The organism is Mesorhizobium sp. KR1-2 (assembly GCF_040045035.1).
GTDB lineage: Bacteria > Pseudomonadota > Alphaproteobacteria > Rhizobiales > Rhizobiaceae > Pseudaminobacter.
This window is the reverse complement of sequence record NZ_JBDZDS010000006.1, coordinates 56,426-166,604: the sequence shown is the minus strand read 5'-3', so window position 1 is coordinate 166,604 and position 110,179 is coordinate 56,426. Positions and strand designations below refer to the sequence as shown.

Below are 110,179 nucleotides of genomic sequence, written 5' to 3'. Positions count from 1 at the left end.
CTGGTTGCAGCGCAACGCGACATTGCCGGGCGACATGTCCATGACCTGGCAAGGATGCTCGGTGCGATCCTCCAGCATGTAGCGGCCATAGATGTTGACGCGGACGCGCTGGAAGTTGCGCTTCTCCACCGTTGACGGCGCGTGGTTGATCGCCGCTGACCTCATTGGCTGCCTCTGCTGCATACAAAAGACCTCGCGCTTCTGCGCGATCGTTTTGTGCAACACTATCGCCACATGGGTTAACAAAGGCGTAAATCGCGGATTAACGACCGGTAAACGCTTGAATGGACGAGGATTTCCGGTTGGCTAGTCCTCGAGGCCGCCCTTCAGCACCACCAGATGGCGGATGCGGCGGGCTCCCAGCATCTTGATCGAATCGGACAGCGCCTGATCGCTCGGAGCGAGGGACGGTACGGTGACCGAGGGGCGGTTTTTCAGGAACATCGGTTCGCGGTCCGGATCGATGACGCGAACCGCGTCGATCATCGCGTCGACGATCGGGTCGGCGCCCAGCCAGAATGGCTTCTGGCAGGGGCTGACGATGCCGAGCGCGCGCGGACTTTCGGTGCCGCCGTCGAGCGGCAGAAGCAGGAGTTCGAACGGGTTGGCGCGCTCGTTGGAGGAGAGGCCGTCGAAATTGACGACGACGACGGATTTGGCGTGGAAGACGCCGTGGGCGAGGCGGGCGACCAGCCGCTGGTCCTTGTCGCGCCAGAGCGACGGAAAAGAGAACCCCTTGAGTTCGCGTCCGTAGGTTGCGCAAAGGCGGGTTCCCGCCAGGCGGAAGACGGCTTCTCCGCGCGTATCCCTTTCGAGGATGAAGGTGTCGGCAAGCAGGCCCTTGATGTCGGCCGGCTCGACCTCGGTCCGCTTCGGGGCCGCACGCCCATTGCGCAGTCGGTTCCAATAATGGAACAGGTCGATCGATCCGTCTTGTTTCATGCTGCTCCGCTCCGCGCGATCAGTCGTCGAGTGTCCCACCGGCGAACAGAAAGGCGTTGTTCGGCCGTCTACATGCGTGGCGAAGCATGGTCCGTGCCAGTCTGGTTATCGGTTTGTTAACCGTCCGGATCCGTTAAGGTTAACGATTGGTTACGTTGCGTGGCCGGCGGCGCTATGGCACGCTGAAATCACTTCTTAGCGCTCGCCCGGGTGGCGATCGCCGGCACTTCAGTCAAAGGCTTTTGGGAGAGCAGGGGAACTCGACCAGGCGTCCCGGGGAAACCCTGGATGGCTTTTCTTTATGATTCGCGTTTGTTGCGGTAAGGCGGTGCATGATCCAAAGGTGGAACCCCGCATGACCAACACGCATCCCCAACCACGTGATCACGAGCAGGGAGTTCCACCCTCGCGCCGTGAACCGGTTTTCAACATGCCAGGCATCGTGCTGCTGGCGATCGGCCTGTGCGTGGGCGTCCATCTGCTGCGGGTCTACGTGCTGACGCCGGAGCAGGATTTCGCGTTGCTGGTGCGCGCGGCCTTCATCCCGGTTCGCTATTCCGGGCAATACGCCCTCGATATCTGGGCATTCACCAGCCCGTTCACCTATACCTTCCTGCACGGCAGCTTCACGCATCTGTTTGTCAATATGGTCTGGCTGGCGGCCTTCGGCTCGCCGCTCGCAAACCGGTTGGGTGCCGCGCGCTTTGCCCTATTCTGGGCGGTGTCGGGTGCGGCTGCGGCCGGCCTGCACTACAGCCTCCACATGAATGACCCGTCGCCGCTGATCGGCGCTTCCGGGGCGATCGCGGGCATGATGGGGGCTGCGGCCCGCTTCGGATTCCTCATCGACCGGTCGTCGGGGCAGGCGGCCTTTTCGGGCGCGCCATTGCCTGTGTCCATGGTTTTCCGCTCGCGCACGGTCATGACGTTCCTGATCGTCTGGATGGTGATCAACTTCGTCACCGGCATAGTCGGCTTCGCGCCGGGCGTCTCGGACCGCATCGCCTGGGAGGCCCATGTCGGCGGCTTTTTCCTAGGCTTCTTTGGCATCCAGTTCTTTGACCGCAGGGGGTATTCGACAGCGGCTTAGGGAGTGAGGTTGTCGGGCCTCCGGCCATGCTTCGGGCTTGAAATGATCGGCCTTGCGGCGCACGATGACGCTTGCGAAACGAGGCTCTTACGGGCCGTTTCGGACTACAAGCATGAGGAGGCCGCCATGACGGTGAAGGCAATTCTCGAAGCGAAGGGCCACAATGTCTTTACGGCCGGTCCCAACGAGAAGCTGGCGGATGCCATCAAGCTCCTGGCCGAGCACCGGGTCGGTGCGCTCGTCATCACCAATGGCGACCAGCAGATCGTCGGCATCCTGTCCGAGCGCGATATCGTGCGCGTTCTTGCCAGGGAGGGCGCTGCGGCGCTCGACCAGGCCGTGCGGATGGTGATGACCCCGAAGGTCAACATCTGCAACGAGAATCATACGGTCCACGAGATCATGGAGATCATGACGAAGGGTCGCTTCCGCCACCTGCCGGTCGAAAAGGACGGTCGCCTCGACGGCATCGTCTCCATCGGCGACGTGGTCAAGCGCCGGATCGAGGACGCAGAGCGCGAGGCCGAGGAAATCAAGGCATACATAGCCACGGCCTGATGCCGAAAGGCGTCCGCCGACCCGAAAGCCGGGCCGGCGAAACCAGTATCATATCTTATCTGTTGTTCTGCTCGGCGCGGACCAACTGCAGCCCGTGGCGAGTGATGCGATAGGGGCCGCCATTGGAAGAAGCGATGGCCCTTTTCCGCTTCAGCTTGCGAAACATCTTGAGATCGAAGTCGGTGTAAGCCCAACCCTCACGGGTAAGGCACCATATCTGTTCGATCCGCTTGTTTTCGTCCTTTTCGAGTTCGATACGCCCGCCTTGCGCAAGCAGATGGAGGATGCGCTGTTCGTTGCGCGAAATGTTCATCTCGGAAAATCCCGGAAAACCTGGCCTTGCGGCCAATACAGATGGTCGCGCCTGCAACAGGTGCGGCGCGAGGCTGCTTAGGTTTTCTCGCCCTGCCTTCGTGAGAAGGTCAGGGCCTCACCGGGACTCAGAGTATTTAGACATCAAAGCTCCATAGGACGCGGATCCTATAGCGTGATCATCCGCGCAGTGCCAGCACGGGCTTTGTGCTTGTCTCGCAGCCCGGTTTGCACTAGCGAAGCGGATAACGATTTGTACGCGACAGGATATGAAACGTATCCTGGCTCATCGATAACGACGACAGGCCGGACATGACCATCATCGACACCCGCACGCCAGACCCGAAACGCCTGATCCCCGGCGCAACCGGCGATTGGGAAGTGATTATCGGCATGGAAGTTCATGCGCAGGTGACGTCGAACGCCAAGCTGTTCTCCGGCGCTTCGACCTCGTTCGGCGCGGCCCCCAACGCCAATGTCAGCCTCGTCGACGCGGCGATGCCCGGCATGCTGCCGGTCATCAACGAGGAGTGCGTCAAGCAGGCGATCCGCACCGGCCTCGGCCTCAAGGCCCAGATCAACCTCAAGTCCGTCTTCGACCGGAAGAACTATTTTTACCCGGACCTCCCGCAGGGCTACCAGATTTCGCAGTTCAAGCAGCCGATCGTCGGCGAGGGTATCGTGATCGTCTCGGTCGGCCCGGACAAGAAGGGCGAGTTCGAGGACATCGAGGTCGGCATCGAGCGGCTGCATCTGGAGCAGGACGCCGGCAAGTCGATGCACGACCAGCACCCGACCATGTCCTATGTCGACCTCAATCGCTCCGGCGTGGCGCTGATGGAGATAGTGTCGAAGCCCGACCTGCGCTCGTCCGACGAGGCCAAAGCCTATCTGACCAAGCTGCGCACCATCGTGCGCTATCTCGGCACCTGCGACGGCAACATGGACGAGGGCTCCATGCGCGCCGACGTCAACGTTTCGGTGCGGCGCCCGGGCGAGCCTTTCGGCACGCGCTGCGAGATCAAGAACGTCAACTCGATCCGCTTCGTCGGCCAGGCCATCGAATACGAGGCACGCCGACAGATCGCGATTCTTGAGGATGGCGGTTCGATCGATCAGGAAACGCGCCTGTTCGACCCCAACAAGGGCGAAACGCGCTCCATGCGCTCGAAGGAAGAGGCGCACGACTACCGTTATTTCCCCGATCCGGACCTGCTGCCGCTGGAGTTCGACCAGGCTTATGTCGACGCGCTGGCGAAGGATCTGCCGGAGCTTCCGGACGACAAGAAGCAGCGCCTGATCGACGCGATCGGCCTTTCGACCTACGACGCCTCCATCCTCGTCTCCGAAAAGGCCGTTGCCGACTATTTCGAGAAGGTTGCGGCCGGCCGCGACGGCAAGGCGGCGGCCAACTGGGTCATCAACGACCTGCTGGGCGCTTTGAACAAGGCCGGTAAGTCCATTGAAAATGCGCCGGTTTCGCCCGACCAGCTGGGTGTTGTCATCGACCTGATCAAGGAAGGCACCATTTCCGGCAAGATCGCCAAGGACCTGTTCGAGATCGTCTGGAACGAGGGCGGGAACCCGCGCGAGCTCGTCGAGAGCCGCGGCATGAAGCAGGTCACCGACACCGGCGCCATCGAGAAGGCCGTCGACGACGTGATCGCCGCCAATCCTGACAAGGCCGAGCAGGCGCGCGCCAAGCCCAGCATGGCCGGCTGGTTCGTCGGCCAGGTCATGAAGGCCACCGGCGGCAAGGCCAATCCGCAGGCGGTCAACGAACTGGTCAAGGCCAAGCTCGAGATCGTCGAGTAACGATGTTTGTCCGTTCCGCGAGCGAACGCGACCTGGCGGCTATCCGTGCGCTGCTGGTCGAGACATGGCACGCGACCTATGACGACATCTATGGCGAGCGACGGGTAACCGAGATCACCGACGAGTGGCACTCGATCCCGTTGCTGAAAGCCAATCTGGCTCAGCCGCGTTCGGAGTTTCTCGTCGCCGATGACGGCAAGACGCTCGGCGGCGTCGCCTATGCCACGGCGAGCGAGGACGGAAAGACCGTCACGCTCAAGCGCCTCTATGTGCGGCCGGCATTCCAGCGCTCCGGCATCGGCACAGCGCTCTTGTCGGAGATCGAGGAGTCTTTTCCGGGGGCCGAGAGGCTGCGTCTCGAGGTCGTCGTCGACAATCATCGGGCTGTGGCCTTCTACAAGGCCAGCGGCTTTGCCGTCCTCGATGGAGAGGCAGGCAAGGCCGTGCATGCATCCGGCCTGGCCATATACAACTGCGAGAAACGCATCGGGTAGGGCGCGCATGGCCGACGTAAGCGAAGTGCTCATCCGGCCGGCGCGCCGTACCGACATCCCTGCAATCGCGGCCTTGTTCGCGGCCGATGCGCTCGGCGGCCATAGCGACACGACGGATGCCGAGGCGCTGCCGCTCTACGAAAAGGCTTTCGATACGATCGCCGCAAGCCCCAATGACGAACTGTACGTGGCCGAACTGGACGGAGAAGTCGTCGGAACGTTCCAGACGACGCTGATCGTCAGCATGACCGGCAGAGGGGCTGCGACGCTGCGAATCGAGGCCGTGCAGACGCGCGAGGACATGCGTGGCCGCGGCATCGGCGCGCGCATGATCAAGCAAGCGATCGCGCAAGGGGCCGCCGCCGGCGCGCGCACCATCCACCTGACCTCGAACCTCAAGCGCACCGACGCCCATCGCTTCTACATGCGGCTCGGCTTCGAGCAGAGCCATGCGGGCTTCAAGCTGAAGCTTTAGCGACTTCTTCGAGGGCGGGGTCAACGGCTTCGCCAATGGTACCAGCGTGGTACAAAAAGCCCACAAATGTCCCTAAACCCTTGCCATCAGGCCCCGTGAGCGCCATAAGGCATCCAGTTGATCGACGCGCTTCGGCCGCGAGGAATCCGATGAAGAAGTTCTTGCTGCAGTTTTTTACCTGGTGGAATGGGCAGACGCTCGGAACCCGTTTCCATACCTGGCGTCACGGCACCGAGGTGGGCCGCGACGAGTGGGGTAACATCTATTACGAGGGCGGCACCGATTCCGAAGGCCGCACCCGCCGCTGGGTCATCTACAAGGACATCGCCGAGGCGTCCAAGATCCCGGCCGGCTGGCACGGCTGGATGCATCACCGCGTCGACACGCCTCCGTCCAAGGAAGACTATCAGCCGCGTGCCTGGCAGAAGCCGCACCAGTCGAACCTCACCGGCACGTCGGCCGCATACCGCCCGAAGGGTTCGGTGCTGGGCACCGGCCACCGGCCCGTGGTTACCGGCGACTACGACGCCTGGACGCCCGGCGCGTGATCCGCGCGCCGGCGGAGGTGTTTTCTCGCCACATTTTGCGGTTACCGCTTGTTGATTGATGGGGCGACATGCCTTGGCGGACCAAATCTGTCCGAGGCGCAACTTCCGGTATTTTTCACATGACGATTTTCGGTCGGATTTCGCTGGGCAAACGGGCTGCAACCGTCTGGGCGGCGTCGGCCGTGGCGTTTGCCGCGCTCATGTCCCCTGCAAGTGCGGAGCGCATCAGCAGCCCGGTCGCGGAGTTTGCCGGCATCGACAAGATCACGGGCCGCATCATCACCTTCGACGTCTATGTCGACGAGACGGTCCAGTTCGGCGCGCTGCAGGTCACGCCGCGCGTATGCTATTCGCGGCCGGACGGCGAGGAGCCGCAGACCGATTCCTTCGTCGAGGTCGACGAAATCACGCTGGATCGGAAAATCCGCCGCATCTTCACTGGCTGGATGTTCGCTGAAAGCCCCGGTCTCAATGCGGTCGAGCATGCCATCTATGACGTCTGGCTGAAGGGCTGCAAGGCCAAGTCCGACGTGCCGGCGCCGGAAGCGTCAAAGACCAACTGAGCAATCCGTCAGCGACGCTGGGCTGCATACAGCTTCGGAATTCGTGCGTCGTGATCCTCAGGGATAGAAGCTCGCCTCGCCCTGAAGGGCTTCCTCCAGAATCTTCTCGTACTTGGCGCGCGGCACGTCGATCGCGCCGAAGCGCTTCAGGTGGTCGGTGGTGAACTGGGTGTCGAGAAGCGCGAAACCGCGTTCATTGAGCCGTTCGACCAGCCGCACGAGGCAGGCCTTTGACGAATCGGTTTCCCTGGAAAACATGCTCTCGCCGAAGAAGACCCGGCCAAGGCTGACGCCATAGAGGCCGCCGACGAGCCGGCCGTCGCGCCAGGCTTCCACCGAATGGCAATGCCCAAGCTCGAACAGGCGGATGTAGGCTTCGCGGATCGGCCCGTTGATCCAGGTGGTCTCGCGTTCGACACGCGCTTCTGCGCAGCCGTCGATCACGCCGGCGAAATCGGTGTCGATGAGAATGTCGAAGAGGTGCTGGCGCATCGTCTTGCGCAGGCTTTTCGGCACGTGGAACGTGTCGAGCGGGATGATGCCGCGCGTCTCCGGGCGCACCCAGAAGACTTCCGGGTCGTTGGCGTTCTCGGCCATGGGGAAGACGCCCGACGCATAGGCCTTGAGCAGCAGCTCGGGCGGAATGCGGTAGCCTGGGGCGAAAGGGCGGCTCATCGATCGGCACCCGCGTCATCGGCGCCCGCGGGGCGGGCGCCGTGATGATGTTTCGGCCTGTCGGTCCTGCGCATGTTCTGTGCCCGAACGGTCGGTCCGGGCCGATTATACGCTATTCCGTGGCGGCAAGGTGTTTTTCCAGCCAATGAATATCGTAGTCGCCATTGGCGATATCGATATTGCCGACCAGTTCGCGGAACAGCGGCAACGTCGTCTTGATGCCGTCCACCACGAATTCGTCGAGCGCGCGGCGCAGACGCATCATGCATTCCACGCGGTTGCGGCCGTGCACGATCAGCTTGCCGATCAGGCTGTCGTAGTAGGGCGGGATGCGATAGCCGGAATAGACGCCGGAATCGACACGGATGCCAAGGCCGCCGGGCGTGTGGAAATGCGTGATCGTGCCGGGCGAGGGCGCGAAGGTGCGCGGGTCTTCCGCATTGATGCGGCACTCGATCGCATGGCCCTGGAAGCGGATGTCTTCCTGCCTCACCGACAGGCCACCGCCGGATGCGACGCGGATCTGCTCATGCACGAGATCGATGCCGGTTATCGCTTCGGTCACCGGATGCTCGACCTGAAGGCGGGTGTTCATCTCGATGAAGTAGAACTCCCCGTTCTCGTAAAGGAACTCCACCGTGCCGGCGCCGGAATAGCCGAGATCGGCCACAGCCTTGGCGCAGATCTCGCCGATGCGGGTGCGCTCCTCCTCGTTGAGGGCGGGGGAGTTGGCCTCTTCCCAGACCTTCTGGTGGCGGCGCTGCAGCGAGCAGTCGCGCTCGCCGAGGTGGACACCCTTGCCGGCGCCGTCACCAAACACCTGGATCTCGATGTGGCGCGGCTTCTCGAGATACTTCTCGATGTAGACGGCATCGTCGCCGAAGGCTGCCCCCGCTTCCGAGCGTGCCGTGTGCAGGGCCTCGACCAGGTCGGCTTCGCTGCGGGCCACCTTCATGCCGCGGCCGCCGCCGCCGGCGGAAGCCTTGATGATGACCGGATAGCCGATCTCGGCAGCGACTCGCTTGGCCTCGGTCTCGTCGGAGATCGCTCCGTCAGAGCCAGGCACCACCGGAATGCCGAGGCGCTTGGCCGTGCGCTTGGCTTCGATCTTGTCGCCCATGGTGCGGATATGGTCGCCCGAAGGGCCGATGAAGGTGATGTTGTGGGCCGCCAGTATGTCGGAGAACTTGGCGTTCTCGGCCAGGAAGCCGTAGCCCGGATGCACGGCGTCGGCGCCGGTGATCTCGCAGGCCGCAACGATCTGGTGGATGTTGAGATAGCTGTCGCGCGACGGCGGCGGGCCGATGCATACGCTTTCGTCGGCCAGGCGCACATGCATGGCGTCGGAATCTGCGGTCGAGTGCACGACGACGGTCTTGATGCCAAGTTCCTTGGCGGCACGCAGGACCCGGAGGGCGATTTCGCCGCGATTGGCGATGAGTATCTTCTGGAACATCCCGGACCTATTCGATGACGACCAGCGGCATGCCGTATTCCACCGGCTGCGCGTCCTCGATCAGGATAGCCTTGATCGTGCCGGAGCGCGGCGAGGGGATCTGGTTCATCGTCTTCATGGCTTCGATGATCAGCAGCGTCTGGCCTTCCTTGACCGTCTGGCCGACTTCGATGAACGGCGCGGCGCCGGGAGCGGGCGACAGATAGGCGGTGCCGACCATGGGCGAGGGCACTGCGTTCTTGGACAGGTCGGCGGCCGGGGCTGCCGGAGCTGCGGTCTGCGGCGCAGCGGCCGGTGCCGGCAGGGCGGCATGGGAAGCCGGGGCGGCGATGGCATGCACCGCCGGCGCATGGCGCGAGACGCGCAGCTTCAGGTCGCCGAGCTCGACCTCGATCTCGGTCAGGTTGGTGTCGTTCAGGATGCCCGCCAGATCGCGGATCAGCTGCTGGTCAACACCGGTCTTTTTTATCGACATATTGGAGCCTTCTCTTTTGGACCGGCCGCTCAGAGGCGGTCGGCGAGCGCCTTGAGCGCCAGTGTGTAGCCGAGTGGGCCGAAACCGCAGATCATCCCGACCGCGACCGGCGCGATCATGGAGACGTGGCGGAACGGCTCACGTGCATGGATGTTGGAAAGATGCACTTCCGCCACCGGCAGCGAAACCGCGCGGATGGCGTCGTGGATGGCGATGGATGTATGCGTGTAGGCGCCGGCGTTGATGACGATGCCGGCGGCCTTGTCGCCGGCTTCCTGGATCCAGTCGACCAGATCGCCTTCATGGTTGGACTGGCGGAACTCGATGGCGAGACCGAGTTCGGCGCCGGCCTTGCGGCAGTCATCCTCGATGGCAGACAGGGTCATGCCGCCATAGATGCCGGGTTCGCGCTTGCCCAGCGCGTTGAGATTTGGGCCGTTCAAAACGTAGACCGTTTTCAATATATGGACCTTTCCCCGCGCCGATTGCCAACCGACACGCCGCAATCTCTATAATTGTCTTGAACGGCTGCGAAAAGACCGCAAGGGCGTTCTTGTCCACAAGCGCGCGCTTTTCCTGGCCGTTGCCCCTCGCTCAAGGCCAAAATCAGCAGCCTGCGTCGAGGCAGGCCTTGGCGTCGGTGATTTTCTCGGCCAGCGCGTCCTTGCCGAGCGCGCCGAACACCACCTCGTTGCCGACCACATAGGAGGGCGTTCCGCTAATCGAAAGCTTGTTGGCAAGGTCGTATGTTTCGGCGAACGCCTGCTTGATGGCGGGGTTCTTCATCTCCTCGCGCAGCTTCGCCTCGTCCACGCCCAGCGACAATGCGATCTTGATCGCTGCGGCCTCATCGGCGTGACCCTTGCCGCCGAGGAGCTGGTTGTGGAACTCGGCGTACTTTTCCGGCTCAAGCGCGCGGAACGCCATGGAGACGACATGGGCCTTCTGCGAATCGGGTCCGAGGATCGGGAACTCCTTCAACACGAAGCGCAGGTCCGGATCGGCCTTGGTGAGTGCCAGCATGTCTTGCTGTGCCCGTTTGCAGTAGCCGCAATTGTAATCGTAGAACTCGACGATGGTGACCTTGCCGTTGGGGTTTCCGACGACGCCGTCATAGGCCGAGTGGAAGATTTCGGATTTGGCCTCCTTGATCACCGACAGATGCGCAACGCGCTGCTCTTCCTGCTTCTTTTCCTCCAGTGCCTGCTGGACGTCGTACAGGATTTCGGGGTTGGCAAGCAGGTATTCGCGCACGATGGTCTCTACTTCCTTGCGGTCGAGGTGGCCGGCAGCAGCCGTCGTGGCGATCTGCGAAACCGTCATGGAATCGGTTGCCGGCGTGCGGCCCGCCTGGAAGCCAGCGGCCAGCATCGCGCCTGCGATTGCGATTCCGGTGGTGCCCAATAGAACTGCCTTGTTCATGATATCTATCCTTGCCTGAATTCTGGTGCCTACTGGGTGGGCGCGTGGCGTGGGAGTGTTCGCCGAGTCGCCATTCCATAGCAGGAGTTTGGCTTCCGAGAGGCAAAAACGCCTTGTGCCGGGTAAAAAGTTGCCTGCCGCGCGGTGCCGGCGATCACTTCTTCTTGGGTTGCTTGAAGTTGATGATGTCCTGTGCACGCACCCAGCCTGGAGCGCCCGGCTTGAATTTCTGTTGCGCCCGGGCGGCGAAGATCTTCGCATCCTGGTATTCGCCGGCGTAGTAGTGGCCTTCGGCGGTCGCCAGTTCGGCTTCCGCGATGTCCCCGAGCTGTCCGTAGGCCTGCGCCAGATAGCGATAGGCCTCCGCATTCTCAGGGTCCTTGTCCAGGCCCTGGCGGATCTGTGTGATGGCCTTTTTCGCCGCATCCGGCGTACCCACGGCCAGCAGCGCCTGGCCGTATGACACGGGAAGGATTCCGGACTTGACCGGGTCGAGGCGCACGGCCGTCGCAAAGGCCTCTGCCGCCTGGGCCGGCTGGTTGGCCTTCATCAGCACATCGCCGCGCAGTTCGTAGAAATAGGGGTTCTTGGGCTGCTGCTTGATCAGCGCGTCGACCTTGGACACGGCCGAGCGCGGGTTGCCGTAGAGGTTTGTTGCCATGGCGTCGGCATATTGCGCCGCCAGCCCGCGCGGATCCTTGCGGAACAGGCGCGATGCCCCGGCCTGGCCGTCGGTGTAGACGGCGATCTTGGCGCGCATCATGTCGTGGCGCAGCTGCAGTTCGGGCGAGTCCTTGCGGTCGAAATACGCGCTGCTGGTCGCCAGTTGCTGGAGGTTGGCGATGCGGTCCTGCGGTGTCGGGTGGCTGATCTGATAGGGGTCGACCCGCGCGCCGGAGAGCGAGAGAGCGCTCTGGAACCGCTTGAACGTGGTCAGCATTCCCTTGGCGGACTGGCCGGTCGCCTGGAGATAGCTGATCGCGGAGCGGTCGGCCGTCGCCTCTTCGGTGCGCTGGTAGCCCAGCAGGCCGCGCCGCGCCATCTCGCCGCCGCCGATGGCGATGCCGCCGCCGGCCCGAGCCAATTCGCCCGAATTGGTCGCAGCCCCGGCCACGACCGCGCCCGCGCCGAGCAGCGTCGACACGATTGCCATGGTCTGCGCCCGCTCAAGCTGCTCGCGCAGCCGCTGCTGGTGGCCGCCGGCGATGTGGCCGGCCTCGTGGGCGATGACGCCGATGATCTCGTTTGGCGTTTCGGACTGGAGCAGGGCGCCGGTGTTGATGAACATGCGCCGCCCGATCACGAAGGCATTGAAGCTGCGGTCGTTCACCAGGATGATATCGATGCCCGACTTGAGGCCGGCGGCCTTGAAGATCGGCCTGGCATAGTCTCGCACCAGCGCCTCGATCTCCGCATCGCGCACGACCGAGACCCCGCTTTGCGCAAAAGCCGTCGCAGACGCTGTGACCGTAAGGGCTGCGGCCAGGGAAACGGCTACGATGGAACGGGTGGTTTTCGAAACCAGTGCGGAGAAAAACTCTGATTGCATAGTGAAACCACCGGTAGACGAGCAAAGGGAAGATGAAAAGCGTGGTAACAAATCTTCGTGAACTTGTGATCCCCATATCATTCGGGCATTTGTGCGGCATTGCCAAAGGCGGCAAGCTGAGACGGGTGTGAAAGAAATGGTGGTTGCGCTTTCCAAACGCGGTGATGTCGAGCCGTTCCACGCGATGGACGTTCTGGCCGAGGCAAATCGGCTGAAGGCGCTTGGCGTGCCGGTCATCTCGATGGCGGTCGGCCAGCCTTCCGATCCTGCCCCGGCGGCAGTCCGCGAGGCGGCGGCGCGCGCGCTGCGCGACGGCCGCATCGGCTATACCGACGCGCTCGGGGTCCCCGCGTTGCGGGAGGCGATCGCCGCTCACTATGCGGAGCATTATGGCGTCGAGGTTTCGCCGGGGCGGATCGCGGTAGCCACCGGGTCGTCGGCCGCCTTCAACCTGGCGTTCCTGGCGATGTTCGATCCGGGCGACAGCGTGGCGGTCGTGGCGCCGGGCTATCCGGCCTACCGGAACATCATGGGCGCGCTGGGCATCGACGTGGTCGAGATCGAGATGGAGGACACTCCCTATCTCACCGCCGACCATCTGGAAGCCGCGCACAAGCGCAAGCCGCTGAAGGGCGTGCTGTTTGCCAGCCCGGCCAACCCCACCGGCGCCATTATCCCCGAAAAGGAGTTGGCCGAGCTGATCGCGAGGGCGGAAAATCTCGGCATTTCAGTGATTTCCGACGAGATCTACCACCGGCTTTCCTATGCCGGGCCCGACGTCACGGCGCTCTCGCTCGGCAAGGATGTGACCGTCATCAACTCCTTCTCGAAATACTACTGCATGACCGGCTGGCGCATCGGCTGGATGGTGCTGCCCGAAAAGCTGATACGGCCGATCGAGCGCATCCAGCAGAGCCTCTACATCTCCGCGCCGGAGCTTTCGCAGGTGGCGGCGGTCGAGGCGTTCAAGGCGACGCAGGAACTGGAAGCTGTGAAGGCACGCTATGCTTGGAACCGCGCGCTCCTGATGCAGCGGCTGCCGGAACTCGGCTTCGCGCTTGCTGCGCCCATGGATGGCGCCTTCTACGCCTTTTGCGATGTCTCGCGGCTCACCAACGACAGCATGGAATTCGCCCGGCGCATGCTCGCCGAGGCCCATGTGGCGGGGACGCCTGGGCGCGACTTCGACATGCAGTCGGGCCACCGTTTCATGCGCCTGTCCTATGCCGGCAGCCACGACGGCATGGTCGAGGCGGTCGCGCGCATCGAACGCTGGCTAAAGTAGGGGGAGAAGGCCGTGGCGAACCTGGAGGACGTGCTGCCGGCGCTCGCCGCCGAGATGGCGGAGTGGACCGACCGGGGCGAGGTTGCAAGCTATATCCCGCAGCTCGGCAAGATAGACCCCCAGCGATTCGGCATCTCGGTGGCGTTGACGGACGGGCGCGTCATCACCGCCGGCGACGCCGACGAGGCGTTCTCCATCCAGAGCATCTCCAAGATGTTCACGCTGACGCTGGCGCTGGGCAAGGTCGGCGATGCGCTGTGGCGGCGGGTTGGCCGCGAGCCGTCGGGCAACCCGTTCAATTCGATCGTCCAGCTCGAGAAGGAAGGGGGAATCCCGCGCAATCCCTTCATCAATGCTGGTGCGATCGTGGTGACCGACGTGCTGCTGGGAGGGCATCAGCCGCGCGAGGCGATCGGCGAAATCTTGCGCTTCATCCAGTTCCTGGCCGACGACGATGCGATCATCGTCGACAGGGAGGTGGCGGCCTCGGAGCAGGCGACGGGCTTCCGCAACGTGGCGCTGGCCAACTACATGAAGGCCTTCGGCAATCTCTCGCATGCGCCGGAACTGGCGCTGGGCGTCTATTTTCACCACTGCGCCATTGCCATGAGCTGCCGGCAGCTGGCCCTGGCGGGTCGTTTCCTCGCCCATAGCGGCCGCAATCCCGCGACGGGTCATTCCGTCGTGTCCACCGAGCGCGCCCGCCGCATCCTGGCGCTGATGCTGACCTGCGGTCACTATGACGGCTCGGGCGATTTCGCTTTCCGGGTCGGCATCCCGGCCAAGAGCGGCGTCGGCGGCGGCATATTGGGCATCGTGCCGGGCGTCGCTTCCATTGCGGTGTGGTCGCCCGGCCTCAACGAGAACGGCAACTCCAAACTGGGTTCGATCGCCCTGGAAAAGCTCGCCAAGACGATGAACTGGTCCGTCTTCGCGCCCTGACCGACAGTTTTGGGCCCTCAAGAAAAATCCCGCGCCACTTGGTGACGCGGGATTTTCTTTATTCAGGTTTTAGGGCCGCAGTTGCTTAGAAGAAGCTTTTGCGCTGCCACCAGCCGACCTTCTTCGGCTTGTCGTCCTGCTGCGGCTCCTCGGCCGCGACCGGCTCGGGCTCCGGAGCCACCGGCTGCGGTTCCGCGGCGGGGGCGGCAGGTTCCACCTCCACTGCGGCGGCTTCCGCTTCGGCCGGCGCCTCGGGCGCGGTCTCCGCTGCCGGGGCAGGGGCCGGCTCCGCCGTCTTGCGGCGCGAGGCGCGCGGCTTCTTGGCAGGCTTTTCTTCTGCCGGAGCAGCCTCGGCTTCCGCTGCCACGGATTCGGTCACGGCAGCCTCTTCGGCCACGGCCTTCTTCGAGCGCGACGCGCGGCGGGGAGCCTTTTTTGGCTTCTCGGCCGAGGCTTCCTCGACGGCGGCCTCTTCAGCCGGCGCGATTTCGACCACAACGGCTTCCGTCGCCGGTTCGATCATTTCGGCTGCCGGTGCCGCCACGTTGCCTTCTTCGGCTTCCTCGCCTTCGCCGGCTTCGGTCGAGGGCGCCTCGTCCGTCAGACCGGCCTCACCGTCTTCCTTGCGGTTGCGTCTGCCGCCACGCTTACCGCGACGGCGCTTCTTGCGCTCGGCTTCATCGCCATCGCCGGCAGAAGCGGCCTCAGCCTCGGTCTGCTCGCCGATGGCCTCTTCCTCTTCGCCACCGGCCGCTTCCTCGGAAACAGTCCCGGCTTCGGTCGGAGCGGCCTGCTCGCGGTCGCGATCCTTTCCGCCACGCCGACGGCGGCGCTTGCGGCGCTTGCGGTCGCGGTGGTCGCCTTCCTCGGCCTTCTCGGCGTGGGCGGGCTGTTCCTCGGCCTGAGCGGTCTCGGCCTCTTCGGCCTCGATCACTTCTTCCTCTATCTCCTCGTCCTCGATGTAGATGGGCGCAGGCAGAACGGGCTGCGGGACCACCGGCTTTTCGACCACGGCGCCGCGCGAGATCGCATAATGCTGCGAGCCGATCGAATCGTCAGGCTCCATCGAGATGGTCAGGCCGAAGCGCTGCTCCATCTCCACAAGCGTGCTGCGCTTGTGGTTGAGCACATAGAAGGCGGTGGCCGCAGGCGTGCGAACGGTGATGTGGTGACGCGAATCCTTGAGCAGGAATTCCTCGATGGCACGCACCACCAGCAGCGCGACCGACGAATCGGAGCGGACGTGCCCGGTGCCGCCGCAATGCGGGCAGGGCTTCATCGTCGATTCGAGCACGCTGGCACGGATGCGCTGGCGCGACATTTCCATCAGGCCGAAATGCGAGATGCGGCCGACCTGGATGCGCGCGCGATCATTCTTGAGATGATCCTTGAGCCGCTTCTCCACCGCACGGTTGTTGCGGTTCTCCTCCATGTCGATGAAGTCGATGACGATCAGGCCGGCCAGGTCGCGCAGCCGCAGCTGGCGCGCCACTTCCTCTGCCGCTTCCAGGTTCGTCTGGAGGGCGGTGTCCTCGATCGAATGCTCCTTCGTGGAACGACCCGAGTTGACGTCGATGGCAACCAGCGCCTCAGTCTGGTTGATGATGATGTAGCCGCCGGATTTCAGCGTCACCTGCGGTTGCAGCATGCGATCGAGCTGAGCCTCGATGCCGTTGCGTGCAAAGATCGGCGTGGTGTCGCGGTAGGGCTGAACCACCTTGGCGTGGCTCGGCATCAGCATCCGCATGAAGTCCTTGGCCTCGCGGTAGCCTTCCTCGCCGGCGACGAGAATTTCGTCGATGTCCTTGTTGTAGAGGTCGCGCACCGAGCGCTTGATCAGGCTGCCTTCCTCATAGACGAGGGCAGGGGCCACCGACTGCAAGGTCAGGCTGCGGACGTTTTCCCACATCCGCATCAGATATTCGTAGTCGCGCTTGATCTCGGCCTTGGTGCGGCTTTCGCCGGCGGTGCGCAGGATCACGCCCATGCCCTGCGGCACCTCGAGTTCCTGCACCACTTCCTTCAGGCGCTTGCGGTCCTGTGCATTGGTGATCTTGCGCGAAATGCCGCCGCCGCGGGCGGTGTTCGGCATCAGCACGGAATAGCGGCCGGCCAGCGACAGATAGGTCGTGAGTGCGGCGCCTTTGTTGCCGCGCTCTTCCTTGACCACCTGCACCAGCAGGATCTGGCGGCGCTTGATCACTTCCTGGATCTTGTAATGGCGGCGCATCGGCTTGCGACGGCTGCGCATTTCCTCCATCGCGTCCTCGGCGCCGACGACTTCGATGCCGTGGTCGTCGTCGTGCGAGCCGGCGACTTCCTCGATCACGCCGCGATGCTCGTCTTCCGACGAGGTCGCCTCTTTGTCGGAAGCGCGTTCGGCGGCGATTGCCTCGCCCGCAGGCTCCGAAACGACGTCCGCGTCCACCGCGGCTGCGATGGACGTCGGGCCCGATTCGCTCGCTTCGTCGGAATCGTTCTCTTCCTGGGTGGTTGCGTCCTGCGCCGTCTCGCCACCGGCGACGACGTCTTCGCGCGGCGCTTCGGCCTCGGAGGCTTCCTCGCCGGCGTGCTCGTCATGCTCTTCCGTTTCGTCGTCGCTGGCAGAGGCGGTTGCGCCTTCCTCAGAAGAGTCGGCGCTCAGGCGCTGCTCATCGCCGCCGCGGCCGCGATTCTTGCCGCCGCGCCGCCGCTTGCGACCGCGATTGCGCTCCTGGCGCTCTTCGCCGTCGCCATTTCCGTTCCCGTCTTCGTCCTCATCCTCATGCTCTTCGGCCTCGGCGCGCAGAAGCGCCTGCCGGTCGGCAACCGGGATCTGGTAGTAGTCGGGATGAATTTCACTGAAGGCGAGGAAACCGTGACGGTTTCCGCCATATTCGACAAAGGCGGCCTGAAGGGAGGGTTCGACCCGCGTTACGCGGGCGAGATAGATGTTTCCTTTGAGCTGCTTCTTGTCCTGGGATTCAAAATCAAATTCTTCGATACGGTTACCGCGAACGACGACAACCCGTGTTTCCTCCGGGTGGGAGGCATCTACTAACATCTTGTTGGGCATTATCTTGTTTCCTGCCGGCCGGCATCAACCGTGTCATCGGCAGCGAAACGCGCTGCCGCCTGGTGGGAGAGTGATGCGTGCCGGACACTTGAGGGTTCGCCGGACGATGCCAACGCGCGATGGGCGACCCGCCCGCAGCCGGATTGGCGCGGTACTGTGCGGGTCTACCCAAGATTGCGCCTAAAGCCATCGGTGACCTTGCGAACCACTTTGAACCACAGCCCGGAAGACCCGGACCAGCTTTTTGCTCGTACTGAGCCAGCGCGGAACCTCGGTTCCGGCCGTTTTCCTCACGCCAAGGAATTCCCACACTTGCGGAAACACCTTCGCGAAATCCGTCGCGACCATCTCAAGCCCTTGAATCGCCGCCGCGATTGGAACTGCTTTTTCGTCGCTTGACCCAATATGGAAACTGCGCCGCGGCAGTTCCAGGCATTGCGATGGTCCACTGTCGCTTTTATGATTTGCCGGGGTCCAAAGCAACCCTGATTTCTGTTGTCGGCAAAAGCGGTTGCACCATGTCGGCGATTTAAGCCAGGCCTGAAAAAACGCTTGGTTAACCTTATCCCGTTACCAATCCTTAATCGGTATTTGGGCCATTTCGGCCGCGCGAATACCAGGAAATCGGTCGGAAACGGGTGCTTCAACAGTGGAAATGAGACTTGCCGATGTCAGTCGCGGGGTCGTTTCCATCGGCCTGGCCCTGCTGTTTTTGCTGGCTGGTCTCGCACGCCTGTCCTTTGCCGCCGGGGGTGAGCCCGTCGAGGTGACGGGCTACAAGATGGCAGGCGACGCCGTCCATATGCGCGTCGTGATCAATTTCGACCGCGAGCCGGAGCCCAAATGGCTGCTGCTGCGCGGACCTCACCGGCTGGTGATCGATATTCCCGAAGCAAGTTTCAAGCTCGACGCCAATGAGTTGAAGGCGAAAGGGCTGATCAAGGCCGTCCGTTACGGCCAGGTCGGCGAGGGCATGTCTCGCCTCATCCTCACCGCCATGGGACCGTTCACGGTCGACAAGGTCGACATGCTGGCCAACGAGGATTCGCCCGGCTACCGGATGGCCGTCGACATCAGTGCCGCGTCCGAGCGCCAGTTCGAGGAGGCGCTGGCGGTCCAGGCCCAGACCACCGCCTCGACCACCACGGTCAAGACGGACCGTCTGGCCCAGGAACCGCACGCCAAGCGCTTTTCCGTCGTCATCGACCCCGGGCATGGCGGTATCGACGGCGGCGCGGAAGGGATGAACGGTACGGTCGAGAAGACGATCACCCTGGCCTTTGCGTTGGAGTTGCGCGCCAAGCTCGCCGAAAGCGGCAATTACGACGTCTACATGACGCGCGAGCAGGACGAGTTCCTGCGCCTCGACGAGCGCGTGCGGATCGCCCGGTCGCACGAGGCCGACCTGTTCATCTCGATCCACGCCGACACGATTCGCCTCAAGGGGATTCGCGGCGCGACCATCTATACGGTCTCCGAGAAGGCGTCTGACGCCGAGGCCCAGGCGCTCGCCGACCGCGAAAACCTTTCCGACCAGCTCGCCGGCATAGAGATCGAGACCGAGAAGCAGGAAGTTGCGGACATCCTGATCGATCTGATCCGGCGCGAGACGCACGGCTTCTCGCTGAAATTTGCCCATTCTCTGGTCGGCGAGCTGTCGAACAGCGTCGGCCTCATCAACAATCCGCATCGCTCGGCTGGCTTCCGTGTGCTCAAGGCACCCGACGTTCCGTCCGTGCTGATCGAGCTCGGCTACCTGTCCAACCCGCAGGACGAGGAACAGCTGCGTGATCCCGACTGGCGTGACAAAGCCGCTGACAGCATCTCCAGGGCCGTGGCCGCCTTCGCGGCCGCAAAGACGGCGGCGGGCGGATAATGCCGACAATTTGCGTGCCCGCAGCCAATCCGGACGTTGCACGCGCACAACACTTTGCGCTTTATTGACAGTTGTTCGGAACCATCAGGCGGGATTGCCGCATTTTACCCACATCGACGCGACATTGCTGGGCCTTAACGGATTGGGAAGGCTCCAGCGTCTTGCGATGGGCGTCGTTTTTGCAGAGGAATTCCCGAACCACGGACTGGAGCGGGCATGATTCGTCTCATCGGCTATTTCTTCGGCATAGGTACCATGCTCGCGCTTCTCATGGCGGCGGGCGCGGCCCTTTACATCAACCACATGACGAAGGATCTGCCCGACTACGAGGTGCTGGCTAGGTACGAACCGCCGGTCACGACGAGGGTTCATGCCTCCGACGGCGCGTTGATGGGCGAGTTCGCGCGCGAGCGCCGGCTGTTCCTGCCGATCCAGGCGATACCCGACCGCGTCAAGGCGGCGTTCCTCTCGGCGGAAGACAAGAACTTCTACAACCATCCCGGCATCGACATCACTGGTCTTGGCCGCGCGGTCATCACCAACTTTCAGAATTTCGGCTCCGGCCGCCGCCAGGTCGGCGCGTCCACCATCACCCAGCAGGTGGCCAAGAACTTCCTGCTGACCTCCGACCAGACCTATGAGCGCAAGGTCAGGGAGATGATCCTGGCCTTCCGTATCGAGCAGGCCTATTCGAAGGACCGCATTCTCGAACTCTATATGAACGAGATCTTCTTCGGCATGGGCGCCTATGGCATCGGCGGCGCGGCGCTGACCTATTTCAACAAGTCGGTCGGCGAACTCACCGTGGCCGAGTCTGCCTATCTGGCATCGCTGCCCAAGGGCCCGTCCAACTATCACCCGTTCCGCCATGCCGACCGCGCGATCGAGCGGCGTAACTGGGTGATCGACCAGATGATCGAGAACGGCTACGTCTCGCGCGAGGAAGGCGATAAGGCCAAGTCCGAGCCGCTGGGCGTAACGCCGCGCCGCAGCGGCAACTATGTGTTCGCCGGCGAGTATTTCACCGAGGAAGTGCGCCGCGAGATCATTTCGCGCTACGGCGAGAATGCGCTCTACGAGGGCGGCCTTTCAGTACGCACCACGCTCGATCCGAAGCTGCAGCGCATGGCGCGCTCGGCCATGCAGCACGGCCTGCTGAAGTTCGACCGCCTGCGCGGTTACCGCGGCCCGGTGACCCATATCGACATGTCCGACGACTGGGGCGTGAAGCTGGGCGAGGTCAAGGGCCTGGACGACGTTCCGGAGTGGCAGCTCGCAGTCGTGCTCGACAGCTCCGCTTCGGGCGTGGCAATCGGCCTGCAGCCCGGGCGGCAGGCCTCCGGCGTGCTTGTTGCCGAGCGCAAGAAGGGCACCATCTCCAAGGAGGACATGAGCTTTGCCATGCGCCACGTCGTGGACGGCAAGCGCGTGAAGGCCAATACCCCGGCGGACGTGCTGAAGCCGGGCGACGTCGTTTTCGTGGAGAAGAACGACGGCTCCGAAAGCGCCTATTCCCTGCGCCAGCCGCCGGAGGTCTCGGGCGGTCTGGTGGCCATGGACCCGCACACCGGCCGTGTCCTGGCGATGGTCGGCGGCTTCTCCTTCTCGCAATCCGAGTTCAACCGCTCCACCCAGGCCATGCGCCAGCCGGGTTCCTCGTTCAAGCCGATCGTCTACGCGGCTGCGCTCGACAATGGCTATACGCCTGCATCGGTGATCATGGACGGCCCGATCACCATCCACATCGGCAACACCAGTTGGTCGCCTAAGAACTATGACGGCAAGGGTGCCGGACCGTCGACGCTGCGCGCCGGTATCGAGCGCTCGCGTAACCTGATGACCGTTCGCCTCGCCAACGACATGGGCATGAAGCTTGTGGCCGAATATGCCGAGCGTTTCGGCGTCTATGACAGGATGCCCCCGCACATCGCCATGTCGCTGGGTTCCGGCGAAACCACCGTCATGCGCATGGTTTCGGCCTATTCGGTGATGGCCAATGGCGGCCGCCAGATCAAGCCGTCGCTCATCGACCGCATCCAGGATCGCTACGGCAAGACGGTCTTCAAGCATGACGAGCGCGGCTGCGATGGCTGCGTGGCCACGGAGTGGTCGGATCAGGCGGAACCGGAACTGGTCGACAATTCCGAGCAGGTGCTCGACCCGATGACGGCCTATCAGATCACCTCGATGATGGAAGGCGTCGTCATCCGCGGCACCGCCACCACGCTGAGGGAACTCGGCCGCCCGATCGCCGGCAAGACCGGCACCACCAACGACGAGAAGGACGCCTGGTTCATCGGCTATACGCCCAACCTCGTGGTCGGCCTCTATATGGGCTACGACAAGCCGCAGTCGCTCGGCAAGGGCGCCACGGGCGGCGGCCTGGCCGCGCCGATCTTCAAGGAATTCATGGCCGAAGCCATGAAGGGCGTGCCGCCGGTCGACTTCAATGTGCCGGAAGGCATGAAGGTGGTGGCCATCAACCGCAAGACGGGCATGCAGGCCAATCCGGGCGAGCCGGACACCATCATGGAGGCCTTCAAGCCCGGCACCGGACCCGCCGACAGCTACTGGGTCATCGGCATGGGTGACGACGGCTCCAACGGTTCGGGTGAGGCGCTGTCGCCGCGGGCTAGCGAGGCCATCATCCAGGGCGGCGGCGGCCTCTACTGACGCATTGACCTGATCCTGGGCCGGCGGAACAAGCCGGCCCATTTCGCTTTACAGGGGCGGAACGCCTGCCTATGGTCCGCGCCAAATCGAACCCCTATCTAAACCCCCTATCATCCTGAGAGGACTGGACACCTGCCATGCGCGCAGAAACCGAAAAGCTGGTCGACGAAATCAAGCAGGCCATAAGCCTGCTGAGGAGGCATCTTTGACTGGGATCAGGCTCTAAAACGGCTTGAATACCTGAACATGCGTTCCGAGGACTCGAGCCTCTGGGACGATCCGCAGGAAGCGCAGAAGCTGATGCGCGAGCGCCAGAGCCTGGACGATTCGATCAATGCGATCACCGGCCTGTCGCGGGCGCTGGACGACAATATCGGCCTGATCGAGCTTGGCGAGGAAGAGGGCGACGAGAGCGTCGTCGGCGAAGCTGAAGCAGGGATCCGCTCGCTCGCGGGCGAGATCAAGGCGCGCCAGATCGAAACGATGCTCTCGGGCGAGGCGGATTCCAACGACACCTATATCGAAGTGCACGCGGGTGCGGGTGGTACCGAAAGCCAGGACTGGGCTTCGATGCTTTTGCGCATGTACACGCGCTGGGCCGAACGGCGCCGCTTCAAGGTCGAAGTGCTGGAAATGCATGACGGCGAAGAAGCCGGCATCAAGTCCGCGACGCTGCTGATCAAGGGCCATAACGCCTATGGCTGGCTCAAGACGGAATCGGGCGTGCACCGCCTGGTTCGCATCTCGCCCTATGACAGCAACGCACGGCGCCACACCTCTTTCGCCAGCGTCTGGGTCTATCCGGTCGTGGACGATTCGATCGAGATCGATGTGTCCGAATCCGACGTGCGTATCGATACCTATCGCGCCTCGGGCGCAGGCGGTCAGCACGTCAACACCACCGACTCGGCCGTGCGCATCACGCATATCGCCACTGGTATCGTCGTGGCCTGTCAGCAGGAGCGTTCCCAGCACAAGAACCGCGCCACCGCGTGGAACATGCTGAGGGCGCGGCTCTATGAAGAGGAGCTGAAGAAGCGCGAGGAGGCGGCCAACGCCACTGCTGCGTCCAAGACGGACATCGGCTGGGGCCATCAAATCCGCTCCTACGTGCTGCAGCCCTACCAGCTGGTGAAGGACCTGCGCACCGGCGTGGAGAGCACGAGCCCGCAGGACGTGCTTGACGGCGACCTCGACGAGTTCATGGAAGCCTCGCTCTCGCATCGCATCGAGGGTGGATCCGGGCAGGCGGTCGCGGACATCGACTGATCGCACCGGTCCGAACGAAACGACTTGAGGCCGCCTCGATAACCGAGGCGGCCTCTTTGCATTTGGGGTCTTCGGCCACGCCGGATGTTCAGCGGCGTTGGAACAATCGCTGACGGTCCCTCGTTTATCAGCCGGGCGAGGCTTTCTTCACATGGGGGATTTCACAAGGGGGACCTTGGAGAGCACGTCATGTTCTGCTCGGCAAATTGGCCCCGTTTCGCTGCCCGCTTGAGTGTAATTGCCTCACTGGGCTTTCTGGTATCACCCATACCGTCGAGCTTTGCCCACCAGGCCAAGTCCGGCTGGAAATATCCGATATCCTGCTGCTCGGGGATAGATTGCCGCGAAGTACCCAACAAGGCGATCAGCGAGCGACCCGAAGGCTATGTCATCGTCGGCACCGGCGAGGTGCTGGCTTACAAGGACAGTCGCGTACGCAACTCGCCGGACGGCGAATATCACTGGTGCTCGGTCGGCGGCGCCAACAACACCAAGACGGTCTGTCTGTTCGTACCGCCGAAATCCTACTGATGCGGTGGGAGCCCGCGCTCTTGGCGGAGACGCGCGGGTTCGCCATTTGGCGTCCTCGGCGCGGCTAGGCTGTAAGAGAGCGCGTCGATCAGGGGATTGGCGGCTCTCTGACAGTTTCCAGCTCGATGCGCCGGAAGAATATCTGATCGATTGCATGATTCTCCGGTAACGACCGCGAGTTTGGGCCGTGTCCGGCTGCGCCCAGATCGAAATCAAGGGCTGCCACTTTGTCGTTCGGCTTTTCGCCGCATTTTATGTTACAAGGGCACTGAAGGGCTTAGGCGCCGGGGTTCCGGCGCGGGATGAAGTTGAAGAGGGACAACCCGTAATGAACAAGAAACTGATCGCCGTGCTCATGGCCACGGCTTTTCTCGGCGCGTGCACGACTGACCCGTACACAGGCGAGCAGAAGGTCTCCAACACCGCCGGTGGTGCGGCCATCGGTGCCGGCCTTGGCGCGCTGGCAGGCCTGGCCGTAGGCGGCAGCAAAAATGCGCAGCGCAACGCCGTGCTGATCGGCGCCGGCATCGGTGCGCTGACCGGCGGCGCCATCGGCTCCACCATGGACCGCAACGAGGCCGAGCTGCGCGCCCAGCTTCAGGGCACTGGCGTCAGCGTCACCCGGGCGGGCAACCAGATCATCCTCAACATGCCGTCGGACATCACCTTCGCGGTCGACCAGGACAACATCAAGCCGGAGTTCAACCAGGTGCTGAACTCGGTGGCGCTGGTGCTGAAGAAGTACAACCAGACGCTCGTCGATGTGTTCGGCCACACCGACTCCACCGGCGGCGACCAGCACAATTTCGACCTGTCGCAGCGCCGCGCGCTTTCGGTTGCCAACTACCTCAACTCGCAGGGCGTCGACCAGCGCCGCTTCGCCGTCACCGGCTTCGGCAAGACCCGTCCGATCGCCTCCAACGCGACCGCCGACGGCCGTGCGCAGAACCGCCGCGTCGAGATCCAGCTGTCGCCGCTCACCTGATCGGAGCAGGCTGCGCATCAAAGAAAAAGCCCGTCGCATTCGCGGCGGGCTTTTTTGTATCTGCTATCGAAAAAGGGCAGGGTGGTTCGCCGCTGCCCGTAAAGGCCAGGTCAGATCTTGGCTTGGATCAGCATGAAGGCGGGAATGTCGTTGCCGAAGCCGACGACCTTGTCGTCGTCATCCTTGTGATGGCGCGAACGGCGGTCGTCGTGCCGGTGGCGGTCGCTGCCGGTCTCGTGCCGGGTCTTGCGCTCCGCATTCTCCGCCTTGATCGCGTCACGGCGGCTGGGGCGCTCGGCGTTCTCGGCCTCGGTCGGTTCGACCTCGGCGACTGCTTCCTGCGCCGGCTTTTCTTCGCTCGACTTGGCGTGGTGGGAGCCGCGCTTGCGCTCGCCTTCATCCTTGCGTCCGCGTCCGCGCGGGCTGCCGCGACCGCGGCGTGGCGCCTCGTCGCCCTCGCTCTCGACCACGGTCGACAGGTCGCCGTCATGCCACTCGATCGGTTGGCCGATCAGCTTCTCGATGGCGTCGACATGTTTGGTGTCACCCTTGGTGGCGATGGTGAAGGATTTTCCCGAACGCCCGGCGCGGCCGGTACGGCCGATGCGGTGGACATAGTCCTCGGCATGGATCGGCACGTCGAAATTGAACACATGGCTGACGTCGGGAATGTCAAGGCCGCGCGCTGCGACGTCGGAGGCCACGAGCAGCTTGAGTTTGCCCTCGCGGAAATTGGCCAGCATGGTCATGCGTGCGCGCTGGTCCATGTCGCCATGCAGCGCGCCGGCATTGAAATCGTGCTTGATCAGCGAGCGGAAGAGCTCGGAGACTTCCACCTTCCGGTTGCAGAAGATGATCGCGTTCTTAAGTTCCGCGTCTTCCGCGCGGATCAGGTCGCGCAGCACAGCCCGCTTGTCCCAAGGCTTGCGGCCCGATTTGACCAGGCGCTGGGTGATGTTGACCGCCGTGGTTGCTGCCTTTGCCACTTCGACACGAACCGGCGCGTGCAGGAACTGCTCGGTCAGCTTGGTGATCTCGGGCGGCATGGTGGCCGAGAAGAACAGCGTCTGGCGCGTGAAGGGGATGAGTTTGCAGATGCGCTCGATGTCGGGAATGAATCCCATGTCGAGCATGCGGTCCGCCTCGTCGATGACGAGAATTTCCACCGCTGAAAGCAGCAGCTTGCCGCGCTCGAAATGGTCGAGCAGGCGCCCGGGCGTCGCGATCAGCACGTCCGCGCCGCGCTCCAGCTTCTTTTCCTGCTCATCGAAGGAAACGCCGCCGATCAGCAGGGCGATGTTGAGCCGATGGTTCTTGCCGTACTTGACGAAGTTTTCCTCGACCTGGGCGGCGAGTTCGCGCGTCGGCTCGAGGATCAGCGTGCGCGGCATGCGTGCCCGCGCGCGGCCCTTTTCCAGCCGGGTCAGCATCGGCAGGACGAACGAGGCCGTCTTGCCGGTACCGGTCTGAGCGATCCCCAGAACATCCTTGCCTTGCAGCGCGTGCGGAATTGCACCTGCCTGGATCGGCGTCGGCATGGTGTAGCCGGCGTCGGTAACGGCCGAAAGGACCTTGGGCGAAAGGCCGAGGTCTGCGAAAGTCAACGCGTCTTGGGCGGTCTGAGTGTCTGAGGACAAGTGTCTTGGCTGTCTTTGGCTGCTTGAAGGGCGCGCCCTGCGGACGCGGCAAACGCCTCACGTTTGCACAATATTTCATCGCGTTACGGTTAGTAAGGCGATTTGTCAACACAAACAGACAGTCACGCCATAATTGTGTCGGTTAATACGTAGTGTTTCGGTCCTTTTGACGCAATAGCGTTAATAGCGGAACTGTTCTGCCAGGATGCGTTCGTCCCAGGAGTGGCTGGCGTCGAACAGCAGCGTCGCGGTGTGCTGGCGTGACTGGCGCACCGTGACCGAAAGCACCGACTTGGCCTCGGTGTGGTCGGCGGCCACGTTTACCGGGCGCTTGTCCGCTTCCAGCACGTCGAAGCGCACCACCGCGCTTTCCGGGATCAGCGCCCCGCGCCAGCGCCGCGGCCGGAACGGGCTCACCGGCGTCAGCGCAAGCAGTGGCGCATCGAGCGGCAGGATGGGGCCGTGGGCAGAGAGGTTGTAGGCCGTCGAGCCGGCCGGGGTCGCCACCATCACGCCGTCGCAGCTCAATTCGTCGAGCCGCACCTTGTCGTCGATCGAGATGCGGATCTTGGCGGTCTGATACGACTGCCGCCACAGCGCCACTTCGTTGATGGCCAGCGCGCTCACGCGCGCGCCGTCGGCAAGCACGGTTTCCATCTGCAGCGGGCGGATCGTCTCCGCCACGGCCGCGTGCAGCCGTTCGCGCAGGCCGTCCTCGCGAAACTCGTTCATGAGGAAGCCGACCGTGCCCCGGTTCATGCCGTAGACCTGCTTGCCGGTGCTCATCGTCTCGCGCAGCGTTTGCAGGAGGAAGCCGTCGCCGCCGAGCGCGACGACCACGTCGGCCTGTTCCAGTGGCGTGTTGCCATAGGCGGCGGTAAGGCGAGCGGCCGCCTCCACAGCGTCCGGCGCGTCGGCGGAAATGAAGGCGAATGTGTCGCGCGCTTTGCGTGTCATGGCCGCTGTGCCTTGTCCCCGCCTCGAACCAGTGGAGTGCGAGGTAGCACGCCCTATTGTCCCTGCAAAGAGATGGACTTACGGATAACGCGTGACCGGCTCGAGACGATGCCCGCGCACGTCCGGGAGGGGACATGAAAGTCAAGCGAATCATCGCCAACACGCACACGCGCGACATCACGGCGGCGAAGCGCTTCTACCGGGACGTGCTTGGTCTCGACCTGTTGATGGATCACGGCTGGATCGCGACCTACGGTTCGAGCGAGGCGATGACGGTCCAGATCAGTTTTGCCGAACAAGGCGGCTCGGGCACGCCGACACCCGACCTGTCGATCGAGGTCGACGATGTCGACGCCGCGCTGGAGGGCATGAGAAGCGCCGGCTTCGAAATCGAATACGGGCCGGCGGACGAGCCTTGGGGCGTGCGGCGCTTTTTCGTGCGCGATCCCTTCGGCAAGCTGGTCAATATCCTGGCGCACCGTTGACTGTGGCCAAGCAGCCTGGCGCTCAGACCTTGAGCGCGCGTCGCAGCCGGTCATAGTCGGCCCAGGGGTCCGCTGCCCTGAGCGCCTCGGCCAGTGCCTTGTCGCCGACGGTGAAGGCAGTCGGGCCGACGCCGTCTTCCACCTGCTTCCAGGTTATTGGCACCGAAACCGTCGCGTTTGCCTTGGCTCGCGTCGAGTAAGGAGCGACGGTGGTCGCGCCGCGGGTGTTGCGCAAATAGTCTATGAAAATCCGTCCCTTGCGCGCGGACTTTGACAGTGTCGCGGTGTAGCGCTTCGGGTCGGACTGCTCCATCGCCTTGGCGAAATCGTGGGCGAAGGTCTTGGTCGCGGTCCAGTCCGCCTTCGGCTTCAACGGCACGACGATGTGATAACCTTTGCCGCCTGACGTCTTCACGAGATGCGATAGGCCGATCTCCTCGAGGCGCTTGGCCACGTCGAGTGCTGCGGCGCGGACGTCGTCGGTGTCGAGCCCCTCATCAGGGTCGAGGTCGAAGACGATCTGGTCGGGCGTGTCGATCTCATCGGCGGTCGCGCCCCACAGATGGATTTCCACCACGCCGAGTTGAACGAGTGCAGCCAGCCCGTTGAAATCCTTTATGAACAGGATTTCTTCGTTGTCCTCGGGGTCGCGCATGCTGGAAATGGAGCCGGGCATGCCCGGCGAGGCGTGCTTCTGGAAGAAGCGCGGGCCGTCGCCGACTCCGTCGGGCGCCCGCACCAGCGCGAGAGGGCGGTTGATGACATAGCGCTCCATGCGCGGCCAGACCCGTTCGTAGTGATCGAGCAGGTCCTGCTTGGTCACCCCGGCCTCGGGCCATAGCACCTTGTCGGCACTGGAAAGATACACTTGTTTGTCCCCCTTATTGTTTGTCGTCTTACTGCCTAAGGAACCGCTACGGCTCGCCGGGCGCGATTTTTCCCCGCCGCCATCCAGGATCTCTGCAATGATCTCCTCGGCCGGCTTGTCTTCGCGCAGGCCCAGGAAGGAGGCCTGCCGAATATTGCGGTCGGCCGTCCATGTACGGAATTCAACCTCCGCCACCAGTTGCGGCTTGACCCAGACGACGCCCTTTTCCTTGGCCGCCGGGCCGGCGATGGGTGGCGATGCGGTCCTCAGCAGGTTGAGCTTCTGCTTCAGGTCTTTCGTATTGGAGGCGTTGAAGCCTGTGCCGACATGGCCGGCCGAGACGAATTTGCCATCGTCGTCGCGATAGCCCACCACGAGCGAGCGCAGATCGCGTCCGCTTTTTGCCGATGGCAGATAGCCGAGGATGATGAACTCCTGGCGAAGCGTGCATTTGGACTTGAGCCAGTCGCCAGTGCGGCCGCTGCGGTAGGGCGCTGCCGCGCGCTTGGAAACGATGCCCTCCAACCCCATGCGGCAGGCGTGGGCCAACATGGTCGGGCCCGGCTCAAGGAAGTGCTCGCTGTAGCGCACGACGGCGTTGCCTGTTTCGCCGAGCAAGCTATCCAGGCGCGCCTTGCGCTCGCTCAACGGTTCGGAACGAAGGTCTTCGCCGTTGAGGAACAGAAGATCGAAAATATAGTAGACCAGCCGGTCGCTGCGGCCGTCGGACAGGTCGGCCTGCAACGCGGAGAAGGAAGAGATGCCATTGTCCGCGAGCACCACAACCTCGCCGTCGAAAATGGCATTGTCGCAATCCAGTGCTGCGAGCGCCGCGGGAATTTCGGGGCCGAACCGTTGCGTCCAGTCGAGCCCGGTCCGGGTAAGCAACTTTGTGCGGCAGGCCGAGACATGCGCCTGCATGCGGTAGCCGTCGAACTTGACCTCGTGGACCCACGCCTCTCCGGTCGGCGGACGCGCTTCCAGCCTTGCCAGGCAGGGCTCGATGAAGCCCGGGAGTTTCGCAACCTTGCCAGGGCGTGGGGCCGGCTTTGTCTTGGCTTTCGGAGGATCGTTCGTGCGCGGCTTGGAATGCCATATGGCCGGGTTTTCCTTGCCGATTTCCTCGACCGTGAGCCCCGATTTAACGGATTCCGGCGCTTCCTCGAGAATGTCTTCGTCGCGGCGAGCATATATGTCGTCAGACTTGATCAGCAGCCAGTTGTCCCGCTTCTCGCCTGGGCGGGGCGTTAGCCGCACCAAGTTCCAGCCGCCATTGAGCTTGTTGCCCTTCAGTTCGAACTGGAGATGTCCCTTCTTCATGCCTAAGTCCGGGTCACCTTCCGGCGTCCAGGTGCCTTCGTCCCAGACGATGACCGAGCCGCCGCCATATTCGCCCTTGGGGATCGTGCCCTCGAAGGAGGCATAGTCGAGCGGGTGATCCTCCACATGCACGGCCAGCCGTTTCTCCGACGGGTCGAGGCTCGGGCCGCGCGTCACCGCCCAGCTCCACAGCACGCCATCATGCTCCAGCCGGAAGTCGTAGTGCAGGCGCGTGGCTGCGTGCTTCTGGATGACGAAGATCCCACCCGGCCTTTTCGAAGACCTTCGCACGCGGCCGGCCGGTTCGGTCGTTTTGCGGAAATCTCGCTTGGCCTGATACTGCTGGAGAGGCGCCATGAGCCGTCCTCAGGCGGATTTGCGTTTGCCTGGACTGCCGTCGGCGCCCTTCTTTGCGCCCGCCTTGGCGCCGCGCCTGCCGGAGGCGGGTTTGGGCGCAGCCTCTTCTTCCGCGCCGCCCTCGGAGGCCAGGCTCTTGCGCAGTGCATCGAACAGGTTCACCACGTTCGACTGCGCCGGCGCGGCCTTCACCACCGGAGGCTTGCGCCCGGCCTTCTTGGCGCGGATCAGCTCGAGCAGGGCGTTTTCGTAGCTGTCCTCGAACTTGGACGGATCGAACTTCGTCCTCTTCTTGTCGATGATGTGGGTTGCAAGGTCGATCATCTCTTCATCGACTTTCACGTCGTCGATCTCCTCGAAGACGAAGGAAGCCTTGCGCACGGTGTTCTCGTAGCGCAGCGTGGTGAGGAGCATGCCTTTGCCGAGCGGTTCGATCACGACCGGGCGTTCGCGCCGGTAAAGCACGATGCGGGCAAGCCCGGCCATCTTCCTCGCCGCCAACGCGTCGCGTATCACCGCGAATGCCTCCAGCGAAACCTTGTCGGCGGGTGCCAGATAATAGGGCGTGTCCAGGTATATCTGCTCGATCTCGGATTTTTCGATGAAGCCGTCCAGGTTCATCGTATGCTCGGATTCGACCTGCAGGGCTTCGATCTCGTTTTCCTCGATCAGCAGATACTCGTTCTTGTCGACCTCGTAGCCCTTCACCTCGTTCTTGTCCTCGAGCGGCTTCCCGGTGACCGAATCGACATATTGCCGCTTCACCGTGTTGCCGGTGTCGCGGTTGATGACCCGGAACGAAACCCGCTCCGCATGGGTTGTTGCGTTGGACAACTCGACGGCGCAGGTCACCAGCGACAGCTTGAGATAGCCTTTCCAGACGGGCCGCGGTGCCATCAGAACAGGCCCAGTCGGGGCGCACGCGGAGCCGCGTGGCTTGGATTTTCAGCGGAAGCGAGCCGAGGGGTCATGGCAGGCCTGCATTGGGGACGACGTCGGTTGCCTGCTGAACGCCGTGGGGGCGCGATTGTTCCTGCCGTTCGCCCGGGAAGCAGCGAATGCCGCAATCCACGCGTGATGTGTGGCGCTTGCCGAGTTTTGACTTTACTGGCGCGGCAGATGTGCTAACCGGAAACACGTGCCCTTGTAGCTCAGTTGGTAGAGCACCTGATTTGTAATCAGGGGGTCGGCGGTTCGAGTCCGTCCGGGGGCACCAGCCAATAAAATTGAGGCTATTGGGTTGCCGCCCGGAAGGCAATCGAGCGACCTCATTTCAACGGCAGACGCCATCCCACCGCAGCGATTTCACCAGACGTTCGACGATCGGGTCGAAGGCAGCATTCTGTGATTGATCATATTCGATGCGGAAGTAGGCAGCCGCGTCACGGCAAAGAGTGATTGCGCGCTGGTACATCATACGCGTGCCGCGCAGGCCGGTCCAACTGGCCCGGTGTTCCTTGCTTGTCTCGTAGGAGATTTTCCAGCCATCGGCCTTGTCCTGCTGAATGCGCCAGGAGACTTCGGAGGTGAAGTCAGGCTCTGTGATGAAGCTGCCCCAAACGCTCAGTTTGGCATCGCCACGGGAAGACTCCGAACTGCCGCCGTCACCATTGTCTGCCTCCGCTAAGGGGGAAAAGCCGGGAGGGATGTCGATCCAGTAGCCATAACGGGCATTCCCGTAGTGGCCCCATTCGGCCGCCGAGCCAGCCGCCGTCAAGTAGAGAACGAGGCATCCTTCCAGACACGAAATGAGCTTGGCGTGCAAAGCGAAGTCCCTCCCTTCAGTAATCGGCGAAGCATTCTGAGATTCGGTGGGCGCATAATCTCACAGTGTTTGGCGCACACGCCCTTAAAGGTGGCGTCAACGATGGAATATGAGATGAAACAAAGAATAAGGCACTATCCCAGAAGGATAGTCGGAGAATCTGATTTCTGATCAGGGGACGGCGGCTCACGTCCGCTCGCGCGGCAGCATTCTCTCCAGCCGCGCCGTTGTTCGGTCCGCCATCGAGCTGGATTCCGACCTGGCCCAACTTCCGGCCTGGTTCTGCAAATGCGGCTACACCGCGCGGGTCCGCAGCCAGCCGGCGAACGGCTGGATGCCTGAATCGGCTGCCGCCATGCTGCCGATGGCCGACCAGTCCAGGGCCGCTCCCCCATTCGATATCAGGCGGATGAACCGGTCCCGCAGCAGGCTGCCGATCGGCAGCGGCACGCCGAGCGCCTCGGCCGCTGCCAGGGCCAGCTGTATGTCCTTCTGGCCGAGCGGCGCGGCAAATCCGGCGGGCTGGAACCGTCCCTCCGCGATCAGCGAACCGTAGGTGTTATACACCGGCACGTTGAACATCGTGGACGTCAGGATTTCGAGATATTGCTGGCGGTTGAGGCCGGCCTTGGCGACCAGCGCCATCGCCTCGCCCAAGGACTCGATCACGCAGGCGATCAGGAAGTTGCCGCTGAGCTTGATCAGGTTGGCGTCCTTCGGGGTCTGCGAGACGATGAAGAGCTTTTGGCTGACCGCTTCGAGAAGCGGCCGCGCCCGGTCGATCGCCTCGTCCGGGCCGGCGGCCACCATCGACAACTGCCCGGCTGCGGCCACGTCAGGCCGGCCAAAGACCGGCGCGGAGACGAACAGCTGACCCCGCCTTGCATGCGCCTCCGTCAGGCGTTCGATCAGTGCCAGACTGATCGTGCTGGAGGAAATGTGCACGGCGCCGCCGGTCATGCTGTCGATGATGCCGTCCTTGCCGAAAGCGAGGGCCGTGACGGCCTCGTCGTTGGCCAGCATCGTGAAGACTGCATCGCCGCGGCAGGCGTCGCCTGGCTTGGCCGCCAGTGAGGCGCCCATGGTGACGAGTGGCTTGGCCTTCTCGGGACTGCGGTTGTAGACAGTGACGGTCTGGCCGGCCCTCAGCAGGTTGGAGGCCATGCCAGAACCCATCTGCCCGATTCCGATGAAACCGACTTTCATGGGCGCCTCCTGAAGACGGATATGGCGCGGCCATGGTCCTCGGCAATGCGGGAAGCGATCGGAAAATACAGAAACCGATCCGAGCGGCCGGACGCCAGGCCGTCGAGCATGGCGTCCAGCCCGGGTCCGGCGAGCTGCCTGGCGACAGGGGTCAGGCGTCGATGTCGACGTCCTTGGTTTCCTTGCCGAGCAGAAGTGCAATCAGGGTCAACACGGCCATGGCCGAGAGGTAGATGCCGACCCAGAACGGGCTGCCGCCGCCCGCGCTCCAAAGCGCCACCGCGATGAAGGGGGCGATCGCCGCGCCCAGAATCGAGGAGACGTTGTAGGAGATGCCGGAGCCTGTGTAGCGCACATTCGCCGGAAACAGCTCAGGCAGCAGCGCGCCCATCGGCCCGAAGGTCATGCCCATCAGCGTGAAGCCGATGATGAGCCAGGCCATGACGCCGACATTGCCGCCCGCGAGCATCGGCACCCAGACGAGGCCGAAGGCGATGATGGCAAGCGTGACCCAGATCAGGGTCTTGCGGCGGCCCCAGCGGTCCGCCCAGGGGCCGGAGACCATGGTGAAGATGCCGAAGAACACCACGCCGATGATCATCATCAGCACGAAGGTACTGTAGTCGTAGCCGAGGCCCGGAAGCGGGGCGGTGGTCGCAGCGCGGCCGTAGCTCAGCGAGAAGGTGGTCATCAGATAGAACAGCACATAGGTGGCCAGCATGTAGAAGGTGCCCAGCACGAGCTCCTTCCAGTGGGTTCTGAAGGCCGCCACGAGTGGGACCTTCTGGACCTGTCCGCTCTTGACCGTGTTCTCGAAGGCGGCGCTCTCGACCAGGTTCAGCCGCACCCAGAGGCCGACCGCCACCATGACGATCGAGAACAGGAACGGGATGCGCCAGCCCCAGTCGAGGAAGGCCGTCGACGGACGCGACGGGTCGTCGGAGGGCAGGGCGGCAGCGATGGTCAGGAACAGGCCATTGGCGATGATGAAGCCGATCGGCGCGCCGAGCTGGGGGAAGGTGCCGAAGATCGCGCGCTTGCCGGGAGGCGCGTTCTCGGTCGCCACCAGGGCCGCGCCGCTCCATTCGCCGCCCAGCGCGAAGCCTTGCGCCAGGCGCATCAGCACCAATAGCGCCGGGGCAAGCCAGCCGGCGCTGGCATAGGTCGGCAAAAGGCCGATCAGGAAGGTGGCGATGCCCATGGTCAGCAGCGCGCCGACGAGGGTGATCTTGCGCCCGCGCTTGTCGCCCAGATGGCCGAAGAAGATTGCGCCCAGCGGCCGGGCCACCATGGCCGCGCCGAACACGGCGAAGGACGCGAGCAGCGCCGTGGTCTCATTGCCTTTGGGAAAGAACAGGTGGGGAAACACCAGCACGGCGGCGGTGGCGTAAACGTAGAAATCGTAGAATTCGATGGTGGTGCCGATGAGGCTGGCCAGGATCACGCGGGAGCGTGGATTGGCAGGCACAGCACTCAACGACGCTGCAGTGGTTGTCGAAGACATGGGGGATATCGCTCCATGTGATCGAAGCGGCATTGGCTCAGGGGGGAGGAGTCATGCCAGGCAAACTTCGATCAAGGTTTGCTGAAAGGCGGAGTGTCCGCTCGTCGCGGGCTATACCCTCCCATGAGCCTCGCGACAGGATATTTCAAGAAATTTCCTTGACCGGTCCGTATTGTTCTTGAAACGCAGCGTCACCGAAACGAAGACGCCCGCTGCAGCAAGGTGGCCGGCTGCGCGGGCGTTCGCGTCGTTTCGCCTCGGGCCTAGCGCACATCGTTATCCGCCGTCAGCCCGTGGCTGCCCTTCCGGCGAGAACTTTGCTTGGCGAATGACCGCGAGGCCTTCAGCCTTACGCCGATGCCGCCGCCGTCCTCAGAGATGAAGACGGCGCCAAGCTCCTCGAGCGCCGTCTGGAGTGCGGCGATCGCTGCCGGACCCGGCAGTTCCATGTCGTGTTCGAATTGTTCGATGATCAGCTCATCCACCCGAGACTTGCTGGCAAGTTGTGCCCGCGAAATCTCAACTAGAGCACGGCCTGCGTGGCATTGCGATCCAGTGATCATGGCAGCCCTCCCGCGTCTGGGTGAGCATCCGCCAATGGCGTTCGGAGGTCAATCCTTCTGTAGCGCTATCCCCTGCCGCGGCGAAGGTTCAGCGGCCGCATGCCTGCATCTGGCCTGCATATCGGATTGCCATGTTGGCGGCGCGGCGCGCCCCCTGCTGCGCGGTGGCGTTGGCGGTACCGCGCGAATAGCCCGAATGGCCGAGATAGTAGGCGAGATAGAGGTTGTAGGTGTCGTTGAGCGCGATGCCGTTCACGCGGTTGCTGGTCGCGTGGTACCAGCCGATGAAGTGGATGGCGTTCGCAAAATTCGATCTGCTCGCAGACCAGTTGCCGGTCTCGGCCTGATAGCGTGACCAGGTGCCGTCGAGCGCCTGCGAATAGCCATAGGCGGTCGAAGGGCGGGTCCAGGGAATGAAGCCGAACAGCTTTGTCCGGGGCGGGCGGGCATAGGGGCTGAAACCGGACTCGGCATAGATCGTCGCCATCAGGATGGGAACGGGAACGCCGAACTCGCGCTCGGTCTTCTTGGCGGCGCGGTGCCAGCTGTTGAACCAGCCATCCCGCTGGTCGAACACCGCGCACACGTCATTGATACGCGATGGCGCGGTTGCGCAGCTACCGAGTGTCAGGAGCGCTACGAGAAACAGGGCGCGCATCATGGAACCTCGCTTTCCGCGAGTCTCGTAGCCCCCAAAATTTAATCAAAATTTAACGAGATTCTTTCGCCGCACCGCGCCGGCCGAATATGCGGCAAAGACCCTGGTTTTCCACAGGCCATCCGGCTGGAAGGCCTTGTTCGAAGCTCTCGCGCGCCACCGTTCCCGCGATGGGGCCTGCCCGCTCTTAAAACCGCCCGCCGCGTGCCCATATTATTCCTGAAAACCTTGGTTCCGTGGGGAGGTGAGGGATGATCCGGATTGTCTTTGTCACCCTGGTCGTGATGGTGGCGTGGTCTGCCGTGGTAAAGCTCGTTCAGGCTCTCAAGACGGCGAACGTCGACTGGACCGGCGTCACGGCGGCAATCGCGTTCATTGTGCTCGCCTTCTGGCTGCGTCACGTCACCGGAATAGGGGGCTTCTAGCAGCCGCGCTGTCGGATTCGCTGGCACATCGGCCTGAGCCGAGCAAACTTCCCTCATCCTGAGGTGCGAGCGCCGCGAGCCTCGAAGGACGCTCCCGTGACGGCCTGGAATTCAAATCTTGGGGGTAGTTAGATGATATCCGAGAACCACGGATCGCAAGCGTCCGTGATTCTCGCTTTCTTGGACCTACTTCGCCTTCACACTCGCCAGGTGCTTTCGCGCGGCATAGAGGCTGATCGCCGCGGCGTTCGACACATTGAGCGAATGAATCACGCCCGGCATGTCGAGTCGGGCCAAGGCATTCACCGTCTCGCGCGTCTTGTGGCGCAGGCCTTTGCCCTCCGCGCCGAGCACGAGCGCGATTCGCTCGCCCAAAAATGTCTGTTCCAGTTCCGCCGGCCCTTCCGAATCGAGACCGATGGTCTGGAAACCCGATTCGTGCAATTCGCCGAGCGCTTCGGCGAGGTTACGCACCTCGATGAGGTCGATGTGCTCCAGTGCACCAGAGGCGGATTTGGCCAGCACGCCTGATTCCTGCGCACTGTGGCGCGAGGTGGTGATCAGTGCGCCGGCGCCGAAAGCCACGGCCGAACGGATGATGGCGCCGACATTATGCGGGTCCGTCACCTGGTCCAGCACCAGCACCAGCGGCGTGTCGCCCAGCGCCGACAGCGCCTTGGGCTTCAAGGGCGCGGCCTCGATCAGCACGCCTTGGTGGACGGCGTCGCTGCCGGTGATCTTGTCGATGTCGCGCGGCTCGACGATTTCCACAGGAAAGGGCAGGGCCTTGTCGCCGATCTCCAGCCGTTCCAGCGCGTTGCGAGTCGCCAGCATGCGGTGGATGTCCCGGCGCGGATTCTCCAGCGCCGCACGCACGGTATGCAGGCCATAAAGGCGCAAAAGGCCTTCGGCCGCGGCTTCGCCGGGCGGAATGCTGGGGCGCGGGCGATGAGCCGGCTTGCCGCCGCTCTTCTGGTCGCGATAGGCGCGCCGAAGCTTGGCGTAGTGGGTATCCTTGGGCGTTCCAGGCTTTTTTTCATTGCTCATGACCGCTCTATAAACGGGGTGTTTGGCTTTGGATATGCCGGCGACGAAAGCTGTGCGATAATTTCCATCGAAAACGCCAATGGCGTGGTTGACAGTGCAAGACCATATCGCCATAAGCGCATCGCAGATTGACGAGCGGGACTTTTCCCGGTTCCGAAATCGGTCGAATGCCTCGTTGCATGGCTCCGGCAAAGCAGTACGGAGGAGTGCCCGAGTGGTTAAAGGGGACGGACTGTAAATCCGTTGACTCAGTCTACGTTGGTTCGAATCCAACCTCCTCCACCACTGCCGGCCTGGAGCCACGAAGGGAAGTTGCGGGTATAGCTCAATGGTAGAGCAGCAGCCTTCCAAGCTGAATACGCGGGTTCGATTCCCGCTACCCGCTCCAGAGGCTTCCAGTAGACGGTTGCAGCCGACTCGGCTGCACTTACAATCGCGCCGGATCCACCTTATATTCCGCCGCAACACCGATATCGGAGCGTCCGTCCCGAAGGGGCCGACAGCATCCGGTCAAAAGACGCTTGTGTTTTTTGGCCTTTGTCGCTAATCGCCCCGCATCCGAACCTAACTGAAGTCCCGCCGCCAAGGAAGATAAGCAATGGCTAAGAGTAAATTTGAGCGCACCAAGCCGCATGTGAACATTGGCACGATTGGTCACGTTGACCACGGCAAGACGTCGCTGACGGCTGCGATCACGAAGTATTTCGGCGATTTCCGCGCCTACGACCAGATTGACGCGGCGCCGGAAGAGAAGGCACGCGGCATCACGATCTCGACGTCGCACGTCGAGTACGAGACGGAGAACCGTCACTACGCCCACGTCGACTGCCCCGGCCACGCCGACTACGTGAAGAACATGATCACCGGTGCGGCGCAGATGGACGGCGCGATCCTGGTGGTCTCGGCCGCCGACGGCCCGATGCCGCAGACGCGCGAGCACATCCTGCTGGCCCGCCAGGTCGGCGTTCCGTCGATCGTGGTGTTCCTGAACAAGTGCGACCAGGTCGACGACGCCGAGCTGCTCGAGCTGGTCGAGCTGGAAGTGCGCGAGCTGCTGTCGAAGAACGAGTTCCCCGGCGACGACATTCCGATCGTCAAGGGCTCGGCGCTGGCCGCGCTCGAAGATTCCGACAAGAAGCTGGGCGAGGACGCGGTGCGCGAGCTGATGGCTGCGGTCGACGCCTACATCCCGACGCCGGAGCGTCCGGTTGACCAGCCGTTCCTGATGCCGATCGAAGACGTGTTCTCGATCTCGGGCCGCGGCACCGTGGTGACCGGTCGCGTCGAGCGCGGCATCGTCAAGGTCGGCGAGGAACTCGAGATCGTCGGCATCCGCCCGACGACCAAGACGACCTGCACGGGCGTCGAGATGTTCCGCAAGCTGCTCGACCAGGGCCAGGCCGGCGACAACATCGGCGCGCTGCTGCGCGGCGTCGACCGTGAGGGCGTCGAGCGCGGCCAGGTGCTGTGCAAGCCGGGTTCGGTCAAGCCGCACACCAAGTTCAAGGCCGAGGCCTACATCCTGACCAAGGACGAGGGTGGCCGTCACACGCCGTTCTTCACCAACTACCGTCCGCAGTTCTACTTCCGCACGACGGACGTGACCGGCATCGTCAAGCTGGCCGAGGGCACCGAGATGGTGATGCCCGGCGACAACGTCACCGTTGACGTCGAGCTGATCGTGCCGATCGCCATGGAAGAGAAGCTGCGCTTCGCTATCCGCGAAGGCGGCCGCACCGTCGGCGCCGGCGTCGTGGTTTCGATCACGGAATAATCAGGCAGGCATCTGCTTGAGGGAAGGGCGGCTTCGGCCGCCCTTTTTCTTTATGGGCTTGTGAGAGGCGTGGGGCGGTACCTCTTCGGGGTGAAGGCTGAGCGACTCATTGCACGCGCTGGAGGCCGTCGGCGATCGTGATTCTGTGTGATTCCGAGATCATCCCGTTTCCGCCTCCCGTAATCTTCCCGCGTCAGTTCCTTTGCGCACGGCGCTTTTCCAGGGGCCTGTGAAAATCATGCGCGGGAATTGCACACGGCACTTGAAACACCGCGCTCTTTGTGGAATGAAGCAGCCGCGTTAGGGGTATAGCTCAGTTGGTAGAGCGGCGGTCTCCAAAACCGCAGGTCACAGGTTCGAGCCCTGTTGCCCCTGCCAGCGCTGCGATCCGGCAGCGCAATGTCGATATAGCCCCGTGCGGCACGACTGAATTGTTCCGACAAAGGGCGCTTGGCAATAAGACAGGTTTAGGCACTTGCATGTGTTGGGAATCGGTCTTATGTAGACGCAACAGACACGCGGTGCGTGGAGCTGGATAGCCGGCTTTACGCGCCCGAAATGCATGGGCGGAATAACTTCGCTGATTCGAGCGAGGCATCCGGAACCAGGCGAGGCATTTCCCGGCCTACGGGAACAGGCAGGCGATCCGGATTTTCGGATCCTTGAAAACAGAGCGGCAGATGGCGTCAAAAACCACTAATCCTTTTACCTTCCTCCAGCAGGTTCGGACGGAGACGGCTAAGGTAACGTGGCCCTCGCGTCGTGAGACGGTGATCTCGACCATCATGGTCATTGTCTTCGCGATCATTGCCATGATCTTTTTCTTTGCTGCCGACCAGTTGATGGCTCTCGGCGTCAGCTTGCTCCTCGGCCTCGGCCGCTGAACACCGGCGAACACGGAGAAGTCTCGTAATGACTGCGCGTTGGTACATCGTCCATGCTTACTCGAATTTCGAGAAGAAGGTCGCCGAGGACATCGAGCACAAGGCTAAGCAGAAGGGTTTGAGCGACAGGATCGAGCAGATCGTCGTTCCGACCGAGAAGGTCGTTGAGGTTCGTCGCGGCAAGAAGGTCGATGCCGAGCGCAAGTTCTTCCCGGGCTATGTGCTGCTCAAGGCCGATCTGAACGACGCGATCATCAGCCTGGTTAAGAATACGCCGCGCGTGACCGGCTTCCTGGGCGAGGACAAGCATACCGCCAAGCCGATGCACATCACCGACAAAGAGGCTGACCGCATCCTGCACCAGGTGCAGGAAGGCGTCGAGCGGCCCAAGCCGTCGGTCACCTTCGAGATCGGCGAGCAGGTTCGCGTGTCGGACGGCCCCTTCGCGTCGTTCAACGGTTTCGTCCAGGAAGTGGACGAGGAGCGCGCGCGGCTCAAGGTGGAGGTTTCGATCTTCGGGCGTGCGGTGCCCGTGGATCTCGAATTCGGACAGGTCGAGAAGGGCTGATCCGAGTGGCGCTCGCGGCCGGCTGCGGCATGCGAGCGGACGGTGGGCCGAGGCCTGTCGTCGAAACGGTGGGAGGATGACTCGGCTTTAGCCGGTCGCGCTCATTCGAACCACCAAACTGCAACCGCCGGATCGTTCCGGCTCTAAAACAAGGCAGACAGAGTATGGCTAAGAAAGTTGCGGGCCAGCTCAAGCTTCAGGTCTCTGCGGGTTCGGCGACGCCGTCGCCCCCGATCGGCCCTGCGCTTGGTCAGCGTGGCATCAACATCATGGAATTCTGCAAGGCGTTCAATGCCGCCACGCAGGAAATGGAGAAGGGCACGCCGATCCCGGTCGTGATCACCTACTACCAGGACAAGTCGTTCACCTTCGCGATGAAGACGCCGCCGGTGACCTACTTCCTGAAGAAGGCCGCCAATCTGAAGTCGGGCTCCAAGGAGCCGGGCAAGGTCAAGGCCGGTCAGATCAGCCGCGACAAGGTTCGCGAGATCGCCGAAGCCAAGATGAAGGACCTGAACGCAGCCGACGTCGAAGCGGCGATGCGTATGGTTGAAGGTTCCGCCCGTTCGATGGGCCTGGAAGTGGTGGGCTGAGACCATGGCAAAGATTGGTAAGCGCGTAGTCAAGTCCCGCGAGGGCATCGACGTCAACAAGGCCTATGGCCTGGGTGAGGCGATCCAGATGCTCAAGGACCGTTCCTCGGTCAAGTTCGACGAGACCATCGAAATCGCGATGAACCTCGGCGTTGATCCGCGTCATGCCGACCAGATGGTCCGTGGCGTCGTCAACCTGCCGAACGGCACCGGCCGTACGGTCCGCGTCGCCGTCTTCGCCAAGGACGCCAAGGCCGACGAGGCTCGCGCCGCTGGCGCCGACATCGTTGGTGCCGAGGATCTGGTCGAGATCGTCCAGAAGGGCGAGATCAACTTCGATCGCTGCATCGCCACCCCGGACATGATGCCGCTGGTCGGCCGTCTGGGTAAGGTGCTCGGCCCCCGCGGCATGATGCCGAACCCGAAGGTTGGCACCGTGACCACCGACATCGCCGGCGCCGTCAAGGCGTCCAAGGGCGGTGCGGTTGAGTTCCGCGTCGAGAAGGCCGGTATCGTGCATGGTGGCGTCGGCAAGCTGTCGTTCGACGTCAAGGCGCTGGAAGAGAACGTCCGCGCCTTCGCCGATGCGGTCAACAAGGCCAAGCCGTCTGGCGCCAAGGGCGTCTACGTCAAGAAGGTCTCGCTGACCTCGACCATGGGCCCCGGCCTCAAGCTTGACCTGGTCACGCTGGCCACGGCTTGATGTGTTGAATTGGGATCAGGCTGTAACGGCCTGATCCCGAACGAATTCCGGACCTTCGGGTCCGGATACCGGAAGCGGTCGAACGCTTCCGGATATCCTGTCCGAGATTGCAGGCGGCTCGCCTTAATTCATATGGGCCTGCATGAGACGGGTGAAGACCCGACAAAGGAGCGAGTGCTCCAATGGAAGGTTCGAACCGTGTTTGCCTTTTGCGGCTCCCGGCTTGCCGGGGCGGTAAAAGGGGGCAGGATCCCTGAGCGCCGTTCGGGAGATCCGGAATTCTGGATATCCTGCCCGGCAAAAGGCAACCCGGCAGTTGTTCGAAAGAACGGCTGTCAACTGGAGATAGGCAGTGGATAGAGCGGAAAAACGCGAGCTCGTCACGAACCTGAACGATGCGTTCTCGGGCGCTGGTTCAGTCGTCGTGGCCCACTATGCCGGCATCACCGTTGCGCAGATGAACGACCTTCGTTCGAAGATGCGCGCAGCCGGTGGCACCGTCAAAGTCGCGAAGAACCGCCTCGCCAAAATCGCTCTTCAGGGCACGGAATCCGAAAGCATTCAGAACCTGTTCGTCGGACAGACTCTGGTCGCTTACTCGGAAGATCCGGTTGTCGCACCGAAGATCGCGTCCGAATTCGCCAAGGGCAATGACAAGCTTGTCATTCTCGGTGGCGCAATGGGCACGACCTCGCTCGACGCAGAAGGCGTCAAGGCTCTCGCAAGCCTGCCGTCGCTCGACGAGCTGCGTGCACGTCTGGTCGGTATGATCAGCACGCCTGCAACCCGGATCGCCCAGGTCGTCAACGCACCGGCAGGTCAACTTGCCCGCGTGTTCGGCGCCTACGCCCGGAAGGACGAGGCGGCATGAGGCCGTTCCTCGCTGTCATCAACAATTGTTCGAACTTTCAATAAGGAACTGAAAAATGGCTGATCTCGCCAAGATCGTAGAAGACCTGTCGGCCCTGACCGTCCTCGAGGCGGCTGAGCTGTCGAAGATGCTGGAAGAGAAGTGGGGCGTTTCCGCTGCCGCTCCGGTCGCCGTCGCCGCTGTTGCTGGCGCTGCTGCCGCTGCTCCGGTTGAAGAGAAGACCGAATTCGACGTCATCCTGGCTTCGGCCGGCGACAAGAAGATCGAGGTCATCAAGGAAGTCCGCGCCATCACCGGCCTGGGCCTCAAGGAAGCCAAGGACCTCGTCGAAGGCGCGCCGAAGCCGATCAAGGAAGGCGCTCCGAAGGCCGAGGCCGACAAGATCAAGGCCCAGCTCGAAGCTGCTGGCGCCAAGGTCGAGCTGAAGTAAGCGTTACGCTTGTTGGCGGGCGGCTTCCAGCCGTCCGCCAATTCCGCCCCGCTGGGCGTGACGCGCAAGTGTCTGGAAAACCTCTTTCCTGAGGGCCGGGAACCGGCTTTCAGGAAACGGGTTTTCACCCGTTTCAGATGGACCGCCGGGCAGGGCGGTCAGAAGTTGCAAGGCGCAAGAGGCCGCGCCCCAAGAGAGGCAGCAAGGAGCGACGATGGCCCAGACCCAGACTTTCAATGGCCGCAGACGCGTACGCAAATTTTTCGGAAACATCCCGGAAGTTGCAGAGATGCCGAACCTCATCGAGGTTCAGAAGGCGTCTTATGACCAGTTTCTCATGGTCGAGGAACCGGCGGGCGGGCGTCCCGACGAGGGGCTCCAGGCTGTTTTCAAGTCGGTCTTCCCGATTTCCGATTTTTCCGGCGCGTCGATGCTCGAATTCGTCAAGTACGAGTTCGAGGCGCCCAAGTTCGACGTTGACGAGTGCCGTCAGCGCGATCTGACCTACGCCGCGCCGCTCAAGGTGACGCTGCGCCTCATCGTGTTCGATATCGACGAGGATACCGGCGCCAAGTCCATCAAGGACATCAAGGAGCAGGACGTCTACATGGGCGACATGCCGCTCATGACGCTCAACGGCACCTTCATCGTCAACGGCACCGAGCGCGTCATCGTCTCGCAGATGCACCGTTCGCCGGGCGTCTTCTTCGACCACGACAAGGGCAAGTCGCACTCGTCGGGCAAGCTGCTCTTTGCCGCGCGCGTCATCCCCTATCGCGGCTCGTGGCTCGACATCGAGTTCGATTCCAAGGACATCGTGCACGCCCGCATCGACCGTCGCCGCAAGATCCCGGTGACGTCGCTGCTCATGGCGCTCGGCATGGATGGCGAGGAAATCCTCTCCACCTTCTACAACAAGATCGAGTACAAGCGCTCGGGCGACCACTGGCGCATGCCCTTCACCGTGGAGCGTTTCCGCGGCCTCAAGGCCGTCGATGACCTGGTCGACGCCGACACCGGCGAAATCGTCGTCGAGGCTGGCAAGAAGATCACCGCCCGCCAGGCCAGGCAGCTGGCCGATAAGGGCCTCAAGGCCATCAAGGCGACCGAAGACGATCTCTACGGCAGCTACCTGGCCGAGGACATCGTCGACTACCGGACCGGCGAGATCTTCCTCGAGGCCGGCGACGAGATCGACGAGAAGACCCTGAAGACGCTGCTGTCGACCGGCGCCGAGGAGTTCACCGTCCTCGACATCGACCACATCAACGTTGGCGGCTACATCCGCAACACGCTTTCGGCCGACAAGAACGAGAGCCGCCAGGACGCGCTGTTCGACATCTATCGCGTCATGCGCCCGGGCGAGCCGCCCACGCTCGAAACCGCCGAAGCGATGTTCAACTCGCTGTTCTTCGACGCCGACCGCTACGACCTTTCGGCCGTGGGTCGCGTGAAGATGAACATGCGTCTCGACCTCGACTGCCCGGACACCGTGCGCGTGCTGCGCAAGGATGACATCATCGCGGTCGTCAAGACGCTGGTCGAACTGCGTGACGGCAAGGGCGAGATCGACGACATCGACAACCTCGGCAACCGTCGCGTGCGCTCGGTCGGCGAGCTGATGGAGAACCAGTACCGCGTCGGCCTGCTGCGCATGGAGCGCGCGATCAAGGAACGCATGTCCTCGATCGAGATCGATACGGTCATGCCGCAGGACCTGATCAACGCCAAGCCGGCGGCCGCGGCCGTGCGCGAGTTCTTCGGTTCCTCGCAGCTCTCGCAGTTCATGGACCAGACCAACCCGCTGTCGGAGATCACCCACAAGCGTCGTCTCTCGGCGCTTGGACCTGGTGGTCTGACCCGCGAGCGCGCCGGCTTCGAGGTTCGCGACGTTCACCCGACGCACTATGGCCGTATCTGCCCGATCGAGACGCCGGAAGGTCCGAACATCGGTCTGATCAACTCGCTTGCCACCTTCGCGCGCGTCAACAAGTACGGCTTCATCGAAACCCCGTACCGCAAGATCGTCGACGGCAAGGTTACCTATGACGTCGTCTATCTGTCGGCGATGGAAGAGGCCAAGCACTATGTCGCGCAGGCCAACGCCGAGCTCGACGAGAAGGGCGGCTTCGTTGACGAGTTCGTCATCTGCCGCCATGCCGGCGAAGTGATGATGGCTCCGCGCGAGAACGTCGACCTCATGGACGTCTCGCCCAAGCAGCTCGTCTCGGTTGCCGCGGCGCTCATCCCGTTCCTTGAGAACGACGACGCCAACCGCGCTCTCATGGGCTCGAACATGCAGCGTCAGGCCGTGCCGCTGGTGCGCGCCGAGGCTCCGTTCGTCGGCACCGGCATGGAGCCGATCGTGGCTCGCGACTCCGGCGCTGCGATCGCCGCCCGCCGCGGCGGTATCGTCGACCAGGTGGACGCGACCCGTATCGTTATCCGTGCGACGGAGGATCTCGATCCGGGCAAGTCCGGCGTCGACATCTACCGCCTGATGAAGTTCCAGCGCTCGAACCAGAACACCTGCATCAACCAGCGTCCGCTGGTGAAGATGGGCGACCGGATCGAGAAGGGCGACATCATCGCCGACGGCCCGTCGACCGATCTGGGCGATCTGGCGCTCGGCCGCAACGTGCTCGTCGCGTTCATGCCGTGGAACGGCTACAACTACGAGGACTCCATCCTCCTGTCGGAACGCATCGTCGCCGATGACGTTTTCACTTCGATCCACATCGAGGAATTCGAAGTGATGGCGCGCGACACGAAGCTCGGGCCTGAGGAAATCACGCGCGACATCCCGAACGTCTCGGAAGAAGCGCTGAAGAACCTCGACGAGGCCGGCATCGTCTACATCGGTGCGGAAGTGCAGCCGGGCGATATCCTGGTCGGCAAGATCACGCCGAAGGGCGAAAGCCCGATGACGCCGGAAGAGAAGCTTCTGCGCGCCATCTTCGGTGAAAAGGCGTCCGACGTCCGTGACACCTCCATGCGCATGCCGCCCGGAACCTACGGCACGGTCGTGGAAGTGCGCGTCTTCAACCGCCACGGCGTGGAGAAGGACGAGCGCGCCATGGCGATCGAGCGCGAGGAGATCGAGCGTCTCGCCAAGGACCGCGACGACGAGCAGGCGATCCTCGACCGCAACGTCTACAGCCGCCTGAGCGACATGCTCATCGGCAAGGACGCCATTGCCGGGCCGAAGGGCTTCAAGAAGGGCTCCACGCTCGCCAAGGCGACGCTGGACGAGTACCCGCGTTCGCAGTGGTGGCAGTTCGCCGTTGAGGACGAGAAGCTCCAGAGCGAGCTCGAGGCTCTGCGCGGCCAGTACGACGACTCCAAGAAGGCGCTCGAGCAGCGCTTCATGGACAAGGTCGAGAAGGTGCAGCGCGGCGACGAGATGCCCCCCGGCGTCATGAAGATGGTCAAGGTTTTCGTGGCCGTGAAGCGCAAGATGCAGCCCGGCGACAAGATGGCCGGCCGTCACGGCAACAAGGGCGTCGTGTCGCGCATCGTTCCGGTCGAGGACATGCCGTTCCTCGAAGACGGTACGCATGCCGACATCGTGCTCAACCCGCTGGGCGTGCCGAGCCGCATGAACGTCGGCCAGATCCTGGAGACGCATCTGGGCTGGGCCTGCGCGGGCATGGGCAGGAAGATCGGCGAGATGATCGAGGCCTACAAGTCGAATGGCGACATCAAGCCGCTGCGGGCCGAGATCGAGAACCTGATCCCGGACAACGACCGCAACGAGCCGGTGCGCAACTTCGACGACGAGAGCATCATTCGCCTCGGCGAGCAGATGAAGCGCGGCGTGTCGATCGCGACGCCGGTGTTCGACGGTGCGCACGAAGCCCACATCAACGAGATGCTGGAGCGTGCGGGCCTTCACACCAGCGGTCAGTCGCAGCTGTATGACGGCCGCACCGGCGAGCCGTTCGATCGCAAGGTGACGATGGGCTATATCTATATGCTCAAGCTTCACCACCTCGTGGACGACAAGATCCACGCGCGTTCGATCGGCCCGTACTCGCTCGTCACCCAGCAGCCGCTGGGCGGCAAGGCGCAGTTCGGCGGCCAGCGCTTCGGCGAAATGGAGGTCTGGGCGCTCGAGGCTTACGGCGCCGCCTACACGCTGCAGGAAATGCTGACCGTGAAGTCGGACGACGTGGCCGGCCGTACCAAGGTCTACGAGGCGATCGTCCGCGGCGACGACTCCTTCGAGGCAGGCATCCCCGAGAGCTTCAACGTTCTCGTCAAGGAAATGCGCTCGCTGGGTCTCAACGTCGAGCTGGAGAACACCCGCTTCGAGGATGCTCCGGCTCAGTTGCCCGACGCGGCCGAGTAAAGAAACTGGCGCACCGCGGAGCTTTCCGGCTCCGCGGTGTTGCCGCCGAAATTCAGGCCGGGACCGCTCGGCCGCACGCATGGATCCGGTGGCGCCAACGCAGCGGCGGCGTTCGGACGGATCGCCAGGGGCCGAGGCCCGCTAATATTCGACTGGGGCCCCGGGTCCCAAGAAGGAGAACGACATGAACCAAGAGGTCATGAATCTCTTCAACAACAACGCTCCGGCGCAGGTGTTCGATTCCATCCGGATTTCGCTCGCCAGCCCGGAAAAGATCCTGTCCTGGTCGTTCGGCGAGATCAAGAAGCCGGAGACGATCAACTACCGCACGTTCAAGCCGGAACGCGACGGTCTGTTCTGTGCCCGCATCTTCGGCCCGATCAAGGACTACGAGTGCCTGTGCGGCAAGTACAAGCGCATGAAGTACAAGGGCGTCATCTGCGAGAAGTGCGGCGTCGAAGTCACGCTGTCGCGCGTTCGCCGCGAGCGCATGGGCCACATCGAGCTCGCCGCGCCGGTCGCCCACATCTGGTTCCTGAAGTCGCTGCCCTCGCGCATCGGCACGCTGCTCGACATGACCCTCAAGGACATCGAGCGCGTTCTCTATTTTGAGAACTACATCGTCACCGAGCCGGGCCTCACCGCGCTGAAGGAGCACCAGCTCCTTTCCGAGGAAGAGTACATGCTTGCCGTCGACGAGTACGGCGAGGACCAGTTCACCGCCATGATCGGCGCCGAAGCCATTCATGAGCTGCTGGCCGGCATGGAGCTGGAGAAGATCGCCGGCGACCTGCGTTCCGAGCTCGCCTCCACGACGTCGGAGCTGAAGCAGAAGAAGCTGCTCAAGCGTCTGAAGGTCGTCGAGAACTTCATGGAATCCGGCAACCGTCCGGAATGGATGATCATGAAGGTCGTCCCGGTCATCCCGCCGGACCTGCGTCCGCTGGTGCCGCTGGACGGCGGCCGCTTCGCGACCTCCGACCTGAACGACCTCTATCGTCGCGTCATCAACCGTAACAACCGTCTGAAGCGCCTCATCGAGCTGCGCGCGCCGGGCATCATCATCCGCAACGAAAAGCGCATGCTGCAGGAAGCTGTGGACGCGCTGTTCGACAACGGCCGCCGTGGCCGCGTCATCACCGGCGCCAACAAGCGTCCGCTGAAGTCGCTGTCCGACATGCTCAAGGGCAAGCAGGGCCGCTTCCGTCAGAACCTGCTCGGCAAGCGCGTCGACTATTCGGGCCGCTCGGTCATCGTGACCGGTCCGGAGCTGAAGCTGCACCAGTGCGGTCTGCCGAAGAAGATGGCGCTCGAGCTGTTCAAGCCGTTCATCTATGCGCGCCTTGACGCCAAGGGCTATTCGTCCACCGTCAAGCAGGCCAAGAAGCTGGTCGAGAAGGAAAAGCCGGAAGTCTGGGATATCCTCGACGAGGTCATCCGCGAGCACCCGGTTCTGCTCAACCGCGCGCCGACGCTGCACCGCCTCGGCATCCAGGCGTTTGAGCCCACCCTGATCGAAGGCAAGGCGATCCAGCTTCACCCGCTCGTCTGCACGGCCTTCAACGCCGACTTCGACGGCGACCAGATGGCCGTTCACGTGCCGCTGTCGCTCGAAGCCCAGCTTGAAGCCCGCGTCCTGATGATGTCGACCAACAACATCCTGCACCCGGCCTCCGGCGCGCCGATCATCGTGCCGTCGCAGGATATGGTGCTGGGTCTGTATTACCTGTCGATCGTCAATCAGAACGAGCCGGGCGAGGGCATGGCGTTCGCCGACATGGGCGAACTGCAGCACGCGCTCGAGACCAAGGCTGTCACGCTGCACGCCAAGATCAAGGGCCGCTTCCGCACCGTCGACGCGGAAGGCAACGTGGTGTCGAAGATCTACGACACGACGCCCGGTCGCATGATCCTCGGCGAACTGCTGCCGAAGAACGTCAATGTGCCGTTCGAGACCTGCAACCAGGAGATGACCAAGAAGAACATCTCCAAGATGATCGACACCGTCTACCGCCACTGCGGTCAGAAGGAGACGGTCATTTTCTGCGATCGCATCATGGCCCTGGGCTTCGCCCATGCCTGCCGTGCCGGCATTTCGTTCGGCAAGGACGACATGGTCATCCCGGACACCAAGCACAAGCTGGTTGCCGACACCGAGGCGCTCGCGAAGGAATACGAGCAGCAGTACAACGACGGCCTGATCACTCAGGGCGAGAAGTACAACAAGGTCGTCGACGCCTGGGCGAAGTGCTCGGAGAAGGTCGCTGACGAGATGATGGCCCGCATTAAGGCCGTCGAGTTCGAGGACAACGGCCGTCAGAAGCCGATGAACTCGATCTACATGATGTCGCACTCGGGTGCCCGCGGTTCGCCCACCCAGATGCGTCAGCTCGCCGGCATGCGCGGCCTGATGGCCAAGCCTTCGGGCGAGATCATCGAGACGCCGATCATCTCGAACTTCAAGGAAGGCCTCACTGTTCTCGAGTACTTCAACTCGACCCACGGCGCCCGCAAGGGTCTGGCCGACACCGCGCTGAAGACCGCGAACTCGGGCTACCTGACCCGTCGTCTGGTCGACGTGGCGCAGGACTGCATCGTCAACTCGGTTGATTGCGGCACTGACAAGGGCCTCACCATGCAGCCGATCGTCGATGCCGGCCAGGTCGTCGCTTCGCTCGGCCAGCGCATCCTGGGCCGCACCGCGCTCGACGACATCAATCACCCGCTGACGGGCGATCTGATCGTCAAGGCGGGCACGCTGATGGACGAGCGCGACATCGAGCAGATCGAAAAGGCCAGCATCCAGTCGGTTCGCATCCGCTCGGCTCTGACCTGCGAGGTCAAGGTCGGCGTCTGTGCGGTCTGCTACGGTCGCGACCTTGCCCGCGGAACCCCGGTCAACCAGGGCGAAGCGGTCGGCGTCATCGCCGCGCAGTCGATCGGCGAGCCGGGCACGCAGCTCACCATGCGTACCTTCCACATGGGCGGTACGGCGCAGGTGGTGGACTCCTCCTTCCTCGAAGCTTCGTATGAAGGCACGGTCCAGATCCGCAACCGCAACGTCGTTCGCAATTCCGACGGCAACCTCGTCGTGATGGGCCGTAACATGGCGATCCTGATCCTCGACGAGGCTGGCAAGGAGCGCGCGGCACACCGCGTCACCTACGGTTCGCGCGTCTATGTGGACGACGGCGACAAGGTCAAGCGCGGCCAGCGTATCGCCGAGTGGGACCCGTACACCCGCCCGATCCTCACCGAAATCGAGGGCAAGGCGGAGTTCGAGGACCTGGTCGACGGCATCTCTGTTCAGGAAACCGCCGACGAATCCACCGGCATCACCAAGCGCGAGGTCATCGACTGGCGTTCGACGCCGCGTGGTTCGGACCTCAAGCCGGCGATCGCGGTCCTCGATGCCAAGGGCAAGATCGGCAAGCTGTCGAAGGGCGGCGATGCCCGCTACCTGCTCTCGGTCGAGGCGATCCTCTCGGTCGAGCCGGGCGCTCATGTGAAGCCCGGCGACGTGCTGGCGCGTATCCCGATGGAAAGCGCGAAGACGAAGGACATCACCGGCGGTCTGCCGCGTGTTGCCGAACTCTTCGAGGCTCGCCGTCCGAAGGACCACGCCATCATCGCCGAGATCGACGGTACGATCCGCTTCGGGCGCGACTACAAGAACAAGCGCCGCATCATCATCGAGCCGCATGACTCGACGCTGGAGCCGGTCGAATACCTGATCCCGAAGGGCAAGCCGTTCCATCTCCAGGACGGCGACGCCATCGAGAAGGGCGACTACATCCTCGACGGCAATCCGGCGCCGCACGACATCCTGGCGATCAAGGGCGTGGAGGCTCTGGCTTCCTACCTCGTGAACGAAATCCAGGAGGTCTACCGACTGCAGGGCGTGTCGATCAACGACAAGCACATCGAGGTCATCGTTCGTCAGATGCTGCAGAAGATCGAGATCACCGCTCAGGGCGACTCGGTCTACATCCCGGGCGATCACGTCGACGTCATCGAGTTCGACGAGATCAACGAGCGTCTGGTCGAGGAAGGCAAGAAGCCTGCGGAAGGCCAGCCGGTCCTGCTCGGCATCACCAAGGCCTCGCTGCAGACGCCGTCCTTCATCTCGGCCGCCTCCTTCCAGGAGACGACCCGCGTGCTCACCGAGGCAGCCGTCGCCGGCAAGACCGACATGCTGCAGGGTCTGAAGGAAAACGTCATCGTCGGCCGTCTCATCCCGGCCGGCACCGGCGGTCAGATGAACCAGATCCGTCGCATCGCGACGCATCGCGACGAGCTCATCCTCGACGAGCGCCGCAAGGGTTCGGGCGTGGAAGTCGCCGAGCCGATGCTGACCGACATGGTCAACGCCGCGCAGTAAGGCGCTCAGCGAACCTCAGAATGCGAAAAGCCGCCGGGTTGACCCGGCGGCTTTTTTTTATGTCATTATTTTTCGCGTTTCGAAATTTTAACTCGCGCAATCCCCAAATGGGGGATGACAAATGCCACCTATGGATTAATACTGGTGAGATTGATTTGCTTAGGGTTGCATTGGACCATGTCCGTGCGTTGGGGAACGCGATTTCAGCTGAAATCGACATCCCTTGGCAAAGGGGATAGCAAGCGACCAAGCTGATGATTACGCGGTCACAATAGGCGGTATCTTCTGCCGCCTCTGCCGCGCTTTGGCCGCCCGGTTGTGCCCCATCCGGGCGGTCTTTTTGTTTCGCCGGCTGTCGCGGCCGCTTTGGCATCGCCTTGGAGCGACCGATCATCCAGCCTGGCTGACCACATGGCGATCGCCCTGTGCTCAGCCCTGCGCGGATCAGTTTCCTTCCTTGAAGGTGATGATCGCGACCTCGCCTTCGAGCGCGCCTTGGAAAGCCGATAGATGCGGCTCGTCGTCCGGTTCGCCCTCCATGTCGCCGATCTGGTCGAGCTCGGCCTCGGCGTAGCCTTCCTTGGCCAGCGACTCCAGCGCCTGGCGAACGGCCGAGTCGTCGTCGGGCGCCACCAGCATCACATGGACGCCTTCCGACTCGCCGCCTTTCCTGCGCCAGACTCGGCCGGTGATGATGGTAACGGGCCGTTCTTCGTTGTCGTTCATGGCGTTGATTCCTTGCTTGCGGTGCATTGGCGGCATAGATACGCCTCCATTGTGCCGCTTTTCGCACGATGACCGGGCAGGGGACAGGAAAATTCGCGCCACATTGTATTTCGCAGCTGCGAAATCGCGAAATAATGTTTCGCGCCTGTCTGCCTGCGTCTCCAAGGCCCGGTTTCGTTAAGAATATGCGGCGTGCGGGGTTGACGCTAAGCGGCGTTAAGCGTATTAGCCCCCTCGTCTGAACCCATGTGAGGTTTGGCTTTCCAAGGCGACGCGCCCTGGAGTTTGCCTCAAACAAGGTTCGTTTTACGAGCGTATACACATCTCCGGCGTGCATGAGGCGGGATACCGCTTCCTCTGCTTTTTGTTCGGGCGCACCGCGAATCAGCGGTTTGTGGCCCGAATTTGCGTGTGGGAATGGCGCTTGAAGCCGCCCGTGAATGGGCTCGAGACACCGAATTTGAGAGACAAGAGGGTTTAATGCCTACCGTCAACCAGCTGATCCGCAAGCCGCGCATTGCGCCGGTGAAGCGCAACAAGGTTCCGGCCATGCAGGCCAATCCGCAGAAGCGGGGCGTCTGCACGCGCGTCTACACGACGACGCCGAAGAAGCCGAACTCGGCGCTGCGCAAGGTCGCGAAGATCCGCCTGACCAACGGCTTTGAGGTGATTGGCTACATCCCTGGCGAAGGTCATAACCTTCAGGAGCACTCCGTGGTCATGATCCGCGGCGGCCGCGTGAAGGATCTTCCGGGTGTGCGCTATCACATCATCCGCGGCGTGCTCGACACGCAGGGCGTGAAAAACCGCAAGCAGCGTCGTTCGAAGTACGGCGCCAAGCGTCCGAAGTAAGATTTATCGGCTCCGGCGCACTGCAGTCGCGTCGAGCTTCGAAGTTGAGAGACGAGAAACATGTCCCGACGCCACAGTGCAGATAAGCGTGAAATCAACCCGGATCCGAAATTCGGCGATCTGGTGATCACGAAGTTCATGAACGCTGTCATGTATGACGGCAAGAAGTCGGTCGCTGAGACGATCGTCTACGGCGCGCTTGATCAGGTTCAGGCCAAGACCAAGCAGGAGCCGGTCGCCCTGTTCCATCAGGCGCTCGACAACGTTGCGCCGCACATCGAAGTGCGCTCGCGCCGCGTTGGTGGTGCGACCTATCAGGTCCCGGTCGATGTTCGTCCGGAGCGCCGTCAGGCTCTCGCCATCCGTTGGCTGATCACCGCTGCTCGCAACCGCAACGAGACCACCATGGTCGATCGTCTGTCGGGCGAGCTGCTTGATGCCGCCAACAACCGCGGTACGGCCGTCAAGAAGCGTGAAGACACGCACAAGATGGCTGAAGCCAACCGCGCCTTCGCGCACTACCGCTGGTAACAGCGCGAACGAACGACTGAGAGGCACCTTCCATGGCCCGCGAATATAAACTCGAAGACTACCGCAACTTCGGCATCATGGCGCACATCGACGCCGGCAAGACGACGACGACCGAGCGCATCCTCTATTACACCGGCAAGAGCCACAAGATGGGCGAGACGCACGAGGGTGCGTCCACCATGGACTGGATGGAGCAGGAGCAGGAGCGCGGCATCACGATCACGTCCGCTGCTACGACGACCTACTGGAAGGGCCGTGACGGCAAGACGCGCCGCTTCAACATCATCGACACGCCTGGTCACGTCGACTTCACCATCGAGGTGGAGCGTTCGCTGCGTGTTCTCGACGGCGCCATCGCGCTTCTCGACTCGAATGCCGGCGTCGAGCCGCAGACCGAGACCGTCTGGCGTCAGGCTGAGAAGTATCATGTCCCGCGCATGATCTTCTGCAACAAGATGGACAAGATCGGCGCCGATTTCTATCGCTGCCTCGACATGATCCGTTCGCGTCTCGGTGCCATTCCGGTCGCCATGCAGCTGCCGATCGGCGCTGAGAGCGACTTCAAGGGCGTCATCGACCTGATCGAGATGAAGGCGCTGATCTGGCACGACGAGGCGCTCGGCGCGCAGTGGGACGTCATCGAGATCCCGGCCGACCTCAAGGCCAAGGCCGAGGAATATCGCGAGAAGCTCATCGAGACGGCTGTCGAGATGGAAGAGGCCGCCATGGAGGCTTATCTCGAAGGCAACCTGCCGGACAACGACAAGATCCGCGAGCTGGTCCGCAAGGGCACGATCGCTGTCAAGTTCCACCCGGTCTATTGCGGTACCGCGTTCAAGAACAAAGGCGTGCAGCCGCTGCTCGACGCTGTCATCGACTTCCTGCCGGCTCCGAACGAAGTTCCGGACATCAAGGGCATCGACCCGAAGACCGAGGCCGAGACGACCCGCAAGTCCTCGGACGACGAGCCGCTGTCGATGCTCGCGTTCAAGATCATGAACGATCCGTTCGTCGGCTCGCTTACCTTCGCCCGCATCTACTCGGGCAAGCTCACCAAGGGCATCTCGCTCGAGAACACGGTGAAGGGCAAGAAGGAGCGCATCGGCCGCATGCTGCAGATGCACTCGAACTCCCGTGAAGACATCGAGGAAGCCTTCGCTGGCGACATCGTCGCGCTGGCCGGCCTCAAGGAGACCACCACGGGCGACACGCTCTGCGATCCGCTGAAGCCGGTCATCCTGGAGCGCATGGAATTCCCCGAGCCGGTCATCCAGATCGCGATCGAGCCGAAGACCAAGGGCGACCAGGAAAAGATGGGCCTCGCGCTCAATCGCCTCGCTGCCGAGGATCCGTCCTTCCGCGTCAAGACCGACGAGGAATCCGGCCAGACCATCATCGCCGGCATGGGCGAGCTGCACCTCGACATTCTCGTCGACCGCATGCGTCGCGAGTTCAAAGTCGAGGCGAATGTCGGCGCTCCGCAGGTGGCCTATCGTGAGACGATCACCCGTACCCACGAGCAGGACTACACCCACAAGAAGCAGACGGGTGGTACCGGTCAGTTTGCACGCGTCAAGCTTGTGTTCGAGCCGAATCCCGAGGGCGAGGACTTCGTGTTCGAGTCCAAGATCGTCGGCGGTTCGGTTCCGAAGGAATACATCCCCGGCGTCGAGAAGGGCATCCGCAGCGTTCTGACCTCCGGTCCGTTCGCCGGCTTCCCGATGATCAGTGTCAAGGCGACGCTCATCGACGGTGCCTTCCACGATGTCGACTCGTCGGTGCTCGCCTTCGAAATCGCCAGCCGTGCTGCGCTCCGTGAGGCCGCTCCGAAGCTCGGCGTCCAGCTGCTCGAGCCGATCATGAAGGTCGAGGTCGTGACGCCGGAAGACTATGTCGGCAGCGTCATCGGCGACCTGAACAGCCGTCGCGGCCAGATCCAGGGCCAGGAAAGCCGCGGTATCGCCGTCGTTGTCAACGCGATGGTTCCGCTGGCCAACATGTTCAAGTACGTCGACAGCCTGCGCTCCATGTCGCAGGGCCGCGCCCAGTACTCGATGACGTTCGACCACTACGACCCGGTTCCGACCGCAGTGGCTCAGGAAGTTCAGAAGAAATACGCGTAATTCCGAGGGATTACGCCAGTAACCTAATTCAATGCCTTAAGTGGCTGAAAAGAATGGAGACTTCACATGGCTAAGAGTAAATTTGAGCGCACCAAGCCGCATGTGAACATTGGCACGATTGGTCACGTTGACCACGGCAAGACGTCGCTGACGGCTGCGATCACGAAGTATTTCGGCGATTTCCGCGCCTACGACCAGATTGACGCGGCGCCGGAAGAGAAGGCACGCGGCATCACGATCTCGACGTCGCACGTCGAGTACGAGACGGAGAACCGTCACTACGCCCACGTCGACTGCCCCGGCCACGCCGACTACGTGAAGAACATGATCACCGGTGCGGCGCAGATGGACGGCGCGATCCTGGTGGTCTCGGCCGCCGACGGCCCGATGCCGCAGACGCGTGAGCACATCCTGCTGGCCCGCCAGGTCGGCGTTCCGTCGATCGTGGTGTTCCTGAACAAGTGCGACCAGGTCGACGACGCCGAGCTGCTCGAGCTGGTCGAGCTGGAAGTGCGCGAGCTGCTGTCGAAGAACGAGTTCCCCGGCGACGACATTCCGATCGTCAAGGGCTCTGCGCTGGCCGCGCTCGAAGATTCCGACAAGAAGCTGGGCGAGGACGCGGTGCGCGAGCTGATGGCTGCGGTCGACGCCTACATCCCGACGCCGGAGCGTCCGGTTGACCAGCCGTTCCTGATGCCGATCGAAGACGTGTTCTCGATCTCGGGCCGCGGCACCGTGGTGACCGGCCGCGTCGAGCGCGGCATCGTCAAGGTCGGCGAGGAACTCGAGATCGTCGGCATCCGCCCGACGACCAAGACGACCTGCACGGGCGTCGAGATGTTCCGCAAGCTGCTCGACCAGGGCCAGGCCGGCGACAACATCGGCGCGCTGCTGCGCGGCGTCGACCGTGAGGGCGTCGAGCGCGGCCAGGTGCTGTGCAAGCCGGGTTCGGTCAAGCCGCACACCAAGTTCAAGGCCGAGGCCTACATCCTGACCAAGGACGAGGGTGGCCGTCACACGCCGTTCTTCACCAACTACCGTCCGCAGTTCTACTTCCGCACGACGGACGTGACCGGCATCGTTAAGCTGGCCGAGGGCACCGAGATGGTGATGCCCGGCGACAACGTCACCGTTGACGTCGAGCTGATCGTGCCGATCGCCATGGAAGAGAAGCTGCGCTTCGCTATCCGCGAAGGCGGCCGCACCGTCGGCGCCGGCGTCGTCGTGAGCATCACCGAGTAATAAGAATTAACCGATCTGTCGCGGGCGCGGAACATCGCCCGCGCCGCGCCAGAACAAGGAAATGACGATGAACGGACAGAATATCCGCATCCGCCTCAAAGCGTTCGATCACCGTGTGCTCGATGCTTCGACGCGCGAGATCGTGTCGACGGCCAAGCGCACCGGCGCGAACGTTCGTGGACCCATTCCGCTGCCGACGCGGATTGAGAAATTCACTGTCAACCGCTCGCCGCACGTCGACAAGAAGAGCCGCGAGCAGTTTGAGATGCGCACGCACAAGCGTCTGCTTGATATCGTGGATCCGACCCCGCAGACGGTCGACGCTCTGATGAAGCTCGATCTGGCCGCCGGCGTCGACGTCGAGATCAAGCTCTAAGCGAGTGGAAAGAGGCGTGGAGGGGCGTTAGCCCCGACAGGGAACTCTGAGAAGGAAATTGAACCGATGCGTTCAGGTGTTATCGCACAGAAGTTGGGCATGACCCGCATCTATAACGATGCAGGCGAGCATGTGCCCGTTACGGTTCTCCGCATGGAGAACTGCCAGGTCGTGGCGCAGCGTACCAAAGAGAAGAACGGCTACACCGCTGTTCAGCTCGGCGTTGGTCTGGCCAAGGTCAAGAACACGTCGAAGGCCATGCGCGGTCATTTCGCCGCTGCCTCCGTCGAGCCCAAGGCCAAGGTTGCCGAGTTCCGCGTGTCGGACGACAACATGCTCGACGTCGGCGTCGAGATCACGGTTGACCATTTCGTCGCCGGCCAGAAGGTCGACGTCACCGGCACCTCCACCGGTAAGGGTTTCCAGGGTGTCATGAAGCGTCACAACTTCGGTGGTGGCCGCGCAACCCACGGTAACTCCGTCTCGCACCGTACGCACGGTTCGACCGGCCAGCGCCAGGACCCCGGCAAGGTGTTCAAGGGCAAGAAGATGGCCGGCCACATGGGCGCAACCCGCGTGACCACCCAGAATGTCGAGGTCGTGTCGACCGACAGCGATCGTGGCCTGATCCTCATCCGTGGCGCCGTTCCGGGCACCAAGGGCGCTTGGATCCTGGTGCGCGATGCCGTCAAGGAAGCGCTGCCGGAGAATGCTCCGAAGCCAGCCGGCATTCGTGCCGCGCAGAATGAAGCTTCGGCCAAGGAAGGAGCCGAATAATGGATCTCAAGATTTCAACGCTTGGCGGCGAGGATGCCGGCAAGGTGAAACTCTCCGAGGAGATTTTCGGCCTTGACCCGCGCGAAGACATTCTGCAGCGCGTCGTGCGCTGGCAGCTTGCAAAGAAGCAGCAGGGCACCCACAAGAGCAAGGGCCGCGCGGAGATCTCCCGCACCGGCGCCAAGATGTACAAGCAGAAGGGTACGGGCCGCGCCCGTCACTCCTCCGCCCGCGCTCCGCAGTTCCGCGGCGGTGGCAAGGCGCATGGCCCGGTCGTGCGCAGCCACGAGCACGACCTTCCCAAGAAGGTCCGCGCGCTCGGCCTGAAGCACGCCCTGTCGGCGAAGGCCAAGGCCTCGAACCTGATCATCATCGATGATCTGGCTCTCGGCGAGGCCAAGACGAAGGCTCTGGTCGCGAATTTCGCCAAGCTTGGCCTGACCAACGCCCTGGTGGTCGGCGGCGCCGAGCTCGACGTGAACTTCAAGCGCGCCGCGTCGAACATTCCGAACATCGATGTCCTGCCGATCCAGGGCATCAACGTCTACGACATTCTGCGCCGCGGCACGCTGGTCCTCTCGAAGGCCGCCGTCGAGGCTCTCGAGGAGCGCTTCAAATGACGGATCTCCGCCACTACGACGTAATCGTCAGCCCGGTGATCACTGAAAAGTCGACCATGGCTTCGGAAGCCAACCAGGTCGTCTTCAACGTCGCCCGCAAGGCGACGAAGCCGGAAATCAAGGCCGCGATCGAGGCGCTTTTCAGCGTCAAGGTCACGGCGGTGAACACGCTGGTCCGCAAGGGCAAGGTGAAGCGCTTCCGCGGCACGATTGGCCAGCAGAGCGACGTGAAGAAGGCGGTTGTGACGCTGGCCGAAGGCCAGTCGATCGACGTCGCGACGGGTCTCTGACAGGCGCGAGGACAGAACAATGGCATTGAAGCATTTCAAACCGGTAACGCCTGGCCTTCGCCAGCTGGTCATCACCGACCGTTCCGGCCTTTACAAGGGAAAGCCCGTCAAGGGTCTGACCGAAGGCCTGACCAAGTCGGGCGGCCGCAACAACTACGGCCGTATCACTGCCCGTTTCATCGGCGGCGGTCACAAGCGCACCTACCGCATCATCGACTTCAAGCGTCGCAAGTTCGACGTGTCGGCAACGGTTGAGCGTCTCGAATACGACCCGAACCGTTCGGCCTTCATCGCGCTGATCAAGTACGACGACGGTGAACTGGCCTACATCCTGGCCCCGCAGCGTCTGGCTGCCGGCGACAAGGTGATCTCGAGCGAGAGCGCCGACGTCAAGCCGGGCAACGCGATGCCTCTAGCGGCGATGCCGGTCGGCACGATCGTGCACAACATCGAGCTGAAGCCGGGCAAGGGTGGTCAGGTCGCCCGTTCGGCCGGCGCCTACGCCCAGCTGGTCGGTCGCGACCAGGGCATGGCGATCCTGCGCCTCAACTCGGGCGAGCAGCGTATCGTTCACGGTTCCTGCCTGGCCACGGTCGGCGCAGTCTCGAACCCTGAGCACGCCAACATCAACGATGGCAAGGCCGGTCGCACCCGCTGGCGCGGCAAGCGCCCGCACAACCGCGGCGTGACCATGAACCCGGTCGACCACCCGCACGGCGGTGGTGAAGGCCGCACCTCGGGCGGTCGCCACCCGGTCACCCCGTGGGGCAAGCCGACCAAGGGCAAGAAGACGCGGTCCAACAAGGCGACCGATAAGTTCATCGTTCGCTCGCGCCATCAGCGCAAGAGCTAAAGAGAGGTAGTCTGACGTGACCCGTTCAGTTTGGAAAGGCCCGTTCATCGACGGCTTTCTTCTCAAGAAAGCCGAGAAGGTGCGCGAAGGCGGCCGTAGCGAGGTGATCAAGATGTGGAGCCGCCGCTCCACCATCCTGCCCCAGTTCGTCGGTCTGACCTTCGGCGTCCATAACGGCCAGAAGCACATCCCGGTCTCCGTGTCGGAAGACATGGTTGGCCACAAGTTCGGTGAATTCGCTCCGACGCGGACCTACTACGGCCACGGCGCGGACAAGAAGGCGAAGAGGAAGTAACATGGGCAAGGCCAAAGCTCCGCGCAGGCTTGCTGACAACGAGGCGCGCGCAGTCCTGCGCACGATCCGCGTCAGCCCGCAGAAGCTGAACCTGGTTGCGGCGCTGATCCGCGGCAAGAAGGTCGCGACCGCTCTGTCGGATCTGGAATTTTCGCGCAAGCGCATTGCCGGGACCGTTAAAAAGACGCTCGAATCGGCTATTGCGAACGCCGAAAATAATCACGACCTCGATGTCGACGCCCTCGTGGTGGCTGAGGCCTTCGTCGGCAAGTCGATCGTGATGAAGCGTTTCCATGCCCGTGGCCGTGGTCGCGCCAGCCGCATCGAAAAGCCGTTTTCGCATCTCACGATCGTCGTTCGTGAAGTCGAAGAGAAAGGGGAGGCCGCCTGATGGGTCAGAAAATCAATCCGATTGGTCTGCGCCTCGGCATCAACCGCACCTGGGATTCGCGCTGGTACGCGAACACCAACGAGTACGGCAAGCTGCTGCACGAAGACCTCAAGATCCGTAAGTATCTCGAGACCGAGCTGAAGCAGGCCGCCATCTCGAAGGTCGTCATCGAGCGTCCGCACAAGAAGTGCCGCGTCACGATCCACGCCGCCCGTCCTGGCCTCATCATCGGCAAGAAGGGCGCGGACATCGAGAAGCTGCGCAAGAAGCTGACCGAGATGACGAATGCGGAAACGCACCTCAACATCGTCGAGGTCCGTAAGCCCGAGACCGACGCCACGCTGGTCGCCCAGTCGATCGCGCAGCAGCTCGAGCGCCGCATTGCCTTCCGTCGCGCCATGAAGCGCGCGGTGCAGTCGGCCATGCGCCTGGGTGCCGAAGGCATCCGTATCAACTGCTCGGGCCGTCTCGGCGGCGCGGAAATCGCACGCATGGAGTGGTACCGCGAAGGTCGCGTGCCGCTGCACACGCTGCGCGCCGACGTCGACTACGGCACGGCCGAAGCCCAGACGGCTTACGGCATCTGCGGCGTGAAGGTCTGGGTGTTCAAGGGCGAGATCCTCGAGCATGACCCGATGGCTTCCGAGCGCCGCGCGACCGAGGGCGACCATCAGCCGACGAGCGAGCGCGGTCCGCGTCGTCGCGAGAACGCCTGAGAAGCATAGGATTTTGGAGTAAGAACGATGCTGCAGCCAAAGCGCACAAAGTTCCGGAAGCAGTTCAAGGGCCGCATCCACGGCGCCGCCAAGGGCGGCACCAACCTGGATTTCGGCGGCTTTGGCCTGAAGGCGTTGGAGCCAAACCGGGTTACGGCACGTGAGATCGAGGCGGCCCGCCGTGCGATCACGCGTGAAATGAAACGTCAGGGTCGCGTTTGGATCCGTATTTTCCCGGACGTCCCGGTCACCTCGAAGCCGACCGAAGTTCGTATGGGTAAGGGTAAGGGCGCGGTCGACTACTGGGCCTGCCGAATCAAGCCCGGTCGCGTGATGTTCGAGATCGACGGCGTGTCCGAGGAAGTGGCCCGCGAGGCTCTTCGCCTCGGCGCCGCCAAGCTCTCGGTCAAGACGCGCTTCGTGCAGCGTATCGCTGAATAAGAAAGGTCAAGTGTCATGAAAGCCGCAGAACTCCGGTCAAAGACCTCTGACCAGCTGAACGAAGACCTGGGCGCGCTGAAGAAGGAGCAGTTCAACCTGCGCTTCCAGAAGGCCACCGGTCAGCTCGAGAAGACCGCCCGCGTGAAGCAGGTCCGCAAGGACATCGCGCGCATCAAGACCATCGCCGCCGAGAAATCGGCCGGCAAGAAGGCTTAAGGACGAAGAACATGCCAAAGCGCATTTTGCAGGGCACCGTCGTCAGCGACAAGAACGAGAAGACGGTCGTCGTCAAGGTCGAGCGCCGCTTCACGCACCCGGTCATGAAGAAGGTCGTGCGTATGTCGAAGAAGTACAAGGCGCACGACGAAAACAACGCTTGCAAGGTCGGCGATCAGGTGTTCATCCAGGAATCGGCCCCGATCTCCAAGGACAAGCGCTGGGTCGTCATCACCGACGCCCAAGCGTCGCAGTAACGAAATATTTGGACAAGCCAGGTAGGGCGCTGCGCCACTACCCATGAATAAAGAAGGCGGCCAGTCATGATTCAGATGCAAACAAACCTCGACGTCGCGGATAATTCCGGCGCTCGTCGTGTCATGTGCATCAAGGTGCTGGGCGGCTCGAAGCGGAAGTACGCATCCGTCGGCGACATCATCGTGGTGTCGATCAAGGAAGCGATTCCGCGCGGCCGCGTTAAAAAGGGTGACGTGATGAAGGCGGTCGTGGTTCGCACGGCCAAGGACATCCGTCGTCCGGACGGCAGCGTGATCCGTTTCGACAAGAACGCAGCTGTTCTCGTCGACAATAAGAAAGAGCCGATCGGCACCCGTATCTTCGGGCCGGTTCCGCGCGAGCTTCGCGCCAAGAACCACATGAAGATCATCTCGCTCGCGCCAGAAGTGCTGTAAGGAGCCGGAAAAATGCAAAAGATTCGCAAAGGCGACAAGGTCGTCGTCCTGGCCGGCAAGGACAAGGGCCGCTCGGGCGAAGTGCTCCGCGTGATGCCCAAGGACGACAAGGCCGTCGTTCGCGGCGTCAACATGATTCGCCGCCATCAGAAACAGACCCAGTCCCAAGAGGGCGGGATCATCAGCAAGGAAGCGCCGATCCATTTGTCGAACATCGCGCTGGCCGACCCCAAGGATGGCAAGCCGACCCGCGTCGGTTTCCAGGTCCAGCAGGACGGCACGAAGGTGCGCGTCGCAAAGCGCTCGGGAGAAGTGATCAATGGCTAAGGCAGAATATCAGCCCCGTCTGCGCAAGGTCTATGACGAGACCATCCGCAAGGCGATGCTCGAGCAGTTCAAGTACGAAAACGAGATGCAGATCCCGCGCATCGACAAGATCGTGCTGAACATGGGTGTCGGCGAAGCTACCGGCGATTCCAAGAAGCCTACGGTTGCCGCTGGCGACCTGGCGCTGATCGCTGGCCAGAAGCCGGTCGTCACCCGCGCCCGCAAGTCGATCGCCGGCTTCAAGGTGCGTGAGCAGATGCCGATCGGCGCCAAAGTGACGCTGCGCCGGGAACGTATGTATGAGTTCCTGGACCGCCTGATCACGATCGCGCTGCCGCGCGTCCGCGACTTCCGCGGCCTGAACCCCAAGAGCTTCGATGGTCGTGGTAACTACGCCATGGGCATCAAGGAACACATCGTGTTTCCCGAGATCAACTACGACAAGGTCGACCAGATCTGGGGTATGGACATCATCGTTTGTACGACCGCCAAGACGGACGAAGAGGCTCGGGCTCTGCTCAAGGCCTTCAACTTCCCCTTCCGGCAGTAACGGCAGCGAGAAAAGGATTTATCTGAAATGGCAAAGACCAGCTCAGTCGAGAAGAACAACAGGCGCCGGAAGCTTGTGGACCTGTACGCTGCCAAGCGTAAGGCCCTCAAGGCCACGGTCATGGACAAGGAAGTGCCGATGGAAGAGCGCTTCCGCGCCCAGCTGAAGCTCTCCGCCCTGCCGCGCAATTCGGCCAAGACCCGTATCCGCAATCGTTGCGAGGTCACCGGTCGTCCGCGCGCCTATTATCGCAAACTGAAGATGTCGCGCATTGCACTGCGCGAACTCGGCTCGCTGGGCGCGGTGCCCGGTCTCGTCAAGTCGAGCTGGTAAGGAGCACACGCTATGTCTCTTAGTGATCCTCTCGGCGATATGCTGACCCGCATCCGCAACGCCTGCGGCCGTAAGAAGACCAAGGTCTCGACTCCGGCCTCGCGTCTGCGCACCCGCGTCCTGGACGTGCTGAAGTCGGAAGGCTACATCCGCGACTACAGCCAGGTCGACTACGGCAACGGCAAGTCGGAAATCGAGATCGAACTGAAGTATTTCGATGGCACCCCGGTCATCCGCGACATCGCTCGCGTGTCGAAGCCCGGCCGCCGCGTCTACGTTTCGGTCAAGTCGATCCCGAACGTCGCCAACGGCCTCGGCATTTCGATCCTGTCGACGCCGAAGGGCGTCATGGCGGACCATGAAGCGCGCGAACAGAACGTCGGCGGGGAAATCCTCTGCCAGGTGTTCTGATCGGGCGGGCATAAGACAGAAAGAACGAGGACAAGAAACATGTCTCGTATTGGTAAGAAACCCGTTCAGGTGCCGGCCGGCGTGACCGCGACCGTCAATGGTCAGACTGTCACGGCGAAGGGCCCCAAGGGCGAGCTCAAGTTCGTAGTGAACGACGAGGTGCTCGTGAACTTCGAGAACGGCGAAATCGCCGTTCAGCCGCGCGATGACTCCAAGGACGCCCGCTCCAAGTGGGGCATGTCGCGTACCCAGATCGTCAACATCCTCACTGGCGTGAAGGACGGCTTCGAGAAGAAGCTCGAGATCAGCGGCGTTGGTTACCGTGCCGCCATGCAGGGCAAGAACCTGCAGCTGGCGCTCGGTTTCAGCCACGACGTCGTCTACCAGACGCCGGAAGGCATCACCATCAGCGTGCCGAAGCCGACCGAGATCGTCGTGTCGGGCCTCGACAAGCAGGTGGTCGGCCAGGTTGCGGCCGAGATCCGCAAGTACCGTGGCCCCGAGCCCTACAAGGGCAAGGGCGTCAAGTACGCCGGCGAGACGATCGTCCGCAAAGAAGGCAAGAAGAAGTAAGCCGCGGTGCTCGGTCGCGGGAGGCGGTTTGCGCCTACCGCACATGGCCGTGCCCGTTCAGAAGGCAAGGAACGAACATAAATGGTTTCCAAGGAATCCACCCAGCGTCGCGCCGCGCGCGTCCGCCGTCAGCTCAAGAAGGTCTCCGGTGACCGTCTGCGCCTGTCGGTCTATCGCTCGTCGAAGAACATCCACGCGCAGCTCATCGATGATTCGAAGGGCCACACCGTCGCTGCCGCTTCGACCCTGGAGAAGGAGCTCAAGGGCTCCCTCAAGACCGGCGCCGATGCCGCTGCCGCTGCCGCTGTCGGCAAGCTACTGGCAGAGCGCGCTCTCAAGGCAGGCGTCAAGGAAGTGGTCTTCGACCGCGGACCTTACATCTATCACGGCCGCGTGAAGGCTCTCGCCGAGGCCGCACGCGAGGCTGGCCTCAGCTTCTGATCGCAATCTTGGACGGGCGCTTTGCGCCCGTTCGCATGATTGCCCAGTTGAAATAAGTCCGGCGACGTTATAGACGCCGGACTTCAGTTTTTAACCCCCGTGCTTCCGGAAAAGAATAAGGATCAGGAAAATGGCACAAGAACGTAGGGAAGGCGGCCGCGATCGCGAGCGCAGCCGTGACCGCGAAGAGCGCGACAGCGAATTTGTCGACAAGCTCGTCCATATCAATCGCGTCGCCAAGGTGGTGAAGGGCGGCCGTCGCTTCGGCTTTGCCGCACTCGTCGTCGTCGGCGACCAGAAGGGCCGCGTCGGTTTCGGCCATGGCAAGGCGCGCGAAGTGCCGGAAGCCATCCGCAAAGCCACTGAAGCTGCCAAGCGCGACATGATCTTCGTGCCGCTGCGTTCGGGTCGCACGCTGCATCATGACGTCGCAGGTCGCCACGGCGCTGGCCGCGTTCTGCTGCGCACCGCCAAGGCCGGTACCGGTATCATCGCCGGTGGTCCGATGCGCGCCGTCTTCGAGACGCTCGGCATGCAGGACGTCGTCGCCAAGTCGATGGGTTCCTCGAACCCGTACAACATGGTGCGCGCGACCTTCGACGCGCTGAAGAACCAGATGCATCCGAAGGATGTGGCTGCTCACCGCGGCATCAAGTACTCGACCCTCCAGGCACGTCGCGGCGCAGCCGTTGCTGCCGACGAGTAAGCCGGAAGGGGAAGGATTACGACCATGGCAAAGAATGCTACCAAGACCATCACGGTCGAGCAGATCGGCAGCCCGATCCGCCGTCCGCAGGAACAGCGCGCGACGCTGATCGGCCTCGGCCTCAACAAGATGCATCGCCGTCGCACCCTCGAGGACACCCCGGCTGTTCGCGGCATGATCGCCGCCGTGCAGCATCTCGTCCGCGTCGTCGACGAGAAGTAAGCCGGGCGCAGGAGAAAAACGATGAAACTCAACGAACTGCGTGACAACGAAGGCGCGACCCACTCCAAGAAGCGCGTCGGCCGCGGCATCGGCTCGGGCTCAGGCAAGACTGGCGGGCGCGGCGTGAAGGGTCAGAAGTCCCGTTCGGGCGTGGCCATCAACGGCTTCGAGGGCGGCCAGATGCCGCTCTATCGTCGCCTGCCGAAGCGTGGCTTCAACAACATCTTCGCGAAGGATTTCGTGACGGTGTCGCTGGCCCGCATCCAGGCTGCGATCGATGCCAAGAAGCTCGACGCCAAGGAAACCGTGACGGCTGAAGTCCTCGTCCAGGCTGGCGTGATTCGCCGCGCCAAGGACGGCGTGCGTCTGCTGAGCGACGGCGAGCTGACCGCGAAGGTGTCCTTCGACATCGCAGGCGCCTCCAAGGCGGCTGTCGAGAAGGTGGAAAAGGCCGGCGGATCGGTAAAGCTGCCCGCGGCAGCGGCTTCCGCCGAGTAACAATCCCGGATCAAGCGGCCGCCCCTTCGAGCGGCCGCTTGCATCTTTACCGCCCGAAGCCTATCTCGTGGCTTCGTCGACACGTGCCCGCCTCGTGCGGGCTTTCGAACGTGATTAAGCGGAGAATTATGCATGGCATCGGCTGCTGAGCAACTTGCATCCAATCTGAATTTCGCAGCCTTCGCCAAGGCCGAGGATCTGAAGAAGCGCATCTGGTTTACCCTGGGCGCGTTGCTGGTCTACCGACTCGGCACCTATATCCCGCTTCCCGGTATCAACCCGGAAGCCTTTGCCCACGCCTTCACCCAGCAGGCGGGTGGCGTGCTCGGCATGTTCAACATGTTCGCCGGCGGCGCCGTCGGCCGCATGGCGATCTTTGCCCTGGGCATCATGCCCTACATTTCCGCCTCCATTATCATGCAGCTCATGACGTCGGTGATTCCGTCGCTTGAGGCGCTGAAGAAGGAAGGCGAGCAGGGCCGCAAGATCATCAACCAGTACACCCGCTACGGCACGGTGCTGCTCGCTCTCGTCCAGGCCTACGGTATCTCGGTCGGACTTGAGAGTGGCAACGGCATCGTCACCGATCCGGGCCTGTTCTTCCGCGCCTCCACCGTTATCACGCTGGTCGGCGGCACCATGTTCCTGATGTGGCTCGGCGAGCAGATCACTGCACGCGGCATTGGCAACGGCATTTCGTTGATCATCTTCTCCGGCATCGTCGCCGGCCTTCCGCATGCCATCGGCGGCACGCTGGAACTTGGCCGCACCGGCGCTCTGTCGACCGGCCTGATCATCGGCATCATCATCCTGGCGATCGTCGTGATTGCGGCCATCGTGTTCTTCGAGCGCGCCCAGCGCCGCCTTCTGATCCAGTATCCGAAGCGCCAGGTCGGCAACCGCATGTTCCAGGGCGACACCTCGCACCTGCCGCTCAAGCTCAACACCTCGGGCGTCATTCCGCCGATCTTCGCGTCGTCGCTGTTGCTGCTGCCGGCCACCGTCGCTGGCTTCTCCAACACGCAGTCGATGCCGGGTTGGGCGAGCAGCATCCTGGCCGCACTCGGCCATGGCCAGCCGCTCTACATGCTCTTCTACGCCTCGATGATCGTGTTCTTTGCGTTCTTCTACACGGCGATCGTCTTCAACCCGAAGGAAACGGCCGACCAGCTGAAGAAGCATTCCGGCTTCATCCCCGGCTACCGTCCTGGCGAGCGCACGGCCGAGTACATCGACTACGTGCTCACCCGCATCACCGTCATCGGTGCCATTTACCTCGTCCTCGTGTGTCTTCTGCCTGAATTCCTGATTTCGGCGACCGGCGTTCCGTTCTATCTGGGCGGTACTTCGCTGCTGATCGTCGTAAGTGTCACACTTGACACCGTTGCACAGATTCAGGGACATCTGATTGCCCATCAATATGAGGGGCTGATCAAGAAGTCGAAGCTCCGCGGGGGCAAGAGGGGAAGATGAGGCTGATACTGCTCGGACCGCCGGGGGCGGGTAAGGGAACGCAAGCGCAGCGACTGGTCGAGAAGCATGGCATTCCGCAGTTGTCGACCGGCGACATGCTGCGTGCGGCCGTCAAGGCTGGAACCGAAGTGGGCAAGCGCGCCCAGGCCGTCATGGACGCCGGCCAGCTGGTGTCCGACGAGATCGTCAACCAGATCGTCTCCGAGCGAGTCGACGAGTCGGACTGCCGGAGGGGCTTCATCCTCGACGGTTTTCCGCGCACGGTCGCGCAGGCCGAGGCACTGACGGGCATCCTGGCTGGTAAGGGCCAGCAGCTTGATGCTGTGATCGAGCTCAAGGTCGACGAATCGGCTCTGCTCAAGAGGATGGAGAAGCGTGTGGCCGAGACGATCGCCGCCGGCGGTCAGGTCCGTGCCGACGACAATCCCGAGTCGTTCAAGAAGCGGCTCAGCGAATACCGCGAGAAGACCGCGCCGCTTTCGGCCTACTATGCCGGGACAGGCGAACTGAAGACGATCGACGGCATGGCCGACATTGATGTCGTCACCGCCGAGATCGAAGGCATCCTTTCGGAGGCTGCTCGCGCAAGATAAGGCGGGCAGTTGACTAATTCGGCCTTGTGGACTATAGCGGCGCGTCTCCCAATCAGGCGCGAACCGCCCGGTCCCATGAGGCCATGCCGATCGCATTGAAATAGGAACACCCGCAAGGGCCGGCCTCCACCGGACGCGGGGTAACGCAGCCGCCGGCTCAGGCCGGCCCCAAATGGAGAAGAAGATGGCCCGTATAGCTGGCGTCAACATTCCTACCAACAAGCGCGTCGTTATTGCGCTTCAGTACATCCACGGCATCGGCGCGAAGTTCGCTACCGAGATCATCGAGAAGGTTGGCATCCCGGCCGAGCGCCGCGTCAATCAGCTCACGGACGCTGAAGTTCTGGCGATCCGCGAGACCATCGACCGCGACTACCAGGTTGAAGGCGACCTGCGTCGCGAAGTTTCGATGAACATCAAGCGTCTGATGGATCTCGGCTGCTACCGCGGCCTGCGTCATCGTCGCTCCCTGCCGGTTCGCGGCCAGCGCACGCACACCAATGCGCGCACCCGCAAGGGCCCTGCAAAGGCCATCGCCGGCAAGAAGAAGTAAGATCGGATAGAGGATAGCGGGCAGCGAGGTGGGATTTCCCGGTCGTCGCCCGCTGTTTCGCTAGCCGGATCTGAGGTGTAGCCGCTGGTATTACGGCGGCGTAGAGATCACTTGAAAGGACTGAAATGGCCAAGGAAGCCGCACGTATTCGCCGTCGCGAACGTAAGAACATCTCGTCGGGCGTCGCCCACGTCAACTCGACCTTCAACAACACCATGATCACCATCACCGATGCGCAGGGCAACACCATTGCCTGGTCGTCGGCCGGTGCCCAGGGCTTCAAGGGTTCGCGCAAGTCGACCCCGTTCGCTGCCCAGATGGCTGCCGAAGACGTTGCCAAGAAGGCCCAGGAACACGGCATGCGCACCCTTGAGGTCGAGGTTTGCGGCCCCGGCTCGGGTCGTGAATCGGCTCTGCGCGCCCTGCAGGCTGGCGGTTTCACCATCACGTCGATCCGTGACGTGACGCCGATCCCGCACAATGGCTGCCGCCCGCGCAAGAAGCGTCGCGTCTAAGTTCATTGCTTTACATTCGCATGAGCGTAATCCTGCGCTCATGCGATTTTTCCAGATCGCCTGTCACGATTGGATGGTGCAGGGAAACGGAAGGAAGACAAAATGATCCAGAAGAACTGGCAGGAACTGATCAAGCCGAACAAGATCGAGTTCTCGTCTAAGAACAAGACCCTGACGACGCTTGTTGCCGAGCCGCTCGAGCGCGGTTTCGGCCTGACGCTCGGCAACGCGCTTCGCCGCGTGCTGCTGTCGTCGCTGCGCGGTGCGGCTGTCACGGCCGTGCAGATCGACGGCGTTCTGCATGAATTCTCCTCGATCGCCGGTGTGCGCGAAGACGTCACCGACATCGTGCTGAACATCAAGGAAATCGCCATCCGTATGGAAGGCGATGGCCCCAAGCGCATGGTCGTTCGCAAGCAGGGCCCGGGTGCCGTGCTCGCCGGCGACATCCAGACGGTTGGCGACGTCGAGATCCTCAACCCCGACCACGTCATCTGCACGCTGGACGAGGGCGCCGAGATCCGCATGGAGTTCACCGTCGACACCGGCAAGGGCTATGTTCCGGCTGACCGCAACCGCGCCGAAGACGCTCCGATCGGGCTCATCCCCGTCGACAGCCTCTACTCACCGGTCAAGAAGGTTTCGTACAAGGTCGAAAACACCCGTGAGGGCCAGGTTCTCGACTACGACAAGCTGACCATGGCCATCGAGACCAACGGCTCGGTGACGGGCGAGGACGCCGTCGCTTTCGCGGCGCGCATCCTGCAGGACCAGCTTGGCCTGTTCGTCAACTTCGAAGAGCCGCAGAAGGAAGCTGCCGCCGAGGCGGTTACCGAGCTGGCGTTCAACCCGGCGCTGCTCAAGAAGGTCGACGAACTCGAGCTTTCGGTGCGTTCGGCCAACTGCCTGAAGAACGACAACATCGTCTATATCGGCGACCTGATCCAGAAGACCGAGGCGGAGATGCTGCGCACCCCGAACTTCGGTCGCAAGTCGCTGAACGAGATCAAGGAAGTTCTGGCTGCGATGGGTCTCCATCTCGGCATGGAAGTGGCCGACTGGCCGCCGGAGAACATCGAAGATCTCGCCAAGCGTTACGAAGATCAATACTGAGGCGAAGGCCTCTCGAACCAAGATTTGAAGGAGTAAGCCATGCGCCATGGATTCGCCGGCCGCCGGCTGGGCCGCAGTTCTAGCCACCGCAAGGCAATGTTTGCCAACCTGGCCGTCTCGCTGATCGAGCACGAGCAGATCGTCACCACCCTGCCGAAGGCGAAGGACCTGCGTCCGATCGTCGAGAAGCTCGTCACGCTCGGCAAGCGCGGCGACCTGCACGCCCGCCGTCAGGTCATCGCCCAGATCGGCAACGAGCCGGTCGTCAAGCGCCTGTTCGACACGATTGCCCCGCGCTATGCCACCCGCAACGGCGGCTATCTGCGCATCATGAAGGCGGGCTTCCGTCACGGCGACAACGCCCCGATGGCCGTCATCGAGTTCGTCGAACGCGACACCTCCGCCAAGGGCGCTGCCGACCACGCCCGCACTGCGGCCGAGGAAGCCACTTCGGAATCCGAAGCCGCATAATCGGCTTTGTATCACCGGAAAACGCGGGAAGGGGCCCTTGCGGCCCCTTTTTGCATTTCGGGCAGGATCGGCTCATGATCAGGGTCGGCTGCTGCCAATCGGTCCGCGGCTTTGACCTGCCCGGATCAAGAAACCTCGAGCGAAGTCTTTCATTTTGCACAATCGTCGTGACAATGGCGCGCGCTCGCTTTGGAGGATTCGCATGGTCGCGAAAACATTGCTTCGCCTTTTGACTGCAGCCTGGTTCGTCGCCGCGCCGTTTGTGGCCGCGCCGGCGTTCGCCGAGGACGCACCGCCGCCGGCAGACAAGCAGGAGGCGCCGGCCCCCAAGGAGGATCCCGGCCTCAAGGAAGTGCTGTCCGATCTACTGGGCAAGGGCGAGCAGACGCTGCCGGCGCCCGCGCCGCAGGGCAAGCGGCTGCCCTTCGGTAACGCCGAACTGCAGCTCTCCTTCGCGCCTCTGGTGAAGGAAACCGCGCCGGCCGTGGTCAATGTTTATGCCTCGCAGCAGGTGCGGGTGCGCTCGCCCTTTGCGGGAGATCCGCTGTTCGAGCAGTTCTTCGGCCGCCAGGCGCCGCAGCGCATGCAGTCGTCGCTGGGTTCCGGCGTGCTGGTCGATCCCAGCGGCATCGTGGTCACCAACAACCATGTGATCAAGGATGCTGACGAGGTGAAGGTCGCGACCTCCGACGGGCGCGAATTCCCTTCCAAGGTTCTGCTCAAGGATGAGTCGCTCGACCTCGCCGTGCTGAAGATCGAAGGCGACAAGCCTTTTCCGGTGATCCCGGTGGGCGATTCCGACGCGCTCGAGGTGGGCGATCTCGTGCTTGCCATCGGCAATCCGTTCGGCGTCGGTCAGACCACCACCAGCGGCATTGTTTCGGCGCTAGCGCGTAGCCACATCGGCGTATCGGATTTCGGCTTCTTCATCCAGACCGACGCGGCGATCAATCCGGGCAATTCCGGCGGTGGGCTCATCAACATGACCGGCCAGCTCGTCGGCATCAATACGGCCATCTACAGCCGCAGCGGCGGCTCCATCGGCATCGGCTTCGCCATTCCCTCCAACATGGTGCGGGCGGTGGTCGAATCCGCCAAGCAGGGCAGGGACTATTTCGAGCGGCCCTTCATCGGCGCCACCTTCGAGCCCGTGACCGCGGCAATCGCCGAATCGCTCGGCATGCAGCAGCCCTCCGGCGCCCTTGTCTCTTCCGTCGCGCCGAATGGGCCGGCGGCGGAAGCCGGCCTGAAGCCGGGCGACGTCGTGCTCTCGCTTAACGGCATCGCGATCGAGCATGTCGACGCGCTCGGCTATCGACTGGCGACGATCTCCATCGGCAATCGGGCGGCGCTCGGCGTACTCAGCCAGGGTGCGGAAAAGACGGTCCAGATCACGCCGGTGCGCCCGCCCGAGGGAGCCTCGTCGGTCGAGATCAGTATCGGCGGCAGCAGCCCCTTCGCCGGCACCAAGGTTGCGTCGCTGTCGCCGCGCCTGGCGCAGCGCTTGGGCATGCCCTCGGAGGCCACTGGTGTGACCATCGTGGACATCCAGCGCAACTCGCCCGCCGCTCAACTCGGCCTGCTCCCGCGCGACATCGTGCGCCAGGTGAACGACGTGACCATCGACAAGCCCGAACAGCTTCAGCAGGTCGCCGCGCAGAAGACCCGTTGGTGGAAATTCATCATCGAACGTGATGGGCAGCTGCTGAACCAGGTGCTGCGCTACTGAGGACCGCCATGGCCGATCTATTCCAGGCCGCCGAACCTGAAAGGGCATCGCCCGGACGCCCGCTGGCCGACCGCCTGCGTCCGGCAAGCCTCGCCGAGGTCGTCGGTCAGGAACACCTGACCGGCGAGGACGGCGCGCTGACGCGCATGATCAGCTCCGGATCGCTCGGCTCGATGATCTTCTGGGGCCCTCCCGGCACCGGCAAGACCACGGTGGCGCGGCTTCTGGCCGGCGAGACGCATCTGGCCTTCGAGCAGATTTCGGCGATCTTCTCCGGTGTAGCCGACCTGAAGAAGGTCTTCGACACCGCGCGCCTGCGCCGCGCCAACGGCCGCCAGACCCTGCTCTTTGTCGACGAGATCCATCGCTTCAACCGTGCCCAGCAGGATTCTTTTCTTCCGGTCATGGAGGATGGAACCGTGGTTCTGGTCGGCGCCACCACCGAAAACCCGTCCTTCGAGCTCAACGCGGCTCTCCTGTCGCGGGCGCGAGTGCTGGTCTTCCGTTCTCTCGGCGACGACAGCATCTCAAAACTGCTTGCCCGCGCCGAGGAGGTGGAAGGCAAGCCGCTGCCGCTCGACGGCGAGGCGAGGGCGGTGCTGATCCGCATGGCCGATGGCGACGGCCGCGCTTCTCTGACGCTTGCCGAGGAAGTCTGGCGCGCGGCCAAGCCCGGCGAAGTCTTCGACGCCGAGGGCCTGCAGCGCATCGTCCAGCGGCGTGCGCCCATCTACGACAAGGGACAGGACGGCCACTACAACCTGATCTCGGCGCTGCACAAGTCGGTGCGCGGCTCCGACCCTGATGCCGCTCTCTACTACCTGTCGCGCATGTTCGATGCCGGCGAGGACCCGCTCTATATCGGCCGCCGACTGGTGCGCATGGCGGTGGAGGACATCGGCCTTGCCGACCCGCAGGCGCTGGTCATCGCCAACGCCGCCAAGGACGCCTACGACTATCTCGGCTCGCCCGAGGGCGAGCTCGCCTTCGCGCAGGCCTGCGTCTATCTGGCCACCGCGCCGAAATCCAACGCCGTCTACACCGCCTTCAAGGGCGCAATGCGGGCGGCCAAGGAACATGGCTCGCTCTTGCCGCCGCGCCATATCCTCAACGCGCCCACCAAGCTCATGAAGGAAGAGGACTACGGCAAGGGCTATCAATACGACCACGACACGCCCGAGGCCTTTTCCGGACAGGACTATTTCCCCGAGAAGATGGGCCGCCACACTTTCTACGATCCGCCCGAACGCGGTTTCGAGCGCGAGATCAGGAAGCGGCTGGATTATTGGGCGAAGCTTCGCAGCGAGAGGGCGCGCGAAAAGTAGCCCGCCGGGCAAAACCCGCCTCCCGCATGACGCTGGCCTTTATCCTTTTAATTTCGTAAACACGGCCCATCATTCCGCTTTTCCCGGTAGCAAAATGGACAAGAAGTCGCTCAAGACCGTTCGCAAGATCGGCATTGCCGTAGTCGTTCTGGCTGTGGCCTTCTATTTCATTCCGATCATCACCGCGCTGTTCATCCTGTGCGGGCTGATCGACGTCATGCGCAACGATCGCAAGAACGGCCAGCTTTTCAGCCTCTACTTCGCCGGCAACGGCCTGTTCACCTGGTTTCTGTCGCCCTTCAACCTGCTGGTCGACCTTCTCTCCTACAAGAACTGGGGCGTGTGGAAGCTGGAACAGTTTCCCGACGACTACCGCCGCGAGGTCGATGAGGTCCTGGACGTTTTCAAGAGCAGGCAGGCCGAGATCATCGCCGACATCGACGCCAATTTCGAAAGCGGCCGGCGCGGCATGTATGTCTACCAGTGGTACGGCAAGCAGCACATCGACAACGTTCCGGAGTTCACCCGGAAGTTCAAATACATCCGCACCATCGCGGTATCGGTGTTCAGCGGCCGCGAATCGACTTCCTACCACTTCGGTCCGCTGCGGCTCACGCTGCGCGTGCTCTACAATCTAAGGCCGGCCAAGACCGACCAGATCTTCATCGAGTGCGGCGATGCCAAGCAGTTCTGGTACCAGAACCCGCTGTTCATCTTCGACGACACGCTGCTGCACCGTTCGGTGAACGAGCATGACGGTCGCCGCTACTGCGTGTTCATGGACATCATCCGCCCGTCTCCGGTGCCAGGCTTCCTGTCCATGCTGCTGTCGGGTATCTCGATCAGCGTCGACCGCATGAAGGCGATGTTCTACAAGAACTGGAAGATGATCGGCTCGCGCAACCCGAAGTCGGCGCCGGCCAAATAGACGGGGCAGAGGCCCACTGAACATCGTTCCGAGTGTTGCGAAACGATTGGCACGGAACGATGTGAAGACGGAAACAAGGCGGGGCATCGCGCCCATGGTTTCGGGCAGGCCGTTTGGGCTTGTCGAGGCCGTGGGCAATATTCTTTCCCGGTTTCGGGATCGCGGATTGCAGCAGGCTTTGGCCGTTGCCCGCCGAGCAAATGGACTAGATGAAAATGGCAGGCGTAGAGCAGATCAAGGTTGAAGCCGGCGAGTCGGGCATGCGGCTCGACCGCTGGTTCAAGACCCATTTCCCGGGACTGGGTTTCGTGCAGCTTCAGAAGCTGTTGCGCTCCGGTCAGGTCCGTATCGACGGCGGCCGCGCCAAGGCCGACACGCGTGTGGAACCGGGCCAGTTGATCCGCGTGCCGCCGCTTGGCGTCGACAAGAAAGGCGATGGCCCGCTGACCGCGCGCACGATGCGCAACCAGGACGACGGCGACGTGCTGGCGCAGATGCTGCTCTACGAAGACCCGAAGGTTTTCGTCTTCAACAAGCCCGCAGGGCTCGCCGTGCAGGGCGGCTCCGGCGTCTCGCGCCATGTCGACGACATGCTTGAAGCCTGGCGCAACCAGAAGGGCGAGAAGCCGCGTCTCGTGCACCGGCTGGACCGCGACACGTCCGGTGTGCTGGTGGTGGCGCGCACGCGCCTTGCGGCGATGAAGCTCGCCGAAGCATTCCGCGGCCGCGACGCCAAGAAGACCTATTGGGCGCTGGTCAAGGGCGTTCCCAAGAAGCGCGAAGACAAGATCTCCACCTGGCTGATCAAGGAAGCGACGCCGGATGGCGACCGCGTGCGGGTGGCTAAGCATGGCGAACGTGGCGCCGACCACGCCGTGTCCTACTATCGCGTCATCGAGCAGGCGGCGCAGCGCCTGGCCTGGCTGGAGATGGAGCCGCACACTGGCCGCACCCACCAGCTGCGCGTGCACGCCGCCCATATCGGTTGCCCCATCATCGGCGATCCGAAATATTTCGAGGCCGACACCAATTGGGATTTTCCCGGCGGCATGCAGAACCGCCTGCATCTCCATGCGCGGCGCATCCGCATTCCGCACCCCGACCAAGGCGTGATCGACGTCACCGCCCCGCTGCCGCCGCATATGCGCCAGAGCTGGAACCTGCTCGGCTTCGACGAGGCGAGCGGCGAGGAAGAGGCTTGAACCTGGCCTTGATCCTGGCGCCTGCCGGGCCGGCATCGCAGGAGGTAGGCGCCGTCACTGGCCGCCGCGCCGCGGGCTGCGTATCCGGCCGCGAGGACCTATATAGTTGGGGTCTGCCGGATAGTGGGGCTTCCAGTCCCGCCAAGCCCCGACCTTCGACATCGCCCCGGCATGCCGGCGAGCGCGAAGATTTTTCGGCGGCCAGGGCCGATTGCCTTCGGGCGATGCCCCGTGCAGTCCAGCCAGCCGCCGCTGCCGTTGTGAGGATATCATGCGCGAACTTTTGAACGATCTCGAAGCCCACGATCTCTTGTCCGATCCCGACCCGGTGCGCCGGGCGCAGGGCCAGCTCAAGCGGCAATTGCCCAAGCGCTTCTACAAGGAGGCCTCGGTCGCTCCGGTTGAGGAAGGCTTTGCCGTGCATCTTGATGGCAAGCCCGTCCGCACGCCCACCAAGGCGCTGCTGGTGCTGCCCACGGCCGCTGCAGCCGAGCTTGTCGCAAAGGAATTCGCCGCACAGGAAGAGCGCATCGACCCGATGACCATGCCTGTCACCCGGCTGGTCAACACGGCCATAGACGGCGTAGCAACCGATCCCCAGGCCGTGCTGGAGGACATATTGCGCTTCGCCTCGTCCGACCTTCTCTGCTACCGCGCCGAGGCCCCCGAGGGGCTCGTGGCGCGCCAGAACGAGGCCTGGGACGGCGTGCTCGACTGGGCGCGTGCGTCGCTCGGCGCGCGCTTCGTGCTGGCCGAGGGCGTCATGCATGTGGAGCAGCCGCGCGAGGCGATCGGTGCGGTGGGCATCCATCTCAGCCAGCGGAGCGAGCCCCTGCGGCTTGCCGCAATGCACCTGATGACGACGTTGACCGGCTCGGCGCTGCTGGCGCTGGCCGTCGAGACCGGCGAACTCACGGCGGAAGAAGCCTGGGCGGCCGCTCATGTCGACGAGGACTGGCAGATCGAGCAGTGGGGCCAGGATGCCGAGGCCGTTGCGCGCCGCAACAACCGCCAGCGCGACATGATGGCCGCCGTCGACCTTCTGCACGCGCTCTCCGCGAGTTGACCACGTCGCACGATGCATGGGCCGCACGCCGATTGTGCAGCCTGTCCGCCCAAAAATCGCAAACTGCCTAGTTTTTGCGCGCTTCTCTCCAGCCGCATCTGCGCCTCCCGCGCAGAGGCGGCTTTTTTCGTTTGGCACGCGGCTTGCATTTCAATTTGTCGGACGGCCGCCAATGGCCGAAGGCAGATTTTGAGAGGTTCGCATGACGAAGTACAAGCTCGAGTATATTTGGCTGGATGGATATACGCCGACGCCCAATCTTCGTGGGAAGACCCAGGTCAAGGAATACGCCGAGTTCCCGACGCTGGAGCAACTGCCCCTGTGGGGCTTTGACGGCAGCTCGACCAAGCAGGCTGAAGGCCGTAGCTCCGACTGCGTGCTGAAGCCGGTCGCGGTCTATCCCGATCCTGCGCGCAAGGACGGCATTCTGGTCATGTGCGAGGTCATGATGCCGGACGGCGTCACGCCGCATCCGTCCAACACGCGCGCCACGGTGCTCGATGACGAGGGCGCCTGGTTCGGCTTCGAGCAGGAATATTTCCTCTACAAGGACGGTCGCCCGCTCGGCTTCCCCGAAAACGGCTATCCAGCGCCGCAGGGCCCGTATTACACCAGCGTCGGCTACCAGAACGTCGGCAGCATCGCCCGCCAGATCGTGGAGGAGCATCTCGACATCTGCCTCGCCGCCGGCATCAACCACGAAGGCATCAATGCCGAGGTGGCCAAGGGCCAGTGGGAATTCCAGGTCTTCGGCAAGGGCTCGAAGAAGGCGGCCGACGAGATCTGGCTGGCCCGCTACCTGCTGCAGCGCCTGACGGAAAAATACGGCGTCGACGTCGAATATCACTGCAAGCCGCTCGGCGACAGCGACTGGAACGGCTCGGGCATGCATGCCAATTTCTCCACCGCCTTCATGCGCGAGGTTGGCGGCAAGGAGTATTTCGAGGCCATCATGGCCGCATTTGCCGATGCGCGCGCCGACCATATCGCGGTCTACGGCCCCGACAACCATCTGCGCCTGACCGGCAAGCACGAGACGGCCTCGATCCACGTCTTCACCTACGGCGTGGCCGACCGCGGCGCATCCATCCGCGTGCCGCACGGCTTCGTCCGCAACGGCTATCGCGGTTATCTGGAAGATCGCCGCCCGAATTCGCAGGGTGACCCGTACCAGATCGCCTCGCAGATCCTGAAGACCATTTCCGCAGTGCCGACCCTCTCGGAGAAGAAGGCGGCGGCCTGAGTTTTGGGCAGGGGAGCGGCAAAAAAGCCCGAAGGCAACTCCGGGCTTTTTGTCTTCGCGCTTCGGCACACCATGGCGCTTCTGGCCTGGCCAGTCCCGCATATACACCCGAAAACGAAAAAGGCCCCGGATTGCTCCGGGGCCTTTTCCATTGAGATTATAAAAGCTTACACCGAGTAGTACATGTCGAACTCGACCGGGTGCGGCGTCATTTCGAAGCGCATCACCTCGGCCATCTTCAGCTCGATGAAGCTGTCGATCTGGTCGTCGTCAAACACGCCGCCGGCCTTCAGGAAGGCGCGGTCCTTGTCGAGGCTCTGTAGCGCCTCGCGCAGGCTGCCGCACACGGTCGGGATCTTCTTCAGCTCCTTCGGCGGCAGGTCGTACAGGTCCTTGTCCATCGGATGGCCGGGGTGGATCTTGTTCTTGATGCCGTCGAGCCCGGCCATCAGCAGGGCTGCGAAGGCGAAATAGGGGTTCGCGCCCGGATCGGGGAAGCGGATTTCCACGCGCTTCGACTTGGGCGAGGTGCCGAAGGGGATGCGGCAGGAGGCCGAGCGGTTGCGCGCCGAATAGGCCAGCAGCACCGGCGCCTCATAGCCCGGAACCAGACGCTTGTAGGAGTTGGTCAGCGGGTTGGTGAAGGCGTTGATGGCCTTGGCGTGCTTGATGATGCCGCCGATGAAGTAGAGGCAGTTTTCCGACAGGCCGGCATATTCATTGCCCGCGAAGGTCGGCTTGCCGTCCTTCCAGATCGACAGATGCACATGCATGCCCGAGCCGTTGTCGCCGAAAACCGGCTTCGGCATGAAGGTCGCGGTCTTGCCGTAGGCGTTGGCTACCTGGTGCACGACATATTTGAAGAGCTGCATCTTGTCGGCGTTGCGAACCAGCGTGTCGAACTTGACGCCGAGCTCGTGCTGGGCGGCAGCCACCTCGTGGTGATGCTTCTCCACGCGCACGCCCATCTCGGTCAGCACGGTCAGCATTTCCGAGCGCATGTCCTGCGCGGAATCGATCGGCGGGACCGGGAAGTAGCCGCCCTTGATGCGCGGACGATGGCCGAGATTGCCGGTCTCGTAATCGGTGTCGTCGTTGGACGGCAGTTCGCTCGAATCGAGCTTGAAGCCGGTGTTGTACGGGTCGGCCTTGTACTTGACGTCGTCGAAGACGAAGAACTCGGCTTCCGGGCCTACGAAGAGGGTGTCGCCGATGCCCTCGGCCTTCATGTAGGCCTCGGCCTTCTTGGCGATGCTGCGCGGGTCGCGGTTGTAAGCCTCGCCGGAAACCGGATCGAGCACGTCGCACAGGATGACCATGGTCGACTGCGCGAAGAACGGGTCCATATGGACGGTCTCCGGGTCGGGCATCAGCAGCATGTCGGACTCGTTGATCGCCTTCCAGCCGCCGATCGACGAGCCGTCGAACATGACGCCATCGGCAAACATGTCTTCCTCGACCTCGGCGATGTCCATCGTCACGTGATGCAGCTTGCCCTTGGGGTCGGTGAAGCGCAGGTCGACGAACTTGACGTCGTTGTCCTTGATCTGCCTGAGGATGTCTTTGGCTGTCGTCATATCATGCTTTCCTATGGTGATGACGTTGAAACGGGATTTCTGGAAGGCGGCCGTGCGTCAGATGGCGTTCGGGCCGGTTTCGCCGGTGCGGATGCGCACCACTTCCTCGATGTTGGAGACGAAGATCTTGCCGTCGCCGATGCGGCCGGTCTGGGCCGCCTTGCGGATAGCTTCGATGGCCGCCTCGACGGCATCGTCGCCCAGCACCACCTCGATCTTCACCTTGGGCAGGAAGTCGACGACATATTCGGCGCCGCGGTAGAGCTCAGTGTGGCCTTTCTGGCGGCCGAAACCCTTGGCTTCCGTCACCGTTATGCCTTGCAGGCCGACTTCCTGAAGGGCCTCCTTCACCTCGTCGAGCTTGAACGGCTTGATGATCGCTTCGATCTTCTTCATGTGAATTCCGGCCTCCGCTAAACTGGACAGGGGTTTATACCCCGTTGCGCCTCTCAAAGCAGGAAGCGTGCCAATTGCCTGCGGCTGCAACAATTTTCGTTTCCTGCCTGATTAGTCGTGAAAACTTGCGTCACCGGGGCGTCGCGAGGTTGTTCGGTGTAAAGGCTCTGCTTTTTAGGCACTGGAAGTTGTCCATGAAGGCGCGAAACTGGGCAGGTTGCCTAAATTTTAGGCGTGGTGGACGATTGTTCCGCTCTTCACCTGCCATTTTGGGCGACGATGCGTTGTGGTAGTCATTAGCTCATCCGATTGTGTGGGGGCGCTGGCATGTCGCATGAGATCTTGACCCCGAGCGAAATGGCGAGCGCCGACAGGCTCGCCATGCAACGGGGCCCGTTCGACGGCTATGGCCTGATGTCCAATGCCGGTGGGGCAATTGCGGCGCTGGCGCTGGCCCGCTTTCCGGCCGCCCGTGCTGTCCATGTGCTGTGCGGGCCGGGCAACAATGGCGGCGATGGCTATGTGGTGGCCCGGCTGCTGGCCGAGGCCGGCGTCGCCGTCCATCTCTGGGCTGAAGGCGCGCCGCGCGCCGGCAGCGACGCGGCGCTCGCCGCCGCCGACTATCCGGTCGAGCCGCGCCCGCTGGCCGGGTTCCTGCCCGAGCCCGGCGATCTGGTCGTCGATGCGCTCTATGGGGCCGGTCTCTCCAAGCCGTTGTCCGACGATGCCGCCCGCGCCGTGAAGGTCGTGGCGGACCAAAAGGTGCCAGTCATCGCCGTCGACTTGCCGTCCGGCGTCTCCGGCGAAAGCGGCCAGGTGCTCGGCCATGCCTTTTCCGCCGCGCTCACGGTTACCTTCGCGCGCAAGAAGCCGGGGCACCTGCTCCTGCCGGGCAGCGAGCTTTGCGGCGAGGTCGTGGTCGTCGACATCGGTATTTCGGACGGAGTCATCGCCGAAATTGCCCCGCGCGCTTACGAGAACGCGCCGGAGGTCTGGCTCAGGCATTTCCCGGTGCCAGCGTCCGACACCTACAAATACCGGCGCGGCCATGTCGGCGTGTTTTCGGGCGCCCCGACTGCGACCGGGGCGGCCAGAATGGCGGCCATGGCCTCGGCGCGGGTCGGGGCAGGGGCGGTCACCGTCTTGTCGCCCACGCGCTCGCTGGCGGTCAACGGCGCGCATCTCACGTCGATCATGCTGCGCCACGCCGACACGCTGGACGAAGTGCTGGACTTCCTCGATGCGCGCAAGCCGCAGGCGCTGGTCTATGGTCCGGGCCTGGGGCCGGAACCGGAGGTCGGCGACTTCCTGCTCGACCTGCTTACCGAGGCCGAGGGCGCACCGGAAAGCCTGGTGCTCGACGCCGACGGGCTGACGTCGCTGGCGCCGCAGCCGGAGGCGCTGTGCGCGGCCCTGCGCCGCCCCGGCGCGCCGCAGGCGGTCCTGACGCCGCACGAAGGCGAGTTCCGGCGGCTGTTTCCCGACATTGCCGGCGATGCCAAGCTTTCGAAGCTTCAGAAAGCGCGGGCTGCGGCCGCGCGTGCTGCAGCGGTCGTCGTCTACAAGGGCGCCGACACGGTGATCGCCGCGCCGGACGGCCGCGCCGCCATCAACTCCAACGGCACACCGCTTCTGGCCACTGCCGGCTCCGGCGACGTGCTGTCAGGCCTCTGCGCGGGGCTTTTGGCACAGGGCATGCCACCCTTCGAGGCGGCCTGCGCTGCCGTATGGATCCATTGCGAGGCCGCGCGGCACTTCGGCCCCGGCCTGATCGCCGAGGACCTTCCGCTTGCGCTGCGCCCGGTCCTTGCCGATCTATTTGTGCGCAAGGGTTGTAGGGCATAGGCGGCGGCCTATCCGTCATCCTCCTGCTGGAGCACGCCCGGGACAATTTGCTGACACGAAACCTGCCCCGGACTGCCTGCTGAGAGTCCGAGGCCTGGGTCCCCGGAACCTCCGCACTTCGCTGCGCTCGTGCTTCGGCCCGAGGACGACGGGATGAAAGGCTTCGGCATGCCGTCAAAGCCGTCTCCAACAACATTCGACAATCTACAGGAACCTTCAACAAGTTGAGATTGATGGTGCCCGGCAGGCTCTCAACGCTGACGATTGGCGCCGGCCGCCCCACCTCCGTCATCCTCGGGCCGGAGCACGAGCGAAGCGATGTGCGGAGGTTCCGGGGACCCATGCCGGTCGGCCAAAACTGCCGCTGCGGTGCAGAAAGCGCCTGTCGCCTTGTATCGCGTGGATGAACTCCGAGACCGGTTAGCCGCCGCGCTTCGGTGCTCTGCCTACCGCTCCACATCCTCCGGCGGATGTGCGTTGCGGCCCTTGCCAAAGGTATAGCCGGTCTCCACCGCCTTCTTGCCGAACTTGTCGCGCAGCGCATCGATGGCGCCTTCGGCCAGGGCGCGCTTTCGCGACTGCACGTCGACAAGGTCCGGCGGATCGGCGCGCTCGGCGTCCATCAGGTCGCTGACGCCGATGCCGAGGAGACGGTATTTCGTCCCGTCGGTTTCCTTCTCGAGCAGTTGCAGCCCGGTCTGGAATATACGGTCGGCCAGCCGCGTCGGGTCGGCAAGCTGGCGGTTGCGGGTGCGGATCTTGAAGTCGTGAGTCTTCAATTTCAGCACCACGGTGCGCCCGGCGATGCCCGCCTTCTTCAACCGCGCCGAAACCTTTTCGGACAGCGCCCGCAGGATCGGCACGAGATCGGCGCCCGAGGCAAGGTCGGTGTCGAAGGTGGTTTCGGCCGACACGCTCTTGGCGTCGTGATCCGGCACCACGCGGCGGTCGTCCTGCCCGCGCGCCAGCCGGTAGAGCCGGTCGCCCATGGTGCCGTAGCGGCGCATCAGTTCGCCTCGCTCCATGCGCTGAAGCTGGCTGATCATGCGGATGCCGTCCTGTTCCAGCGTGGCCGCAAAAGCCTTGCCGACGCCCCAGATCAAGGTCACCGGCTGCTCGGCGAGGAAACCCACCGCCTCGGCCTCACCGATGATCGAGAGGCCCCGCGGCTTGCGGAAGTCGGAAGCGATCTTGGCGAGGAACTTGCAGTAGGAAAGGCCGGCCGAAACGGTGATGCCGATTTCCTTTTCCACGGCTTGGGCGAATCGCGCCAGCACCAGCGCCGGCGGGTGGCCATGCAGGCGCTCGGTGCCGGAGAGGTCCAGAAACGCCTCGTCGATGGACAGCGGCTCCACCAGCGGCGTCAGCGCCTGCATCATGGCGCGCACCTCGCGGCCGACGCGGACGTATTTCTCCATGTCGGGTTTTATGACGACCGCCTCGGGGCAGGCCTCCAGCGCCTTGAACATGGGCATAGCCGAGCGCACGCCATTGATTCGGGCGATGTAGCAGGCGGTGGAGACCACACCGCGCTTGCCGCCGCCGATGATGACCGGCTTGTCCTTGAGTTCCGGGTTGTCGCGCTTTTCCACCGCGGCATAGAAGGCGTCGCAATCGATATGCGCGATGCGAAGCGAATAAAGCTCCGGATGGCGCGCCAGGCGCGGGCTGCCGCAGGCGCTGCAGCGCATGCCCGCGCTGCGCTGAAGCGCCAGGCAGTCGCGGCAGAAACCGTGGCTTGGATCGTTGACAGACGCGTGCATGATTGCGAACATAAGTGGAACATCGCAAATTCTAGGGCAGTGGGTTGCCGCTCACAAGCGACAAAGGGGAGGACGCATGTCGAAGCTGACAATCGTGCCGTTGACCGCGGATCTTTGGCCTCAGTTCGAGGATCTGTTCGGCAAGCAGGGCGCTTGCTATGGCTGCTGGTGCACGCATTTCCGCCTGCCGCCGGCAGTGCGGCGTGAAAACGACCGCGTCCGCAACAAGGAATTCATCAAGGCGCGAATCGAGGCGGGCCCGCCGCCCGGCCTGCTGGCGATCGAGGACGATGTTGCCAACGGCTGGATGCAGATCGGCCCCCGCGCCGACGTGCCGGAGTGGAACAAGGCAAACAGGGTGACCACGCCGCTCGAACCCGGTGAGGCTAGCGATCCGGCCGTATGGGCGATTTCGTGCTTCTTCATTCGCAATTCCGCGCGGCGTAAGGGACTGACCCACCGGCTGGTCGAGGCCGGGGTCGAGTTCGCCCGCAAGAACGGCGCGCAGTTGGTGGAAGCCTGCCCGATGACCGAATCGAAGGATTCGCGCTCGGTCGGACTGTGCGTTGGCTCTACCCGGGTGTTCGAAAAGGCCGGCTTCTCGCCGGTCGCGGAGCGCAAGCCCGGGCGACCGCTGATGCGCTTGGCGGTGTGAGCCGCGGCTGGAGTGCGGGCCGCCTCAGAGGTCGAGCGCCTCGGCAATCTTCGGCGCCGCGTCGGGCCAGTCTTCGGCCGCCACGATGCCTTCCGGCAGCGCCGGCATCAGCGCGCGCAACTGCGTGTGGGCCATGAGGTGGAAGAGATGCGCGTCGGCGACTGATGTGCGTGCGGAAACCAGATTGTGGGCGAGGTCGTCGACGAAGGCCACGGGGCGCGGGTGCTCGCCGCGCAGCTGGCGGATCGCCGGGCCCTTGGCCTGCTCGGTGGTCAGAAGCGGGTAGGGGAAGCCGAGCCGGTCGAGCAGTGCCCGCCGCGTCGCACGATGCCGGTGGGGCATCGCCGTCAGGAGCACGATTTCGGCCTTGCCGGCCAGCGTCCCAACTGCCTCGGCAGCACCAGCAGGTGCGGTCTGCCAGTCGGCCTGAACGTGGAAGAACGCCTCGATCAGTTCGGCAACGCGCTCGTTGGGAACGGCCGTTTGCGTTTCGTGGTCGAAGATGTTGCCGTGCAGGCGGAACGAATTGGGCCTCAGTTCGAGGTTCAGCGTGCCGATATAGCCCGTGAACGGGCGTATGAACTCGAGCACGACCTCGTCGACGTCGAGTACTAGCAACGGACGGCTGTCGCGCGCCAGCTCCGCGATCTGGCGGGCGGTTTCGGGATCCTCGCTCATATCGACGTCTGGTGGCTGTCGTCGCCGAGCGGCAGCTGCCGCAGAGCCTTTGCAACCTCGCCCGGGGCGATGCCGCTCGCCTCGCAGAAGCCCAGCAGCGTGGGCTCGTGGGCCAGCACGAATTGCAGCACACCGGCGAGGAATCCAGGCTCCTGCGCGGCGTGGCGGATCGCCGAAGCCTCGATGCCGGTGATGGCCAGGAAGCGCGGCAGCAGATCGGGGTCGGAAGCGATGAAGCCCAGCGCCTGGATGGCGATGGTCTCGGCCCCTTCCCGTGTTGAAACTTGCTGCATCATCGCCACTTTCATCATGTTGAACCAAACGATGAAGGAAGTAGCCGCTGGCGCCGGTTCGGGCAAGTGCGGCAGCCGGCGACGGCAACGGACGGTAACCGGCAGTTTCGCGCGGGAGGTTTCCGTTTCGTCAATCATCTTGCGCTAGTTGTGTGATGGGGTTGTACCATCGGCAGACGCGCAACAGGTTTGGTCAAAAGCGCGATCGGCAGTCGGGACGGGAATTTTATGGCTAAGAAGGTGATGATCGTCGAGGACAACGAGCTCAACATGAAGCTCTTCCGCGACCTGATCGAAGCAAGTGGGTATGAGACCGTTCGCACCCGCAACGGATTGGAAGCGCTGGAACTGGCGCGCACCCATCGGCCCGACCTGATCCTGATGGATATTCAGTTGCCGGAGGTCTCCGGCCTCGAAGTGACCAAGTGGCTGAAGGAAGACGACGACCTCCACGTCATTCCCGTCATCGCTGTGACGGCCTTCGCCATGAAGGGCGACGAGGAACGCATCCGGCAGGGCGGCTGCGAGGCTTACATCTCCAAGCCGATATCGGTGCCGCGCTTCATCGAGACGATCAAGTCCTATCTGGGCGACGCCTGATGCGCGCTCTTGGCCACAGTTCCGAGCAGGAAGCCCAATGACCGCGCGCATTCTCGTCGTCGACGACATTCCGGCCAATGTGAAGCTTCTCGAAGTGCGGCTGCTTGCCGAATATTTCGAAGTTCTGACCGCCACCAACGGCGCGGACGCCATCGAGACCTGCGAGAACGGCAAGGTCGATGTCGTGCTGCTCGATGTCATGATGCCGGACATGGACGGCTTCGAAGTCTGTCGCCGGCTGAAGAACGATCCCGCCACCGCGCATATCCCCGTCGTCATGATCACCGCGCTCGACCAGATCTCGGATCGTATCCGCGGGCTGGAGGTCGGCGCCGACGATTTTCTGACCAAGCCGGTCAACGACCTGCAGCTCATGACCCGCGTCAAAAGCCTGGTGCGGCTGAAGATGCTGACCGACGAGCTTCGACTGCGGGCCTCCACCACCCGAAACATCGGCATCGAGGAATTGCTCAGCCGCAGGCAGCCTTCGGAGGAAGTGGCGCCGCGAATACTGCTCATCGATGAGCGGGCGTCGTCCTACGAGCGTATCCTGAAGATGCTGCGCAACAAGATGGACGTCGATGTCGTGACGGACCCTCACGCCGGGTTTTTCCAAGCGGCCGAGGAGCCGTACGAATGCGTCATCATCTCGACGGCCTTTGCCGAGTTTGATCCGCTGCGGCTTTGCTCGCAGCTGCGCTCGCTCGACCGCACGCGCTTCCTGCCCATCATCCTCGTGGCGGACGTTGGGGAGGACGAGCGCATCATCCGCGGCCTCGAACTGGGCATCAACGATTATCTCATTCGCCCGATCGATCAGCAGGAGATGCTGGCGAGGCTGCGCACCCAGGTGAGGCGCAAGCGCTACAACGACCACCTGCGCGCCAGCGTGACCCAGACCATCGAGATGGCGGTGACCGACGGGCTGACGGGCCTGCACAACCGCCGCTATCTCGACAGCCACCTGCAGACGCTGTTCGATCGCGCGGTGGCTCGCCGCCGCTCGCTGTCGGTGATGATTACCGACCTCGATCGCTTCAAGTCGGTCAACGATACTTACGGTCATGATGGCGGCGATGACGTGCTGCGCGAATTCGCGCGTCGCCTGCGCAAGAACGTGCGCGGCATCGATCTGGCGTGCCGCTACGGCGGCGAGGAGTTCGTGGTGGTCATGCCGGACACCGACGGCGACATCGCCGAGCGGGTCGCCGAGCGCATCCGCGCAGAGATCGCGCGGACCCCATTCCTGGTCGGTAAGGATGGCCAGGCCCTGGAAGTCACCATCAGCATCGGTGTTTCCTCGCTGCGGCGGGGGCCCGACACGGTCGAAGATCTGATGAAGCGCGCCGACATCGCGCTCTACGAGGCAAAGACCGGCGGCCGCAACCGCGTGGTCGCCAAGGCCGCCTGAGCGCGCCGCCCACAGTTGAGTCGGGCGGGATGGTTAGCGGTTTACCTTAACCGATGTGATTCGCGAGCGTTGGTTAAGAAAGTGTTGATTTCCAATGAGCCTTGGGCGACTGTCGCTGCGTAAAGACAGGCGGACGCGTGCCGGACCTTGGTCCCGGTGCTCCCGCAACTAACCCCATGATGCTCAGGTCCGCCGCATCTCCTGGGTCCATGGGGTCGGCCGGCCGGCGCTGGCATATAGTGGCCTCCTCGTACCGCTGCCAATCGCCGACCGGCCCCCTTTCTTCTCCGACATCGCAAGGGCAACGCCCCGTGCTGCATGGCGTGGGTTGCCATCAGCCGGTATCCGCAAACGAAAAACGCCGCCCAATGGGCGGCGCATTCGAAATCTGCTGGAAAGGTCGAAGATTACTTGATCTTCGTTTCCTTGAATTCGACGTGCTTCTTGGCGACCGGGTCGTACTTGCGGAACGACAGCTTCTCGGTCTTGGTACGGCTGTTCTTGCTCGTCACGTAGAAGAAGCCGGTGTCGGCGGTCGAAAGAAGCTTGATCTTGATGTTTGCGGCTTTGGCCATGATGTTCTTCCGTTAATCTGTGGAGTTCGGGCCGCCTGACCACGGCAAAAAGCCCGGACGCGGAAAACTTGGCGCGACAAATAAAGAACGTGCACGGAAAGTCAAGACCGGCGGGCCTCCAGAGCGAGACGACAGCCGGCCAAAACGATATAGGCGGCAAAGAAAATGCCGATCGACCAGCCGAATCCGTCAGTGCCGAACACATCCATGCCGATGCCGATCGCCTGCGGCCCCATCACCATGCCCAGGCCGTAGCACAAAACGAAGGCGGCGTTGGCGTTGGCGAGCTCATGGCCGTGGAGGCGGGAGCCCAGATGGGCAAGGCCGATCGTGTACAACGCTGCGACCACGCCGCCCCAGAGAAAAAGCAGCCCAGCCATGACATGCCAGTCGGCCTTGATATACGGCAGCAGGACCATGCCGACGAGACCGACGGCGGCGCAGATGAGCAGCAGCAGGCGACGGTCGCTGATGCGGTCGGAGATCATGCCCAGGGGGATCTGCATGATAACATTGCCAAGCCCGATCATGGTCAGGAGCAGTGCGGCATCGCCCTCGGAGTAGCCGATCCGGTTGCCATAGACCGGAAACAACGCGAAGCCACCGGTCTCGACCGCGCCGAACACCAGAACAGCGGCGGTGGCTGTCGGCACGAGCCAGATATAGCGGATGAAGCCGCTCTTTCCGCCCTCGGGCACAATGTTCGGACTTTCTTGCCACGCTGCCAGCACCGGGATGGCCGCGATCATCACCAGCAGGAACACCGTGCCGAAGGGCATGAAGCCTGAGCTTCCCATCTGCGAGAACAGCCACGGTCCGGCAGCGAAGCCAAGCGATAGCACGGTAGCGTAGATGCCCAGTACCAGGCCGCGTCGGTGAGCCGGCGCCGAGGTGCTGATCCAGAACTCGGAGAGGATGAACAGCACCGTCAGAGCTAGATGGAGAGCCACGCGCAGCGGGAACCACATCCAGAACGAAGGTGCGAAGTAGAAACCAATGAAGGCCAATGCGCCGAGCAAAATCATGGCCAGCATGGTCCAGACCACGCCGAATCGCACGGCGAGGGGCGTCGCCAGCGGTGCAGCTGCGATCGAAGCGATGCCAGCGATCGCCGTGTTCAGGCCAATCATCGAGGCGGAATAGCCGCGCGTCTCCAGAATGATGCTGAGAAGCGGCATGCCAAGGCCGATGGCAATGCCCACCACACTGATCGAGGCGATGGCTGCCGAAATGGACAGCCAGCGCATGGGCATGGCCACGGCCGGCGATTGAATGCTGCCTGTCATGTGTCTTTGAGCCTGGAACTGTCAGAAAATATCGCGGACGAAACTGTTGTGGACCATGCGGTAGAACGGCACGGGCCCGCCGGGACGCAGCAGCGGATCTAGCGCCAATCGATGTTGAAGTTCTTCCAATATGGTTTTGGTGATGGCCGGGATATCGGCTTGGCGCGCCTCTTGCAGCGGCAACCAGACGAGTTCCTCGAGTTCGTTGGTCGGGCCGCCATCGGGCAGCTCGACCGCGACGTCGCTTCGCCAGACCGACAGGAAACGTGTGTCGAACCGGCGCACGCGACCGGGCGGAGTTATGGCACGCGCTACCAGGCGCAGCGATTGCAGCGTGGGCTGCACGCCGTGCTCGACGAAGCCCTGCCAGTCGGCCTTGGTGGTCGCAAACGGGCCCTTGCGCCCGATCAGCAGGCCGGCTTCCTCGTAGGTCTCGCGGATGGCGGAAAGGGCGATGGCCCGCGCCCGCGTGAGGCTCCGGCGTGCGATGGTGGCGACGAGTTTGGCTTCTTCCTGAGGGTCAAGCGCATCGGGCACGGGCACTCGGCCGTCGTCGGGATCGGTGCGGCCCCCGGGGAAGACGAATTTGCCGGGCATGAAGGCATGGCTGGCATGACGCCTGCCCATCAGGACGAGCACGTCGTCGCCCTTGCGGTCGAGGAGAATCAGCGTGGCTGCGTCGCGCGGCCGCTTTGGGCCGGGACCGAGCGCAGCGTCGCGCGAGTCGGCCTTATCCACCTGGGCTTTCGTCAGTCCAACCATGCAAGCATCTTAGGGCAATCCAACCTTGGACGATATTGTTCCAACAGACCGAGCATTGCGCCAGGGGTGGCGATCATGCGTCGCCGTGCGTCTGTTCTTCGCCGCCAAAGCCATGCATGTAAAGCGCCCATTGCAAGCCGACGATGGCGCCTTTGACCGGGCGCAGCATCGCAAGCGCCATGATGATCGTCATTGGCACCCAGATCGCCAGATGCTGCCAGGTCGACAGAGTGGTCGTAGCCTCTACCCCCATGAAGGCAGCGACGACGACATGGCCGACGATGACGACAACGATGTAGGCCGGCAGGTCGTCCGCGCGATGGTGATGCATCTCCTCGCCGCAATGTTCGCAGTGATCGACGATCTTCAGGAATGACGAAAATAGCTTCCCTTCACCGCAATGGGGGCAGCGTCCAAGCAAGCCGCGCTTCATCGCCGTCCAAAGCGGGCGTGCCTGCCGCTCGGCATGCGCAGCGCCAAAAACCTGTGTCTCCATCATCGTCTCCTGCTACGGGGGCTCTTGCGCTGTGCGGCGCGAGCCCGCGACCTGTGTGCCTTCGCCTTGTGGAACGACGATTTGGACCCCGGCAATGGCTTTGGCTCGGTCAACATTTCAAAACGCATTGCACCAGCGAGCGGCGCAACTTCGACGAGGCGAACCTCGACACGATCTGCAAGCTGATAGCCTTTGCCGGTACGTTCTCCAAAAAGCGATCGGGCAGTCTCATCGAACATATAGTAGTCGCCACCCAAGGATGATACCGGAATAAAGCCGTCGGCGCCAAACTGCGGCAATTGGACAAAAAGCCCCGCCTTGGTCACGCCGGAGATGCGCGCGTCGAAGGTGTCGTTGAGGTGGTCGGCGAGATAGCCCGCGATCAGCCGGTCGATCGTGTCGCGCTCCGCCGCCATGGCGCGGCGCTCGGTGGCCGAAATCAGTTCGGAAATATCCTCCAGCCGTTCCTCTTCGCCACGCGTGATGCCGTCGGGCCCGAAATTCAGCGCGCCGATCAGAGCGCGGTGCACGATCAGGTCGGCATAGCGGCGGATCGGCGAGGTGAAGTGCGCGTAGCGGCGCAGGTTAAGACCGAAATGTCCAAGATTTTCAGGTGAATAGAGAGCTTGGCTCTGAGCGCGCAACACAACTTCGTTGACCAGCGCCTCATGCTCGGCGCCCTTCACGCGGCTGAGAATCTGGTTGAACTGCGACGGTTTCATCTGTGCGCCACGTGCCAGGGAGAGGCCGAGCGTGGCCAGGAACTCACGCAAGCCTTCCTGCTTGGCGAGCGACGGCGCATCGTGCGTGCGGTAGACCAGGCTCTGTTTCTTGGCCTCCAGTGTCTCGGCGGCAGAGACATTGGCCTGGATCATGAATTCCTCGATCAGCTTGTGCGCATCGAGGCGGTCAGGGACGATGACCCGGTCGACCGTGCCGTCCGGCTTGAGCAGTATCTTGCGCTCCGGCAGGTCCAGTTCCAGCGGCTGGCGCGAATCGCGGCCGCGCTTCAGCACCTCATAGGCGGCCCACAGGGGCTTCAGGATCGTCTCCAGGATCGGGCCGGTCACATCGTCGGGCGCGCCGTCAATCGCCGCCTGCGCCTGGCTGTAGGCCAGTTTGGCGTGGGATCGCATCATGATGCGGTGGAAGGAGTGGCGGATCTTTCGTCCCTCGGCCGAGAACGTCATGCGCACCGCCAGGGCAGGGCGGCCCACGCCTTGCTTGAGCGAGCACAGATCGTTGGAAATCCGTTCCGGCAGCATCGGCACGACCCGGTCGGGGAAGTAGACGGAGTTGCCTCGCTTCAGCGCTTCGCGGTCGAGCGCGGTGCCTGACCGCACATATGCCGCCACATCGGCGATGGCGACGATGGCGATGATGCCGCCGGGGTTCTTCTCGTCGGTGTCGGGCTCGGCATAAACCGCGTCGTCGTGGTCCTTGGCGTCGGCCGGGTCGATGGTGATTAGGGGCACGTCGCGCCAGTCTTCGCGGCGGTCCATGGTCGCGGCCTTTGCGGCGTCGGCTTCCGCGATCACCTCGGCGGGAAAGATGTGCGGGATCTCATGAACGTGGATGGCGATCATCGAGACCGCCTTTTCGCTCGTGAGCGAGCCCACGACGTTCAGCACCTTGGCGCGCGGCAGGCCATAGCGCGAGGCACGCTGCGGTTCGACCTCGACCAGATCGCCGTTCTCGGCGCCGTTGCGGAATTCCTTTTCCACGACCAGTTCAGCCTGACGGCGCTCGACCGGTTCGATACGAAACGTGCCGTCCTTGAGCGTGCGGAAGACACCGAGAACCGCTTCGCTGCGCTTCTCGAAGATCTTCATCACCCGAGCCGTGTAGGCGGGCCCGGTCTCGGCATGGGTGGGGAAGGTCTTGGCCAGCACGCGGTCGCCGACGCCTGGGGTCGGTCCGCTGCGCGAAACCTTGATCGACACCACCGTCGGCAGGGCGCCCTCCCGCTGCTCGGTGGGGCGGGCGAGTAGCAGGCCGTCTTCGTCGCGCGCGAAAATGTCGAGCACCGCGACGGCTGGCAGGGACCCCGGACGCATCAAACGCTTGCGGTCCTTTTCCAGCACCCCCTCATCCTGCAGTTCGGCGAGCGTGTCCTTCAGCCATACGCGGTTCTCGCCCTTCAGCGAGAACGCCTTGGCTATGTCGCGCTTGCCGCTCTTTTCGGGGTTCTCGGAGATGTAGCGCAGGATGTCGTCGCGCGAGGGCAGAAAGTCGCGCGACTTGCCTCCGGAGCGGCTTGCCTCGGACGAGTCGGCCTTGGCGCCGGCAGCTTTCCGCCCGGAGATGTTCCTTGCCAACGGATGCTATTCCTCTGTCTTCGTCGCGGCCTTCTTGGTCGCTGTCTTCTTGGCTGCCGGCTTCTTAGGGGCAGCAGCAGGCTTCTTGGCCGCGGCCTTGGCGCGGGCCGGCTTCTTGCCGCCGCCCTTGGCTTCCTTCTCGGCAATCAGCGCCAGCGCGTCTTCCATTGTCACGCTCGTCGGGTCCTTGCCCTTCGGCAGGGTAGCGTTGACCTTGCCGAAATTGACATAGGGACCGTATTTGCCGTCGCGCACGGTAATGGCGCCGCCGCCGTCCGGATGCTCGCCAAGCTCCTTCAGAGCGGGTGCGGTACCGTTACGACCACCCTTGCCCTTGGATTGCTTCTCGGCCAACACGGAGACGGCGCGGTTGAGGCCGATCGAGAATACGTCCTCGATGCTTTCGAGGTTGGCGTAGGTTCCGTCGTGCAGCACGAACGGGCCGTAGCGGCCAAGACCGGCCGAAATCATCTTGCCGCTCTCGGGGTGCTTGCCGACATCGCGCGGCAGCGACAGAAGCGCAATCGCCTTCTCGTGGTCGATGCTTGCAGGTGTCCAGCCCTTCGGCAGGCTGGAGCGCTTCGCGTCCTTGCCCTCGCCACGCTGCAGATATGGGCCGAAGCGGCCGCTACGCAACGTGATCTCTTCGCTGGTGTAGGGATCCTTACCGAGCGACTTGGTGCCGTCCTCAAGGCCTTCCGAGCCTTCACCGTTGCCGTTTCCATCGCCGCCGAGCTGGCGGGTATAACCGCATTCCGGGTAGTTCGAGCAGCCGACGAAGGCGCCGTACTTGCCGAGTTTCAGCGACAGGTTGCCTGTGCCGCATTTCGGGCAGATGCGCGGGTTCGAACCGTCCTCGCGTTCGGGGAAGACGAGCGGCGCGAGCTCTTCGTTGAGAGCGTCGAGCACATCGGTGACGCGCAGTTCCTTGATGTCGTCGACGGTTGCCGAAAACGCCTTCCAGAAGTCGCGCAGAACGTCCTTCCAGGCCAGCTTGCCGTCGGAGATTTCGTCCAGCTTCTCCTCCAGCGAGGCGGTGAAGTCGTATTCGACATAGTGCTCGAAGAAGCTCTCCATGAAGGCGGTGACCAGGCGGCCCTTGGCCTGCGGGATCAGCCTGCGGTTCTCGATCGTCACATAGTCGCGGTCTTCAAGCGTCTTCAGCGTCGCCACATAGGTCGAGGGACGGCCGATGCCGAGCTCTTCCATCTTCTTGATGAAGGAGGCTTCCGAGTAGCGCGGCGGCGGCTCGGTGGTGTGGCTGGTAACATTGATCGACCGGCGATCGAGTGTGTCGCCCATGCGGATTTCCGGCAGGCGGCGGCTTTCCTCGTCCTCGGCGTCCTCGTCCTTCTGTTCGGTATAGGCGGCGATGAAGCCGTCGAAGCGGACCACCGAGCCGACGGCACGCAGTTCCGCCGTCTTGGCGCCGTTGCGCGCCTCGATCTCGACCGTCGTGCGCTCGATCTCGGCCGGCTGCATCTGGCTGGCAATGGCCCGTTTCCAGATCATCTCGTAGAGCCTTGCCTGGTCGGCATCGAGATATTTGCGCACCTCGGCGGGAGTGCGCGAGAAGTCCGTCGGGCGGATCGCTTCGTGCGCTTCCTGGGCGTTCTTGGCCTTGGTCGAATAGTAGCGCGGCTTTTCGGGCACGTATTTGTCGCCGAATTCGCGGGCGATCGCCGAGCGTGCGGCACTGATCGCCTCAGGCGCCATCTGCACGCCGTCGGTACGCATATAGGTGATGAGGCCGGTGGTCTCGCCGCCAATATCCATGCCCTCGTAGAGGCGCTGCGCCACCTGCATGGTGCGCGAAGCCGAGAAGCCTAGCCTCGACGAGGCCGCCTGTTGCAGCGTGGAGGTGGTGAAGGGCGGACCGGGGTTTCGCTTGGTTGGCTTGGCCTCGACCGAAAGCGCCTTGAAGGTGGCGCCATCGAGCATGGCCTTTATCGCGTCGGCCTGCTCCTGGGTCTTGATATCCAGCTTCTGGAGCTTCTTGCCGTCATAGACGGTGAGCTTGGCCTCGAAATTCTCTGCACGCGGCGTGGCGAGGATCGCGGCGATCAGCCAGTAGTCCTCGCGGACGAAACGCTCGATCTCGTTCTCGCGGTCGCAGACGAAGCGCAGCGCCACCGACTGGACGCGGCCTGCCGAGCGAGCGCCCGGCAGCTTGCGCCACAGCACCGGCGACAACGTGAAGCCGACCAGATAGTCGAGCGCGCGGCGGGCCAGATAGGCGTCGACCAGCGGCGGGTCGATGTCGCGCGGGTTGGCCATCGCGTCGAGCACGGCCTGCTTGGTGATGGAGTTGAACACCACGCGCTTGATCGGCTTGTCCTTCAGCACGCGCTTCTGCTTCAGCACTTCCAGCACGTGCCAGGAAATCGCTTCGCCCTCGCGATCCGGGTCGGTGGCGAGGATCAGGCCGTCGGCATCCTTCACCGCCTTGGCAATGTCGGTCAGCCGCTTCGCCGAAGCGCCATCCACAGCCCAGGACATGGAGAAGTCTTCGTCGGGCTTCACCGAGCCGTCCTTAGCAGGCAGGTCGCGCACATGGCCGAACGAGGCCAGAACCTTGTAGTTCTTGCCCAGATACTTGTTGATCGTTTTCACCTTGTTCGGCGACTCGACGACGACGACGTCCATATTGCTCTTGTTTCCAATGAGGTCGCCGGCGGTAGTGGGGGCGACGCGCGGCGAAAATTCTGTCAACTGGCCCGTCACATGGCTGCGGTTTTCCGTCCGGTCAAGGGGCGGACGGCAAAATCACCCCTGGCCGTGCGTCACACACTCAAGAATTGAGTGTGATGGTGTATTGCAATTTTAGATACGTATAATAAGGTCTCTGTAATCAGTGGTTGTGGGACACTTGTTCAAAATTTCATTCATCGAAGCAATGCCAGCGGCGAGTTGTGCCCCCGCTGGACTTCACGGAGTATTGCCGATGCGGCAGTCCTTTACAACGAGGCGGACAGACACACTCGACTACATTCAATCACTGCTTGGCCAATTACGCACCATGGCCGAAAGTGAACGCTGCGACCTGCTCGCCTTCCTGATCGAGATGGCCTACATCGAAGTCAGCGACATCATCCGTGGCCAGCGCCCGTTACGGGTCCAGCAGGACAAGCGACACAGCGCCACCTGAATGGCGCTCGAGCCGGCCAGCGAGGTCAAGTTCAAGCAGGATCATGAAGATTTGGGCCGGGTGCAGTCCCGTGTGGCGGATGATCTCGTCCACGCCGACAGGGACCGGACCGAGCGCCTCCACCACCCGCGCGCGATCATCGTCGGCGGGGGGCGGCGTCGCGCCGAAATCTGGTGGTTCCTCGAAGGAGGCCGGCGCGGATATTGGCGCAGAGACTACCGAGCCGATCAACGGCGCTATCGCCGAGATGACGTCGCGGGCGTCAGTGACGAGGATCGCTCCGTCCTTGAGCAGGCCGTTGGTGCCAGCCGCGCGCGGGTCAAGCGGGGAACCCGGCACGGCGAAGACCAGCCTGCCCATCTCACCTGCTAGCCTCGCGCTGATCAGGGAGCCGGAGCGCTTGGCGGCCTCGACCACCACAAGGCCCAGCGCAATGCCGGCGACGATACGGTTGCGGCGCGGAAAATCCTGCGCGCGGGGCTCCCAGCCGAACGGCATTTCGGAGACAATGGTGCCGCCGCTTGAAGTTATCTCTTCGATAAGATTTATGTTCTCAGGCGGGTAGGGCCGATCTAGGCCACCGGCGAGAACGCCGATGGTGCCGGTCGCAACGCTGCCCTGATGGGCGGCGGTGTCGATGCCGCGTGCCAGGCCGGAAACGACCGAATAACCCTCGCGGCCCAGTTCGGCGGCCAGCGTGCGCGCCATCTTGATGCCGGCCAGCGAGGCGTTGCGCGCGCCGACGATCGCCACAGAGGGCAGACCGAAGACGTCGGCCGTACCTTTCATCGCCAGCAGCGGTGGCGGATTGTCGATGCGCCGGAGAATTGGCGGGTAGTCGGGCTCGCCAATGCAGACGAAACGCGCGCCATGTTTTCGCGCGGTTTCCATCTCCGCTTCCGCGTCGGCCATCGACGGAATGCGCACAATGCGGCCGGCTCCGCCGGAGATCATCAATTCCGGCAGCATCTCTATGGCGGCTTCGGCCGAACCGAAGCGGTCGATCAGGTCACGGAAACTGGCGGGGCCCACATTGGGAGTGCGGATCAGGCGCAGCCAGTTCAATCTCTGCCGGTCGCTGAGGCGGGGACCGGCTGCCTTGTTCATCCCTTGGCCCCGATGCGCGTTTCCGTGCCGGAAAGCAGCCGGGAGATGTTCGCGTGGTGTTTTATAAACACGATGAGGCTCATGATCGCAAAAAGGGCCGCAATGTCACGAAGGCCTAGGAAATAAAGCGAGACCGGCACCGCGATCGCGGCGACCAGTGCCGCAAGCGAGGAATAGCGCGTGAGGAATGCGACGAGCAGCCAGACGACGGCGAAAACCAGCGCACCCTGCCAGGCAAGGCCGATCAGCACGCCGAGATAGGTAGCGACACCCTTCCCGCCCTTGAAACCGAGCCAGACCGGGAAAAGATGGCCGAGGAAGGCGCCGAAGCCGGCCAGCAAAGCGGCTTCCGGTGCATAAAGTCCGGCGATAAGCACTGCCGCGGTGCCCTTCAGCGCGTCGAGGAGGAGCGTCAGAGCGGCGAGTTTTTTGCTCCCGGTGCGCAGCACGTTGGTCGCGCCGATATTGCCCGAGCCGATCTTGCGCACGTCGCCCAGCCCGGCCGCTCGCGTGACCAGCAGGCCGAACGGGATCGAGCCGAGCAGATAGCCGAAGGCAAGCGCCGCAACGAAAACGGACAGCGGAAGCTGCCAGGTCAAAGGATCCATCTATTTCCCCCTCGGTGCCGCTCGCGGGCGGCCCGAATTCACGCCGAAAACACTGTGCGGCCCGCAACCATCGTTTGCAAGACCCTGCCTTGCAGCCGCGCGCCCTCGAAGCAGGTGTTCTTGGAGCGCGAGCGGATGGCATCTTCGCGCACGACCCATGGCTCGTCGAGATCCACCAGTACAAGGTCAGCCGCCGCGCCGGGTTTCAGCGTGCCGCCCGGCAGGCCGAACAACTTGGCCGGCCCGGTCGAAAGCGCCTCGACCAGACGTAGCAGAGGCACTTCGTCGTTGTGGTGGAGACGCAGCGCCACGCCCAGAAGCGTTTCGAGGCCGATTGCGCCATCGGCGGCGTCGGCGAAGGGCAGGCGCTTGGTGTCGACGTCCTGCGGGTCGTGCGACGACACGATGATGTCGATGGTGCCGTCTCGCAGCGCCTCGATCATCGCCTGCCGGTCGTCCTCGGTGCGCAGTGGCGGCGAAAGCTTGAAGAAGGTGCGGTATTCGCCGATGTCGTTCTCGTTGAGCGAGAGGTGGTTGATCGACACACCCGCGGTGACGTTCGCGCCATCGGCCTTGGCGCGGGCGACTGCACCGGCCGACAGCGCGGTAGAAATCTTGGCGGCGTGGTAGCGCCCGCGCGTCAGCCGAGCCAGCAGCAGGTCGCGTTCGAGCGGGATAGCCTCGGCTTCGCGTGGAATACCCGAAAGGCCAAGCCAGCTCGCGTAGAGCCCTTCGTTCATGACGCCAGAGCCGCCGAGGTGTGGGTCCAGCGTCTCATGCGCGATGACCGCGCCGAAGTCGCGTGCGTAGGTCAGCGCGCGGCGCATGGTCAGCGAGTTGGCGATGGTGTGCCGGCCGTCGGTGAAGGCGACAGCACCGGCTTCGCGCAGCAGGCCGAACTCGGTCATCTCGCGGCCTTCAAGGCCCTTGGTGACAGCGGCGGCGGGAAACACGTTGACGAGTGCCGTGTCGCGCGCGGTGCGCAGCACGAATTCGACCAGCGCAACATTGTCGATCACCGGGTCGGTGTCCGGCATCATAACGATGGAGGTCACGCCGCCGGCAGCAGCCGCAAGGCTGGCCGAAGCGATGGTCTCGCGGTGCTCGGCGCCCGGCTCGCCGATGAAGACGCGGCCGTCCACAAGGCCGGGGATGACGGTCTTGCCGGCGCAATGGATTACGCTGGCACCGTCAGGAGTGCCCTGGTTCAGGGCCGTCGTGCCCGAAGCGACAATTTTCTTGCCGTCGACGATGACCGAGCCGATCTCGTCGATGCCGCGCGAGGGGTCGACGATGCGGGCCTGCTGGAAAACGGTGACGCTCATGCCCGGCCTCCGTCCTGGTTGCGGCGCGGGTCAAGCAGCGCCTCCATAACGGCCATGCGCACGGCCACTCCCATCTCGACCTGTTCCTGGATGACGCTTTGCGGACCGTCGGCTATCTCGGAGGCGATTTCGACGCCGCGGTTCATCGGGCCGGGGTGCATCACCAGCGCATCCGGCTTCGCGGCCTTCAGCTTTTCGGCGTCGAGGCCGAAATAGCGGAAATATTCACGCACCGACGGCACGAAGGCGCCCTCCATGCGCTCGCGCTGCAGGCGCAACATCATCACCACGTCGGCGTCCTTCAGCCCCTCCGCCATGGTCGGGCAGACCTCGACGCCCATCTGCGCAATGCCCGAGGGCAGCAGCGTGGACGGCGCCACCACGCGCACCCGGGCGCCCATGGCGTTGAGCAGCAGGATGTTGGAGCGGGCGACGCGCGAATGCAGGATATCGCCGCAAATCGCCACCGTGAGGCGGGAGAGCGCGCCCTTGGCGCGACGGATGGTCAGCGCGTCGAGCAGCGCCTGCGTCGGGTGCTCATGCGCGCCGTCGCCGGCATTGACCACCGAGCAGCCCACCTTCTGCGCGAGAAGCGCAGCAGCGCCCGCAGAGGCGTGGCGGATAATGAGTATGTCCGGCCGCATCGCGTTCAGCGTCATGGCCGTGTCGATCAGCGTTTCGCCCTTCTTCACCGACGAACTCGCCACCGACATGTTCATCACGTCGGCGCCCAGTCGCTTGCCGGCGAGTTCGAACGAGGACTGTGTGCGCGTCGAGGCTTCGTAGAACAGGTTGATCTGCGTGCGCCCGCGCAGCGTGGTCGTTTTCTTCTCGTTCTGGCGTGAAATTGCCACCGCGGCGTCGGCCCGGTCCAGCAGCAATTCTATGTCGATGGGAGATAGGTCGCGTATGCCAAGCAAATGGCGGTGCGGAAAAAGCGGCAGGGCTGAAATGTCGATCATCTTAAAGCCGTCCTATAGGCTCGTGCCGATGCCACCGCAAGCGGCGGACGGCGGATTGAAGCGCTTCTTTCCCGGGATTTTCATCGCGTGGTAAGGATAGCTTGGGTTATAAAGCCTTCGAACCAACTTCGGATTCGCATCGTGCACCGAAGAGCAACCCCAAGGATTGCGCGTGAGCGACGAGGTAACCAACCAATCCCCGCCTTTGACCGGAGGCAATGCCTGGCGGGGCGACCCGTTGCTGGTACAGATAGCGGAGGATTTTTCCGAGCCCGTCCGCAAGGATCTGGATGGCGTCGGCCGCTTCGTTCTCAGCGCCGAGGCGCAGGATCTCGCCCGGCTTGCCAACAGCGAGACGCCCAAGCTCCGTACGCATGACCGGCAAGGACGCCGCCTCGACATCGTTGACTATCACCCGGCCTATCACGCGCTGCTGCGCCGCTCGGTAACCAACGGCCTGCATTCCTCGATCTGGGAGAATGGCGCGCATGAGACCGGTCGCCGCCACCAGGTGAGGGCCGCGCGCTTCTACCTCACCGCGCAGCTGGAAACCGGGCACCTTTGCCCCATCACCATGACCAGCGCTTCGCTGGCCGCGCTGATGGCCAGCCCAAAGCTGTTCCGCGAATGGGCGCCGCGCATCACAACCCGCAAATACGACCAGGCCCAGAAGCCGCCAGTGGAAAAGACCGGGCTGACGCTCGGCATGGGCATGACCGAAAAGCAGGGCGGCACCGACGTGCGCGCCAACACCACCCGCGCCGAGCGCGCGGCCAACGGCTTCTATCGCATCACCGGCCACAAATGGTTCATGTCGGCCCCGATGTCGGATGCCTTCCTGGTGCTGGCGCAGGCCCGCGAGGGGCTGTCGTGCTTCCTGATGCCGCGCATCCTGGGCGACGGCAGCGGTAACGGCTTCCGTTTCCAGCGCCTGAAGGACAAGCTCGGCAACCGTTCCAACGCTTCATCCGAGGTAGAATTCGTCAACGCCCTTGGCGAGATGGTTGGTGAACCGGGACAGGGCATCAAGACCATCATGGACATGGTGACGCTGACGCGGCTCGACTGCGCCATCGCCTCCTCGGGGCTCATGCGGGCCGGGCTGGCCGAAGCGATCAATCACACCCGCCATCGCCAGGTGTTCGGCACCAATCTCATCGACCAGCCGCTGATGCAGCGCGTGCTTGCCGACATGGCGCTGGATGTCGCCGGCGCCACGGCGCTGTCGTTCCGGCTGGCGCGTTCCTTTGACGAGGCTGCGGCCGATCGCGGCGAGGCGGCTTTCGCCCGCGTCATGACCCCGGTGGTGAAATACTGGGTGTGCAAGATCGCGCCGGCGCTGCTCTATGAGGCGATGGAGTGCCTGGGCGGCAACGGCTATGTCGAGGAGATGCCGCTGGCGCGCTTTTACCGCGAGGCCCCGGTCAATGCGATCTGGGAAGGCTCCGGCAATGTGATGGCGCTCGACGTGCTTCGCGTTCTGGGCCGCGCGCCCGGACTATTTGAGGATGTGCTGGCCGGCATCGAGCGGGATCTTGGTTCGAGCGGGCGCGGCACCACCAGCGTGCTGCGCGCGGCCCAGCAGGTGGCCGCGTCGGATGAGGGCTCTGCGCGCATCCTCACCGAGCAGCTTGCGCTGTCGGCCGCTGCGGCGGAACTTCGGCGCATGGGGGCAGGGCGCATTGCCGATGCCTTCATCGAGACGCGGCTGGCCGGCCAGTGGCGCGGCACCTACGGGATGCTCGATGCGCGCCACGATGCGCGCATGATCGTCGATACCCTCTATCCGGTGATCTGAGCCGATACAGCCAAAACCGCGGGAATGGTGAGGAACGAGGCCACCGCCTGCACCGTGGTGACGGCGGCATAGAGTTCTGCGTCGCCGCCGAGCTGGCGGGCGAGAAGATAGCCGTTCATCGCCGTCGGCACCGCGGCGCAAAGCGCCAGATAGGAAAGCTCGCTGCCGCTGACTCCAAAGGCCAAGGCGGCTCCGATCAGCAACGCTGGAAACAGCATCAACTTCAGCGCGACCGGAAGCAGCAGGGCGAAGCGCGGCCGCCACAGGTCGCCCAAGTGCAGGCCCGCCCCAATCGCCAGCAGACCCATGCCGAGCGCCGCACTGCCCACCAGCCCAAGCGTCTGGTTGAACGGTCCATAGAGTTGGAACGGCAGGAAACGGAACAGGATGCCCGCGAGCGAGCCCAGGATCATCGGGTTGATCGCCATGTCGCGGCCAATTCTGCGCCAGTTGGCGCTGCGGTCGGCGAAGCGCGTTACCAGAAGTACCGTGGCGAGATTGAGCGGAATGATGATGATCGCCATCACCAGCGCCACCACGGCAGTGCCTGCCGGCGGAAAGATTTTTTGTGCGATCGCCAGCGCCATAAAACTGTTCCAGCGCACCGCTGTCTGGAAGATCGACGAGAACTCGCTTCTCTGGATGAAGCCGGCGCGTCCGAGCAGCGGCTACAGCGCGCAGGTGAGGGCGATCATCGCCGTCAGGGCGGCCGCCAGCGCCAGCATCATGGCGTTGAGCTGGAGCCCTTTGAAATCGGCGTTGTAGATCGTCACGAACAGCAGCGCCGGATAGAGGAACCAGTAGCCGATCTGCTCCAGCCCGACCCATGCTCCCTGATCTATCAGAGGCACGCGTCGCAAAAAGTTGCCGGCCAGAATCAGCAGAAAGATCGGCAGGATACTGTCGAAAATCGCGATCATAAGGGGACTGCGGGAACGTTGGGCGGAGGTTGGCAAGCGATCCATACGGCCTATTTCCCCACGTTGCCAATCTAGCCGGCTATCGTTGTTAACCTTAATAAATGGTTACCGTTGCGAAGAAATGGTTAACGCTTACAGTGGTGGGAATCCAAGGACGACCATGCGCACCAACCACGGCCATATACCGACCTGCCACGCCACGGCTGCCGTCGCGCCGTCGGTTCAGGCCGTGCGTGATCTGCCGGCCGCGGCGCGAATCGGCAGAGGATGCTGATGCGCTACATCCTCATCCTCTGGGCTTCACCGCTGCTGATCTTCTGGGGCTGGTTCGGACTGTCGTTCTACGACATCAATTTCGGCTACGTCATGCTGACGCGCCGGGTCCATGACCTGGTGTTCCAGCTCTACGGCCAGATGCTCGGCATCGACCCGCAGACGATTCCCGCCTTGGTCGCCAAGGCCTGCATCTTCGATACTCTGATCGTGCTGGCGATTTTCGCTTTTCGGCGCCGCCGGCAGATGGGCGCCTGGTTGCGGATGCGGCGCGAGCGCTATCTCGGTACCGTGTCCTCGCCGAGGGCGTGAAGCCTGTCCAGGACGCCCTGCAGGATGAAGGCGGCAGCGGCCGAGTCGATCTTCGTCTTCCGCTTGGCGCGTGACATGTCCATCTCGATCAGGCTGCGTTCGGCCGCCACCGTCGATAGCCGCTCGTCCCAGAAGGCGAAGGGCAGGTCGGTGAGCCTGGCGATGTTACGCACGAAGGCGCGGGAGGCCTGCGCTCGCGGTCCCTCGCTGCCGTCCATGTTGACCGGGAGGCCGATCACCACCGCGCCGGTATTTTCCTTGCCGAGCAGTTCCAGCAGGGCGGCGGCGTCGATCGAGAATTTCTTGCGAATGATCACCGGCCGCGGATGGGCGAAGGAGAGGCTGCGATCGGACACGGCGACGCCGATTGTCTTGTCGCCGAGGTCAAGTCCGGCCAGCGTCTTGCCGCCGGCCAGTAGCCGCGGCAGGTCTTCGATCGCAACGATGTTCAAGGGCGGAGAGCTTTCCTTTTGACTTGGCACCGCCGCCTTCTATCCTTTGGGCGATTAAAAATCGAGGAGGCGTCAGCCATGAAGATCACCTGGTACGGGCAATCCGCGTTTCGCGTGGAAGTGGGCAACGCCAAGATCCTGATCGACCCGTTTATCCAGAACCCGCTCTGGACCAAGGGCTGGGAAGGCCCGGCCGAGGGCGCCACTCATGTGCTGCTGACCCATGGCCACAACGACCACATCGGCGATTCCGCGGCGATCCTCAAAAAGACCGGCGCCATGCTCGTCGCCAATTTCGAGATCTGCATGTATCTGGTCGGCCAGGGTGTGAGCGGCAACCAGATCAATCCTGGCAACCATGGCGGGACGGTCGATTGCGGCGGCTTCACCACCACTTTCGTCAATGCGCTGCATTCCTCGTCATACGCCGGCGAGGGCGGGACGAACACCTATCTCGGCAATCCGGCCGGCCTGGTGCTGCATTTCCCCAACGACCGCACGCTCTACCACATGGGCGATACCGACATCTTCTCGGACATGGCGCTGATCAACGAACTGCACGAGCCCAAGATCGGCATCGTGCCGGTCGGCGACCGCTTCACCATGGGGGGCGCCGTGGCCGCGCTTGCCTGCCGGCGCTTTTTCGATTTCGAGACGGTGATCCCTTGTCACTACGCGACCTTCCCGTTGCTCGACCAGACCCCGGAGAAATTCGTCGCGGGCATGGGAGGCTCGGGCGTGGAGGTCCTGGTGCCCGCAGTGGGCGAGACTTTCGAGATTTAGCGTGCGCACGGGCTCGTTCTTGGACATGATTGTTGCGTGTCGCGCCCGGCGCCGCTATAGCCCGGACACGATAACCAGCCCGGTTTTCCGGAGAATCTTTGATGTCCGTTGATATTGCCACTGTAAAGCGCGTCGCGCATCTCGCCCGCATCGCCGTATCCGAAGAGGATGCCGAGCGCATGACGGGCGAACTGAACGCCATTCTCGGCTTCGTCGAGCAACTGAACGAGGTCGACGTTTCCGGCGTGGAGCCGATGACCTCGGTGACGCCGATGGCGATGAAGGAGCGTGCCGACAACGTTACCGACGGCAGCAAGGCTGCCGACATCGTTGCCAATGCGCCGGTGACCGACGAGAACTTCTTCCTGGTCCCCAAGGTGGTGGAGTAACGCCGCGTGGCCTTAGAGATCGCGACCGAAAGCCCGCTGCAGGATGATGTGCGCGGCCTGATCGCCGAACTCAATGCTGCCTTACATGAGCTGACGCCGCCGGAATTCTGCTATCACATGACGGCGGAGCAGATGGCCGGGGCCGACACCACGGTCTTCATTGCCCGCGACAATGGGGAAGCGGTGGCCTGCGGTGCCCTCAAACGCCATGGCGGCGAACTGGGTGAGGTCAAGCGCATGTACACGCGCCCCTCGTATCGCGGCCGGAGGATCGGCTTCGAGATCGTCGGCCGCATCGAGGCGCTGGCGCGGGGCGAAGGAATAAGGCGGCTGGTGCTTGAAACCGGCGACCGGCACCCGGCCGCCTGGGCCGTCTATGAGCGCGCCGGCTTCTCGCGCTGCGGCCCGGTGCTCGACTATCCGGATTCGGAATGGTCGGTGTTTTACGAAAAGATTTTGCAGGCTGAATGACGATGAGCGACCTGACCAGACTGACCATTTCCGAGGCCCGCGCCAAGCTCCGCTCCAAGGAGATCAAGGCAGGCGAACTCACCGAGGCCTACCTCAACGCGATCGACGCGGCCAACGGCGCCTTCAACGCCTATGTCACGGTCACGCACGACCAGGCGCGCGAGATGGCCAAGGCCTCCGACGAAAAGCTCGCCAAGGGTGAGGGTGGCGCGCTGGAAGGCATCCCGCTCGGCATCAAGGACCTGTTCGCCACCGAAGGCGTGCACACCCAGGCCTGCAGCCACGTGCTGGACGGCTTCAAGCCGCGCTACGAATCGACCGTCACCGCCAATCTTTGGGCCGACGGGGCCGTCATGCTCGGCAAGCTCAACATGGACGAGTTCGCCATGGGCTCGTCGAACGAGACCTCCTACTACGGCGCGGTGATCAACCCGTGGCGCGCGGCTGGCTCGAACAAGCAGCTGGTGCCCGGCGGTTCCTCCGGTGGTTCGGCCGCGGCGGTCTCCGCTTGGCTTTGCGCCGGCGCCACCGCCACCGACACCGGCGGCTCGATCCGCCAGCCGGCTGCCTTCACCGGCACGGTTGGTATCAAGCCGACCTACGGCCGCGTCTCGCGCTGGGGTGTTGTCGCCTTCGCCTCGTCGCTCGATCAGGCGGGGCCAATCGCGCGCGACGTGCGCGATGCGGCGATCCTGCTCAAGTCCATGGCTTCGGTCGACGTCAAGGACACCACCTCCGTCGATATGCCTGTGCCGGACTACGAGGCGGCGATCGGCCGCCCCATCAAGGGCATGAAGATCGGCATTCCGAGGGAATATCGCGTCGAGGGCATGCCGGCCGAGATCGAGGCGCTGTGGCAGAAGGGCATCGCCTGGCTGAAGGATGCCGGCGCCGAGATCGTCGACATCTCGCTGCCGCACACGAAATACGCGCTGCCGGCCTATTACATCGTCGCGCCGGCGGAAGCCTCGTCCAACCTCGCGCGCTATGACGGCGTCCGCTACGGCCTGCGCGTGCCGGGCAAGGACATCATCGAAATGTATGAAAAGACCCGCGCCGCCGGTTTCGGCCGCGAGGTCAAGCGCCGCATCATGATCGGCACCTATGTGCTCTCGGCCGGTTATTACGACGCGTACTACCTGCAGGCGCAGAAGGTGCGCACCCTGATCAAGAAGGATTTCGAGGACGTCTTCGCCGCCGGCATCGACGTGATCCTGACGCCGGCGACCCCGTCCGCGGCCTTCGGCGTTGCCGACCAGGAGATGGCCAGCGATCCGGTGAAAATGTACCTCAACGACATCTTCACGGTGACGGTGAACATGGCCGGCCTGCCGGGCATTGCCGTGCCGGCCGGCGTGGACGCCAACGGCCTGCCGCTCGGGCTCCAGCTCATCGGTCGGCCCTTCGACGAAGAGACGCTGTTCCAGACCGCCCATGTCATCGAGCAGGCGGCCGGACGCTTCGAGCCGGAGAAGTGGTGGTAATCGCTCTGCGCCAGTCGGATTGAGGCGACGGCATGTTCTTCGTCCTGTCCAAGGTGTTCTGGTTCTTCATCCAGCCCTTGAACCTGTCGTTGTTTCTTCTTCTCGTGGGCGTCGCCGCGCTGCTTGCCGGCTGGCGGCGCCTGTCGATCGCAGGCTGCGTCTCCGGCTTCCTGATCCTGGCGCTCGCCGCATGGACGTCGATTGGCGCAATGATGCTGACCCCGCTCGAGGAGCGGTTCCAGCGTCCCGCCTTGCCGGAAAAGGTCGACGGCATCGTCGTGTTGGGCGGGGCCTCGAAGGCGCCATCAACCTCGCTCGCGGCGGCTACGAGATGAACAGCGCCGGCGATCGTTTCGTCGAGACAGCCGTTCTGGCTCGGCGCTTCCCGGACGCCAAGGTCGTTGTCTCCGGCGGCGTGGGCACGCTCATCCTGGAAGGCGAGGGCGATGCCGATACGGCCGAGCGGCTGTTGTCGGCCCTCGGCGTTGCGCGGGAGCGCATGGTGCTCGAGAACAAGTCGCGCGACACTTACGAAAACGCGATCTTCACCAAACAGCTCGTGTCGCCGAAGCCCGGCGAAACCTGGCTGCTGGTCACGTCGGCTTTCCATATGCCGCGATCCATGGCCCTGTTCCACAAGGCGGATTTCGAGGTCTTGCCGTGGCCGGTCGACTACCGCACCTCGGGCCGGGAAGGCGTCGGTCTCATGCGCGACAACCCGCAGGATTCACTGCAAAACACATCCCTGGCCATTCGTGAATGGCTCGGGCTGCTCGCCTACTGGCTTTCCGGGCGGATCGACTCGCCCTTTCCAGGTCCGGTCTGATCCGGCTCCAGCACCGCCAAACGGGCCGCTGAGAAGAACTGTCGACGCAGCAGGACCGCGAACAGGATAGTGGTCGTGACAACGAATACGGCCGGGTTAACGAACCAGCCGAGATAGCCGAGCGAAAAGAAGATAGCGCGCAAGCCGGAGTTGAAATGCTTGCCGGCCAGGATGTTCATCTGAGTGGCGCGGCGTACCGCAGCCTGCAGGGCATGGCTGTGGAACCCATCTTCATGCGCCATCGGCACTGCGCCCACCAGAATGGAGCAGTAGTTGAACAGACGGTACGACCAGCCGAACTTGAAGAACGCGAATGCCAGGATCATGATCAGCCCGAGGATTTTCACCTCGAAGGATGGTCTTGAGATGCCGCCGGCCAACGGCAGGTCGGACAGCACTGAGAGCACGTGATCCGACGCGCCGAGCAGGGCGAAGCAGCCGCCAACCGCGATCAGCGAACTTGAGGCGAAGAACGCAGTGCCCTGCTGCAGCCCGACCATGATGTTGGTGTCGATCATGCGCAGTTCCCGTCGCGCCATCGTCTGCATCCAGGCTGCGCGCTGCGCATTCATCGCCAAGGTCAGCGAGACGCGGCGGACAAGCCTGCCGTCGGAGGCAAGAGAGTGCACCAGCCAGACAGCGAGGAAATAGGCGACTGCCGCCAGGTCGCAAAATGTCAGCGAAAGAGAATCGAGCATACCCGAAACCATATCACGGCCGGCACAGGTCGGTGAAAGCCGGACATCAGTCGGTCACGCCACAGTTCGGACGCAGCGCTTACCGACTCCTTTACGCGAAGCCGAAATCAAATGATTGATTTTGCACAAATTGCAGGTAGTGCGTGCATGGCTGCCATGCAGGACTTGCCATGCTTTCGCCTCTTTTGCGGTTGCGGATGTGCGCGCAACGGGATATC

At 63.2% G+C, this 110,179-nt stretch carries 113 protein-coding genes, 4 tRNA genes and 1 pseudogene (1 of these 118 only partly in view); 78 read left to right on the top strand and 40 right to left on the bottom strand.

The window, feature by feature from the left end:
* On the bottom strand, positions 1 to 165 hold the 5' portion of the coding sequence (locus ABLE85_RS14145) for a PilZ domain-containing protein (protein WP_348793369.1). The gene continues 441 nt to the left of window position 1, outside the view; the window shows 165 of its 606 coding nt (coding positions 1–165); the start codon lies at positions 163 to 165; its stop codon lies beyond the left edge, outside the window.
* 141 nt (positions 166 to 306) lie between these two features.
* Positions 307 to 942 (bottom strand): PAS domain-containing protein, encoded by a 636-nt coding sequence (locus ABLE85_RS14140; protein ID WP_348793368.1) that lies wholly within the window; start codon positions 940 to 942, stop codon positions 307 to 309.
* 355 nt (positions 943 to 1,297) lie between these two features.
* On the opposite strand from ABLE85_RS14140, the gene ABLE85_RS14135 reads away from it, so the two are divergent.
* A complete protein-coding gene (locus tag ABLE85_RS14135; RefSeq protein ID WP_348793367.1) occupies positions 1,298 to 2,032 on the top strand; it encodes a rhomboid family intramembrane serine protease in 735 nt (244 codons plus the stop codon).
* A 126-nt stretch (positions 2,033 to 2,158) separates the two neighbouring features.
* Complete coding sequence (locus ABLE85_RS14130; RefSeq protein ID WP_348793366.1) at positions 2,159 to 2,590, top strand: CBS domain-containing protein; 432 nt, start codon at positions 2,159 to 2,161, stop codon at positions 2,588 to 2,590.
* Between the two features lie 55 nt (positions 2,591 to 2,645).
* Here ABLE85_RS14130 and ABLE85_RS14125 read toward each other — a convergent pair whose 3' ends face one another.
* A complete protein-coding gene (locus tag ABLE85_RS14125) occupies positions 2,646 to 2,903 on the bottom strand; it encodes a YjhX family toxin (protein WP_348793365.1) in 258 nt (85 codons plus the stop codon).
* Between the two features lie 311 nt (positions 2,904 to 3,214).
* On the opposite strand from ABLE85_RS14125, the gene gatB reads away from it, so the two are divergent.
* The 5 genes from gatB (at position 3,215) to ABLE85_RS14100 (ending at position 6,797) form a co-directional block, all read left to right on the top strand.
* A complete protein-coding gene (gene gatB, locus ABLE85_RS14120; protein WP_348793364.1) occupies positions 3,215 to 4,717 on the top strand; it encodes an Asp-tRNA(Asn)/Glu-tRNA(Gln) amidotransferase subunit GatB in 1,503 nt (500 codons plus the stop codon).
* Between the two features lie 2 nt (positions 4,718 to 4,719).
* Positions 4,720 to 5,211, top strand: coding sequence for a GNAT family N-acetyltransferase (locus ABLE85_RS14115; RefSeq protein WP_348793363.1), 492 nt, complete (start codon positions 4,720 to 4,722; stop codon positions 5,209 to 5,211).
* Between the two features lie 7 nt (positions 5,212 to 5,218).
* On the top strand, positions 5,219 to 5,686 hold the full coding sequence (locus ABLE85_RS14110) for a GNAT family N-acetyltransferase (RefSeq protein ID WP_348793362.1): 468 nt from the start codon (positions 5,219 to 5,221) through the stop codon (positions 5,684 to 5,686).
* A gap of 149 nt (positions 5,687 to 5,835) precedes the next feature.
* A complete protein-coding gene (locus tag ABLE85_RS14105; RefSeq protein WP_348793361.1) occupies positions 5,836 to 6,234 on the top strand; it encodes an NADH:ubiquinone oxidoreductase subunit NDUFA12 in 399 nt (132 codons plus the stop codon).
* A 119-nt stretch (positions 6,235 to 6,353) separates the two neighbouring features.
* Positions 6,354 to 6,797: a DUF2155 domain-containing protein gene (locus tag ABLE85_RS14100; protein WP_348793360.1), complete on the top strand. Its 444-nt coding sequence runs from the start codon at positions 6,354 to 6,356 to the stop codon at positions 6,795 to 6,797.
* Between the two features lie 57 nt (positions 6,798 to 6,854).
* Here ABLE85_RS14100 and aat read toward each other — a convergent pair whose 3' ends face one another.
* The 6 genes from aat to ABLE85_RS14070 all read right to left on the bottom strand — a co-directional run bounded on the left by aat (position 6,855) and on the right by ABLE85_RS14070 (position 12,374).
* On the bottom strand, positions 6,855 to 7,472 hold the full coding sequence (aat, locus tag ABLE85_RS14095; RefSeq protein ID WP_348793359.1) for a leucyl/phenylalanyl-tRNA--protein transferase: 618 nt from the start codon (positions 7,470 to 7,472) through the stop codon (positions 6,855 to 6,857).
* A gap of 112 nt (positions 7,473 to 7,584) precedes the next feature.
* Positions 7,585 to 8,928: an acetyl-CoA carboxylase biotin carboxylase subunit gene (gene accC, locus ABLE85_RS14090; RefSeq protein WP_348793358.1), complete on the bottom strand. Its 1,344-nt coding sequence runs from the start codon at positions 8,926 to 8,928 to the stop codon at positions 7,585 to 7,587.
* A 7-nt stretch (positions 8,929 to 8,935) separates the two neighbouring features.
* Positions 8,936 to 9,403: an acetyl-CoA carboxylase biotin carboxyl carrier protein gene (gene accB, locus ABLE85_RS14085; RefSeq protein ID WP_348793357.1), complete on the bottom strand. Its 468-nt coding sequence runs from the start codon at positions 9,401 to 9,403 to the stop codon at positions 8,936 to 8,938.
* Positions 9,404 to 9,432: 29 nt separating this feature from the next.
* Positions 9,433 to 9,864 (bottom strand): type II 3-dehydroquinate dehydratase, encoded by a 432-nt coding sequence (gene aroQ / locus ABLE85_RS14080; protein ID WP_348793356.1) that lies wholly within the window; start codon positions 9,862 to 9,864, stop codon positions 9,433 to 9,435.
* A 145-nt stretch (positions 9,865 to 10,009) separates the two neighbouring features.
* Positions 10,010 to 10,825 carry a DsbA family protein gene (locus ABLE85_RS14075; RefSeq protein WP_348793355.1) on the bottom strand — a complete coding sequence of 272 codons (816 nt, stop codon included), beginning with the start codon at positions 10,823 to 10,825 and terminating at the stop codon, positions 10,010 to 10,012.
* Positions 10,826 to 10,979: 154 nt separating this feature from the next.
* On the bottom strand, positions 10,980 to 12,374 hold the full coding sequence (locus ABLE85_RS14070; protein WP_348793354.1) for a M48 family metalloprotease: 1,395 nt from the start codon (positions 12,372 to 12,374) through the stop codon (positions 10,980 to 10,982).
* Between the two features lie 136 nt (positions 12,375 to 12,510).
* Between ABLE85_RS14070 and ABLE85_RS14065 the strand changes: the two genes are divergently transcribed.
* Both ABLE85_RS14065 and ABLE85_RS14060 read left to right on the top strand, forming a co-directional pair.
* Positions 12,511 to 13,659 carry an aminotransferase class I/II-fold pyridoxal phosphate-dependent enzyme gene (locus tag ABLE85_RS14065; RefSeq protein WP_348793511.1) on the top strand — a complete coding sequence of 383 codons (1,149 nt, stop codon included), beginning with the start codon at positions 12,511 to 12,513 and terminating at the stop codon, positions 13,657 to 13,659.
* Between the two features lie 12 nt (positions 13,660 to 13,671).
* Positions 13,672 to 14,601, top strand: coding sequence for a glutaminase (locus tag ABLE85_RS14060; RefSeq protein ID WP_348793353.1), 930 nt, complete (start codon positions 13,672 to 13,674; stop codon positions 14,599 to 14,601).
* Positions 14,602 to 14,686: 85 nt separating this feature from the next.
* Here ABLE85_RS14060 and ABLE85_RS14055 read toward each other — a convergent pair whose 3' ends face one another.
* Positions 14,687 to 17,656 carry a ribonuclease E/G gene (locus ABLE85_RS14055; protein WP_348793352.1) on the bottom strand — a complete coding sequence of 990 codons (2,970 nt, stop codon included), beginning with the start codon at positions 17,654 to 17,656 and terminating at the stop codon, positions 14,687 to 14,689.
* Positions 17,657 to 18,311: 655 nt separating this feature from the next.
* Between ABLE85_RS14055 and ABLE85_RS14050 the strand changes: the two genes are divergently transcribed.
* The 5 genes from ABLE85_RS14050 to ABLE85_RS14030 all read left to right on the top strand — a co-directional run bounded on the left by ABLE85_RS14050 (position 18,312) and on the right by ABLE85_RS14030 (position 24,990).
* The gene (locus ABLE85_RS14050) at positions 18,312 to 19,532 is read left to right on the top strand and encodes an N-acetylmuramoyl-L-alanine amidase (protein ID WP_348793351.1); all 1,221 of its coding nucleotides are present in this window, start codon (positions 18,312 to 18,314) and stop codon (positions 19,530 to 19,532) included.
* A gap of 216 nt (positions 19,533 to 19,748) precedes the next feature.
* The gene (locus ABLE85_RS14045) at positions 19,749 to 22,205 is read left to right on the top strand and encodes a penicillin-binding protein 1A (protein ID WP_348793350.1); all 2,457 of its coding nucleotides are present in this window, start codon (positions 19,749 to 19,751) and stop codon (positions 22,203 to 22,205) included.
* A 137-nt stretch (positions 22,206 to 22,342) separates the two neighbouring features.
* A protein-coding gene (gene prfB / locus ABLE85_RS14040; RefSeq protein ID WP_348793349.1) for a peptide chain release factor 2 occupies positions 22,343 to 23,474 on the top strand; the annotation gives its coding sequence in 2 pieces (ribosomal slippage) (positions 22,343 to 22,408 and positions 22,410 to 23,474; 1,131 coding nt in all).
* Between the two features lie 189 nt (positions 23,475 to 23,663).
* Positions 23,664 to 24,005 (top strand): hypothetical protein, encoded by a 342-nt coding sequence (locus ABLE85_RS14035; protein ID WP_348793348.1) that lies wholly within the window; start codon positions 23,664 to 23,666, stop codon positions 24,003 to 24,005.
* Between the two features lie 328 nt (positions 24,006 to 24,333).
* Complete coding sequence (locus tag ABLE85_RS14030) at positions 24,334 to 24,990, top strand: OmpA family protein (protein WP_348793347.1); 657 nt, start codon at positions 24,334 to 24,336, stop codon at positions 24,988 to 24,990.
* Between the two features lie 110 nt (positions 24,991 to 25,100).
* Here ABLE85_RS14030 and ABLE85_RS14025 read toward each other — a convergent pair whose 3' ends face one another.
* A complete protein-coding gene (locus ABLE85_RS14025; protein WP_348793346.1) occupies positions 25,101 to 26,627 on the bottom strand; it encodes a DEAD/DEAH box helicase in 1,527 nt (508 codons plus the stop codon).
* Between the two features lie 180 nt (positions 26,628 to 26,807).
* The gene (locus tag ABLE85_RS14020; protein ID WP_348793345.1) at positions 26,808 to 27,584 is read right to left on the bottom strand and encodes an NAD kinase; all 777 of its coding nucleotides are present in this window, start codon (positions 27,582 to 27,584) and stop codon (positions 26,808 to 26,810) included.
* A 134-nt stretch (positions 27,585 to 27,718) separates the two neighbouring features.
* On the opposite strand from ABLE85_RS14020, the gene ABLE85_RS14015 reads away from it, so the two are divergent.
* Positions 27,719 to 28,069, top strand: a complete 351-nt coding sequence (locus ABLE85_RS14015; RefSeq protein WP_348793344.1) for a VOC family protein — start codon at positions 27,719 to 27,721, stop codon at positions 28,067 to 28,069.
* 22 nt (positions 28,070 to 28,091) lie between these two features.
* On the opposite strand, the gene ligD is transcribed toward ABLE85_RS14015, so the two are convergent.
* A complete protein-coding gene (gene ligD, locus ABLE85_RS14010; RefSeq protein ID WP_348793343.1) occupies positions 28,092 to 30,614 on the bottom strand; it encodes a DNA ligase D in 2,523 nt (840 codons plus the stop codon).
* A 9-nt stretch (positions 30,615 to 30,623) separates the two neighbouring features.
* A complete protein-coding gene (locus tag ABLE85_RS14005; protein ID WP_348793342.1) occupies positions 30,624 to 31,511 on the bottom strand; it encodes a Ku protein in 888 nt (295 codons plus the stop codon).
* Between the two features lie 243 nt (positions 31,512 to 31,754).
* On the opposite strand from ABLE85_RS14005, the gene ABLE85_RS14000 reads away from it, so the two are divergent.
* Positions 31,755 to 31,830, top strand: a tRNA-Thr gene (locus ABLE85_RS14000).
* A gap of 57 nt (positions 31,831 to 31,887) precedes the next feature.
* On the opposite strand, the gene ABLE85_RS13995 is transcribed toward ABLE85_RS14000, so the two are convergent.
* The 5 genes from ABLE85_RS13995 to ABLE85_RS13975 form a co-directional block, all read right to left on the bottom strand.
* Positions 31,888 to 32,379: a hypothetical protein gene (locus ABLE85_RS13995; protein WP_348793341.1), complete on the bottom strand. Its 492-nt coding sequence runs from the start codon at positions 32,377 to 32,379 to the stop codon at positions 31,888 to 31,890.
* Between the two features lie 294 nt (positions 32,380 to 32,673).
* On the bottom strand, positions 32,674 to 33,585 hold the full coding sequence (locus tag ABLE85_RS13990; RefSeq protein WP_348793340.1) for an NAD(P)-dependent oxidoreductase: 912 nt from the start codon (positions 33,583 to 33,585) through the stop codon (positions 32,674 to 32,676).
* A 151-nt stretch (positions 33,586 to 33,736) separates the two neighbouring features.
* Positions 33,737 to 35,089, bottom strand: coding sequence for an MFS transporter (locus ABLE85_RS13985; RefSeq protein WP_348793339.1), 1,353 nt, complete (start codon positions 35,087 to 35,089; stop codon positions 33,737 to 33,739).
* 263 nt (positions 35,090 to 35,352) lie between these two features.
* A complete protein-coding gene (locus ABLE85_RS13980) occupies positions 35,353 to 35,574 on the bottom strand; it encodes an XRE family transcriptional regulator (RefSeq protein ID WP_348793338.1) in 222 nt (73 codons plus the stop codon).
* A gap of 166 nt (positions 35,575 to 35,740) precedes the next feature.
* A complete protein-coding gene (locus tag ABLE85_RS13975) occupies positions 35,741 to 36,313 on the bottom strand; it encodes a transglycosylase SLT domain-containing protein (RefSeq protein ID WP_348793337.1) in 573 nt (190 codons plus the stop codon).
* A 248-nt stretch (positions 36,314 to 36,561) separates the two neighbouring features.
* On the opposite strand from ABLE85_RS13975, the gene ABLE85_RS13970 reads away from it, so the two are divergent.
* Positions 36,562 to 36,735 carry a hypothetical protein gene (locus tag ABLE85_RS13970; RefSeq protein ID WP_348793336.1) on the top strand — a complete coding sequence of 58 codons (174 nt, stop codon included), beginning with the start codon at positions 36,562 to 36,564 and terminating at the stop codon, positions 36,733 to 36,735.
* Between the two features lie 186 nt (positions 36,736 to 36,921).
* Here the strand turns inward: ABLE85_RS13970 and rlmB are convergent, their stop codons facing one another.
* Complete coding sequence (rlmB, locus tag ABLE85_RS13965) at positions 36,922 to 37,782, bottom strand: 23S rRNA (guanosine(2251)-2'-O)-methyltransferase RlmB (protein WP_348793335.1); 861 nt, start codon at positions 37,780 to 37,782, stop codon at positions 36,922 to 36,924.
* Positions 37,783 to 37,982: 200 nt separating this feature from the next.
* Between rlmB and ABLE85_RS13960 the strand changes: the two genes are divergently transcribed.
* From ABLE85_RS13960 to rpoC, 12 genes are all read left to right on the top strand, one after another.
* Positions 37,983 to 38,067, top strand: a tRNA-Tyr gene (locus ABLE85_RS13960).
* 29 nt (positions 38,068 to 38,096) lie between these two features.
* Positions 38,097 to 38,170 (top strand) — tRNA-Gly (locus ABLE85_RS13955).
* A 210-nt stretch (positions 38,171 to 38,380) separates the two neighbouring features.
* Positions 38,381 to 39,556: an elongation factor Tu gene (gene tuf, locus ABLE85_RS13950; protein ID WP_348793323.1), complete on the top strand. Its 1,176-nt coding sequence runs from the start codon at positions 38,381 to 38,383 to the stop codon at positions 39,554 to 39,556.
* Positions 39,557 to 39,858: 302 nt separating this feature from the next.
* A tRNA-Trp gene (locus tag ABLE85_RS13945) sits at positions 39,859 to 39,934 on the top strand.
* A 302-nt stretch (positions 39,935 to 40,236) separates the two neighbouring features.
* Complete coding sequence (gene secE / locus ABLE85_RS13940; protein WP_348793334.1) at positions 40,237 to 40,440, top strand: preprotein translocase subunit SecE; 204 nt, start codon at positions 40,237 to 40,239, stop codon at positions 40,438 to 40,440.
* Positions 40,441 to 40,468: 28 nt separating this feature from the next.
* Positions 40,469 to 41,008, top strand: coding sequence for a transcription termination/antitermination protein NusG (gene nusG / locus ABLE85_RS13935; protein ID WP_348793333.1), 540 nt, complete (start codon positions 40,469 to 40,471; stop codon positions 41,006 to 41,008).
* A 164-nt stretch (positions 41,009 to 41,172) separates the two neighbouring features.
* Positions 41,173 to 41,601: a 50S ribosomal protein L11 gene (gene rplK, locus ABLE85_RS13930; protein ID WP_348793332.1), complete on the top strand. Its 429-nt coding sequence runs from the start codon at positions 41,173 to 41,175 to the stop codon at positions 41,599 to 41,601.
* A gap of 4 nt (positions 41,602 to 41,605) precedes the next feature.
* Positions 41,606 to 42,304: a 50S ribosomal protein L1 gene (gene rplA / locus ABLE85_RS13925; protein ID WP_348793331.1), complete on the top strand. Its 699-nt coding sequence runs from the start codon at positions 41,606 to 41,608 to the stop codon at positions 42,302 to 42,304.
* 352 nt (positions 42,305 to 42,656) lie between these two features.
* The gene (gene rplJ / locus ABLE85_RS13920; RefSeq protein ID WP_348793330.1) at positions 42,657 to 43,175 is read left to right on the top strand and encodes a 50S ribosomal protein L10; all 519 of its coding nucleotides are present in this window, start codon (positions 42,657 to 42,659) and stop codon (positions 43,173 to 43,175) included.
* Positions 43,176 to 43,230: 55 nt separating this feature from the next.
* On the top strand, positions 43,231 to 43,605 hold the full coding sequence (gene rplL / locus ABLE85_RS13915) for a 50S ribosomal protein L7/L12 (protein WP_348793329.1): 375 nt from the start codon (positions 43,231 to 43,233) through the stop codon (positions 43,603 to 43,605).
* A 214-nt stretch (positions 43,606 to 43,819) separates the two neighbouring features.
* Positions 43,820 to 47,956: a DNA-directed RNA polymerase subunit beta gene (rpoB, locus tag ABLE85_RS13910; RefSeq protein ID WP_348793328.1), complete on the top strand. Its 4,137-nt coding sequence runs from the start codon at positions 43,820 to 43,822 to the stop codon at positions 47,954 to 47,956.
* 184 nt (positions 47,957 to 48,140) lie between these two features.
* Entirely contained in the window at positions 48,141 to 52,337 is a 4,197-nt protein-coding gene (rpoC, locus tag ABLE85_RS13905; protein ID WP_348793327.1) for a DNA-directed RNA polymerase subunit beta', read from the top strand.
* Between the two features lie 444 nt (positions 52,338 to 52,781).
* Here rpoC and ABLE85_RS13900 read toward each other — a convergent pair whose 3' ends face one another.
* On the bottom strand, positions 52,782 to 53,063 hold the full coding sequence (locus tag ABLE85_RS13900; protein ID WP_348793326.1) for a transcriptional regulator: 282 nt from the start codon (positions 53,061 to 53,063) through the stop codon (positions 52,782 to 52,784).
* Between the two features lie 480 nt (positions 53,064 to 53,543).
* Between ABLE85_RS13900 and rpsL the strand changes: the two genes are divergently transcribed.
* The 37 genes from rpsL (at position 53,544) to ABLE85_RS13715 (ending at position 79,750) form a co-directional block, all read left to right on the top strand.
* Entirely contained in the window at positions 53,544 to 53,915 is a 372-nt protein-coding gene (gene rpsL, locus ABLE85_RS13895) for a 30S ribosomal protein S12 (RefSeq protein ID WP_008837709.1), read from the top strand.
* Positions 53,916 to 53,975: 60 nt separating this feature from the next.
* A complete protein-coding gene (gene rpsG, locus ABLE85_RS13890; protein WP_348793325.1) occupies positions 53,976 to 54,446 on the top strand; it encodes a 30S ribosomal protein S7 in 471 nt (156 codons plus the stop codon).
* Between the two features lie 32 nt (positions 54,447 to 54,478).
* Positions 54,479 to 56,569 carry an elongation factor G gene (gene fusA, locus ABLE85_RS13885; protein WP_348793324.1) on the top strand — a complete coding sequence of 697 codons (2,091 nt, stop codon included), beginning with the start codon at positions 54,479 to 54,481 and terminating at the stop codon, positions 56,567 to 56,569.
* A gap of 66 nt (positions 56,570 to 56,635) precedes the next feature.
* Entirely contained in the window at positions 56,636 to 57,811 is a 1,176-nt protein-coding gene (gene tuf / locus ABLE85_RS13880) for an elongation factor Tu (RefSeq protein ID WP_348793323.1), read from the top strand.
* Between the two features lie 67 nt (positions 57,812 to 57,878).
* Complete coding sequence (gene rpsJ, locus ABLE85_RS13875; protein WP_006205468.1) at positions 57,879 to 58,187, top strand: 30S ribosomal protein S10; 309 nt, start codon at positions 57,879 to 57,881, stop codon at positions 58,185 to 58,187.
* 66 nt (positions 58,188 to 58,253) lie between these two features.
* On the top strand, positions 58,254 to 58,964 hold the full coding sequence (rplC, locus tag ABLE85_RS13870) for a 50S ribosomal protein L3 (protein WP_348793322.1): 711 nt from the start codon (positions 58,254 to 58,256) through the stop codon (positions 58,962 to 58,964).
* Positions 58,964 to 59,584, top strand: a complete 621-nt coding sequence (rplD, locus tag ABLE85_RS13865) for a 50S ribosomal protein L4 (protein ID WP_348793321.1) — start codon at positions 58,964 to 58,966, stop codon at positions 59,582 to 59,584. Before rplC ends, rplD begins: the two co-directional genes overlap by 1 nt.
* Positions 59,581 to 59,874, top strand: coding sequence for a 50S ribosomal protein L23 (locus tag ABLE85_RS13860; RefSeq protein ID WP_280824540.1), 294 nt, complete (start codon positions 59,581 to 59,583; stop codon positions 59,872 to 59,874). The genes rplD and ABLE85_RS13860 overlap by 4 nt, the downstream gene beginning before the upstream one ends.
* 19 nt (positions 59,875 to 59,893) lie before the next feature.
* Complete coding sequence (rplB, locus tag ABLE85_RS13855) at positions 59,894 to 60,727, top strand: 50S ribosomal protein L2 (RefSeq protein ID WP_348793320.1); 834 nt, start codon at positions 59,894 to 59,896, stop codon at positions 60,725 to 60,727.
* Positions 60,728 to 60,743: 16 nt separating this feature from the next.
* Positions 60,744 to 61,022 (top strand): 30S ribosomal protein S19, encoded by a 279-nt coding sequence (gene rpsS, locus ABLE85_RS13850; protein ID WP_348793319.1) that lies wholly within the window; start codon positions 60,744 to 60,746, stop codon positions 61,020 to 61,022.
* A 1-nt stretch (position 61,023) separates the two neighbouring features.
* Complete coding sequence (gene rplV / locus ABLE85_RS13845) at positions 61,024 to 61,413, top strand: 50S ribosomal protein L22 (protein ID WP_055976417.1); 390 nt, start codon at positions 61,024 to 61,026, stop codon at positions 61,411 to 61,413.
* Positions 61,413 to 62,129, top strand: a complete 717-nt coding sequence (rpsC, locus tag ABLE85_RS13840; RefSeq protein WP_348793318.1) for a 30S ribosomal protein S3 — start codon at positions 61,413 to 61,415, stop codon at positions 62,127 to 62,129. Before rplV ends, rpsC begins: the two co-directional genes overlap by 1 nt.
* A 27-nt stretch (positions 62,130 to 62,156) precedes the next feature.
* Positions 62,157 to 62,570, top strand: coding sequence for a 50S ribosomal protein L16 (rplP, locus tag ABLE85_RS13835; RefSeq protein ID WP_348793317.1), 414 nt, complete (start codon positions 62,157 to 62,159; stop codon positions 62,568 to 62,570).
* A 15-nt stretch (positions 62,571 to 62,585) separates the two neighbouring features.
* A complete protein-coding gene (rpmC, locus tag ABLE85_RS13830; protein ID WP_348793316.1) occupies positions 62,586 to 62,786 on the top strand; it encodes a 50S ribosomal protein L29 in 201 nt (66 codons plus the stop codon).
* A gap of 11 nt (positions 62,787 to 62,797) precedes the next feature.
* Complete coding sequence (rpsQ, locus tag ABLE85_RS13825) at positions 62,798 to 63,043, top strand: 30S ribosomal protein S17 (protein WP_128626715.1); 246 nt, start codon at positions 62,798 to 62,800, stop codon at positions 63,041 to 63,043.
* A 66-nt stretch (positions 63,044 to 63,109) separates the two neighbouring features.
* The gene (rplN, locus tag ABLE85_RS13820) at positions 63,110 to 63,478 is read left to right on the top strand and encodes a 50S ribosomal protein L14 (RefSeq protein ID WP_006205457.1); all 369 of its coding nucleotides are present in this window, start codon (positions 63,110 to 63,112) and stop codon (positions 63,476 to 63,478) included.
* 12 nt (positions 63,479 to 63,490) lie between these two features.
* Positions 63,491 to 63,805 carry a 50S ribosomal protein L24 gene (rplX, locus tag ABLE85_RS13815; RefSeq protein ID WP_348793315.1) on the top strand — a complete coding sequence of 105 codons (315 nt, stop codon included), beginning with the start codon at positions 63,491 to 63,493 and terminating at the stop codon, positions 63,803 to 63,805.
* The gene (rplE, locus tag ABLE85_RS13810) at positions 63,798 to 64,355 is read left to right on the top strand and encodes a 50S ribosomal protein L5 (RefSeq protein WP_348793314.1); all 558 of its coding nucleotides are present in this window, start codon (positions 63,798 to 63,800) and stop codon (positions 64,353 to 64,355) included. Before rplX ends, rplE begins: the two co-directional genes overlap by 8 nt.
* A 27-nt stretch (positions 64,356 to 64,382) precedes the next feature.
* Positions 64,383 to 64,688 (top strand): 30S ribosomal protein S14, encoded by a 306-nt coding sequence (gene rpsN / locus ABLE85_RS13805; protein ID WP_348793313.1) that lies wholly within the window; start codon positions 64,383 to 64,385, stop codon positions 64,686 to 64,688.
* A 12-nt stretch (positions 64,689 to 64,700) separates the two neighbouring features.
* Positions 64,701 to 65,099 (top strand): 30S ribosomal protein S8, encoded by a 399-nt coding sequence (rpsH, locus tag ABLE85_RS13800; protein ID WP_348793312.1) that lies wholly within the window; start codon positions 64,701 to 64,703, stop codon positions 65,097 to 65,099.
* A gap of 39 nt (positions 65,100 to 65,138) precedes the next feature.
* Positions 65,139 to 65,672 (top strand): 50S ribosomal protein L6, encoded by a 534-nt coding sequence (rplF, locus tag ABLE85_RS13795; RefSeq protein WP_348793311.1) that lies wholly within the window; start codon positions 65,139 to 65,141, stop codon positions 65,670 to 65,672.
* Between the two features lie 81 nt (positions 65,673 to 65,753).
* Positions 65,754 to 66,113: a 50S ribosomal protein L18 gene (gene rplR / locus ABLE85_RS13790; RefSeq protein ID WP_348793310.1), complete on the top strand. Its 360-nt coding sequence runs from the start codon at positions 65,754 to 65,756 to the stop codon at positions 66,111 to 66,113.
* A 130-nt stretch (positions 66,114 to 66,243) separates the two neighbouring features.
* Complete coding sequence (gene rpsE, locus ABLE85_RS13785) at positions 66,244 to 66,819, top strand: 30S ribosomal protein S5 (RefSeq protein ID WP_348793309.1); 576 nt, start codon at positions 66,244 to 66,246, stop codon at positions 66,817 to 66,819.
* Between the two features lie 24 nt (positions 66,820 to 66,843).
* Positions 66,844 to 67,041 carry a 50S ribosomal protein L30 gene (gene rpmD / locus ABLE85_RS13780; RefSeq protein WP_348779482.1) on the top strand — a complete coding sequence of 66 codons (198 nt, stop codon included), beginning with the start codon at positions 66,844 to 66,846 and terminating at the stop codon, positions 67,039 to 67,041.
* Between the two features lie 21 nt (positions 67,042 to 67,062).
* Positions 67,063 to 67,539 carry a 50S ribosomal protein L15 gene (rplO, locus tag ABLE85_RS13775; RefSeq protein ID WP_348793308.1) on the top strand — a complete coding sequence of 159 codons (477 nt, stop codon included), beginning with the start codon at positions 67,063 to 67,065 and terminating at the stop codon, positions 67,537 to 67,539.
* Positions 67,540 to 67,671: 132 nt separating this feature from the next.
* Positions 67,672 to 69,012, top strand: a complete 1,341-nt coding sequence (gene secY, locus ABLE85_RS13770; protein WP_348793307.1) for a preprotein translocase subunit SecY — start codon at positions 67,672 to 67,674, stop codon at positions 69,010 to 69,012.
* A complete protein-coding gene (locus ABLE85_RS13765) occupies positions 69,009 to 69,605 on the top strand; it encodes an adenylate kinase (RefSeq protein WP_348793306.1) in 597 nt (198 codons plus the stop codon). Before secY ends, ABLE85_RS13765 begins: the two co-directional genes overlap by 4 nt.
* A 184-nt stretch (positions 69,606 to 69,789) precedes the next feature.
* Positions 69,790 to 70,158, top strand: a complete 369-nt coding sequence (rpsM, locus tag ABLE85_RS13760; protein WP_348793305.1) for a 30S ribosomal protein S13 — start codon at positions 69,790 to 69,792, stop codon at positions 70,156 to 70,158.
* 125 nt (positions 70,159 to 70,283) lie between these two features.
* Complete coding sequence (gene rpsK, locus ABLE85_RS13755; protein WP_209712219.1) at positions 70,284 to 70,673, top strand: 30S ribosomal protein S11; 390 nt, start codon at positions 70,284 to 70,286, stop codon at positions 70,671 to 70,673.
* A gap of 102 nt (positions 70,674 to 70,775) precedes the next feature.
* The gene (locus ABLE85_RS13750) at positions 70,776 to 71,786 is read left to right on the top strand and encodes a DNA-directed RNA polymerase subunit alpha (protein WP_348793304.1); all 1,011 of its coding nucleotides are present in this window, start codon (positions 70,776 to 70,778) and stop codon (positions 71,784 to 71,786) included.
* 39 nt (positions 71,787 to 71,825) lie between these two features.
* Positions 71,826 to 72,257 carry a 50S ribosomal protein L17 gene (rplQ, locus tag ABLE85_RS13745; protein WP_348793303.1) on the top strand — a complete coding sequence of 144 codons (432 nt, stop codon included), beginning with the start codon at positions 71,826 to 71,828 and terminating at the stop codon, positions 72,255 to 72,257.
* A 202-nt stretch (positions 72,258 to 72,459) separates the two neighbouring features.
* Positions 72,460 to 73,986, top strand: a complete 1,527-nt coding sequence (locus ABLE85_RS13740; protein WP_348793302.1) for a DegQ family serine endoprotease — start codon at positions 72,460 to 72,462, stop codon at positions 73,984 to 73,986.
* Positions 73,987 to 73,994: 8 nt separating this feature from the next.
* Complete coding sequence (locus ABLE85_RS13735) at positions 73,995 to 75,311, top strand: replication-associated recombination protein A (protein ID WP_348793301.1); 1,317 nt, start codon at positions 73,995 to 73,997, stop codon at positions 75,309 to 75,311.
* 94 nt (positions 75,312 to 75,405) lie between these two features.
* Entirely contained in the window at positions 75,406 to 76,239 is an 834-nt protein-coding gene (locus ABLE85_RS13730; RefSeq protein ID WP_348793300.1) for an aspartyl/asparaginyl beta-hydroxylase domain-containing protein, read from the top strand.
* Positions 76,240 to 76,454: 215 nt separating this feature from the next.
* Positions 76,455 to 77,441: an RluA family pseudouridine synthase gene (locus ABLE85_RS13725; protein ID WP_348793510.1), complete on the top strand. Its 987-nt coding sequence runs from the start codon at positions 76,455 to 76,457 to the stop codon at positions 77,439 to 77,441.
* A 271-nt stretch (positions 77,442 to 77,712) separates the two neighbouring features.
* On the top strand, positions 77,713 to 78,507 hold the full coding sequence (locus ABLE85_RS13720) for an ATP12 family chaperone protein (RefSeq protein WP_348793299.1): 795 nt from the start codon (positions 77,713 to 77,715) through the stop codon (positions 78,505 to 78,507).
* A 202-nt stretch (positions 78,508 to 78,709) separates the two neighbouring features.
* Complete coding sequence (locus tag ABLE85_RS13715) at positions 78,710 to 79,750, top strand: glutamine synthetase beta-grasp domain-containing protein (RefSeq protein WP_348793298.1); 1,041 nt, start codon at positions 78,710 to 78,712, stop codon at positions 79,748 to 79,750.
* Between the two features lie 167 nt (positions 79,751 to 79,917).
* Here ABLE85_RS13715 and glnA read toward each other — a convergent pair whose 3' ends face one another.
* A complete protein-coding gene (gene glnA / locus ABLE85_RS13710; RefSeq protein ID WP_348793297.1) occupies positions 79,918 to 81,327 on the bottom strand; it encodes a type I glutamate--ammonia ligase in 1,410 nt (469 codons plus the stop codon).
* A gap of 57 nt (positions 81,328 to 81,384) precedes the next feature.
* Entirely contained in the window at positions 81,385 to 81,723 is a 339-nt protein-coding gene (locus ABLE85_RS13705) for a P-II family nitrogen regulator (RefSeq protein ID WP_348793296.1), read from the bottom strand.
* A gap of 327 nt (positions 81,724 to 82,050) precedes the next feature.
* On the opposite strand from ABLE85_RS13705, the gene ABLE85_RS13700 reads away from it, so the two are divergent.
* Positions 82,051 to 83,568, top strand: coding sequence for an NAD(P)H-hydrate dehydratase (locus tag ABLE85_RS13700; protein WP_348793295.1), 1,518 nt, complete (start codon positions 82,051 to 82,053; stop codon positions 83,566 to 83,568).
* A gap of 446 nt (positions 83,569 to 84,014) precedes the next feature.
* On the opposite strand, the gene ABLE85_RS13695 is transcribed toward ABLE85_RS13700, so the two are convergent.
* Positions 84,015 to 85,343, bottom strand: coding sequence for a DNA polymerase IV (locus ABLE85_RS13695; protein ID WP_348793294.1), 1,329 nt, complete (start codon positions 85,341 to 85,343; stop codon positions 84,015 to 84,017).
* 64 nt (positions 85,344 to 85,407) lie between these two features.
* Between ABLE85_RS13695 and ABLE85_RS13690 the strand changes: the two genes are divergently transcribed.
* On the top strand, positions 85,408 to 85,986 hold the full coding sequence (locus ABLE85_RS13690; RefSeq protein ID WP_348793293.1) for a GNAT family N-acetyltransferase: 579 nt from the start codon (positions 85,408 to 85,410) through the stop codon (positions 85,984 to 85,986).
* Positions 85,987 to 86,010: 24 nt separating this feature from the next.
* Here the strand turns inward: ABLE85_RS13690 and ABLE85_RS13685 are convergent, their stop codons facing one another.
* Complete coding sequence (locus ABLE85_RS13685) at positions 86,011 to 86,664, bottom strand: hypothetical protein (RefSeq protein ID WP_348793292.1); 654 nt, start codon at positions 86,662 to 86,664, stop codon at positions 86,011 to 86,013.
* Positions 86,661 to 86,957, bottom strand: a complete 297-nt coding sequence (locus ABLE85_RS13680) for a DUF3572 domain-containing protein (protein ID WP_348793509.1) — start codon at positions 86,955 to 86,957, stop codon at positions 86,661 to 86,663. Before ABLE85_RS13680 ends, ABLE85_RS13685 begins: the two co-directional genes overlap by 4 nt.
* 243 nt (positions 86,958 to 87,200) lie before the next feature.
* Between ABLE85_RS13680 and ABLE85_RS13675 the strand changes: the two genes are divergently transcribed.
* Positions 87,201 to 87,557 (top strand): response regulator, encoded by a 357-nt coding sequence (locus ABLE85_RS13675; RefSeq protein ID WP_082549745.1) that lies wholly within the window; start codon positions 87,201 to 87,203, stop codon positions 87,555 to 87,557.
* 37 nt (positions 87,558 to 87,594) lie between these two features.
* The gene (locus ABLE85_RS13670; RefSeq protein ID WP_348793291.1) at positions 87,595 to 88,968 is read left to right on the top strand and encodes a PleD family two-component system response regulator; all 1,374 of its coding nucleotides are present in this window, start codon (positions 87,595 to 87,597) and stop codon (positions 88,966 to 88,968) included.
* Positions 88,969 to 89,375: 407 nt separating this feature from the next.
* Here ABLE85_RS13670 and rpmG read toward each other — a convergent pair whose 3' ends face one another.
* The 6 genes from rpmG to topA form a co-directional block, all read right to left on the bottom strand.
* The gene (gene rpmG / locus ABLE85_RS13665; protein ID WP_019173400.1) at positions 89,376 to 89,543 is read right to left on the bottom strand and encodes a 50S ribosomal protein L33; all 168 of its coding nucleotides are present in this window, start codon (positions 89,541 to 89,543) and stop codon (positions 89,376 to 89,378) included.
* A 101-nt stretch (positions 89,544 to 89,644) separates the two neighbouring features.
* On the bottom strand, positions 89,645 to 90,790 hold the full coding sequence (locus tag ABLE85_RS13660; RefSeq protein ID WP_348793508.1) for an MFS transporter: 1,146 nt from the start codon (positions 90,788 to 90,790) through the stop codon (positions 89,645 to 89,647).
* A 60-nt stretch (positions 90,791 to 90,850) separates the two neighbouring features.
* Positions 90,851 to 91,591, bottom strand: coding sequence for an NUDIX hydrolase (locus tag ABLE85_RS13655; RefSeq protein WP_348793290.1), 741 nt, complete (start codon positions 91,589 to 91,591; stop codon positions 90,851 to 90,853).
* A gap of 73 nt (positions 91,592 to 91,664) precedes the next feature.
* Positions 91,665 to 92,087: a DUF983 domain-containing protein gene (locus ABLE85_RS13650; RefSeq protein WP_348793289.1), complete on the bottom strand. Its 423-nt coding sequence runs from the start codon at positions 92,085 to 92,087 to the stop codon at positions 91,665 to 91,667.
* Complete coding sequence (gene rnr, locus ABLE85_RS13645; RefSeq protein WP_348793507.1) at positions 92,087 to 94,315, bottom strand: ribonuclease R; 2,229 nt, start codon at positions 94,313 to 94,315, stop codon at positions 92,087 to 92,089. The genes ABLE85_RS13650 and rnr overlap by 1 nt, the downstream gene beginning before the upstream one ends.
* Before the next feature lie 96 nt (positions 94,316 to 94,411).
* Positions 94,412 to 97,051 carry a type I DNA topoisomerase gene (topA, locus tag ABLE85_RS13640; protein ID WP_348793288.1) on the bottom strand — a complete coding sequence of 880 codons (2,640 nt, stop codon included), beginning with the start codon at positions 97,049 to 97,051 and terminating at the stop codon, positions 94,412 to 94,414.
* Between the two features lie 373 nt (positions 97,052 to 97,424).
* On the opposite strand from topA, the gene ABLE85_RS13635 reads away from it, so the two are divergent.
* Positions 97,425 to 97,553, top strand: coding sequence for a hypothetical protein (locus tag ABLE85_RS13635; RefSeq protein ID WP_348793287.1), 129 nt, complete (start codon positions 97,425 to 97,427; stop codon positions 97,551 to 97,553).
* Here ABLE85_RS13635 and dprA read toward each other — a convergent pair.
* From dprA to ABLE85_RS13615, 4 genes are read right to left on the bottom strand one after another with little or no spacing between them, the layout of a single operon-like run.
* Positions 97,515 to 98,660 carry a DNA-processing protein DprA gene (gene dprA / locus ABLE85_RS13630; RefSeq protein ID WP_348793286.1) on the bottom strand — a complete coding sequence of 382 codons (1,146 nt, stop codon included), beginning with the start codon at positions 98,658 to 98,660 and terminating at the stop codon, positions 97,515 to 97,517. The genes ABLE85_RS13635 and dprA overlap by 39 nt on opposite strands.
* Positions 98,657 to 99,268 carry a glycerol-3-phosphate 1-O-acyltransferase PlsY gene (plsY, locus tag ABLE85_RS13625; RefSeq protein ID WP_348793285.1) on the bottom strand — a complete coding sequence of 204 codons (612 nt, stop codon included), beginning with the start codon at positions 99,266 to 99,268 and terminating at the stop codon, positions 98,657 to 98,659. Before plsY ends, dprA begins: the two co-directional genes overlap by 4 nt.
* Positions 99,269 to 99,306: 38 nt before the next feature.
* On the bottom strand, positions 99,307 to 100,593 hold the full coding sequence (locus ABLE85_RS13620) for a dihydroorotase (protein WP_348793284.1): 1,287 nt from the start codon (positions 100,591 to 100,593) through the stop codon (positions 99,307 to 99,309).
* On the bottom strand, positions 100,590 to 101,555 hold the full coding sequence (locus tag ABLE85_RS13615; protein ID WP_348793283.1) for an aspartate carbamoyltransferase catalytic subunit: 966 nt from the start codon (positions 101,553 to 101,555) through the stop codon (positions 100,590 to 100,592). Before ABLE85_RS13615 ends, ABLE85_RS13620 begins: the two co-directional genes overlap by 4 nt.
* Positions 101,556 to 101,727: 172 nt before the next feature.
* Here ABLE85_RS13615 and ABLE85_RS13610 point away from each other — a divergent pair, with 172 nt between their 5' ends.
* Positions 101,728 to 103,353, top strand: coding sequence for an acyl-CoA dehydrogenase family protein (locus ABLE85_RS13610; protein WP_348793282.1), 1,626 nt, complete (start codon positions 101,728 to 101,730; stop codon positions 103,351 to 103,353).
* On the opposite strand, the gene ABLE85_RS13605 is transcribed toward ABLE85_RS13610, so the two are convergent.
* Complete coding sequence (locus ABLE85_RS13605; RefSeq protein ID WP_348793281.1) at positions 103,338 to 103,940, bottom strand: AEC family transporter; 603 nt, start codon at positions 103,938 to 103,940, stop codon at positions 103,338 to 103,340. The two genes, ABLE85_RS13610 and ABLE85_RS13605, sit on opposite strands and share 16 nt — an antisense overlap.
* A gap of 81 nt (positions 103,941 to 104,021) precedes the next feature.
* Positions 104,022 to 104,273 (bottom strand): hypothetical protein, encoded by a 252-nt coding sequence (locus tag ABLE85_RS13600; protein WP_348793280.1) that lies wholly within the window; start codon positions 104,271 to 104,273, stop codon positions 104,022 to 104,024.
* A 273-nt stretch (positions 104,274 to 104,546) separates the two neighbouring features.
* Between ABLE85_RS13600 and ABLE85_RS13595 the strand changes: the two genes are divergently transcribed.
* Positions 104,547 to 104,858 (top strand): DUF6105 family protein, encoded by a 312-nt coding sequence (locus ABLE85_RS13595; protein WP_348793279.1) that lies wholly within the window; start codon positions 104,547 to 104,549, stop codon positions 104,856 to 104,858.
* Here the strand turns inward: ABLE85_RS13595 and ruvX are convergent.
* The gene (gene ruvX, locus ABLE85_RS13590; RefSeq protein ID WP_348793278.1) at positions 104,825 to 105,310 is read right to left on the bottom strand and encodes a Holliday junction resolvase RuvX; all 486 of its coding nucleotides are present in this window, start codon (positions 105,308 to 105,310) and stop codon (positions 104,825 to 104,827) included. The two genes, ABLE85_RS13595 and ruvX, sit on opposite strands and share 34 nt — an antisense overlap.
* 78 nt (positions 105,311 to 105,388) lie before the next feature.
* Here ruvX and ABLE85_RS13585 point away from each other — a divergent pair, with 78 nt between their 5' ends.
* From ABLE85_RS13585 to ABLE85_RS13565, 5 genes and pseudogenes are all read left to right on the top strand, one after another.
* Complete coding sequence (locus ABLE85_RS13585) at positions 105,389 to 106,093, top strand: metal-dependent hydrolase (RefSeq protein ID WP_348793277.1); 705 nt, start codon at positions 105,389 to 105,391, stop codon at positions 106,091 to 106,093.
* A 101-nt stretch (positions 106,094 to 106,194) separates the two neighbouring features.
* Entirely contained in the window at positions 106,195 to 106,482 is a 288-nt protein-coding gene (gene gatC, locus ABLE85_RS13580; RefSeq protein ID WP_348793276.1) for an Asp-tRNA(Asn)/Glu-tRNA(Gln) amidotransferase subunit GatC, read from the top strand.
* Positions 106,483 to 106,488: 6 nt separating this feature from the next.
* Positions 106,489 to 106,953 (top strand): GNAT family N-acetyltransferase, encoded by a 465-nt coding sequence (locus ABLE85_RS13575; RefSeq protein WP_348793275.1) that lies wholly within the window; start codon positions 106,489 to 106,491, stop codon positions 106,951 to 106,953.
* A 2-nt stretch (positions 106,954 to 106,955) separates the two neighbouring features.
* Complete coding sequence (gene gatA, locus ABLE85_RS13570; protein ID WP_348793506.1) at positions 106,956 to 108,437, top strand: Asp-tRNA(Asn)/Glu-tRNA(Gln) amidotransferase subunit GatA; 1,482 nt, start codon at positions 106,956 to 106,958, stop codon at positions 108,435 to 108,437.
* A gap of 32 nt (positions 108,438 to 108,469) precedes the next feature.
* Positions 108,470 to 109,263 (top strand): annotated as a pseudogene (locus tag ABLE85_RS13565) (YdcF family protein).
* Here the strand turns inward: ABLE85_RS13565 and ABLE85_RS13560 are convergent.
* On the bottom strand, positions 109,215 to 109,961 hold the full coding sequence (locus tag ABLE85_RS13560) for a DUF599 family protein (protein WP_348793274.1): 747 nt from the start codon (positions 109,959 to 109,961) through the stop codon (positions 109,215 to 109,217). The pseudogene ABLE85_RS13565 and the gene ABLE85_RS13560 sit on opposite strands and share 49 nt — an antisense overlap.
* Between the last annotated feature and the right edge of the window lie 218 nt (positions 109,962 to 110,179).

Coding starts and splice junctions, on each gene's coding strand:
- ABLE85_RS14140 (WP_348793368.1), bottom strand. CDS start 942: ATGAAACAAGACGGATCGATCGACCTGTTCCATTATTGGAACCGACTG.
- ABLE85_RS13725 (WP_348793510.1), top strand. CDS start 76,455: ATGGCAGGCGTAGAGCAGATCAAGGTTGAAGCCGGCGAGTCGGGCATG.
- ABLE85_RS13600 (WP_348793280.1), bottom strand. CDS start 104,273: ATGATCGCGATTTTCGACAGTATCCTGCCGATCTTTCTGCTGATTCTG.
- ABLE85_RS13765 (WP_348793306.1), top strand. CDS start 69,009: ATGAGGCTGATACTGCTCGGACCGCCGGGGGCGGGTAAGGGAACGCAA.
- ABLE85_RS13990 (WP_348793340.1), bottom strand. CDS start 33,585: ATGAAAGTCGGTTTCATCGGAATCGGGCAGATGGGTTCTGGCATGGCC.
- rpsN (WP_348793313.1), top strand. CDS start 64,383: ATGGCAAAGACCAGCTCAGTCGAGAAGAACAACAGGCGCCGGAAGCTT.
- rplQ (WP_348793303.1), top strand. CDS start 71,826: ATGCGCCATGGATTCGCCGGCCGCCGGCTGGGCCGCAGTTCTAGCCAC.
- rpoC (WP_348793327.1), top strand. CDS start 48,141: ATGAACCAAGAGGTCATGAATCTCTTCAACAACAACGCTCCGGCGCAG.
- ABLE85_RS14105 (WP_348793361.1), top strand. CDS start 5,836: ATGAAGAAGTTCTTGCTGCAGTTTTTTACCTGGTGGAATGGGCAGACG.
- ABLE85_RS14135 (WP_348793367.1), top strand. CDS start 1,298: ATGACCAACACGCATCCCCAACCACGTGATCACGAGCAGGGAGTTCCA.
- rlmB (WP_348793335.1), bottom strand. CDS start 37,782: ATGAGCAATGAAAAAAAGCCTGGAACGCCCAAGGATACCCACTACGCC.
- ABLE85_RS14030 (WP_348793347.1), top strand. CDS start 24,334: ATGAACAAGAAACTGATCGCCGTGCTCATGGCCACGGCTTTTCTCGGC.
- ABLE85_RS14045 (WP_348793350.1), top strand. CDS start 19,749: ATGATTCGTCTCATCGGCTATTTCTTCGGCATAGGTACCATGCTCGCG.
- rpsH (WP_348793312.1), top strand. CDS start 64,701: ATGTCTCTTAGTGATCCTCTCGGCGATATGCTGACCCGCATCCGCAAC.
- ABLE85_RS13750 (WP_348793304.1), top strand. CDS start 70,776: ATGATCCAGAAGAACTGGCAGGAACTGATCAAGCCGAACAAGATCGAG.
- ABLE85_RS13680 (WP_348793509.1), bottom strand. CDS start 86,957: ATGCAGCAAGTTTCAACACGGGAAGGGGCCGAGACCATCGCCATCCAG.
- rpmD (WP_348779482.1), top strand. CDS start 66,844: ATGGCAAAGAATGCTACCAAGACCATCACGGTCGAGCAGATCGGCAGC.
- rpmG (WP_019173400.1), bottom strand. CDS start 89,543: ATGGCCAAAGCCGCAAACATCAAGATCAAGCTTCTTTCGACCGCCGAC.
- rplA (WP_348793331.1), top strand. CDS start 41,606: ATGGCAAAGATTGGTAAGCGCGTAGTCAAGTCCCGCGAGGGCATCGAC.
- rpsC (WP_348793318.1), top strand. CDS start 61,413: ATGGGTCAGAAAATCAATCCGATTGGTCTGCGCCTCGGCATCAACCGC.
- rpsJ (WP_006205468.1), top strand. CDS start 57,879: ATGAACGGACAGAATATCCGCATCCGCCTCAAAGCGTTCGATCACCGT.
- ABLE85_RS14015 (WP_348793344.1), top strand. CDS start 27,719: ATGAAAGTCAAGCGAATCATCGCCAACACGCACACGCGCGACATCACG.
- ABLE85_RS13670 (WP_348793291.1), top strand. CDS start 87,595: ATGACCGCGCGCATTCTCGTCGTCGACGACATTCCGGCCAATGTGAAG.
- rplN (WP_006205457.1), top strand. CDS start 63,110: ATGATTCAGATGCAAACAAACCTCGACGTCGCGGATAATTCCGGCGCT.
- rplF (WP_348793311.1), top strand. CDS start 65,139: ATGTCTCGTATTGGTAAGAAACCCGTTCAGGTGCCGGCCGGCGTGACC.
- ABLE85_RS13690 (WP_348793293.1), top strand. CDS start 85,408: ATGTCGAAGCTGACAATCGTGCCGTTGACCGCGGATCTTTGGCCTCAG.
- tuf (WP_348793323.1), top strand. CDS start 38,381: ATGGCTAAGAGTAAATTTGAGCGCACCAAGCCGCATGTGAACATTGGC.
- topA (WP_348793288.1), bottom strand. CDS start 97,051: ATGGACGTCGTCGTCGTCGAGTCGCCGAACAAGGTGAAAACGATCAAC.
- rpsE (WP_348793309.1), top strand. CDS start 66,244: ATGGCACAAGAACGTAGGGAAGGCGGCCGCGATCGCGAGCGCAGCCGT.
- nusG (WP_348793333.1), top strand. CDS start 40,469: ATGACTGCGCGTTGGTACATCGTCCATGCTTACTCGAATTTCGAGAAG.
- ABLE85_RS13715 (WP_348793298.1), top strand. CDS start 78,710: ATGACGAAGTACAAGCTCGAGTATATTTGGCTGGATGGATATACGCCG.
- ABLE85_RS13615 (WP_348793283.1), bottom strand. CDS start 101,555: ATGATCGACATTTCAGCCCTGCCGCTTTTTCCGCACCGCCATTTGCTT.
- rpsQ (WP_128626715.1), top strand. CDS start 62,798: ATGCCAAAGCGCATTTTGCAGGGCACCGTCGTCAGCGACAAGAACGAG.
- ABLE85_RS14055 (WP_348793352.1), bottom strand. CDS start 17,656: ATGCCCAACAAGATGTTAGTAGATGCCTCCCACCCGGAGGAAACACGG.
- rplO (WP_348793308.1), top strand. CDS start 67,063: ATGAAACTCAACGAACTGCGTGACAACGAAGGCGCGACCCACTCCAAG.
- rplE (WP_348793314.1), top strand. CDS start 63,798: ATGGCTAAGGCAGAATATCAGCCCCGTCTGCGCAAGGTCTATGACGAG.
- ABLE85_RS14020 (WP_348793345.1), bottom strand. CDS start 27,584: ATGACACGCAAAGCGCGCGACACATTCGCCTTCATTTCCGCCGACGCG.
- ABLE85_RS14065 (WP_348793511.1), top strand. CDS start 12,511: ATGGTGGTTGCGCTTTCCAAACGCGGTGATGTCGAGCCGTTCCACGCG.
- gatB (WP_348793364.1), top strand. CDS start 3,215: ATGACCATCATCGACACCCGCACGCCAGACCCGAAACGCCTGATCCCC.
- ABLE85_RS14130 (WP_348793366.1), top strand. CDS start 2,159: ATGACGGTGAAGGCAATTCTCGAAGCGAAGGGCCACAATGTCTTTACG.
- aat (WP_348793359.1), bottom strand. CDS start 7,472: ATGAGCCGCCCTTTCGCCCCAGGCTACCGCATTCCGCCCGAGCTGCTG.
- ABLE85_RS13900 (WP_348793326.1), bottom strand. CDS start 53,063: ATGAACGACAACGAAGAACGGCCCGTTACCATCATCACCGGCCGAGTC.
- plsY (WP_348793285.1), bottom strand. CDS start 99,268: ATGGATCCTTTGACCTGGCAGCTTCCGCTGTCCGTTTTCGTTGCGGCG.
- accC (WP_348793358.1), bottom strand. CDS start 8,928: ATGTTCCAGAAGATACTCATCGCCAATCGCGGCGAAATCGCCCTCCGG.
- ABLE85_RS14005 (WP_348793342.1), bottom strand. CDS start 31,511: ATGGCACCGCGGCCCGTCTGGAAAGGCTATCTCAAGCTGTCGCTGGTG.
- ABLE85_RS13605 (WP_348793281.1), bottom strand. CDS start 103,940: ATGGCGCTGGCGATCGCACAAAAAATCTTTCCGCCGGCAGGCACTGCC.
- rplX (WP_348793315.1), top strand. CDS start 63,491: ATGCAAAAGATTCGCAAAGGCGACAAGGTCGTCGTCCTGGCCGGCAAG.
- ABLE85_RS14115 (WP_348793363.1), top strand. CDS start 4,720: ATGTTTGTCCGTTCCGCGAGCGAACGCGACCTGGCGGCTATCCGTGCG.
- rpmC (WP_348793316.1), top strand. CDS start 62,586: ATGAAAGCCGCAGAACTCCGGTCAAAGACCTCTGACCAGCTGAACGAA.
- rplK (WP_348793332.1), top strand. CDS start 41,173: ATGGCTAAGAAAGTTGCGGGCCAGCTCAAGCTTCAGGTCTCTGCGGGT.
- ABLE85_RS13700 (WP_348793295.1), top strand. CDS start 82,051: ATGTCGCATGAGATCTTGACCCCGAGCGAAATGGCGAGCGCCGACAGG.
- fusA (WP_348793324.1), top strand. CDS start 54,479: ATGGCCCGCGAATATAAACTCGAAGACTACCGCAACTTCGGCATCATG.
- rplC (WP_348793322.1), top strand. CDS start 58,254: ATGCGTTCAGGTGTTATCGCACAGAAGTTGGGCATGACCCGCATCTAT.
- gatC (WP_348793276.1), top strand. CDS start 106,195: ATGTCCGTTGATATTGCCACTGTAAAGCGCGTCGCGCATCTCGCCCGC.
- ABLE85_RS13735 (WP_348793301.1), top strand. CDS start 73,995: ATGGCCGATCTATTCCAGGCCGCCGAACCTGAAAGGGCATCGCCCGGA.
- ABLE85_RS14125 (WP_348793365.1), bottom strand. CDS start 2,903: ATGAACATTTCGCGCAACGAACAGCGCATCCTCCATCTGCTTGCGCAA.
- ABLE85_RS13985 (WP_348793339.1), bottom strand. CDS start 35,089: ATGTCTTCGACAACCACTGCAGCGTCGTTGAGTGCTGTGCCTGCCAAT.
- dprA (WP_348793286.1), bottom strand. CDS start 98,660: ATGAACAAGGCAGCCGGTCCCCGCCTCAGCGACCGGCAGAGATTGAAC.
- rpsG (WP_348793325.1), top strand. CDS start 53,976: ATGTCCCGACGCCACAGTGCAGATAAGCGTGAAATCAACCCGGATCCG.
- gatA (WP_348793506.1), top strand. CDS start 106,956: ATGAGCGACCTGACCAGACTGACCATTTCCGAGGCCCGCGCCAAGCTC.
- rpoB (WP_348793328.1), top strand. CDS start 43,820: ATGGCCCAGACCCAGACTTTCAATGGCCGCAGACGCGTACGCAAATTT.
- ABLE85_RS13660 (WP_348793508.1), bottom strand. CDS start 90,790: ATGCGCTGGCTGTCCATTTCGGCAGCCATCGCCTCGATCAGTGTGGTG.
- ABLE85_RS13620 (WP_348793284.1), bottom strand. CDS start 100,593: ATGAGCGTCACCGTTTTCCAGCAGGCCCGCATCGTCGACCCCTCGCGC.
- ABLE85_RS14050 (WP_348793351.1), top strand. CDS start 18,312: ATGAGACTTGCCGATGTCAGTCGCGGGGTCGTTTCCATCGGCCTGGCC.
- ABLE85_RS13655 (WP_348793290.1), bottom strand. CDS start 91,591: ATGGTTGGACTGACGAAAGCCCAGGTGGATAAGGCCGACTCGCGCGAC.
- ABLE85_RS14075 (WP_348793355.1), bottom strand. CDS start 10,825: ATGAACAAGGCAGTTCTATTGGGCACCACCGGAATCGCAATCGCAGGC.
- ABLE85_RS13975 (WP_348793337.1), bottom strand. CDS start 36,313: ATGATGCGCGCCCTGTTTCTCGTAGCGCTCCTGACACTCGGTAGCTGC.
- rpsL (WP_008837709.1), top strand. CDS start 53,544: ATGCCTACCGTCAACCAGCTGATCCGCAAGCCGCGCATTGCGCCGGTG.
- rplP (WP_348793317.1), top strand. CDS start 62,157: ATGCTGCAGCCAAAGCGCACAAAGTTCCGGAAGCAGTTCAAGGGCCGC.
- secY (WP_348793307.1), top strand. CDS start 67,672: ATGGCATCGGCTGCTGAGCAACTTGCATCCAATCTGAATTTCGCAGCC.
- ABLE85_RS13675 (WP_082549745.1), top strand. CDS start 87,201: ATGATCGTCGAGGACAACGAGCTCAACATGAAGCTCTTCCGCGACCTG.
- ABLE85_RS13730 (WP_348793300.1), top strand. CDS start 75,406: ATGGACAAGAAGTCGCTCAAGACCGTTCGCAAGATCGGCATTGCCGTA.
- ABLE85_RS13635 (WP_348793287.1), top strand. CDS start 97,425: ATGGCCGAAAGTGAACGCTGCGACCTGCTCGCCTTCCTGATCGAGATG.
- rplD (WP_348793321.1), top strand. CDS start 58,964: ATGGATCTCAAGATTTCAACGCTTGGCGGCGAGGATGCCGGCAAGGTG.
- glnA (WP_348793297.1), bottom strand. CDS start 81,327: ATGACGACAGCCAAAGACATCCTCAGGCAGATCAAGGACAACGACGTC.
- ABLE85_RS14070 (WP_348793354.1), bottom strand. CDS start 12,374: ATGCAATCAGAGTTTTTCTCCGCACTGGTTTCGAAAACCACCCGTTCC.
- rplV (WP_055976417.1), top strand. CDS start 61,024: ATGGGCAAGGCCAAAGCTCCGCGCAGGCTTGCTGACAACGAGGCGCGC.
- rplB (WP_348793320.1), top strand. CDS start 59,894: ATGGCATTGAAGCATTTCAAACCGGTAACGCCTGGCCTTCGCCAGCTG.
- ABLE85_RS13650 (WP_348793289.1), bottom strand. CDS start 92,087: ATGGAGACACAGGTTTTTGGCGCTGCGCATGCCGAGCGGCAGGCACGC.
- ABLE85_RS14035 (WP_348793348.1), top strand. CDS start 23,664: ATGTTCTGCTCGGCAAATTGGCCCCGTTTCGCTGCCCGCTTGAGTGTA.
- ABLE85_RS13695 (WP_348793294.1), bottom strand. CDS start 85,343: ATGTTCGCAATCATGCACGCGTCTGTCAACGATCCAAGCCACGGTTTC.
- ABLE85_RS13595 (WP_348793279.1), top strand. CDS start 104,547: ATGCGCTACATCCTCATCCTCTGGGCTTCACCGCTGCTGATCTTCTGG.
- rplR (WP_348793310.1), top strand. CDS start 65,754: ATGGTTTCCAAGGAATCCACCCAGCGTCGCGCCGCGCGCGTCCGCCGT.
- ABLE85_RS13970 (WP_348793336.1), top strand. CDS start 36,562: ATGATCCGGATTGTCTTTGTCACCCTGGTCGTGATGGTGGCGTGGTCT.
- ABLE85_RS13740 (WP_348793302.1), top strand. CDS start 72,460: ATGGTCGCGAAAACATTGCTTCGCCTTTTGACTGCAGCCTGGTTCGTC.
- secE (WP_348793334.1), top strand. CDS start 40,237: ATGGCGTCAAAAACCACTAATCCTTTTACCTTCCTCCAGCAGGTTCGG.
- rplL (WP_348793329.1), top strand. CDS start 43,231: ATGGCTGATCTCGCCAAGATCGTAGAAGACCTGTCGGCCCTGACCGTC.
- ABLE85_RS13720 (WP_348793299.1), top strand. CDS start 77,713: ATGCGCGAACTTTTGAACGATCTCGAAGCCCACGATCTCTTGTCCGAT.
- rpsK (WP_209712219.1), top strand. CDS start 70,284: ATGGCCAAGGAAGCCGCACGTATTCGCCGTCGCGAACGTAAGAACATC.
- ABLE85_RS13685 (WP_348793292.1), bottom strand. CDS start 86,664: ATGAGCGAGGATCCCGAAACCGCCCGCCAGATCGCGGAGCTGGCGCGC.
- ABLE85_RS13560 (WP_348793274.1), bottom strand. CDS start 109,961: ATGCTCGATTCTCTTTCGCTGACATTTTGCGACCTGGCGGCAGTCGCC.
- ligD (WP_348793343.1), bottom strand. CDS start 30,614: ATGGCGCCTCTCCAGCAGTATCAGGCCAAGCGAGATTTCCGCAAAACG.
- ABLE85_RS13860 (WP_280824540.1), top strand. CDS start 59,581: ATGACGGATCTCCGCCACTACGACGTAATCGTCAGCCCGGTGATCACT.
- ABLE85_RS14110 (WP_348793362.1), top strand. CDS start 5,219: ATGGCCGACGTAAGCGAAGTGCTCATCCGGCCGGCGCGCCGTACCGAC.
- rpsM (WP_348793305.1), top strand. CDS start 69,790: ATGGCCCGTATAGCTGGCGTCAACATTCCTACCAACAAGCGCGTCGTT.
- ABLE85_RS14100 (WP_348793360.1), top strand. CDS start 6,354: ATGACGATTTTCGGTCGGATTTCGCTGGGCAAACGGGCTGCAACCGTC.
- accB (WP_348793357.1), bottom strand. CDS start 9,403: ATGTCGATAAAAAAGACCGGTGTTGACCAGCAGCTGATCCGCGATCTG.
- ABLE85_RS13705 (WP_348793296.1), bottom strand. CDS start 81,723: ATGAAGAAGATCGAAGCGATCATCAAGCCGTTCAAGCTCGACGAGGTG.
- ABLE85_RS13585 (WP_348793277.1), top strand. CDS start 105,389: ATGAAGATCACCTGGTACGGGCAATCCGCGTTTCGCGTGGAAGTGGGC.
- tuf (WP_348793323.1), top strand. CDS start 56,636: ATGGCTAAGAGTAAATTTGAGCGCACCAAGCCGCATGTGAACATTGGC.